The following is a 111,733-nucleotide window of genomic DNA, read 5'->3' as shown; positions in this document are numbered from 1 at the left end:
CAGAACGGCTCGAAAACGCCGAACTGCTACCTGCCGACCGCTGGCTGGAAAGCCTGCGCCAGCATTGGCACGCGGCTCGCCCTCAGGCCAACAGCCGCCTGATCCTGACCAGCGACGGCCCAGCACCGAGCCTGGTGGCCGATCCGCGCCTGGAACAAGCGCTGCTCAATTTGCTGAACAATGCCGCCAACGCCACCCACCATCCCCTGGAGATCCGCCTGGGATGGAGCGTCGACGAAATCTGCTTCGAAATCCGCGACCGTGGCCCCGGCTTCCCACCCGATGTTCTCGTACATGGTGGACAGTCCAATTTTCCGGCCCATGAACGGGGCAGCGGGGTCGGCCTGATGCTGACCCGAACAGCCATCGAACAACTCGGTGGCCGACTTTCCCTGATGAATCGCGAAGAGGGCGGTGCCCTTGCCCGCATCGAACTGCCCAGAGTCCAATCATGATTGAACCGATGCTGGTCATCGACGATGACCCCAGCTTCAACGCCATCCTCGTCCGCACCTTGGAACGCCGTGGCTACAGGGCCTGTGGCGCCCAAGATATCCAGTCGGCACTGGACAAGGCCCGCGAACTCAAACCCGGCAACGTCATCCTAGATCTCAACCTCAACGGCAGCTCCGGGCTGGCGCTTATCCCCAGGCTGCTGGAAATCCGGCCGGACTGCCGCATCGTGGTGCTGACCGGCTATGCCAGCATCACCACGGCCGTCGACGCCGTCAAGCTGGGCGCTATCCAGTACCTCGCCAAGCCTGTCGAGATCGAAGCCATCCTGTCGGCCTTTGATGACGACAGCGACCCCGATTTCGACCTTCCGATACCCGATGAGCCACTCTCGGTCGACCGCCTGGAATGGGAACACATCCAGCGGGTACTCAATGAAAACGACGGCAACATCTCGGCAACGGCGCGTGCGCTGAAGATGCATCGGCGCACCTTGCAGCGCAAGCTTTCGAAACGGCCGGTCAGGAGCTGAACCGCCCCTGTGCGCCGCCTACAGCAGCATGAAAGCTGTGGCGGCAACCACCGTCGGCGGCAGTGCCGCCAGGAAGAGACCCAACGGGCTGATCGCCTCTTCGGTAAAGCTGGATTTCAGAATCGCGATGCCCGCCGGATTGGGCGCGTTCGCAATGATGGTCAGCCCCCCGCCGGTCACGGCACCGGCGACGATTGCATACTGGAAGGCTGGCGTAACGCCTTCGACCAGAGAGGCCAGATAGGTCAAGGCGGCGTTGTCGGTAATCGCCGTCAATCCGGTGGCCAGGAAAAACAGGACCGTCGGCTCGACGCCGAGCAAGGTCTTCTGCAGCCACCACTGCTGCAAGCCGCCGAGAACGATCAGACCGGCGAGGAAGAATGCCACGAGCAATCCTTCGCGCAGGATCAGGCGGTCCTGATGGCGCTCATACGCTTCCGTGTAGCCCAGGAAGAGCAAGAATATCCCCATGAATATGGACGGATGATGGGCAAAAAGCACAACCGCGACGAGAAATACCAAGTGGATCAGGGCCACGGAAAGCGGTACGCCCAACTTGTCGGCTGCTTTATCCTCCCCTGCCGTTCCCGCCAATTCGCCACGGAAAAAGATGGTCAGCAGCGAAGCATTCAGCAGCACGGCCAGCGCAGCCTTCCAGCCGAAAGTCGTGAACATGAAAGCTGTATCCCAGCTCCAGGTGGCGGCCACCATCAATACCGGAGGTGCGCCGAAACTGGTCAGTGTGCCGCCAATCGATACGTTCACGAACAAGACGCCGAGCGTTGCATATTTGAGGCGTGAACTGATGTTTTGCGAATAATAGCGGTCGCGCAACATGAGTGCCGCCAGCGTCATCGCGGCGGGTTCGGTAATGAAGGAGCCGAGCAACGGAATAAGGGTCAGGCACAGGAAGAAGATCGCCACCTCGCGCGCCATCGGCAGCATGCCTGCCAGACCACGCACGGCGGCACCGCAAAACTCCAGGATCGGCCGGCTGGCGGCAATGACTATGATCACGAAGACGAACAGCGGCTCCGTGAAATTCCGGCTTTCCATGTAGTCGATGGCATCGGTCTTGCTCGTCAGTGCAAAGAGGACGGCAAGCAGTACGAAAGCCCAGAAGCCGAAGACTACTTCGACTTCTCCGAGCAAGTGCCACAACCCCGCATGCCGGGGCTGCACGTGCGCGAGATGCGCGAACAGTTTGGTCGAAAAGGTATGAAGTACCGCCATGGCGAAGATGGCGGCGGCAAAGATTTCGGGCAGGCTGATAGTGGGATCGATCATCGAGAGACAGGCAAATGGGGAGTACTTAAGGGTAGCACAACACACTTTGCCGGCCAGTCAGGGGAAATACTGAGTCCCATCCTACCGCCTGACCGCCTTCCCGATTTGCTGCGATGACGCAAGCCGTGGCCTGGAAAGCAATCAGGCGCCCGTTCGGCGCCTGATGCATGCCGGACAACGAGCCGGCAACCCGGGGAAAAGCCCCCCGCTTAGTGCTTGTGCTCCGACATCGGCGCACCGGCGGCCATGGGGCGAACCACCTTGGCATCGACCTTTTTCGTGCTGCCATCGTCGAAGGTAAAGGTAATCGGGACGACGTCCCCTTCTTTCATGGCTGCCTTGAGGTCAATCAGCATCACGTGCAGGCCGCCGGGCTTGAGCACCGCCTCGCCCTTGGCCTTGATATCGACACCTTGAACCGGGCGCATTTTCATGACCCCCCCCTCATTCAGGTGCGTGTGCAGCTCCGTCACCTTGGAGGCCGGATTTTCGGCCTTGACCACCTTGATATCCTTGTCGCCGTTGTTCTTGATTACCATGAACGCACCCGTCGCCGGCGCATTGGGCGGAGCGAGCCGAACATAGGGGTCCTGAACCACGACCTGGTCGGCGGCACCGGCAAATACCCCGGCGGAAAAAAGCAGGCTGGCAGTAAACAGGGAAACACGTTTCATTGACTTGCACTCCTTCACGGTTGATTCAAATATTTTCGGATAGCCACGACAACCTGATCCGGCGGCGTGGCGTGAGCGATCTTGCCGACCACCGCACCGTTTGCCCCGACAATGAAGGTGTCGGACGAATGATCGACCACATAACCGCCGCCCGCCGTCTCGACCTTCTGTTCCGCATAGAAGACGCCGTAACGCTTGGCAACGTCGGCCACGACTTCGGTACTACCGGTGACACCGACGATGGATGGATGGAAGAATTCGGCGTACTCCTTCAGGCGCGCCGGCGTATCGCGTTTCGGATCGACCGAAATGAAGAGCATCGCGACCCTGGCCAGCTCTTCCGGTGTCAGTTGCTTGAGGCCCTCGGCAGTCGCCGCCAATGACGTCGGGCAAACGTCCGGACAATAGGTATAGCCGAAGTACAGGAGTACCAGCTTGCCCTTGTAGTCGCTCAGGGAAACCGGTCCAGCCACCGATTGCAAGGTGAAATTTCCGCCCGCCACGATCGGAGCACGGGGAATCGGCCGCTCGGGCATTTCCGGTTTCCAGAACAACGCCAATCCGGCAATGAGGATCGCCAGCACGATGGCTGCCAACCCCAGCAAACGCTCAGTCATCATTCCTGCCCTCCGGTGGAAAACCGGTAAGGCACGGCAATGCGCTGGTTACCCGCCTCGATCAGCACGGTTGCCTGCCAGTCCATGTGACCGGTAATACAGACCGGCAAGGTCGCCTCACCAGCAAAATGTCCTTTGCCACGCTGCACCAGTTCGGGCCGGTTGTAACCCATATTCATGTCCACTCCGACGAAATCAACCTCGATGCGCTCCGGGGCGAAACCGCTGGTTGTCACCTCGACTCCGAATGGTTTGACCAGCGGAACGGCGCGCGCGCCCAGCGAAAGCTCGATCAGCCCCCCCGACGGCAGGGTTACCGGGCAATTCGCCTTTTGCAAATTGCAGGCAGGATCGGGGAAAACGGTGATATCGGCTTTCGGAAGCAGCATGGGAGAGAGCTTGTAGCCAGCAACCACGACCAGGGCGATCAGCTCCATGCCGATCACATCCATCAGTATTTTTTTATTCACAAAGTCGCGCAGCCGGACAAAAGCATTGAGGAGCGTGCATTCTCGCCGATACAACCAACTTGAATTTAACAAAGATCAATTCTTTCACATACGCCCGGGAATACAGTGTGCGGCATATTGTCGCAGTGACATTTTGTCACACGCGGTAATGGGGGAATTAGAAGTTCTCACTTCTTGCTTGGGAGAAATCAAAATGAGTAAATTTGCAGTGAAAACAACTGCGTTGCTGCTCGCAGCCGGTTTTGCCGCCACCGCGTGGTCCGCTGAATCGCTGCAGGACGTGATGAAGCGTCGCAACCTGAGCCAGCAGGATCTGCTGGCCGCGGCCAAGACCTACGTCCCGACCGGCAAGCGCGACGAATTCGTCGTCTTCAGCTCCGGCGGCCAGTCCGGCCAGGTCATTGTGTATGGCATTCCGTCCATGCGCATCCTGAAATACCTCGCCGTCTTCACACCGGAACCGTGGCAGGGCTACGGCTTCGATGAAAACTCCAAGGCCGTGCTGAAGCAAGGCAACATCGACGGCAAGGAAATCACCTGGGGTGATACGCACCACCCGGCCATCTCGGAAACCCAAGGCAAGTACGACGGCCAGTTCCTGTTCATCAACGACAAGGCCAACCCGCGCCTCGCCGTGATCGACCTGCGCGACTTCGAAACCAAGCAGATCGTGGTCAACCCGATCTACAAGTCGGAGCACGGTGGCGCCTTCGTCACGCCGAACACCGAGTACGTCATCGAAGCCGCACAGTACGCCGCTCCGCTGGAAAACAAGAAGTTCTACCCGCTCGAAGAGTTCAACGAGAAATATCGCGGTGGCGTAACTTACTGGAAGTTCGACCGCAAGGAAGGCCGCATCAATCCGAAGGAGTCGTTCTCCCTCGAACTGCCGCCGTACTCGCAAGACTTGTCCGACGCCGGCAAGGGGCCGTCTGATGGCTGGTCGTTCACCAACTCCTTCTGTTCCGAGCGCTACGTCGGCGGTATCGAAAAGGGTCGTCCGCCGTATGAAGCCGGCTGTTCCGCCAAGGACACCGACTATCTGCATGTGATCAACTGGAAGAAGGCTGCCGAACTGGTTGCCGCCGGCAAGGCCAAGACCATCAACGGCCACAAGGTTCTGCCGATGGACGTTTCCGTCAAGGAAGGCGTCCTGTTCCTGATCCCCGAGCCGAAGTCGCCGCACGGCGTCGACGTCAGCCCGGACGGCAAGCATATCGTCGTTTCCGGCAAGCTGGACACCCACGTGTCCGTGTACTCCTTTGAGAAGATTCAGGCCGCCATCAAGGCCGGCAAGTTCGAATCCAAGGATCCGTACGGCATTCCGGTCATCGGCATGAAGGACGCTCTGGACAAGCAGGTTCAACTCGGCCTCGGCCCTCTGCACACCCAGTACGACTCCAAGTCCTGCCTGGCCTACACCTCGCTGTATGTTGACTCGCAAGTTGCCAAGTGGAACTACTGCGAAGGCAAGGTCGTCGACAAGATCTCGGTGCACTACAACATCGGCCACCTGATGGCCATGGAAGGTGACTCCGCCGATCCGAAGGGCCGTTACCTGGTTGCGCTGAACAAGCTGGCCATCGACCGCTTCGTGCCGGTCGGCCCGCTGCACCCGCAGAACCACCAGCTGATCGACATCTCGAACGACAAGATGCAACTGTTGTACGACATGCCGCTGCCGCTGGGTGAGCCGCACTACGCCGTCGCCATCGACGCCACCAAGCTGAAGCCGGGCGTGCGTTACAAGGTCGGTACCGATTCCCGCACCGACAAGCCGCACCCGGGTGCCGTCCGTGCTGGCGAGGAAGTCACCACCAAGAAGGGCAACAAGATCGAGGTCAAGGGTACGTTGATCCGTTCGCACATCACGCCGGAAACCATCGAGGCTGAAGTGGGCGACGAAGTCACCATCCACCTGACCAACCTCGAACGTGCTCAGGACGAAACCCACGGCTTCACCGTGTCGACCTACAACGTCCACGCCTCCGTGGAACCGGGCAAGACGGTCACCGTCAAGTTCAAGGCCGACAAGGAAGGCGTGTATCCGTACTACTGCACGGAATTCTGCTCCGCACTGCACCTCGAAATGCAAGGCTACCTGCTCGTCAAGCCGAAGGGCTGGAAGCCGACCAAGACCGAGATGGCCAAGCAGAACTACACCGAAGCTGACTACAAGGCGACCATCAAGAAGGTTGCTGACACCCAGGCCGTCATCGATTCCGTGGTGGGTTACATCACCAGCGTGAACTTCAAGGACTTCCCGGATGTCGTGGCCATGGTTGATGACGCCACCGACCAGCTCGGCAAGATGAAGGACGCCAAGGCCAAGCACGAAGCCGCAGCCGCCAAGAAGGATTGGGAACAAGCCAACCTGTGGGCTGAGCAAGTGTGGCAGTACCAGGTCAAGGCAGCCGACCTCGGCCTGCGCGCCAAGACCTACCTTGAGCAGAACGGCGCCAAGAAGGTCAAGTAAGCCAAAAGTTGATCTGACTTAAGGCAATTATCGGGGAGCAGAGTCAATCTGCTCCCCGTTTCACTTTCAGGAGGGAATAACCATGAAATTTGTAATGACTCTGATCGCCGCAGCCGTTGTCGCCGCCCCCGCCATTGCCGCCCCGGACGGTGCAGCCCTGTATCAGGAAAAAACCTGCTGGTCGTGCCACGGCAAGGATGGCAAGAAAACCCTGACCCCGGCATTCCCGAAGGTTGCCGGCCAGAACGCCGCCTACGCCGAACAACAGATGAAGGACATCAAGAGCGGTGCCCGTGCCAACGGCCAGGCCGCTGCCATGAAGGGCGTCATGGAACTGGTCAACGACGAGGAAATCAAGGCCCTCGCCGATTACCTGTCGAAGTTGAAATAAGCCGAAAGCCCGGAACGACGGGCTTATGACTCACATCAAGGAGTGCTGATATAGGGCGTTGGATAATGCGCCCATCACTCCTCGGACCCAGCCATAAAAGGATATCTGACATGAAAGCATCACTTCTGATGGTTGCCCTGCTTAGCGCGGGTGTCGCATTCGCCGCCCCCCCCGCCCCGCATCAACAAGGCATCGAAGGCAAGGATTACAAATGGAATGCCCAGGGCGGCGAAAAGTCGGAAGCCCTGAACAAGAAGGGCGACAAGAAAGCCGGTCAGGAAGGCTACGAAGTCTGCGGCGCCTGCCACCTGCCCTCCGGTGCCGGTCGTCCGGACGGCACTTTCCCGCAGCTCGCCGGCCAGCACACCACCGTCCTGATCAAGCAGATGGCCGACATCCGCGCCGGTCTGCGCGACAACCCGACCATGTATCCGTTTGCCGCCACGCTGACCGATGCCCAGGAACTGGCTGACGTGTCCGCCTACATCGAAAGCCTGTGTATTCCGCTCGAGCATGGCAAGTACGAAGGCGCAGACGCTGCCATCAAGGTTGCCCAGGGCAAGGAACTGTATGAGAAGCAGTGCCTGGAATGCCACGGCAAGAACGGTGAAGGCGACAAGGCAAAGTTCTACCCCGTGATCGCCGGCCAGCACTACAAGTACCTGCTGCGCCAGATGACCGAAATCCGTGACGGCCACCGCCGCAATGCCAATCCGGACATGGTCAAGGTCATCAAGCCCTACACCAATGACCAACTGGTTGCCATCTCGGCATACCAATCCAGCCTGGTAATGCCGGGCAACATGTGCAAGCCCAAGGCTGGCGCAGCCAAGAAGAAGTAACTGTATCATCGCAGGATAGCGGCTGCCCTCACGGCAGCCGCAACCCCGGTCAGGAACCGGGTTTGAAACGAACAGAGAACAGCGACATGGAAAAACAGAACAAAATCGTCGGTGGGCTGACCCTGATCTCTCTGATCTGCCTGGTCGCCGCCTATTTCGCTCCAATCTGGTGGGTCTCCCTGACCGCCCCGAACTACCCGAAGGATGCATTTCCGGACGGCATCCGCATTCATTTCCATTTTGATGGCGTCTATAACGGCTGCAAGGCGGCCGGCAAGGGAACGCGCATGGCCAACGAGATCATCCAGAAGGATCTCGCCCATGACGACGAGCGCTACAACCCCATCCTCGACGCCCAGAAAAACGTCGACAAGGGTGCCGAAGGCCTCGACTGCGTCCATGAAATGAACACCATCAACCACTATGTCGGGATGTTCCCGATTGCCACCGGCGCACCGGTCGAGAAGCCGCTGGCCAAATTCTTCTTCGGTTTCTTCGCGGTGATGATGATTGCCTTCGCCATGACCAAGAAGAAGGCCAGGATCATGACGCTCACCATTGGTTTTGCTGCAGTGGCCGCCTGGATGATCGTCGATCAGTTCGTCATGGGGCATCTGGCCAGCCATGTCGAGCATTACATGAAGGAAGCCGGCACCTTCTTCAAGGAACCCGACAAGATCAAAGTCTGGGGCGACAATGTCACCCAGATTTCCAAAATCGTAATCGCCGGCCTCATCGCCGTCATGGGCATCGTCGTCGTGGCAACCGCCAAAATCAGTCCTTTCCAGTTGCTGCTGGCGCTGGTGCCGGCCCTGCTGCCGCTCTTCTTTGTCGTCACCTATGCCGGCTGGCTATGGTTCTTCGGCCACAACCTGCATCCGTGGGGCGCCTTCACGGTCAAGCCTTTCATGCCCACCGTTTTTGGTGAAGGCAAGGTCGCGCAGTTCTCGACCTTCTCCTACCCCTATTGGGGCTATGGCCTGCTGCTGGTCATCTTCGTCTGCATGATGCTGGCGCTGCTGATCCGCCGCAAGCAACTGCGTGAAGGCACAGCCGAGTAAATCACGTGGCCGCCCTGAATCATCTGGCCAGGCTGAGCCTGGCCGCCGCGCTCCTCCTGGCCTTCACCAACGGCATCTCGGAAACACAATCCGAGCCGCCACCCGGCATGGGTGCCCGTGCCGATGTCGACCGCCCGAAACCGACCTTCATGCTGCACGAGCGCGACAAGCGCGTGCATGGCCTGAAGCCCTTCCAGGACATTGTCGACAAGGCCGCCCCGGGTTCCGTCATCAAGCCGCCACCCGGCACCTACGCCGGCCCGGTGGTCATCAACAAGCCGCTGACCATCGATGGTGGCGACCAGGTCACCATCGATGCCGGCGACCGGGGAACCGTCATGATGATCAATGCCGGCGACACGACGATCCGTGGGTTGCGCCTCACCGGCTCGGGCGACTCGCACGATACCGACGACTCCTGCCTCGACGTGCGCGGCAACAACAACGTGATCGAGAACGTGGTCGCCGACAACTGCCTGTTCGGCATCGACCTCAAGCAAGTCAATCGCAGTACCGTCAAGAACAATCGCATCAGCTCCAAGGATCGCGAACTCGGCGTGCGCGGCGATGGTCTGCGCTTGTGGTACAGCAGCGACAACCTGATCGAGGGCAACCAGGTCATCGATTCGCGCGACATGGTGGCCTGGTATTCGCACCGCAACACCTACCGCAACAATATCGGCAAGCGCAGCCGCTATTCGATCCACTTCATGTTCGCCAACGACAATGTCGTCGAGGGCAACCAGTTCCACGACAACGCGGTCGGCATCTACTTCATGTACACCGAGGGCGGCACGGTGCGCAACAACGTCATCTCGCATGCCACCGGCGCCGCCGGCATGGGCATCGGCTTCAAGGAAGCCTCGGGCACGATCATCGAGAACAACGAGATCATTTACTGTGCCATCGGCATCGGCTCCGATCTCTCGCCCTTCCAGCCCGACTCGACCATCGAGATTCGCCAGAACCGCTTCGCCTTCAACGGCATCGGCATCCAGTTCAACAGCGAAACCGGCGGCAACCGCCTGACCGACAACGTCTTCGAAGGCAACCTGACCCAGGTGACCTACGGCGGCCGCGGCAACAACCCCAACACCGAGAAGAATTTCTGGGAAGGCAACTACTGGGACGACTACCAGGGCTTCGACCGCAACGGCGACGGCTACGGTGACAATCCGCACGAGTTGCTGTCGTTCGCCGACCAGATCTGGATGGAACTGCCGATTGCCCGCTTCTTCCGCAGCTCCCCGGTCATGGAACTGCTCGATTTTCTGGAACGCCTTGCGCCGTTCTCGACGCCGGACCTGATCCTGCGCGACGAGAAGCCTCGCTTCGTCAAACCGACCAAGGTAGCCATCTCATGAGCACCCCCGAAGACGACGACCCCAAGCCTGCGGCCGAAACCAAACCTGCCGTCTCCATCGCCCGGAAACAGACCAACCGCCGCCGCGTACTGCGCACCATCCTGCTCACTGGCGGCGTGCTCGGTGCTGCGACCTCCGGCTTTCTGCCGCTGATTTATTCCAAGAAGCAACGCCTGCGCCCCCCGGGCGCGCTGGACGAGAAGGATTTCCTGGCCAGTTGCATCAAATGCGGCCAGTGCGTGCAGGTCTGCCCGGTACAGGCGATCAAGCTCGCCGATCTGGTCGACGGCATGGGGGTCGGCGTCCCGATGATCGATGCCCGCGAACAGGCCTGCGACTTCTCCTGCGATGCCGTGCAGTGCATTCTGGCCTGCCCGACGGGGTCGCTGACCTACCACAAGCCCGACTTCCTGCCGGTTCGTTCCGGCGCCCAACTGTCGGCCAAACCGATCCTGCTGGCCAAGGAAAAGGATGCCGAGCCGACTCTGAACCTCAACGAGCGCATGGGTGTTGCCCGCCTGGTCCGTCCCGAGGCCTGCCTGGCCATCCAGGGCAAGGGCTTCAAGGGACAAACGCGCGGCCCCGATTTCAAGGGCAAGATGCGCTACATGGACGTCGACCGCTGGAAGCCGATCAAGATCGCCGACCACCCCTATGACGTCGCCGAATGCGATCTCTGCGTTCGCGAGTGTCCGATCAAGGGCGCCATTTCCATCGAAACCGTTTTTGCGCCCGATGGCAGCAAGCGCAAGTCGCCCGTCGTCCATGAGCCGTGTGTCGGCTGCGGCGTCTGCGAAATGGTCTGTCCGGTCGAACCCACGGCCATCAGCATCGAAGCCCGGGAGGTGTGGAAGGTATGAGCGATCTCCTCAAACGCCGTTTCCGTGAACAGATCAAGATCATGTTCGGCTGGGAACCGACCAAGCCGGAAAAAATATCCGAACGCGCTCAGGAAGTTCACGTCCTCAAGCGCATGACCAACAAGCAGGACCTGCAGGCGGCCAAGGCCCACCAGCGCGCCCACCAGGAAACCTCCAACAAGTGGCGCAACCGGCGCTGGGCGACGCTGATCTTCGCCAACCTGCTGTTCACCCTCTCCTTCGCGCTGGACATCCAGATTCTCGAAGGCGCGCTCACGGCGTCGCGCTTCGTCGGCTTCCACCTGATCGACCTGAACTCCGCGCTGCAGGTGATGCTCGCCCACAAGCACATCATCAACAACCTGCTCATCGGTACGGGAACCGTTCTGGTCCTGTGGGTGCTGCTCGGCGGACGAACGTTCTGCTCATGGGTCTGCCCCTACCACCTGCTGGCCGAGTGGGCCGAGAAGATCCATCTCTTCCTGGCAAAGAAAAAGCTGGTCACCGACCAGACCATGGATCGCCGCCTGCGCACCGTGTTCTGGATCATCTTCGCCCTGCTGGCGCTGCTCACCGGCTATACCGTCTACGAAGCCATCTCGCCCACCGGCATCGTCTCGCGCGCCCTGATCTACGGCCCGGGGCTGGCCATGCTGTGGGTCCTCGCCCTGCTCTTCTTCGAAGTCTTCTTCTCGCGGCGCGCCTGGTGCCGCTATGCCTGCCCGATCGGCCTGACCTACGGCGTGGTCGGCATCATTTCCCCGGTGCGCATCAAGTACAAGCTCGACGGCTGCTTCCACGAGGGCGACTGCCGCAAGGTCTGCCTCGTCCCGCACGTTCTCGACACAGTGATCAAGGGCCGCGCCGTCGAACCCGAGGTGCCGATCGGCCCGGACTGCACGCGCTGCGGCCTGTGCGTCGACACCTGCCCGACCGGCTCGTTGAGCTTCGAGATCAAGGGGCTGCAGAAGCTGCTGTAGAGCACCCTGCCGGCAAGCTGCACAGGGCAACCAGGCGCGATTCGGCACGCGCCAGATCGCGCCCGAGCATGTGCCGCAGCGCCTCGCCGATATCCAGGAACAGGGATTCGGCTGCCTCCGCCGCCGTCACCGCCAAGGCGATTTGCCGCTCCCACAGTACATCGGCCAGCCAGACCAGACGGCGCAGTGCATCCCCGTCGCGCTCACCGAAGCGCGGCACCCCCCACAGGACGAGCGCCGACTCCGTTTCCAGCATTCGCGCATAGTCGCCGTGGCAGTACGGGTGCCGGCAAAGTTCATCGAACGACAAGGCAACGACGCGAGACGCCTGCTCTTGCAGATTGAGCAGCATCTGGCGGCGGACCGCCGCCGTATCCGGCACCGCCCAGCGCCGCCCGATCCGGGAATGGGTACGCCGGTAATCGATGCCGGCATCCAGTTCGATCGATTCGCACCAGGCCGACAAGTGCTCGATCAGCGGCGCGAAATGACGCTGCCACTCGCCCTCGGCGGCGAATCCAGCCGGCGGTGGATTGGCGGTAACGAGCAGGCGAACGCCCCGCCCGGCCAAGCAGGCAAAAGCGCGACGGAGAATCTGCGCATCGGCGACATCGTGGATGTGAAACTCATCGAAGGCCAGCAAACGGGCCGGCCCGACCAGCCGGTCGATGGCAGCGCCAAAGTCACGCCGCGCCGCCCCGGCGAAAGTGCGGTGAAAAGCATCGAGAAACGCCAGCTGATGCCATCGACAGGCCATCCCGGCCGGCAGCGTGGCGACGGCGGCATCGACCAGCCGCGTCTTGCCGCGACCGACGCCGCCCCACAGGAAGATGCCGCGCCCCCCCGGGTCTACCGTGCGTCTGCCCGTGCCAACCTGCACCTCGGCCAGCAGTTGCGCCAATTGCCGGGCGACCCGGCGCTGCGCCGGGTCCGGCTGGATTTGCCCCTGCGCAAAATGGCAAAGGATGGCGGAAGGATCGCTCTGTCCGGGCATGCTCAGCCGATGTGACGATAAACGAGCAGCAATCCGGCCACCACCAACAGGCCGTTGAGCAGCGTGTCCCCGCGTTGCCGGGAAATCCTGCCCCGGGCCAAATGCCCGATTCCGAACCCGGCCCACACTGCCGGCGCGAGGATCGCCGCCGTCATCAGCAAGCTGCCATCAACTAGGCCGGAAGCGATGCACAACAGGACGCGCCAGACGGTCGAGATGCCGATCATCACCGACTGCGTCGCCGGAAAGCGCTCCTGTTCCGGCAAACGCCGCTGCAAGTAGCGCGCGTAGAGGAAGCCGCCGCTGCCGAACATCCCGCCCAGCACCCCGCCGGCCAGACCGTGCCCGATCCCCGACCGGATGCCGCCTGCCCCACTCAGCCACTGCGCCTGCGGCCGCAAGGACGACAGCCCGAGCAGCGCGATGAAACAGCCGAACAACAGGCCCGTCTCGTGCACCGGCAGGTAGCGCAACAAGCCGACCCCGAGGACCTGCCCGGCCAGCATGCACGGCAGCAAGAGACGTATGGCCGCGCCATCGATCGAAGCGCGCCCCCGCCACGCCCGCAGCGCCGAACTGCCGGCATCGAGCAAGGCGAGCAGCGGCACGATGCGGGCCATCGGCATCACCAGCAGCAGGCCCGGGGTCGCCAGAATGGCCGAGCCAAAGCCGAACAGCGAAAACAATGCGTAACCGCCGATCACGGCGATCAAGGCGACCGGCAGGGTCGCCACAAAATCGGGTGTCATGCAGAAACCTCGGTTTATTCATCTCATGCCATTCTCGGCAGATTCGATGTATAAATCGAATACCATTTTTAGCGACGATCCATATCGTTTTGTTATGCCTAGCTTGCGCCAGATTCGCTATTTCCTGACCATCAGCGCCCAGGGCGGCTTCACGCCCGCCGCCGCGGCGCTGCATGTCGCCCAACCGGCGCTCAGCCGGCAGATGGCGCTTCTTGAAGACGAGCTCGGCTTCGCCCTCTTCGTCCGCGAAGCCCGCGGCGTCAGCCTGACCCCGGCCGGCCGCCAGTTTCGCGACCGGGTAGCCAGCATCGAACAGTCGCTGCAAACAGCCATCGAGGATGGCCGGCAACTCAGCCGGGGCGAAGCGGGCGTACTGCGCCTCATGCATTCCAGCTCGCTGCCGCTGGAACGCCTGTTGCCCTGCTTCCGGCAGTTTCACGACGACCTGCCGTCGGCGCGCATCGACATCGACCGCCTGTCGTCCGAACAGCAGCTGGCCGAAATCGCCGAAGGCAAGGCCGATATCGGCTTCATCCGCCTGCCGGTGCTGCGCCGCACCGACGATGTCGCGCTGCGGCACTTGGCAGCGGAACGCCTGGTGGTCGCACTGCCCTCCCCGCACCCGCTGGCAGCCGCCCCGGCCCTGACCATCGCCGACCTGGCCGAGGAACGTTTCGTCAGCGCCGTGCATCGCGAGCGTGGCGGCTTGGCCCGATGCGTCACCGATCTCTGCCTGCAGCGCGGCTTCGTTCCCCGCCTGGCGCCGGCCATCTCCCGCAAGACCTCGATGCTGACGCTGGTTGCGGCGGGCTTCGGCATCGCCGTCATCCCCGAAGGCATGACCCGACTGGCGCACCCCGGCATCGCCTTCCGTCCGCTTAGCGATGACGACGCTGTGGCCGCTTCGGCGATGCTTCTCCCCGCCACCCCGTCGCTGTTGGCCGAGGCGTTTGCGGCGATTGCCGGGAAGCTTCTGGGCGCAGCCGTCCCAGCCGTGAAGGCGCACGATTTTTGATCGAGATTCAATGCCGATAGCCACCGCCCACCTATAATCTGGCCCCATGATCCAGTTCAACAATGTCGCCAAGACCTTTCGCAAAGCCCGGGTACTCGATGGCATCAGCCTCAACATCGGGATCGGCGAACGGGTCGCCCTGATCGGCTCCAACGGTGCCGGCAAAACCACCCTCATCCGTTGCCTGCTCGGTGAATACACCTTCGACGGCACGGTCAGCATCAACGGCCTGGACCCGCGCGGCAATCGCACCGCCGTGCTCGGCAAGATCGGTTTCGTTCCCCAGCTGCCGCCGCCGCTGAAAATGCCGGTCGGCCAGCTGATCGAGTTTTCCGCCTCGCTGTGCGGCACCGATCCGCAGCGCATCCACGCCATCGCCAAGCGCCTCGGTCTCGACCTCGAAGCCATCCTGACCCGGCAGTTCGTGCGCCTTTCCGGCGGCATGAAGCAGAAACTGCTGATCTCCATCGCCCTGGGCCGCGACGCGCAGGTGCTGGTGATGGACGAACCGGCCGCCAACCTCGATCCGGAAGCGCGCAAGATTTTCTTCGACCTGCTGGCCGAGCGCCTCAACGATGCGACGATGATCATCTCCAGCCACCGTCTCGACGAAGTGTCGGCGCTGGTCAATCGCGTCATCGAAATGGACATGGGCAAGGTCGTCCTCGACGACAAGGTGGCCGACGACGTGTCGCTGACCGGTACGGTCTCTTGTCGCATCCTCCTCAAGCGTTTCGAACCCGCTTTCGCCAAGGCGCTGGACGGCTGGCGAATCGCCTCGGTGGACGACCAGCAACTGGAGTGGCAAGGCGAGATCGCCGGCCCCGACCGCCTGCGCTTCCTGGGCATCGTTTCCCGCTACACGGCGCTCGTCGCCGATCTTTCGCTGGCCGAGCGCTGACCATGTGCGACATGCATCGCCGCCGCTTTCTCGGCCGGATCGGCGTCGGCGGCCTGGCCCTGACGCCGCTGGCCGCCCTGCTTTCGGCGTGCAAGAAGGGCAACTGGCCGGATGACATGGCCGAGATCAAATGGGATCGCGACACCTGTGCGCGATGCAGCATGGTCATTTCCGACCGTCGCTTTGCCGCGCAGATACGGGGTGGCGCCGAGCAAACCGTTTTCAAGTTCGACGACCCCGGCTGCCTCGCCTTCTGGCTCAAGGAGAAGGCGGAAAAATACCCGTGGCTCGCCGAGGCCGGCACCAAGATGTGGGTGGCCGATTTCGACAGCAAGAGCCGCGAGGAAATGCGCTGGCTCGACCCGCGCCGCGCCCAGTTCGTGACCCGCAGCTCGCCGATGGGCTACAACTACGCCGCCGTGAGCATGCCGATGCCCGGCAGCCTCGATTTCACCGACATGCGCCAGCACGTGCTGGCCAAAGGCAAGTAAATGAAACAACTCTGGCTCACCGCCAAACTCGATATCGTCGAATCCCTGCGCGCCCGCTGGTTCCAGATCTATACCCTGGTCTTCGGCGGCATCGTCGCCCTGCTCTTCGTCTTCGGGCTGACCGAATCGCGCGTACTCGGCTTCATCGGCCTCTCCCGCCTGCTGGTCACCTACATCCAGCTCACCATGGCCATCCTGCCCATCTTTGTCCTGATCACCACCGTGCGCTCGGTGGCCGGCGACCGCGAGGCCGGCGTCTTCGAATACCTGTTGTCGCTGCCCGTGTCGCTGTCGGCGTGGTTCTGGGGCAAGATCGTCGGCCGCTACATCGTCGTCTTCGCACCGGTCTTCCTGGCCATGCTGGGCGCCGTCATCTGGGCCACCATCGCCGGCATCGAGGTGCCGTGGGACATGTTCGGCTACTACACCGCGCTGCTCGCCGTGATGGCCATGTGCTTCCTCGGCATCGGCATGCTGATCTCGTCCGTGGCGCGCAGCACCGACATGGCGCAAGGTGCCGCCTTCATGGTCTGGCTGGTGCTGCTGCTCTTCCTCGACCTGATCCTGCTCGGCGTCATGATCCAGGGCAAGATCGCACCGGAACTGGCCATCACCCTGGCACTCGCCAACCCGCTGCAGGTTTTCCGCACCGCCGCGCTGGCCCTGTTCGACCCGCAACTGATCGTGCTCGGCCCCTCGGCCTACGTCATCCTCGACCTGTTCGGCGCCGCCGGCTACAAGGTCTTCGCCCTGGCCTATCCCGCCGCGCTCGGCCTGCTCAGCGCGACAGCAGGTTACTTCCTCTTCCGCCGGGGCGACCTGCCATGACCCGCCTGCTGACAGCCTTCGCCCTCGCCGCACTGTCTACGCTGGCGGCGGCTCAGGAAATGCCGTCGTCGGCACCGCTGTTCGCGGCGACACTGGCCGACCTGGACGACAAGCCGGTGGCGCTGGAACGCTACAAAGGCAAGCCGCTGGTGGTCAATTTCTGGGCGCGCTGGTGCGGCCCTTGCCGTGCCGAGATTCCCGAGTTGATCAAATTCCGCAATGCTCACAAGGGCAAGATCGAGGTACTCGGTATCGGCATCGAGGACAAGGCAGAACCGGCCAAGGAATTCGCCAAGGCCTACGACATGGACTACCCTGTGTTTGTCGCCAAGGAACAGGGCATTCCACTCATGCAAACCCTGGGCAATACCAAGGCGGGACTGCCTTATACGCTGTTCATCGACCGCAATGGCCAGGTTATCAGCAAAAAAATGGGAACCGTCAAGAAAGCCGATCTCGACGCGATCGAAGGCGCGCTGCTCAAGAAATAAGGCAAGGTAAACAGCCCGCCGCCCCCGGCTTGGTGCGCAAGTCTCTTCGATCAAAACCAACACTGATCAGAGAAAGCATAATAAGTTCCCGACTTGCATCCACCTCCATTCTCGCCAGCCTTGCTTTCAGAGTTGCCTTAGGAATCCATGCACGTTCTGGGGCGACTCACACTATGTAGCCAAACACCTAGGGTAACCCCTAGGCGACGACACTGATGTTCACATCGTCATACAATTGCACATTGCTCACTGTGCAAAAACACCATGTCTTTGCCAACCTCTCTCAATACGCTGGAATTGTGGGATGAAACGTTATTGACGGGCATCCCGACCGTAGATCAGCAGCATCGCGACATCGCAAGACTGGGTGAAAAAATGCTGAAGGAAACCGGATTGCCCCTGACATCCGAGCGATTCGGTGACTATTTTGCGGAGTTCTGGCAACTGGTTACTGATCATTTCGAGACGGAAGAAAAGATCATGCGATCACTCGGCCTACCCAGCGACCAGCTCGAAGTGCACACACGCGAACATTCGGCACTCCTGGAAAGGCTGATCCAGGCCAACATCCACTCCACCACGCTCTCGGAATGGAAACACGTATCGGATATTGCCCACGAACTGATCACCATCATCGTCGATCACATCATCCACTTCGATCTCAACCTGAAGAACGCAGTCACCCGGTAATCTTCACAAGCCAGCCAAAAACAAAAAAACCCGCCGAGCCTTTCGCCGAGCGGGTTTTTGTTGTGCCTTTAAGCATTTCTTGCCCCGAAATAAAGCATTAACTGGCCAAGAAGGCCCCTGAAGCATACCTCTAGCCCCACAAAAACGCTCCAAAACGCGCTGAAAACGATGCTCTCCAGAGCACTAAAAAGCATATCTTGGCCAATCGTGAAGAAATAAAGCAATTCTTGGCCAAAATAAATCCTCGAAAAATCAATGGCTTTTCAGGCATGAAGCAGTCGGACAGAGCCCTTAGCTGCCTGGCATCAAACAAAATCTCACAAAGAACGACAATCAATTCGATTTTTTCGAACCATTGCTCAGCAGAGGATTGATTTCTTGGTGACCAGTCCCGACATACAGTGGCGTCACCTACTACTGGAGGAATAAACCACCATGCGCACTGAAGCACGTGTTATCGACCTGAGCAAAACCGAATATGGCACGTATGCAGCGCCCGATACCAACCGTGTCATTCGCAATACCTACCAACTACTCGCCCTGTCTACCGCTGTCGCCGGCGTAGGCGCAGGTATCAGCATGCTGGCCGGCTTTGGCCCGCTGGCCGGTATTGTGTTCACGCTGCTCGGCCTGGTGCCGTTGCTCTACCTGAACAAGAATCGAAATACCGCAGCGGCCGTGCCGACCATGCTGACCTTTACGGCCCTCAGCGGTCTGGGCATCGGTCCGACGCTATCCCACTACATCAATCTACCTGGTGGCAGCAGCACGGTATTGACCGCTGCCGTCATCACGACGGCGGTCACCTTGGCGCTGACGGCTTATGTTCATAAGACAGGCAAGGATTTCTCCCGTATGGGTGGCTTCCTGTTCGCCGGACTGATTGTCGTCATCCTGGCCAGCATCGCTGCAATGTTCGTCCCAGCCATGCAGGCCGGCGTATCGGCGGTCGCGGCGCTCCTGTTCTCTGGCTTCATCCTCTTCGACACCAGTCGTCTGGTGCGCGGCGAAGAAACCAACTATGTGATGGCCGCGGTCAGCATGTACCTGAATGTGCTGAACCTGTTCCTGTCGGTGCTGCAACTACTCGGCTTCTCCAGCAACGACTAACGTAGCTCGCCGACGGTAGGTGTCAGAACGGCTCGCCAAGTGACGGGCCGTTTTCTTTCCTGGCAGTAGACTTTTTAATCCGGAGGAGTAATCTGGAATCGAAGCCTGACGGGCAGTTGGTCAGGCCCTTCAGGAACAACGCGATTGGAGGCAGCATGACTGAAAATCCGCCGCAGTTCGACAAGATGACCGAGTAGTACCCAAACGGCGAGAAGCCGGTCACCTTGGCCTTGAGTGCCAGGGTTCAAGATTTACGAAGCCCATGTTTAGCGACATGGGCTTCATGCTTTATAGGCTAGCCATTCCCTACCAATAACCGGGGCGCTTGGGTTCTGGTGCGTCCAATATCGGGTCGCTGACTTGAACGAGTGGGTCCAGCCAATCGGCTTTAGCGCGAGTCCAGGCGAGCCACTCCACGTATTCTGAGGATAGTTCGCCTGCTAACTTGGCCTGAGCCTCAACCGCATCGGCAAACGCACGTAGGCGCATGGCCCGCTCCCAATCTGTCGCACTGGCTTCAACTTCCTTGAAGCGTTCGACTTCATCTTCGCGTCGTTTGGTTAGAAACTCATAGCGCTCCACAGCGCGTCGGTGCGCTTCTTCCCGTCTCGCCGCTTCAACCTCTTTAGCGTACGTCTCCTGGGCAAGGGCTACGATGCCACCAACAACCTCTCCGAGGCGTTTTTCGAGTTGGGTTTTTGGGGTGTCCTTCCAGTTCCGTGATGGCCATCGGCCAATCTGGATAGTGAGAGTTCCAGTTGGGGTGTAGTCATACATCGGCACATGCGGATAACTGACTGAGTTATCCCAGCGAGAACGTTCCCTGTAGCGTTTTCGGGCACGCTCTTCTTCCGGAGTAATTTCGTGGCGCGTTCGACGTATGTATTCGGTCAACGTGAACTCCAACCTGGTTCCGGTTTCGATGTATTTCAGGGTGGTTGCCCCCCGCTCGCCATCGACCTCCACATCAAAGCCTCGCTGGATAAGCGCTTTTATCAGGGCATCCGTAATCCCGAGTGCTCGGTCGAGTGCATCTCGCGTCACTGAAAGATGCAGCACCTCTTTGGGGGCTGAGCGAAGCAACGTGTCTGGTGGCCAACCATCCCGTTGTTTCAGACGCTTGGCAGCGGCACGAACCAACGGGTGGGTAACTGATGATTGTGATTCCTCCGGTAGCGGCAATGGCGGCGTTTCTTTGCGAATCTTGGCGGCCGATTGTCTGGCTGCCTGGCGTACAGCGGCCTTTTCCGGAGGCAGCTTGACCAAGCCTGTTGGCACCGGACCTGGGGCTTTTAGTTTAGGGAGCGGTGCGCGCCCCATGACGCGACCTGCCTTCACCTTTGCCCAGTAGCCGCGGCTCGGTAGGGGGATGGCCAAGGCTCGGCAGATTTTCGCGAGTCCAACATCCGAGAGGCCATAGCGCGGCGCCACTACTGTTACGGGGTCCGTCCAGACCTCGTTGTAGAGTGTTTCACGGTCAACCGGCTTGTCCGTTTTCTCCATCACTCGATTCCTTTCCGACACACCAAAGCCAATCAGCATAAAATGGTCGCATAGGCCCTCTTATAATCTTTGTCGTGACAGAAGAAAAACTCCTTCAGCTCGTAGAGCGAACCGCCGCGTTTCATGAGCAGGTTCAACAACACGTACAGACCCTCACCCCTTACCCTGAGGTACGGTTCATCACCGCTTTTCAATCCGGCCTACTGTCGCTGGAGCATGCTGTCAGTGTGAATCGCCCCGGGAATTGAGGAGGCTCCATTACCTGAGAGAATGGAGCCATGATGAGCAAATCAAACAGATATTCCCCTGAAGTCAGAGAACGTGCGGTGAGGCTGGTACAAGAAGCCCGCAAAGAACATCCGTCGCAATGGGCAGCCATTGAATCGATAGCCCCGAAGATTGGTTGCGCAGCCCAGACGTTGCATGACTGGGTCAAGCGACATGAAGTGGATACGGGCCGGCGCGATGGGATAACCACCGATGAGCGTGAGCGTATGAAAGCCTTGGAGCGGGAGAACAAGGAGCTCCGTCAGGCCAACGAAATTCTGCGGCTAGCCAGTGCGTTTTTCGCGCAGGCGGAGCTCGACCGCCTCAAGAAGAAGTGAGGACATTTATTGACCGGCACCGGGAGACATATGGGGTCGAGCCGCTCTGCAAGCTATTGCAGGTTGCCCCGTCTGGCTATTGGCGTCACGCTGCCCGGCAACGCAATCCTTCCCTGCGGAGCGCCAGGGCGCAACGGGATGAATTGCTGATTCCTCAGATTCAACGGGTTTGGCAGGCCAATTTCCAAGTCTATGGTGTCCGCAAGGTTTGGCGGCAATTGCTCCGTGAGGGAACGCCCGTGGCGCGTTGCACGGTCGAACGGCTGATGAAGCATCTTGGCCTGGAAGGCGTCAGGCGCGGCAAGATCATGCAAACGACCTTCAGCGACACCCGTACGCCTTGCCCGCTGGATCGGGTGAATCGCCAGTTCAAGGCCGAGCGCCCGAACCAACTGTGGGTCTCTGATTTTACGTATGTCTCTACTTGGCAGGGATTTGTCTATGTCGCCTTTGTGATTGATGTCTTCGCTCGTCGTATCGTCGGCTGGCGTGTCAGCAGGTCAATGCGTACCGATTTTGTCCTCGATGCGCTTGAGCAGGCGCTGTATGACCGACAGCCCAAGCGTGACGGGGCACTGATTCATCACTCAGACAGGGGAAGCCAGTACGTTTCCATCCGCTACACCGAGCGGCTGGCCGAAGCAGGCATCGAGCCCTCTGTCGGCAGCAAAGGCGACTCTTACGATAATGCCCTGGCTGAAACCATCAACGGCCTCTACAAAGCCGAATTGGTTTATCACCGGGGCCCCTGGAAAACCATCGAGTCCCTGGAGCTGGCCACCCTGACTTGGGTGACTTGGTTCAATCACACTCGACTCCTCGAGCCCATCGGAAACATCCCGCCCGCCGAGGCGGAGGAACGGTACTATTCACAATCCCTTGTGCAGGCAACGACCGCCTGCACTTAAACCTCGGAGCCTCTACGAAACCCGGGGCGATTCACTGCGCTTTCGCCTCAAAGGTCAGCATTTCATCGGTTGGCATCGGCTGGTCGGCATTGGCGCACTTAAAACCAATGATGTCCACCCCCTTAACGGATTCATCTCGGCTACCTTTCTCTGCGTACTTGCCGCGCGGTACCCAATATCCAAGTATGTACTCCACGAAGTCCGAGACCAGTAACTCTGCAAAGTCACCCGCTCGAATAGCCGGCCCCGGTGCTGCACTCTTATCCGGAAAGACAAGGTCCAAGAGATACTCTGCACGTGACTTTCCGGTTCCTTCGCGCAGGATGTCGATGTCACTATCAGGACAGTAGGTCTGACGGAAGCAGCTCGCCCACTCACTAAGGCACGCCGCATCAGCAGGTACATCGAGTTCCCAAACCTCGCACTTCGTGCCATCCCACAGTGTCAAGTGGTCACACTGCTTCAGATGATGAAGATAGGCTGGCGCTGATATGGCAGGCTGTGTAGCAGTCAAAGAATCCTTCAACACTGCTTGCTGGGGAGAGTCACTTTTCATCGACATTTCAGTCTGTCCCTCGCCTCCAGCACCAGCTGCCTGGTACGGTATTCGCTGAATTCACGCATTTTTTGTTCTTGAGCTCGCGGAAAGTCTCGGAGCGGTAGTCCTCGCACATCACATCGGTGGGGTCGAGGAGGTGGCGTAGTTCATCACGGTACCGGCCGTAGAGGCGTGTACCGTACACATCGAGTTCAGCGCGCAGTTGCCCATTTTCAAGAACAGCCTCACCTCTGGAACTGCATGCGGGAAAAACACGCGCTTGATGGTAGCTGCGTCAATTTCTTGACTATCCAAGTTCATTTCACTCACTGTTCTGGCCATCTCCGCATAGTGAATTTATGCGACCGCCCGCTCACGAATCCCCTCCAGAACCTGCACAATCTGCAAGACCGTCGCTTGCGGAAAGATGCCCATAGGCCCCGCCGAGTGAAGATTGGTGAACGGTTGCTCGAATAGCCGGTCGGGCTCCATCACGCCGCTCTGAGTCAGCTCCTGAACAACCAGGTTGATGAACTCAATCTGGTTTGGCGTTGCTGTCGTTCCATTGATGAATTCGCTGAATGCCTGCATGGCCGCCTCGTGGTCAAGGCCAACCAAAGAACGGATGAATAGACCAAGGCCGTGGCTCTTCTCTTTGGCTTCGCCGATGAGTTCGCTTGAACCGCCAGCTTCGATGAGCATTTTTTCGAGCTCAATAAGGTCGCTCGCCGTCAGCGGCTGGTTTCGGCGCAGGCGCTGGAGCGAGATATGCGATTCGTGCGCCTTCAGGAAGGCTCGGGCCTTGTCCTTGAATTTGGCCATGTTCAAGCCGGCGGTCACTTGAGGCAAGTCGATAGTGGTGCCATCGCTAATCTCGTCCTCAAAGTTGGTGTAGACAATCTTCTTCTGCCCCTTAGGGATGAGCTTCACCAAAGCACGCAGCTTGCGACGGGCGGTTTCCAGCATGGGAACTGTCACATCCTCCCACCAATCGTCGCTGGCTACTGCCTGGATGAAAACCATCTCCGCCTTGATGGCCGGAATGGCCGCCTGCTCCTCTAGCGCGCTGGCAATTGCCTGAATCTTCTCCTTCAGGCTCGCGAAATCCGGCTTGGCTTGCAGGATGGCCAACTGGGTGCGTAGCACTAGCATGTCGAAGCGCTTGGCTTCTTCATCCTCGTCAGTGAGTTCCGTGGGGAGGTCGGCAACATGGGTAGTCAGCTCATGCAATGCGTCCGACCCCAGGTTCTGCCAGGCGTCTCCTTGGGCAAACTTGTCGACATACTTGCGCTGTGGACGAACGACGAAGTTATCGACGTTCATGGCTGCCACGTTCTGGTGCAGTAGCGCGGCCACTTCTGCACGTAGCTGCTCGTCGGTCAGATAGCCACCGTATGGAGGCGGCGGGTTCTCTCCGACCTTTGGTCCAGCGTTCAGTTTGTTATCCAGCTCGGCAATGATTTGCAAACGCGCCTTGAACAGTCGGGTGCTCAACGACTCGGCGGCATTACCCTCCGAGCCCTTCGGGTTCTGGCTGAAAAACTCCAGATTCTGGCAGAAGTCGAAAATGAAGAAATTCTGCTTGTCCTCGCCGGGGCCGAACAAGTCCTTACACAGGCGGGTGCCACGTCCCACCATCTGCCAGAACTTGGTCTTGGAGCGGACAATCTTGAAGAACACCAGATTGACCACTTCCGGTACGTCGATACCGGTATCCAGCATATCCACCGAGATGGCGATATGCGGCATCTTGTCCTTGGCCGAGAAGTCGTCGATGAGGCTTTGGGCGTACTCGGTCTTGTAGTGTCGGCGCGCGTTTAAATTTGACCACCTGTGCGCGTTGAATTTTGACCAGGTGTGATAGCCACCTGACATAGGTGGGCTTGTGGATAAGTGTAGCTCAGAACAACTGATTTCCGAGCCACGACGAATGCGTTGGGAAAGCCGTGGAGGACGGAGTCCGGAACGGATTTCCCAACGCGGCCTCGATCAGAACGGATCTGCTTCGGGTGGATTTCCCCGCTTGCTCTGCTCCCGCGCCTTGATCCTCGACTTGGCCGTTGCCGTGCTGTGCCGGAAGCGAAACGACTCATTCCCGGTCTCGACGATATGGCAGTGATGCGTCAGCCGGTCGAGCAAGGCAGTGGTCATCTTGGCATCGCCAAAGACGCTCGGCCATTCGGCGAAGGTCAGATTGGTCGTGATCATCACACTGGTGTGCTCGTAGAGTTTCGACAGCAAGTGGAACAGCAAGGCGCCACCGGCCTGACTGAACGGCAAATAGCCCAACTCATCGAGGATGACCAGATCCATGCGCAGCAGCCCCAAGGCAATCCGCCCGGCTTTGCCAGCAGCCTTCTCCTGTTCCAGCGCATTGACCAGATCAACCGTCGAGAAGAAACGCACCCGCTTGCTGTGATGGGTAATGCCCGAGACACCCAGCGCCGTCGCGAGGTGGGTCTTGCCAGTGCCCGTGCCACCAATGAACACGACGTTCTGGGCTTCCTCGGCAAAGGAGAGGTCGGCCAGTTGCCGGATCAGCTTCTGATCCACCTTCGATTGTTCGAAGTCGAATCCGGCCAGATCACGATGTACCGGGAAGCGGGCCGCATGCATCTGATAGCCAATCGAACGCATCACTCGATCAGTATGCTCGGCTTGCAGTAGATGTTCGATCAGCCAACGTGAGGCTTCGACACGGCTGCTACCGTTGGCTGTCAGCTCCTCCCAGGCACCGGCCATGCCGTGCAAACGCAGTTCCTTGAACTCGCTCATCAGCTCACGCATGATCAGTCACCTCGGTACGCAAGCGGTCATAGCGGCCGGTATCGGCAATCGGTACTTCGCTGAGGGTGAGTGGCGTTTCCACCGGTGGCGGCATGGGACCCGACTTCAGGCGGTTGAGCATGTTCTCGATGTGCTCGGCACTGGGTAGGCCGGACTCCAGCACCAGATCGACGGCAACCAGCACCGCTTCCAGATCAAACTGCGAAATTGCCGATAGCACTTTGGCCATCACCCGATCACCACCTTCCCGGCGCAGGAGCAAGCTGCGTAATCGTTGCAATGGCTCCGGCATGTCGGCAAACGGCGCGCCATTTCTCAAGGCCCCTGGCTTGCGTTCGATCAGCGGGATGTAGTGCTGCCAGTCGTAGAGGGTTTGCTGCCGACTGAAGTTGCGGGGATGACTGGCCACCCGAGTATCGTGCGCCACAATGTCGATCCGTTCCGGATAAAGACGCAGGCTGACGGCTTGGCCCACCAGTTCGCACGGTACCGAGTAGCGGTTGCGATCCAGCGTCACCAGGCAGGTGCTCGATACCTTGCCCAAGGTTTCGACGTAGCCATCGAAGGATGCGACCATCGGCATCAGGCTCGGTTGTTCGTGTTCGAGCATCTCGGCCACTGTCAGGTCAGCGTACTCGGGATGACGCAATTCCTGCCACAGCCCCCGGCAGCGCTCGAGCAGCCAGACGTTCAGTTCGGTGAATGAACTGAATCGCTCCTTGCCGGCATCCTGCCAGAGACGGAGCCGACTATCCTGGACGTTCTTCTCGACGACGCCTTTCTCCCAGCCGCTGGCGACATTGCAGAAATCCGGATCAAACAGGTAGTGGGAGGCCATCGCCGAGAAGCGCGAATTGACGATGCGGGATTTGCCTTTCTGCACCTTATCCACGGCCGTCTTCATATTGTCGTAGATGCCGCGCCGGGGAATGCCACCCAGCGCCGCAAACGAGCGGGTATGGGCATCGAACAGCATCTCGTGACCTTGCGTCGGATAGGCTTGAACGACAAAGGCCCGACTGGCGCAGAGTTTCAGATGTGAGGCGAGAATCTTGCGCCAGACCCCGCCAATGACCAGATGCTCTTCGCTCCAGTCGAACTGGAAGGCTTCGCCCAACTCGAAGTGGAGCGGAACGAAGGCTTTACTGACGGCTGCACCGCCATCGGCCCGCCAGCGCCGGATGAATTCGGTGACCCGGCAGTAGGTACCGGTGAATCCGGCGGCCTGCAATTCGCCAAACAGTTTCAGTGCTGTGCGCCGATCCCGTTTCGGACGGCGGGCATCCGCCTCCAGTGCCTTGATCAGGCGCGCCGCATACGGGGCAATCTTGATGTTCGGGTTCTGCCGTTCGTACTTCGGCTCCGCCCCTTCCGGTGTCCGTAACCAACGTTTGACGGTGTTCCGGCTATACCCCGTCTTCCGCGAAATCTCGGACAGCGATAGGCCATCCCGATAAAACAACCGCCGAATCCTTCCCAGATCCTTCATGGTGATCATCTCCTAAAATCCTGCTCAAAAAATGAGCGGACGAGTTAATCACCCTGGTCAATTTTCAGCGCGCACACCCCCACTTTTCTGGTCAGTTTTCAACGAGCGTCAACACGGCAGTGGCTCGAACGCCAGCCCAAGATCGAGTTGCCCCAATTGCGCCAGCGTTTCCGATTTCTGGCCAAAGTGCAGGCGACGATACTTGGCGACGAGCAGCTTCAGACGGGCGTTCTCCTCAAGCAGCCTTTCAACCTGCTGGCGCAGCTTATCGACTTCGCAGGAAGCCTGGCTGGTAGAGGATTGGTCTGGCTTGGGCATGACCGAAGTCTACGGGAATTCAGGGGCAGTGAACAGCCCCCGCAGGCCGGCTTTACGCCGCCCGCTCGGGCTGCCAGGTACGCGCAGGACGCCGCCAGTCGATCCCTTCCAGGAGCATGGCAAGTTGGGCTTTGCTCAGATGAACTCGCCCATCGGTGGCATTCGGCCAGATGAAGCGCCCGCGTTCGAGCCGCTTGGCAAACAGGCACAGACCATCGCCATCCCACCAGAGCAGTTTGACGAGGTCGCCGCGCCGGCCACGAAACACGAAGACGTGACCGCTGAATGGGTCTGCCGCCAATTGCTCCTGGGCAATGGCAGCCAGTCCATCAAAGCCACGGCGCATATCAGTCACGCCGGCCGCCAGCCAGATCTGCGTTCCTACCGGCAGTCCGATCATTCCCTGGACGCCAGGCAATCCAGTACCAGATGCAGTGCCGAGGCCGTGACATCGCCACACACACGAACGCTGGTCTGGCCCCGGACGATCTCGATATATCCCGCCGCCGCGGTGATCGTCGCCTTGGTGGCCTTTGTGTCGCCCGCCGGTTCTGCAATTACGGGCAGGAACAGGGGCTGAGGCTGTATCCCAACGGCCTTGGAGTCGCCCTGTATCTCGAACTGCCCCGCCCGATATTGCCGCCGCCACTTGAACACCATGTTCGTGTTCAGCCCGTACCGCAGCGCTAGCTTCGCCACCGACACCCCGGGCTCGCAAGCTTCCACGGCCAATCGGCGCTTGAATTCAAGCGGATAATTCGGCCGGCCACGCCGTCCGCCGCTAACAACCTCTGCTGTCTCCAAAATGATCCCCGCTACTTTGTTTGGCGGGCACCACTTTCTCTCTGTTTCAAACTATTCGCCAGACGGCCATGAAAGGACGCTTACGTTGGTACTTCGACTCCGGAACAGTCAGTGTCCAATCTGGATATATCTCGCCGTCCTTAATGTGCGTAGGATTTACCAGCGGAATGCCGTCGTCGATATAGTCCTCTTCGTGTAGTTGGCTCCCAAAAGGACCAATCTGCACTCGTTCGGAAAGCTCGAGTAAAGGCTGAACAACCCATCCCTTCGGGTTAGCTACCGGGTCCCCAAACAACTCAACGAAAATCGACTGCGTGAGGCTGTCGAGTTGCGCCAAGGCTTCCCGGCGCTTGGCTCTGAGTGCGTCAGCTTGGTCGAGGATGGCGGCGATACGGCGTTGCTCGTGGAGTGGAGGAAGCGGAATTTCCAGAGCTTTTAGCGTTGTTGCGTTAACCCCGGGCTGAGCCGCGCCACGAGCACCTTTAGTGATTTGCCCCCAGTAATCCGATGTCTGGAAAAAGTGTGCAATAAACTTGGGCTCGACGCTTTCTTTTGGTCTGACGCGAATCAAGTAAGAGGCAAAAACGGTATCAGTTGGGCATTCACCAATCAAAAAGCTTTTGCCAGTCGTTGCACCTGTTCGTGCGAAAACAATATCCCCAGATTGGAGTCGTGAGTTTTCCATTTCACGTTCAGAGCATGAACACCAAGGAACAGTCCCCCAATTAACGCTGTTGTCTTGAATATCAGTTATGCGCAAGAACCTGGGGCCTGAAGGTTGTTCTGAGGCTGATGCGGTAACACCGTAATCAATAGATTCGGAAATCGCCCCCAAAGGGACTCGGGGCCATCGGCTCACTTCAGCATCCCCTCAAGCGCCTTCATCCCGATATGAATTTCCTCTTCCAGTTTCGCCAGCTTAGCGAGGATTTCCTTCGGTGGCAGATGGTCGACCGCAGCATGCACCACTTCCTTGTAGCGGTTGATGGAGAGGTCGTAGCCTTGGGAGGCGATGTCGGCTTTGGGAACACTGAAACTTTGCTCGGTGCGTGAACGCTGCCGCTCGCCAGCATCGCGTTGCGGCCAACGGGCCAACACATCCGGCAGGTTGTTCTTGGCGTGCTCAGCTTCGGTCAGGTTATACGGTGGTGCAACACCGAGCTTATCTTCCGGGAGCAGCGGCTGACGCTTGTCGTCGAGGCTCCAACCATCTGCCCTCATGTCGTAGAACCAGACGTGGTCAGTGCCGCCAGAATTGGTTTTCGTGAAAATCAGAATCGCCGTCGACACGCCAGCATAGGGTTTGAAGCAACCGGACGGCAGCGAGATGACCGCATCCAGCTTCTGCTCCTCGACAATCATCCGGCGCAGTTCCTTGTGCGCCTTGGAGGAACCAAACAACACGCCATCCGGCACGATGACGGCGGCGCGGCCTCCGGGTTTGAGCAGCCGCAGGAACAGGGCAAGGAAGAGCAGTTCGGTCTTCTTCGTTTTGACCAGCGCCAGCAGGTCCTTGGCGGTGTTCTCGTAGTCCAGCGAGCCAGCGAATGGCGGATTGGCGAGGATGAGCGAGTATTTTTCTTCGTCACCGGCATGGTCCTGCGCCAGCGAGTCCTTGTAGCGGATGTCCGGATTCTCGACGCCGTGCAGCGCCATGTTCATGCTGCCAATGCGCAGCATGGTGTTGTCAAAGTCGTAGCCGTGGAACATGCCGGCGTGGAAATGCGCCCGGGCTGTGGCGTCGTTGAAGATTTCGGGGTGCTTGTCGCGCAGGTATTCCCCGGCGGCAACCAGGAAGCCACAGGTGCCGCTGGCCGGGTCGCAGATGACGTCCTTGGCGTTGGGCGCGGTCAGTTCGACCATCAGCTTGATGATGTGCCGGGGAGTACGGAACTGGCCGTTCTGGCCGGCGCTGGCAATTTTGCCCAGCATGTATTCGTAGAGGTCGCCCTTGGTGTCCCGGTCTTCCATCGGCACGTGGTCGAGCATATCGACCACTTTGGACAGCAGCGCCGCCGTAGGGATGGTGAACCGGGCATCCTTCATGTGGTGGCTATAGGTGGAGCCATCACTGCCCATACTCTTGATGAACGGAAAAACATGTTCGCTGACCGTATCGAACATCTCCGCCGGGGCAAAGTTCTTGAAACGTGACCAGCGCAGGTCGTTGTAGTCGCGGTCCTTGGCGTCCTTGCCTTCCGGGAATACCCGGTTGGTCATCGGCTTCTTGAGGAGCATGGCCTTGCTCTCCTCAAGGGTGTGGGCGTCATCCAGCCGGCGGATGAACAGCAGATAGGTAATTTGCTCCATCACCTCCAGCGGGTTGGATATGCCACCCGACCAGAAGGCGTTCCAGATTGAATCGATTTGGCTGCGAAGTTCGCCAGTAAGCATGTCGGTGTTTCCTAGTTCTTATCGTTATATCGGCCACCATGAGGGGCACAACACATCTAAGCAATGCTATCCGAGTGACCGGATGCGGACAATTCCATATTCATCTCGAGCACATTAAAAAGCGACGGTGATGTCGAATTTTTGCCATATGAAACGAGGTGTTATCACATTCCATTTCTCAAATTGTTGTTATATCGTGGACCCACGGCATAGGCCGACCGAGTATACGTTTTAAGCCTGTTGATGGAGAGCATGGTCTCCAAGGCGCCATTTTGTGAACGGACCACAAAATGGGGGCTTGGAGATGGAGAGCTGTAAAAAATCAGCGCCGAAGCACAGTAAAACGCTTCAAAACTATTGCTGCACAAGCTTCTCCGGGTTTTTTGCTAGGCATTTTAGCCAGCTAAACGGTGGACTTGCTGCCAGAAGCTGGAACCAGCTTGGTCGCTTCAACAACGTCCGCACCATTCCCCAAGACCGACAGGCAGACCAGCAAAAATCCTGCATTGAAATTGCCGCGATTGATGCGCCGGTTGACGGTCGGCCCATTCCCTCTGATGCCCACCGCATTCAGGGCTTCGGCCAACTCCCGGTAGCCCCATGCACGCTGCTGCATTCCCCGCTTAATCAGCAGCTCAGCCTTGAAACCCCATTCGTCCATTACTTGGGACTGGGGTTTTACGTCGCCGGCCTTGGCATCAAGCGAGAGCGGGCGCCCTTTACCAATACTCATTTTCAACGGCATGACTTGCTGGGTTACGTGGATGACCAATTAAAGTCAATTTTGTCACACGTCACCTCAAGCTACCTATACCTCAGCCCCAACCACCTTGAGGTAACAGTAAATGCTTGAGAATTCCCAGCGGCTGCAACTGCTTGACCGCCTTGGGCTTCCTATTGAAGGCCGACGGCTGGTCCTCGATGCGGTCAAATATGCCCCGGTACGCCAGGTCAGTTCGAAGGGGGGTGGCAATGTCATTACCCCCTACCAGAGCCAAAAAATGCAGCGGACGGTGGAAACCGAAAGCCTGCATTTCGAGTTCCCGGCGGCTGTCAGCTTTGAATACGAGCAGGACGTACTCGAATACTACCCGCAGCCTTGCCGACTGAAGTTCGAGGTTATCGATGCCGATGGCGAAATCCACCAAATCGACCATACACCGGACTTCCTTGTCATTGGCGAGCGTTCAGTCGCGCTTGAGGAACGCAAGCCTTGGAGTAAATTGGAGCGCTTAGCCGCTCGCTACCCGTGGCGCTACGAACTCGCCCCTGATGGCCACTGGGTGGCTCCACTCATCGAGCGTTGGCTCGCCGAGCGCGGAATTGGCTATCGCCTCCGAACCGAGCGCGATATTCCACAACGCCGTACCGAAAACATCCTGCACCTTGAGGATTACCTTCACCCGGCAGCACCGCCGTGTCCAGTCAATGTCGCACAAAGTATTCATGCCGCCCTGGCCGAGGATGCGGTCCTTTATCTCGCCGAACTGTACGAGAAACTCAATTGCAGCTCGGACGATGTCTTTAAACTGATTGCAGACGGACTCCTGGTTTCTGACATCGACGTCGCACCGCTTGAAGACCCGCACCGTTGTCGGGTTTTCCGTGACACGGCCGTACGGGAATTTGAGCACGCACGTTTACGCCCTGTTCCCCAAGCCATTCCCGGCGTGGTTGACATCCGTATCGGCGCACGTGTGCTCTATGACCAACAGACCTATACCATCGTGATGGTTGGGGAAAGCAAAGCAGTGTTGCAATCCGACGATGGCAACAGCGTCGAAATTGCATTGGATACCCTCGAGCGCCTGGCCTTGAACCTAGACCTGGCAGCCAGCGGCAAAGAGCAGTCTGAACCCATCCGCCTCTCTGATTTCACGGAGGAGGAACTCAAAATTGCGCTGAGCCGGATGAATGGTTTGGCAAACGTCACCAATCCGAACCGCTCACAGCGTCGTCACTTGAAGGCCCTGGCCATAGCCAAACTGACAGGGACCGACGAACTGGTTGCACTGGTTCCACGCTTGCGCCATCGGGGCAACCGCATTCCACGCCTCGACGAGGCCCAAGAAGTGGCAATGCAAGACGTCATCCGGGAACACTATCTCACCAGCGCCGCCCGCAATGCTAAGCACACGCATCTTCAGCTCAAGGTTTTGTGTGCAGAACGAGGAATTGAGTCACCGTCGTATCCGACGCTGATTGCCCGCATTAAGGGGCTGTCACAGCAAACCGCAGACAAGGCTCGCCATGGCAATCGCGTCGCCTATCAAAACGGGGAGTTTGTCCATATTCTGTATGCCGACACGCCGGCGCACGGTTCCAGATTCTTGCAGTACGTGCATATGGACCATACAGAACTGGACATTGAGCTGATTTCGCTCAAAACCGGCAAATGCCTGGGCCGTCCTTGGCTGTCGCTGGCGATTGATGCCTATACCCGCCGCATCGTCGGCATGTACCTGAGCTTTGACCCGCCATCGTATCGTTCGAACATGATGCTTTTGCGCGACATTGTTCGACGCAATCGCCGGTTGCCACAGTTTATCGTGGTCGACAACGGCGCCGATTTCCGCAGCCAGGATTTCGCCCGCTTTGCCGAGTTGATGCGTATCCATGTGCGCTATCGGCCTGCTGGTCGTCCTCGCCATGGTGCGGTGATGGAGCGAATCTTCGGGCATGCGCACACCGAGTATGTGCACAACCTGGCCGGGAACACCAAGGCTACCAAGAAGGTTCGCCAGACCACAGGCAAATTTCTGCCGTCCCGACTCGCCGAATGGTGTCTCGAGTATCTGTATTACGGCTTGGAATACTGGGCGTTCGAGTATTACGACACGGAAATCCATTCAGCCTTGGGCATGACACCACGTGAGGCCTGTGAGCGCAGTTTGCTCAATGCTGGTCAGCGCTCCCACCGGATTGTTACGCTGACCCGTGACTTCCTCATCCTGACTTGCCCAACGGTAGGTCGCCGCGGAGAGCGGAAAGTCGACCGGCAGCGGGGCATCAAGGTTCACAACCATTTCCACTATTGGTGCCCGGAACTGCGCGACCCGAAGCTGCACGGCAAATACGTCCCTGTGCGCTATGACCCCTGGGATGCGTCGACCGTTTATGTCCAGATTAACAAGCGCTGGTTTGCCGCCCAGTGCAAGGCCCTGGTCGGTCACGGCCAGATGACAGAAAAGGAGCGTGAGCTCATTGCGGACGAACTGTGCGGCCGTTTGCCCCTGGCGGATGACGAAGAACCGTCACCCCAGAGGCTCAAGGAATTTCTGCGCATCTTCACGCCGGCGGGGGCCGCCAAGTTGGCCTTCGAGCGCCAACAGGAGAACCGCGAGCTCTACGAGCACATCGGCCTGGGCGCCATCACGCCCCCGACGTATCAACCGCAGCTCCGCCATCAGACTTCTGCGACCGTTACCGACATCGAACCACGAGGGAGCTATACACCGCTCCCGTCATCTGTTTGCCACCCTGAGCAACCGGACGACCTGGAATTCGAGACTTTCTAATTTTGCATCACGCCATGAACACGACTACTCAAAACACCCATCCGACCTCAACCGCCAACACCCCGACGCTGGGCGCCCGCATCCGCCATCCTCGGATTGCCTGCACCATCGAGGAATGCCAACTGATGCTGACCGCCGGCTCCAGTGCGGACCTGATTCTTGTCTGTGGTCCGACCGGCGTCGGTAAAAGTACGCTGGGTCATTTTCTGGTCACAGAAGAACTGAAACTACAAGCAGGGGAGATGGCCACCAATCCGGGATTCATGCCGGCCATCCGCGTCGAAGCACCTGCATCTGGAGAAAAGGAGTTCTCCTGGCGTTTGTTCTACCAGCGCATCCTGCATGAACTGGAGGGCGAATTGGACGCGCCACGCACTGCATATGGCGTCGACCCCGAAACCGGTAAGGTCGTGCGCCCGCGCGGCAACAATACCAACCGCCTGTCCGGCCTGCGTACGGCCGTGGAGCGCTCGCTGCGCAATCGGGGAACCCGTTTTATCGTCGTCGACGAGGCGGCCCACATCATCAATCAATGCCCGCCTGCGCGGCTGGCCCAGCAGCTGGATACGCTAAAGTCCCTCTCCAACGAATATGGCGTGCAATGGGTTCTGCTTGGCTCCTACGACCTGTTCGACCTGATGAGCCTGAGCGGTCAATTGGCACGGCGGGCTCACGTGGTTCATTTCAGCCGCTATCGCCACGACCAGGATGTCGACGTCCGCTGCTTCAACGGTTGCCTCAAGCAATTGGCCAAAGGCATGCCGGCACTGCAAAACCTCGACTTGGTGCGCTACGCCGAGGCATTTCATCAAACCACGCTGGGCTGTATCGGCACCCTGCGTGCGGTTTTGATGCGCCTAGACCGCCTCGTAGCCAGCAAAGGTTGGTCCGAGGACGCTTTGTGCACCGCATTGCTGACCGATGCACAAGTTACCCAGATTACACGTGAAGTCCTTGAGGGGGAGGAGCGGATTGCTCCCGGCCTACACCGTAATTCACTGTCCATGGATACCGTCCGTACCCCCAAAGCTGCCTGATGAGTACCATGAACAATCCCCGTACGACTCTCCATGCCCTAGTGCCGATGGGGCAAGGCACGACTGAAGTCGAAAGCCTGACCAGCTACTTCTGCCGCCTGGCTCACTCACACGGAATGACTGCGCGTAACCTGGCGGCCTGGACGCTTGAACATTACGAGCAGCCGATTCCTGACGATTTCAAGTGGTTCCGCCGCTCGTTCGGCGGGATGTCCACTGAAACAGAACAGTGGGCAGTATGGCTGGCGGAGCTGACCGGCATTGCCAACCTGGACCATCTCACCTTGGTGCCATGGCGCCATCTGATTTCCAATCCGGGTTTGCCCCCGGCCTCTGACCGCTGGTGTCCCTGCTGCCTGACTGAAGACCGGGCACAACAGCAATCGCCATATCTGCGCCTCAGCTGGGATTTTGCGCCGGTAACCGCCTGCCTTCGCCACAAGGTTGGGCTGCGTTCTGAGTGCCCGCATTGTGTCAAATCGAATGTGCGCAATCGCGCCACCACTGTGGTTGTGGGCTATTGCACTTCGTGCGGCGGATTTTTGGGGGATGCCGAAACAGAAGCGGCCACGCCACAAGCGCTCTGGAGTGCCCGGCAAGTAGGGCAGATGCTGGCCACACCACCGCGAATTGCCACCGACGGCGTTACCAAACTGCTTGAAACCATCATCGAAAAAATGGCCGACGGCAATGCGGCGGCCTTTGCTCAGGAGCTCAACCTCTCCAAAAGCGGCGTTTGGTATTGGCTCCGGAAAGGCGGACTGCCGACGCTACCGGCCTGGCTCAGCATTGCGCTTCATGGTGGAATTAGCCTAGAAAAGCTCTACGCCGGCGAGCTCGCAAACTGGAAATTGCCAACCGAACCGGTGCAGTTTGCGATGCAACTTTCCATGTCACCGCGCAAGGGAATTCAGTCTCGTGAATTAGATTGGGAGGCTATTCGCCAACAATTGCACGGGATACTGGCAGAGGAGGTGCCGATTACCTTGGCAGAAGCGTGCCAGCGTACCGGTGTTGAACACAAGCTGCTTTATCTGCGAGCCAATACCGAAGCTCGAGCCATTGCAGACCGTTATCGTCGTCACCAAGCAGCCCTGAAGGAAGCTAAGGAAGCCCGTCTACAGGCCGAAGTAGGTGAGCTGATTCGAGAGCGACTGGATGCCGGATACGAAGGCATTAGTGCTCGGGAGGTCTGGCTGCAGCTGGATGGCGACTTGAAGACCATTCGCCATACCTACCGGCAAGTAGCCAAAGCCATCGCGGCGAACGACTAAACAAATTCGGCAGTTCAAAAGCAAAACGGAACCAAATTGGTTCCGTTTTTTTGCATCTTGATTTTGTAGAAATCGAAGCAAAACGAAGCAAAACTTTCGACTCTACATCGGGAAACCCGATAAACCAAAATGTGTCCTATCGTGAAATAAAGCATTTACTGGCCTGGTGGCCACTTTATGCTTTACGGCACATTTGTTTTCCTGTGCGGTCCACTTTCGTGGTGGGCGGTACTGGGATCGAACCAGTGACCCCTGCCGTGTGAAGGCAGTGCTCTACCGCTGAGCTAACCGCCCGCACAAGAGCCGCGCATTTAACCACAATCGGCCATACGGGTCAAACGCCGGTCAGCTAAAATACCGTTTTTTGCCTCACTTGATTCTGGATTCCATGAAACCCGTTCGCACCCGTTTCGCCCCCAGCCCCACCGGCTACCTGCACATCGGCGGTGCCCGCACCGCACTTTTCTCCTGGGCCTACGCTCGTCGCCATGGCGGCACCTTCGTGCTGCGCATCGAAGATACCGATGTCGCCCGCTCGACTCCCGAAGCCGTGCAAGCCATTCTCGACGGCATGGCCTGGCTGGAGCTGACACACGACGACGGTCCGTACTACCAGATGCAGCGCATGGACCGCTACAAGGCGGTGATTCAAGAAATGCTGACCAAGGGCCACGCCTACTATTGCTACACCAGCAAGGAAGAGCTCGACGCCCTGCGTGCCGAGCAGGAAGCCCAGAAGATCAAGCCGCGTTACGATGGCCGCTGGCGCCCGGAAGACGGCAAAACCCTGCCGCCCCCGCCTGCTGGTATCGACCCGGTCGTCCGCTTCCGCAACCCGAAGGGTGGTGCAGTGGCCTGGGACGATGCCGTGAAGGGCCGCATCGAGATCAGCAACGACGAACTCGACGACCTGATCATCGCCCGCGCCGACGGCACGCCGACCTACAATTTCTGCGTCTGCGTCGACGACTGGGACATGGGGATCACCCACGTCATCCGCGGCGACGACCATGTGAACAACACGCCGCGCCAGATCAACATCCTCAAGGCCCTGGGCGCGGAGGTACCGACCTACGCCCACCTCTCGATGATCCTCGGCGACGACGGCGCCAAGCTGTCCAAGCGCCACGGTGCCGTCTCCGTGATGCAGTACGACGAGGATGGCTTCCTCAAGGAAGCGCTCATCAATTACCTTGCCCGCCTCGGCTGGTCGCACGGCGACGACGAAGTCTTCTCGCGCCAGCAGTTCGTCGAATGGTTCGACCTCGACCACATCACCGCCTCCGCTGCTCAATTCAATACTGAAAAGCTGCTCTGGCTGAACCAGCACTACATGAAACAGCTGCCGGCCGCCGAACTGGCTACCAAGGTCCAGCCGCGTCTCGCTGCCCGCGGCGTGAACACCGATACCGGCCCCTGCCTGGAAAAAGCAGTTGCCCTCTACGTCGACCGCTGCAATACGCTGAACGTACTGGCCGACGCTGTCGAGGTCTTCTATGTACCTGTGAAACCGAACGCTGACCTGCTGGCCCAGCATCTCTCCGACGAAGCGCGCCCGGCGCTGGCCGACTTCGCCGCCGGCATTGCCGGCATCGCCTGGGAAGCGCCAGCCATCAACGCCTTGATCAAGGAATGTGTCACCCGGCATGGCCTCAAGATACCGAAGCTAGCCATGCCGCTGCGTGTCCTTCTGACCGGCCAGGCGCAGACGCCTTCGGTCGATGCCGTGATCAGCCTGATCGGTCGCGAGAAAGTTTTGACGTTGCTTTCAGCTTATCGTTAAAAAATCGCGAAAAGCCCTTTACAAGGACCAATGAGCTCCCTATAATGCGGCCTTCTTTCGCGGCGGGGGTATAGCTCAGCTGGGAGAGCGCTTGCATGGCATGCAAGAGGTCAGCGGTTCGATCCCGCTTACCTCCACCAAAAGCGCGAAAGAAAAAGTCCGGGTCCCCATCGTCTAGAGGCCTAGGACACCGCCCTTTCACGGCGGTAACTGGGGTTCGAATCCCCATGGGGACGCCAAGAATTTGGCAGTAGAAGGTTAAAGTGCGGAGTGGTAGTTCAGTCGGTTAGAATACCGGCCTGTCACGCCGGGGGTCGCGGGTTCGAGTCCCGTCCACTCCGCCAGTTTTACGGATTGCAGGGAAACCTGCTTTCCGGGTCATCAGACCAAAACGTAGTTTGGCTGTCTCCTCGTGGGGGTATAGCTCAGCTGGGAGAGCGCTTGCATGGCATGCAAGAGGTCAGCGGTTCGATCCCGCTTACCTCCACCAAGCGACCAAACTACAAAAATGCAGTTTTGTCCGGGTCCCCATCGTCTAGAGGCCTAGGACACCGCCCTTTCACGGCGGTAACTGGGGTTCGAATCCCCATGGGGACGCCAAGAATTTGGCAGTAGAAGGTTAAAGCGCGGAGTGGTAGTTCAGTCGGTTAGAATACCGGCCTGTCACGCCGGGGGTCGCGGGTTCGAGTCCCGTCCACTCCGCCAGTCATAAAAAAACCAGCTTCGGCTGGTTTTTTTATGCCCATTTTTATAGCATCTCTCGAAAGGCTGCTCCGAGCGACGCGGTATAATCATGCCCTCCTGAAATTGCGCGAGCCAGGCACGTCCCACATGCAGCACAGCAACAATTCATCGCCTCTGCTCAAGATTCGCAAGACACTGTCGGCCATCGTATTCAGCCTGCTGGCCACCCCAACCCTGGCCCAACTGGGTGATCTGTCGATCTTCCCGTCACTGAAAATCCCCTCACCCTCCGAGCAACCGACCAGAAGCACCGACGATTCGCTGACGGTACACGAGATTCAGGGAGCGCCGGCGCTCCCGGTCAGCATCGACCTGACGGCGCGCGAAAACAATCTATGGGACCGGATTCGCAACGGCTTTGCGATGACCGATCTCAACGACGACCTGGTTCTGCACTATCAACAGTGGTACCAGAACCGCCCGGATGCCCTGCGCCGCATGGTCGAGCGTAGCCGCCCCTACCTCCACCACATCGTCGAGGAATTGGAGGCGCGCGGCATGCCGACTGAGCTGGCTCTGCTGCCGATGGTCGAAAGTTCATTCAACCCCAATGCCTACTCACGCGCCCATGCCTCGGGCCTGTGGCAGTTCATCCCAGCCACCGGCAAGCGCTTTAATCTCGAACAGAACTGGTGGCGTGACGAGCGCCGCGACATCGTTGCCTCAACCAATGCCGCGCTCGATTACCTGCAGACCATCTACGACATGCACGGTGACTGGCATCTGGCGCTGGCCTCGTACAACTGGGGCGAAGGCGCCGTCAAGCGCGCCATCGTCAAGAACGAAGCGCGCGGACTGCCAACTGACTATCCCAGCCTGAACATGCCGAACGAGACGCGGCACTATGTTCCTAAGCTGCAGGCGCTGAAGAACATTTTCGGCAACCCAGGCCTGATTGCCCGCCTCGGCCTACCCTTCATTCCGAACGAACCGTACTTCGCCACCCTGGAAAGCCCGCAGCCGATCGACGTCAAGACGGCAGCACGACTGGCTAACATGTCGATGGAGGAATTCCAGCGCCTGAACCCGTCGCACAACCGGCCGATCATCAAGCCGGACACGCCAGTGGTGATTCCTGCCGACAAAGTCGACACCTTCCGCAGCAACCTGCACGCCAGCAAGGTGCCGCTGACGCAATGGCAGGCCTACACGGTCACCACGGCGGAACGCCTGGACCAGATTGCCGCCCGTTTCGACACCAGTGCCGCCGAACTGGCCCGCGTCAACGGTCTCTCCGAAAAGGTGCGACTGGGTGCCGGCTCGACCCTGCTCGTTCCCGGGAGCGGCAACACTTCGGGACTGACCTCACTACTCAATGCCGCAGCACCGCAACACATCATCGCCCCCGAACGAACAGCCCGCACCTGCGGAAAGCCGGCGAAAAAAGGCGCCAAGGCGTGCGTGACGCGTGACGAACATGTACCTGCCAAAAGCGACAAGACCAGCAAGGTGGGGCCGGCAAAAGGCGATAAGACAATTTCAAAGGCCGGCACCAACAAGGCCTCGGCACCTTCCGGAAAGCCTCAACCGAAGGCAGCACAGGGCAAGCCCGCAACCGCCAAACCGGCAAGCTCCCCGAGCAAGAGCGCCAAACCGACGGGGAAATCCCGCCAGTAATTCAGGCCAGCAAGTGGCAACGCGTGCTGTGCGTTGCCGTCACCTCAACCGTCTCCGGATAGCGGCTGCGACAGACGTCCCAGGCATGCGGGCAGCGCGGGTGGAAATGACAACCGCTCGGCGGATTGGCCGGCGATGGTGTTTCACCGGGCAGGCGAATAACCGCCGTCGCTCCCTCCAGGCGAGGCACCGGAACGGCCGACAACAAGGCCTGGGTGTAAGGATGTCGCGGCGTACGCAACACCTCTTCGGCCCGCCCTCGCTCGACGATCCGGCCGAGGTACATCACCGCGATATCGTGCGCCAGGTACTCCACCACCGCGAAGTTGTGAGTGATGAACAGGTAGGCCACACCAAGTTCCGACTGGAGTTTTCTGAGGAGGTTGAGGATCTGTGCCTGGACCGACACATCAAGCGCCGAGGTTGGCTCGTCGCAGATCAGCAGGCCTGGCTGCACGGCCAACGCCCGCGCCACGGCGATACGCTGGCGTTGGCCGCCGGAAAATTCATGCGGGTAGCGATCAATGGCATCTTCCGGCAGCCCGACCTGGGCAAGCAGCGCCCCCATGGCTTCGCGTCGGGCGCGCACGTCACCAACGACTCCCAAGGCATCCATCCCCTCGGCAATGATCTCGCCGACCCGCAACCGGGGATTGAGCGAGGCAAATGGGTCCTGGAAGATCATCTGCATGTGGCGACGCGCCGCGCGCAGGCGCCCTCCTTTCAGCCCAACCAGTTGCTGACCGCCGAGGCGAACAGAACCCCCGGCCGGGGAAATCAGCTGCAACAGCGCCTTGCCCACCGTTGTCTTGCCGCAGCCCGACTCGCCGACCAGCGCCAAGGTCCGCCCCGGCGCAATGCCCAGCGAGACACCATCGACCGCCTTGACATGGCCGACCGTCCGCTGCAGGAGACCCTTGCGAATCGGAAAATGGACCTTAAGGTCGTCGATCTGCAGAAACTCCCTGCCGCCCGGGACGGAGAGGTCGCTTATTTCATGGCCACCATCCGCCACATCCGCGGCCACCTCCAGCCAGTGACAGCGGACGACATGTGCCTGCTCGTCGCGCCAGGCCGGCGACTGCTCGCGGCAGAGTGGCATGGCGTGCTGGCAACGCGCGGCGAACCGACAGCCGGCAGGCATGGCGGCCAGCGAAGGAACCTGGCCGGGAATCGTGGTCAGACGCTGGCCGCGTCGCGATATATCCGGCAAAGCCTTGAACAGCGCCTGGGTATAGGGGTGGCGCGGCTCGCCGAAAAAAGCCTCGCGGCTGGCCACCTCGACCAGTTCGCCGGCATACATGACGCCGACACGGTGCGCCATGCGGGCAACGACGCCCAGGTCGTGGGTAATGAGCAGGATGGCCATGCCACGCTCAGCCTGCAGGCGGACCAGCAGGTCGAGAATCTGCGCCTGGACGGTGACATCGAGCGCCGTGGTCGGCTCGTCGGCAATCAGGAGTTCGGGTTCGCCGGCCAGCGCGATGGCGATCATCACCCGCTGCTTCATGCCGCCCGAAAACTGGAAGGGGTATTCGCTGAGCCGACGTTCCGGGTCGGCGATACCGACCTGGCGCAGCAACTCGACCATGCGCTCGGTAGCTGCCGCACCGGTCAGGCCGAGGTGGCGTTCCAGCACCTCGCCGATCTGCTGGCCGACCGTGAGCACCGGATTGAGGCTGGTCGCCGGCTCCTGGAAGATCATCGCCATCCGGCCACCGCGCCAGGTACGCATATCGGCTTCCGGCAAGGCCAGCAGGCTCTCGCCCTCCATAACCACGCTGCCGCCAAGCACCCGCCCGTTGGCCGGCAACAGGCGCATGATGCCCTGCGCGGTGACCGACTTGCCGCAACCCGATTCGCCGAGCAGGGCAAAGGTCTCGCCCTTGGCGATAGTGAAGGAGATGCCGTCGACGGCGGCCAGCGTTTTTTTGCCGGCCATGAAGCCGAGACGGAGATTGTCGACCTTCAGCATCATCCTTGAAACCTCAGCTGGACGCGGCGGCCGGTGCGCCTGGGCGGGATGGCCGGCACGAAGCGACGACGCGGCAGGCTCATGCCTGCAAGGAGGAGCGACAAAGCCGGACGCCAGTCCAGAAGTGCCAGCAGCCGCGTAGCGCTGTCACCCAACGAGTGAATTGCCTCGAAGGCGCAAAGGCCTGTTCTCGTGCAGCCAGCCATCAATGAATAAGCGGTCAACTGAGGTTTCAAGGATCACGCCCTCGGGTCGAATGCGTCGCGCACGGCGTCGGCGAACAGGTTGGCAGCCAGCACCAGGATGAACATCGCGGCAAAGGCTGCCGCCAGCGACCACCAGACCACCGGCTCGCGGCCCAGCTCCATGCGGGCGTTATTGATCATGGTGCCGAAGCTGGTCATGGTCGGATCGACGCCAATACCGACGTAGGACAGCACGGCTTCGGCCAGCACCAGCCCGGAGAAATCCATGACCAGCGCGATGATGACGATGTGCATCAGGTTGGGCAGGATATGGCGGATAATGATGCGCCAGCTCGACACACCGAAAGCTTGCGCCGCCTGGATGTATTCCAGCTCGCGCAGCTTCAGCGTCTCGCCGCGCAGCAGCCGGCACAGGCCGGTCCACGAGGTGATGCCGAGGATGAAGCAGAGCGCCAGCAGGCGCAGGTCGGCCCGCTCGGCGGCGGTCGAGAACCACTGCGGATGCGTGTCGATGACCACCTGCATCATCAGTACGGCGGCGGCGATGAGCAGCACGCCGGGAATCGAGTTGAGCACGGTATAGACGTACTGGATCGCATCGTCGACCCAGCCGCGAAAATAGCCGGCGACGATGCCGAGCAGCACGGCCATGGGCAACATGACCAGCGTGGTGACCAGGCCGATGATCAGGCCGGTGCGCACGCTTTTCAGAATCTGGTACAGCACGTCCTGCCCCACCTTGTCGGTGCCGAATACATGGTACTGCCCGGACAGCCAGAACAGCGGCACACCAACCAGCAACATCAGGCCCAACGCAGTGAGCACCGCATTCCACGCAAAGGCCGTGTCGCCGCGCCAGATGCGCTGCCAGCCCGAGCCCGCAGCCTTGCCGCGCCCGACTGCGGCAGCAGCCAGACCGGCCACCGCCAGCCACCCCAGGAAAGCCAGCACCCCGGCACGGAAGGCAGTAAAGCCGGCATCGGCCGCTACCTCGTCCTCACGCCCAGCCAGATGCTTGCCACCGTATTTCAGTCGCGGGTACTCGCGTACCGCCCCCTGCCCCGGCACGTCGACGGTTTCCTTGGCATACAGGCGGGTGGCGAAGGGCTCGGAGTAGGTTTTCTCGTTGCGGGTGCGCAACGGCGTCACCAACGCATCAAGCGCCGACAGCACATCGACGGCATATTGCGTCTTCTGCCCCGGCTTGCCCTCCAGCGCCGGCCGGTAATGCAGCGAATCGAGCAGGCCGACCAGAATGAAGGCGAGCAGGACGGTGGCCGAGGCCATGCCGACACGGTTGGCCCCGACGCGTCGCCAGGCCGCCAGCAAGGGCGGAGTCCGCCGAATGAGCACGCCGACACCGATACCGGCCGCGACCAGCAACCAGACCAGCATATCGGACCAGAGAACGACGATCTGGAAGCCCATCATTCGAAGCGTATCCGCGGGTCGACCAGTGTGTAGGAGATATCGGTCAGGATCAGGCCAACGATATAAAGCACCGAACCGATGAAGACCATCGAGCGCACCACCGCGAAATCCTGAGCATTGATCGCGTCGATGGTATAGCTGCCGAGGCCCGGAATGCCGAAGAAGGACTCGGTCAGCAGCGAGCCCATGAAGAGCAGCGGAATAACCACGACCACGCCGGTGAGAATGGGGATCATCGCATTGCGCAGGATGTGCCGGAAAAAGACCAGCGTTTCCGGCAAGCCCTTGGCACGGGCGGTTCGCACGTAATCCTTGCTCACCTCCTCAAGAAAGATGGTCCGATACCAGCGCGCCGACGAGCCAATCCCGGAGACCACGCCGATCAGGACCGGCAGGATCAGGAAGCGCCACGCCTCCAGCCCGTCGCCGAAGCCGGAAATCGGTACCAGCCGCCACACTTTGCTGATCAGGTACTGGCCGCCGATGATGTAGAACAGGCCGGAAATCGACATCATCGCCACGCACAGCACGACGCCCCAGAAGTCGAAGGCGGTGGCGCGGAAGAAGGCCAGCGTCAGCGCGAAACTCACCGTCACGAACAGGCCGAGGATGAACGTGGGCAGTGCAATGGCCAAGGAGGGGCCCATACGGTTGCCAATTTCGCGGGCGATGTCGCGGCCATCCTCGGCGCGCCCGAAATCGCCAACGAACATGCGCGCCGACTTCTGGAAAAACACCGTATCGGTCAGCGTCGCCAGTCCGGCGGCTTCGCCATTGATCAACAGCGGTTTGTCGTAGCCGCGCTCGACCTTCCACTTCTCGATCGCCTCCGGCGTCACGCGCTTGACCCCAAGCTGCATGCGCGCCATGTCGTCGGGCGTGTTGACAACGAAGAACAGCGCAAAGGTAACGAGATTGACCCCGATCAGGATGGGCAGCGCGTAGAAAAGGCGGCGAACGATGTAGGCGAGCATTGCCGCGATTATGCCAAGACCTGGCGGTGCTTGTAAGCCGGCACACCCGCCTGGGTGCGGGATTTGTACCCGCGCACTTCACAAAGCTTTACACAGTCGAGACAAGCGTTCCATCGGCCTCGGTTATACTCCGCGCCACCACGCGGTTGCCCCTGTCCGATCCGGCCCGGAGGCAAAAAAAAGCCACGTTCATCAGCCGGACAACGACTGGCAAACATGGCTTCTTTAAACCCTGGCGGAGAGGGAGGGATTCGAACCCTCGGTACCTTGCAGTACGCCTGATTTCGAATCAGGTACATTCGACCACTCTGCCACCTCTCCGCGGGAGCGAGATAATAGCACAAGAGATGCGCTGTATAGAACGACTGTTACTGTTGATCGTTGTTTTTTTTATCGCCGGCTGCGGCGAGGGTTTTGGACGCCTGCCCTTCCCGACGCCGGCACAACACGATCTCGTTGTCCTCATCCGCCCCGGCCAGCTCACCTACACGACAGATGAAAACGGAAATCCGGGCGGCCTCGAATACGATTTGATCCAGACTTTCGCTCAGGAACTCGGCGTCGGCGTCAAATATCTGGTTGCCGAACCGGATGCGCTGGACGCGCAGCTCGCCGGCACCCGCTACCACCTGGCGGCCGGCTGGCTTTCCCCCGGCGCCGACACCGACATCCAGAACACACCGCCCATTTTCCAGACCCGCGACATCCTGATCCAGCATGAAGCCACCCTGCCCCTGACCGGCCCGGAACAGCTGAGCGGCAAGCGCGTGCATGTGATGGCCGGCTCGCGCCAGGCCGAAACCTTGCGCCAACTGGCCCGTGACATCCCGGACATCACGGTGGTCGAATTCAATGATGCCGACGTTCTGACCCTGCTCGAACAGCTTGGCAACCGGCGCATCGACTATGTCGCTCTCGACGAAAGCCTCGAGGACATCGCCAACCAGCATGTACCCAACCTGCACTCGTCATTGGTACTGAGCGAGAACCGCCCCGTTGTCTGGGCACTGGGCAGGCACCCCAATGCCGAACTCAAGGCCCGCCTCGAAACCTTTGTCGAACGGGTACAGCACGACGGCACGCTGGCTCGCCTGGAAGATCGCTACCTCGGCCACGTTCGACGCCTGGAACAAGCCGATATCGTCAAATTTCTCGGCGCCGTCGAAACCACCCTGCCCAAGTTCCGCAAATACTTCCAGGCGGCTCAGGTGCTGACCGGGATCGACTGGCGCCTGATCGCCGCCGTGGCCTATCACGAATCGCAGTGGGACCCGAACGCCACCAGCTATACCAACGTGCGCGGCATCATGATGCTGACCGAGGATACCGCCGACCGCCTGCAGGTCGGCAATCGCCTCGACCCGAGCGAAAGTATCCTGGCCGGAGCGCGCTACATCAACCTGCTCAAGGAACAGCTACCCGACGATGCCGAGGAGCCGGACCGTACCTGGCTGGCGCTGGCGGCCTACAACATCGGCCCCGGTCACTTCAACGCGGCGCGCAGCCTCGCCCGGCAACTCAAGGCAGACCCCAACGCCTGGTACGAGATGAAGCGCGTCCTGCCCAAGCTATCGCAACCCAAAATCGCACAACAGCTCAAGATCGGCAAGGCGCGCGGCGGCGAGGCGGTCATCCTGGTCGAGAACATCCGCAGCTACTACGATATCCTGCAGCGCAACGCCCCGCCCTTCGGGCCGACCCCGAAGGCTGCCGAAAGCCTGAAGCGCCTGGTGCTCGAAGTCGAAGAGCGGCGCAAGGCCTACGCGCGACGGATGACAGCCGCCAAAGCCGTCGGTGAGCCCGGCGACGATACGGATAACCGCCCTCCGCGGTTGCCAACCATCGAGGCCCGCGCGAGCAACTGACATAAAAAATCCCCGCCCGGCTTGATGCCTGCGGGGATCAGGTTAAACCCTTCGGCACATGGCGCGGATCAGCGCAACGGCTCCAGCAGCTCCAGACCACCCATGTACGAACGCAGCGCCGCCGGAATTACCACGCTGCCATCGGCCTGCTGGTTGTTCTCGAGAATGGCCACCAGCGTACGGCCGACAGCCAGGCCGGAACCATTCAAGGTGTGGCACAACTCCGGCTTGTTCTTTTCGTTACGGAAGCGAGCCTGCATGCGGCGAGCCTGGAAGGCGCCGAAATTCGAGCAGGACGAAATTTCACGATAGGTCTCCTGCGCCGGCAGCCAGACTTCGAGGTCGTAGGTCTTGGCAGCCGAGAAACCCATGTCCCCCGAGCACAGCACCATACGTCGGTACGGCAGTTCCAGCGCCTCGAGAATGGCTTCGGCATGACCGGTCAACTCCTCATGCGCGGCAGCCGACTGGTCGGGATGGACGACCTGCACCAATTCGACCTTGTCGAACTGGTGCTGGCGGATCATGCCGCGCACGTCGCGCCCACCCGAACCTGCTTCGGAACGGAAACATGGCGTATGGCAGACGAGCTTCAAGGGCAGAGCCTCGGCAGCGAGAATCTCGTCGCGCACGATGTTGGTCACCGGCACTTCGGCGGTCGGGATCAGGTAGAGCGGGTCCTGCTCGCCGCGCAGTACCTTGAACAGGTCTTCCTCGAACTTGGGTAGCTGGCCGGTACCGAACAGGCTGGCGGCGTTCACCAAGTAAGGTGCATAAACCTCGGTGTAACCATGCTGCATGGTGTGCGTATCAAGCATGAACTGGGCGAGCGCGCGATGCAGACGGGCCATGCCGCCCTTGAGCAGCGAGAAGCGAGCGCCGGAAATCTTGGCCGCCGTGGCGAAATCGAGCTGGTTCAGCCCTTCGCCGATATCGGTGTGATCCTTGACTGCGAATGCGAAGGTCTTTGGCGTGCCCCAGCGCTTCATTTCGACATTGCCGGCTTCGTCTTCGCCAACCGGAACGGACTCATCCGGAATGTTCGGCAGCGTGGCAAGGATGGCGTTGAACTTTTCCAGCAATTCGCCGAGGCGCGCCTCGGAAGCCTTCAGTTCGTCACCCAGCGCGCCGACCTGGGCCATGACCTCGGAAGCATCCTCCCCCTTGCCCTTCAACATGCCGATCTGCTTCGACAGGCTGTTGCGCTGCGCCTGCAGATCCTGCGTGCGGGTCTGCAGCGTCTTGCGCTCGGCCTCCAATGCCGAGAATTCGCTGAAGTCGATCGGCTTGCCGCGCTTGGCCAGGCCGGCGGCAACGGTGTCGAGATGGGTACGGAGTTGTTGGATGTCGAGCATGAGAAATCCTGAATCGTGACAATCGGCCGGAAATGCGGCTAAGCCTCAAATTATACGCGAGGCGCCGCCGGCGCCGGCCTGCCCGGCGCACCAATCGCACATGAACCGGGCACCAATCAAGGCAGCCTATGCCCCCATCAGGCCCCGATTTGGCCGCCGCGGTGATTTGACCTAGCATTAGCACTTGCTTCTACTTCTCCCCCGCATGCCCTCCCCCGCCCCATCCTCTGCCTGCTTTTCGCCGCTCCCCGCCTGGCTGCGCGCCTATGCGCGCCCCCACCTCGCCGACGATATCGTCGCCGGGTTGATTGTTGCCGTCCTCGCCCTGCCGCAAAGCCTCGCCTATGCCCTGCTGGCCGGACTGCCGCCACAGGCCGGGTTGTACGTCAGTATCCTGCCAGCCTTTGCCTATGCCTGGGTGGGCAGTTCGATGGTTCAGGCAGTCGGCCCGGTGGCGATCACCTCGATCATGACATTGACCGTGTTGGCCCCGCTCGCCACCCCACACTCGCCGGAATATGTGACGCTGGCCGCCAGCCTGTCGCTGCTCACCGGCGCACTGCTGGTGCTGGCCGCCGTCTTGCGCCTCGGCTTTCTCGCCCAATTGTTGAGCCGGCCGGTGACACAGGGCTTTCTCACCGGCTCGGCCATCCTCATTGTCATCAGCCAGGTCCACCACGTCTTCGGCGTCGCACGCCTGAGCGAACTACCGGACTTCCTGCACCACCTGCTGGCCGGCCAGTTGGCACCGACTGCCCAACTGGGCATTGCCTGCCTGCTCGCCATGGCCCTCAACCGCTATGTGCTCGGCGCCCTGCTCGCCCGCCTCGGCCTGCCGCAACGGGCTGCGGCCTTCGCCGTGCGGCTGATGCCGCTGCTCATCGTTGGCCTGGCTACGCTGGCGGTCATTCGCCTCCAGCTCGCCGCACAGGGCGTCGCCATCGTCGGCACCATCGGCAGCGGGCTGCCGGCACCGCACTGGGTGTGGCCGACCGATACCGCACTGGGCCAACTGGCCCTGCCGGCCTTGATCATGGCCCTCGTCGGCATGGTGCAGAACATCGCCATGGCACAGGCGCTGGCTATCCAGCGGCGCGAGCGCGTCAGCGCCAACCGCGAAATCCTCGGCCTCGGCGCCGCCAACGTGGTGGCCGCCGTGCATGGCGGCATGCCGGTCGGCGGCGGCGTGTCACGCACTGCACTCAACATCTCGGCCGGCGCCCATACGCCACTGGCCAGCATGGTCACCGCCGCTGCCATGGCCGCCATCGTCCTCGCTGCCGCACCGGCCTTCGCCAGCCTGCCACTGGCCGCGCTGGGCGCGACGATCATGGTGGCAGCCTTTTCGATGATCGACTTCCAGTCGCTGCGCAATGCCTGGGCCTACGACCGGATCGACGCCGCCTCGTGGCTGGGCACGGCCGGCGGCGTGCTCTTCCTCGGGCTGGAAGCGGGCATCGCCATCGGTATCGCCCTGTCGCTCATCGCCCTGATCGTCCGTGCCAGCACGCCGCACATCGCCCGCCTGGGCCGCCTGCCGGGCAGCGAGCACTTCCGCAACGTCGAGCGGCATGCCGTGGATACCCTGCCGCAGGTGCTTTTCCTGCGCATCGACGAAAGCCTGTTCTTCGGCAACCTCCCCGCCGTCGAGGAACGGCTGGCCGCCGAACTGGCGCAGGCGCCGCAACTGCGCCATGTCGTTCTGGTCATGAGCGCGATCAACCGGGTCGACACGACAGCCATGGAAACCCTGTGCGACATCAACCGCAACCTCGGTGAACAAGGTATTGCGCTGCATCTGGCCGAAATCAAGGGGCCGGTGCAGGACCGCCTAAAACGCTCGCCGCTCTGGCCGGCCCTCAACGGGCAGGTCTTTCTGTCGGCCAACGAGGCCTTCGAGGCGCTGCTGCAGGTGGCCGATTAGAGCGCTTTCCGCCCGAACAGGCGGCGCAGCAGACCGGCGAGGCGGTAGATCACATAGCCGGCAAGGATCAGAAATACCGCCAGCAAGCCAAGGAAAACCATGGGCGAGGCCAGCATGGCCCACAGCCCGCCGAGCACCATGCCCTCTTCGCCGAACGACGCCAGCCAGTTGGAGAACGGCTCGGGAGAGGCGTTGATGGCCAGCCGGCTGCCCGCCTTGGCAAAGTGTGTACCGGCAGTAATGGTTCCGCCGACCAGGCCGGCAGCCACGATCCAGGCCGGGTCGACATCACCCATGGCAAACGCTGCCAGCAAGGCGCCGGCCGGGATGCGGATGAAAGTCTGGAAGCTGTCCCATAGCGAATCGAAAGCCGGCACTTTGTCGGCCACCAACTCGGCCAGCGCCATGCCACCGGACGCCGCCATGACCAGCGGATGCGTCAGTACGTGCAAGGATTCCGGCAGGTGCATGTAGCCCAGATGCGCCAGCACGCCGGCCAGAAAGACCACCAGATACAAGCGCAGACCACTCGCCCAGGCCAGCCCGGCAGAGAGGGCGACGGTCTGGACGAGATCCATTATTTCTTGCCAGCCTTGCGGTCGAGTTCGCGCAAGTGGGCCAGTTTCTGGCCGATCTGCCCTTCCAGCCCGCGTGGCGTCGGCTCGTACCAGTGCGGCTCGGCCATGCCGTCCGGCAGGTAGCTTTCACCGGCGGCGTAGGCCTCGGGCTCGTCGTGGGCGTAGCGATACTCCTTGCCGTAGCCCAGTTCCTTCATCAGCTTGGTCGGCGCGTTGCGCAGGTGTACCGGCACCGGCCGCGAGCCATCCTGCTTCACAAAGGCGCGGGCGGCGTTGTAGGCGTTGTAGCCGGCGTTCGACTTGGCTGCCACGGCGAGGTAGGTGACCGCCTGCGCCAGCGCCAGCTCGCCCTCCGGCGACCCCAGGCGCTCGTAGGTTTCGGCCGCATCGTTGGCGATCTGCATGGCGCGGGGGTCGGCCAGACCGATATCTTCCCAGGCCATGCGGATGATGCGCCGGGCCAGGTAGCGCGGGTCGGCACCGCCGTCGAGCATGCGGCAGAACCAGTACAGCGCCCCATCCGGACTGGAGCCGCGCACCGATTTGTGCAGGGCCGAAATCTGGTCGTAGAAAGCATCGCCCCCCTTATCGAAGCGGCGCAGGTTCTGCGCCATGGTCGCCTCGATGAAGGCGCCGTCAACCGTGGCATGTTGGGCGGCATGCGCAGCCGTGCGCACCTGTTCGAGCAGATTGAGCAGACGGCGGGCATCGCCATCGGCCAGCCCGATCAGCCGGGTGCGTGCCTCGTCGTCGAAAGCCAAGTCGGCCAGGGCCTTGTCGCGAGCGCGGTCGAACAGCTGCCCCATCTCCGCCTCGTCGAGCGATTTCAGTACATAGACCGACGCCCGTGACAGCAAGGCCGAGTTCACCTCGAACGATGGGTTCTCGGTCGTGGCCCCGATGAAGGTGAACAACCCGCTCTCGACGAAGGGCAAAAAGCCATCCTGCTGCGCCTTGTTGAAGCGGTGGATTTCATCGACGAAGAGGATGGTACGCCTGCCCTGCCCCCGCCACATCTCGGCCTGCGCCACGGCCTCGCGCACCTCCTTGATACCGGAAAACACGGCCGACAGCGCGATGAATTCGCAGCTGAACTGTGTGGCCATCATCCGCGCCAACGTCGTCTTGCCGACCCCCGGCGGCCCCCACAGGATCATCGAATGCGGCTGCCCTGAGGCGAACGCCAAGCGCAGCGGCTTGCCCGGCCCGAGCAGGTGCTGCTGGCCGATCACCTCGTCCGGCGTCTGCGGGCGCAACTGCTCGGCGAGCGGCGCAGCACGATCAACGGTGTTCTGGGAAAACAAATCGCTCATGACATAAGGCTCCGGAAAATCGTCACGCGTCCTCCGGACCGATAATCGACAACTTGGGAAAATAACTGCGATAGCGCTTCACGTCACGGGTCAGCAGAGACATGCCACGAACCAATGCGTGAGCGCCAATGTAGAAATCCGGCATGGGCGATGTCTTCACGCCATCGCCAAGCCGATAGACACGGAAAGCCTGGCCTGCAAGAAAAGCGGCATCCCACGGCAAATGCTCTCGCACCAGAGGCAAGCCGGCCAGTGCAGCCTCGAGGTCATCGGCACGTTCATAGCGCGGGCTGATTTCGGCAAGAATCAGGGGATTGATCACCAGCGGCCCGCGCTGCCCCTGCTTTTCCAACTGATCAATCGACCAATCGGCCCACGCCGGATCGTCGGCCAGCACATCGATCAATACACAGCTATCCACCAGCGTGGCAGACAACACGGTTACGCCACAGCGTGGCGATGGCTCGCTAAGCACCGGATTTTCCATTGCCTCAACCACGCAGGAAAACCATGAACTCGTCGGTACTCATGCCCTTGAAGGCCGTCGCATTGGCCGAACCGCGCGCCTTGGCAAAAGCCGCACGAATTCCGGAAGACGCTGGCAGCACGGGTCGAATGACGACATCGCCGTTATCCCGTACCTCGAACTCCACCTCGCCATGCGGGTGCAGTCCGGCCTTTTCCCTTACCGCCAGGGGAATGGTTACCTGCCCTTTGCTGGTGATTTTCATAGGCGACTCCAAAATTCTTACTCTTACCAAAGAGTATTACTCAACCAGCAATCTGTAAAGCGTGCGTTCAGACGCCTCAAATCCTTACCGCATCGAGCGGGGAGATCACGCCACGACCGCCCTTGTTCAGCACATGGGTATAGATCATCGTTGTCGAGACATCCGAATGCCCGAGTAACTCCTGAACCGTGCGGATGTCGTAGCCCGACTCCAGCAAATGCGTGGCAAACGAATGCCGCAGGGTATGCGTCGATGCAGGCTTGGCGATTCCCGCCAACCCGACCGCCGCCTTGATAGCCCGTTGCAAGGCCTGTTCGTGCGTATGGTGACGACGCTCAATGCCACTACGCGGATCAACAGACAACTCACGCGCCGGAAAGACCCAGAACCACCCCCAGGCATTTGGCGCAGAAGGATACTTGCGTGCCAGCGCCTCCGGCATCTGCACACCGGGCCGTCCGGCCGCCTCGTCTCGCTCCCAGAGCCCCCGAACACGCGCCATATGGGCCTGCAGAGCCGGAATGACCGATGCCGGCAGTACCGTCAGCCGATCCTTGCCCCCCTTGCCATGACGCACCGTCAACTCACCCCGCTCGAAATCCACATCCTTGACGCGCAGACGTACACACTCCATCAGGCGCATTCCCGTTCCATAAAGCAAACGCGCCATCAAGGCATGGCTCCCCTCCATCACCGTCAATAACCGCTCCACTTCAGCGCGAGACAGCACGACTGGCGCCCGCTTCGGCTTTTTGGGGCGATCCAGATCGGTCAGCCAAGGCAGATCAACACCCAGCACTTCGCGATACAAAAACAGCAGCGCCGACAATGCCTGCTGGTGCGTCGATGCTGCCACCTTCAACTCAGCAGCCAGATAGCCCAGAAACGCCCGAACCTCATCCGCCCCCATGTCCCTGGGGTGACGGCGACCGTGGAAAGCCACAAAACGACGTACCCACTCGACATAGGAACGCTCAGTCCTTATGCTGTAGTGCTTATAGCGAATTGCTTCCCGAACGCGCCCCAGCAAGGTCGAGGATTGGTTTGTTTCCATGCCGTACCTGCCAACGAAAATTCACTGTATATAAAAACAGTAATTTATCTTAAGCCATATGACAAGTAACTTTGGAGCCGCCATGTTCGCCAGCGTAGACGGCGTGGGTCCGGGATACATGGCGTTTGCGCCGCATATCCTGGCACCGCGCCATGCTTTCGTGCCATCCATCCCAGGAAATAATCTGCCCACCCAGCCGAAAACCCTTTTAAATAGGCCATCTTCAGCTGAAGTGCAGGACAGGATGGATGGCGGTTTTCCAGAATGGATGGCGAAATCGCCATCGACTTTACGTTAGAACTAATTCCAAGCAGGTGGAGAGTGAAGATGGCAGGCGAGGTAAACACACACAATCTTAAGGCAGGGGACACAGTGGTTCTCCGGGCCGCTCCGGGCACGTCATACCTAGTCAACTTGGTCATCGCAGATGGAACAAACATCGAAGTAACAATCACTGGAAACAACCCCTGCACTGTCATTTGTGGTCAGCTTGGAATGAACATAAACGTCAATGACCCGCCTCCTATCGGAATTGATATCGAGCACATCAGTCATGGAAATATCCACAACAAATGAGCTTCTATTCGAGATGGTTATTTCAGCCATAAGTTCTAACCCGGCAGTCAACCGGACCTGCGCGAAAAGCCGCGCAGGCCGGTTACTTCTACGTTATGCATTTTAGGAACAATATGAGGAATATCTATCTAAGCGCAATGCTTACAATTGCTCTGGTTGGTTGCGCGACAAGCAGCGGTGAGCCAATAAAAATGTATCCGGGAGAGGTCTTACAGCATGACCATCTTGTTACGTTGCATCCGCCGAGTATTGGAACTGCCGCTATGGTCTTACGAATTGATGGGGAAACTCCAACAAGTTGCTGGAGTAACTGTATGTTTTTTCGTCCAGTTCAGGTTTTACCTGGCAAGCATAGGTTCTCATCAAATAATCTGAACATGCCAAATGGCCAAGAGAACAACTCCATTATCGTCAAAGCACCCAATAATGACCGCCTCCATGTTCTTACTCCTAAAATCGAAAAACTGAGCTTGTTTTCCAGAGGTTACGAATTCGAGTTTGTTGAGACACTAGAACCAGGTAAGCACTATCAGCTTAAGTTTGCTACAACAACAGCGAACGACTGGTGGGTGAACATGGTTACTTGGTGGGATGAGATTTCGGCAAAGTGACGGGTATGAGCACCGAAACCTTTGTCTAAACCAGACTGCCATCAAAACATAACTAGTCGCTCCACCGGACGGCAACCAGCTACGCTGGCTGCCGTCCGGTGAGCTTTATCGTTGAACTAAACCGCTGACGCGGTGGTAGCGCGCTCGACGAGGGCGCTGTATTGCGGGGCTTCCGGCTCAAGCATTGAGCAGCCCGATCCGATCCTTTTCCTTGGGAATGTTCCCAAATCGGAAGAGGAGAAGGCAATGAGCACACTCAGACAGCGGATGACCGAAGCGATGGTCTTGCGGGGCTTCGCCGAGCGAACCCAAGAAACCTACCTGGCCTGCGTGACGGCCCTGGCGAAGCACTACGGGCGATCACCGGATACGCTGGATAAAGCCACCATCCAGGCCTACCTGCTGCACCTGATCGCCGAGCGGAAACTGGCCTACGCCAGTGTCAATCAGGCTGTCTGCGCCATCCGTTTTCTCTTTGGCGTGGTGCTCGAGCAGCGTGAAGCCCGTTTCGACATCCCGATGGCCAAGGTGCCCACACGCCTGCCGCAGATACTCACCCGCGACGAAGTGGCCCGCTTGCTGAACAGTGCCCGCGACATCCGGGCGCGCACGCTGCTGACCACCACCTACGCGGCCGGCCTGCGTCTGTCCGAGGTCTGCGCCCTGCAAGTCAGCGACATCGAATCCTCGCCCGATCGCATGTGCCTCAAGGTACGCCAGGGCAAAGGCGGCAAGGATCGGTATACGCTACTGTCACCCCGCCTGCTGGAAACCCTGCGCCTGTACTGGCACGTCGCCCGCCCCAAACACTGGCTGTTTCCCAGTCGTGCCGGAGCGCCTCTGGATGGTAAAACGGTGGGACGCTTCTACCACGCAGCCCGTGAGGCTTCCGGCATTCCTCACGGCGGTGGCATCCATACCCTGCGTCATTGCTTTGCTACCCATCTGTTGGAAGCGGGTGTCGATATTCACACCATCCAGCGCCTGCTCGGCCATGGCCATGTCGGTACGACCATGCGCTACTTCCATCTGGCCCGGAGCCATCTGACCGGCACCACACCACCGCTGGAATTGCTGACGCCCGGCTAAGGTGCCGTGACCCCGGCCGGCCTGGCCGAGGCGCTCACCACCTTCGGTCCGGCCTATCTCGCCAACCATGCCTTGCCGCGTGGGGCGGCCAAGGTCTGGCGGGCCATTCTCGCCTGCCGCACGGCGGCGCTGGGCGGGCACGTCGAATCCTGCACAAATTGCGGGACGAGCCGGCACGTCTATCATTCCTGCCGCAACCGGCATTGCCCGCGCTGTCAGACACGGGCCAAGGAAGCCTGGCTGGCCGCGCGGCGACGCGAGGTACTTCCGGTGCCGTATTTCCATCTGGTGTTCACCCTGCCGCATGCGCTCAATGGGCTGATCGGTGCTGCACCCCGCCGGCTTTACGAAACCCTGTTTGCCGCCGCCTCGGCAACGCTCACCGAATTTGCCGGCAGCCCGCGCCATCTGGGTGGGATGCCGGCTTTCTCGCTGGTCTTGCATACCTGGCAACAGGATCTCGGGCGGCATGTCCATGTGCATGCACTGGTGGCCAGTGGTGCTCTGTCCGATTCCGGGGAATGGATTCGTCCGAAGAAGGGCTTTCTGTTTCCGGTTCGGGCGCTGTCGAAGGTTTTTCGGGGGAAGTTCATGGCCGGGCTCGACGACTTGCGCCGACAGAACCGCCTGCCCGACTTTCTTGATTCCTTCGCTTGGCAATGCCTCAAACAGGCCCTCTACGCCCACGACTGGGTGGTCTATGCCAAGCAACCGCTGGGCGGACCGCAAGCCGTGCTGGCGTACCTGGGGCGTTACACGCACCGGGTGGCGATTTCCAATGAGCGTATCGTCGGTATCGCCAACGGTCATGTGGCGTTTCGGGTGCGGGCCGACGCACAAGGCAAGAAGCGGATTGTCCGCTTGCCGGGTGACGAGTTCATCGCCCGCTTTTTGCTGCATGTCTTGCCCGGCGGTTTCAAGCGTATCCGGCATTATGGCTTGCTCTCGCCAGCACGAAAGAAGGTTGGGCTGGCGGCAGCGCGTAGCGCGCTGGCCGTGCCGCCGCCGGAAGCGGCGGTTATCGAGTCGGTGGCCGCATTCCTGCGCCGGGTGGCTCTCCTGGCGTCGATGTGCTGTGCGCATTGCGGCGGACAGTTTCAGGTTACCGCCTCGCTCTTGCCGCTGCCCAGGTGTCCGGCTCGTGGCCCCCCATGAAACCCAGCGGCAAACAGCAGCAACGGGTTTCTTCCCTGGATGGCCCGACCATTCACGGAAGGTTTCGTCCCGCTATTCGCCCTGTGACGATTGCGCAGGGAGGCAGCCAACTTCCGGTCGCATCGTGCTCGCTGAATCGACTTGCAGCAAGGGCAGCGAAGCTTGTACCAGCCAAACTCGCCGGCCTGTTTCATGCCATTCGATTGACTTCGAGCACCCTCTCCTTACAATCCCCATAGCCACCGCCCATCCGGCGGTCCAGTCCAACGAGGTTTATCCGCCGATATGACTTCCTGCCCTCTTCAACCTCGTCCGCGTCGGCGGATAAACGCTATTCGTTAGCCATTCAATTCATCCCATCATGAACCGTGATCGTATATCCACGCTGACAAGTCTGGCTCTGTTGTCGGCTGCCATGGTCATATGGGCTGACATCTTCAATTTCTCAAAGACTGTTTATCTCCCCGAGTGGGCGAAACTCCTACCAAGCCCCATTAATGCTCCCGCCTATCTGACACTGCTTTGCCTGATACCGGCTGCCTTGGCATCGACATCACTGCAACGCGCAGCTCAAAACGTCGCTGCTTCGGTATTTGTCGCTCCGCTATTCGCTATAGCCGCATATGCATTAAACCCAATTCACCAGAACACCTACCTAATTGCTAATGCACTTTTCAGCTACGGGTGGATTGTTCTGTTCCATTGCGCTGTTCCGGCGTTTTTACTTTTGGCAATTCGCCTAGCTGCTCATTACATACAGGCAAAAAAACATGGCTAACATCACAATCCACCGGACCTCCGGCAAGCTGCGCTTGCCTGCGTCCGGTGATTTTCAACGTTAGGGCTCTCATGTCGTACTTCGCTTATGACCGAATGGGCGCATCAATTCAACGCCCCGATGAAAACAAAATGCGAGAGTTGCTGGCGTCTGTCAGCACTAACGACTCCGAGCATCCAGACGTATCGCTAAACCACGAAGAGGGATGGGCACTTTCCTACGGGGCGTCTCACACCATCATCTTCGAGAATGTTGAAACTGGCGCAGGTCCATGGCATATGAAAATCATCCCAGCCGAGGAAGCGCTGAAACTTTGGAAATTACTCGCAAACGGTGACATATCCGCACTCGAAGCAAAGGGTTGGGTCAGTGGCTATGGCAACTAGCCCTAACACTACGGTCGAGGCGCGGCTTCGCCGCTGGGACGCCGTGCCGGCGATGCCGGCCCGTCGCCCCTCACCTTCACGTTAGGCAACGAAAATGTCTCTCTATCTGAAGCGTCGCTGGAATGAATCCCGAGGCGATCAATACGATGCCTGGGGCAAGTCGTGGTGGTATTTTGAAGTGGAACCTGATGGCTCCGCACTTCGGCAGATTGAACAATACGATTCCGGCGTTTTACTACGGTATGGCGCCGAGCAAAATGAGGATGAATATGGCTTCCTCACCGATCAAACTGTTGATGTTCAAGATCCTGAATTCGAAGAGATCAGTGCAGCTGAGTTTGAACTCGTGTGGCATCAATCGAGTGCGCGTAATGTCGAGTCTTGACCAGAACCGTCAGGCTGCAAGCAATCGTAGCGGCCCTGCAAGCTCGTCGCCTAACATTCCAATCCACCGGACCTCCGGCAAGCTGCGCTTGCCTGCGTCCGGTGATTTACAACGTTGGGCGTCTCTGGGAGGCATATGCCATTCGTTAGCTGGTTAAAACGCTCTTTTGGCCGCGCCGCCGAAGGCACAAAAGCTCATCTCGTTGGAACGGCTCAGTTGTTTGGCGCTGATGCAATTCTCCTCGAGCGCATGAAAAGTGCATCTAATGAGGAAAGTGAACGACTATTGTTTGAGAGCATTGATGGGCGACATGGAGCCGAGGTTGATTGGAGAGCATCTCTTGAAGACATTCTGGAAAACCTAGAGTGCCTATCTGACCAAGAGCGCGATGCGCTAACGAAGGTACCGGCAAAATTGGCGAAACAGCGGATTTATGAGGTGCCGCGTCAACTCACGGAACTACTTCAGCCGCCGCTGAGGGCGCTCCGAATCGTGGAAACTTTTGGTGATTCCTACTTTATCTTTCTGGTACCGCCTCAGCTGGTCGAAGCGTTCGATCGTACCAATAAACACTGGACTATCTGACAAATGCCCAACAACCCGCTCCACCGGACCGTCGGCCAGCTTCGCTGCCCGCCGTCCGGTGAGCTTCAACTACAAGGGCTTCCCCATTCTCTGCAAGCGTTCTGAAGTTTTAACGTTTCATTCCTGATCCTGTTCAATATCTGTTCATCGAACCCTGCCGTATCGGTGAGAGAGAAGGTGAAGGACTGCGGTACTACAACCGGTCATCTTGGGCGTTTGCCCGGACCCTGATGAAAGACGCGCGCGGGGGCCTCATTCGTTAGCCGAGAGTGACTTCCTCTCCTGGAGCTAATCAGGCGCTCCCCGCGCGGGTCCAACCCGCTTCACATCAACGTGGCAGTGCTTCGCTGGGCTTGGGCTGCCAGCGATCAGCCGGTGATTCCTTTCCTGTTTTTCTATCGACGCTTTTGCTGTTCAGGCAGTTTCTTCGATTGGTCGATAATCCTCGCCGTAGTGCAATATCGCCCAGGCCAGCCGCAGGTTCTTGGCGGCGATGGCGACCGCCGCTTTCCAGTAGCCGCGTCGTTCAACCAGGTTTCTGGCCCAACGACTGAACCGGTCCTGCTTCTCGCCGAGTCCGGCAAGAACGGCGCGGGCACCCATAACGAGCAGGCTGCGCAGGTAGGCATCACCGGCCTTGGTGATCCTGCCCAGCCGGGCTTTGCCGCCACTGCTGTATTGACCGGGCACCAGCCCGGCCCAGGCGGCGAGTTGCCGGCCGTTCTTGAAGTCATGCCCACCACCGAGACTGGCGACCAGCGCACTGGCTGTGGTCGGACCGATGCCGGGGAGTTGCATGAGTTGCCGACTTCTGGCGTCCTGGCGGGCGGCTTCAGCAATGGCCCGGTCGTATTCTTCGATGCGTTCATTGAGGCGGTCAGCGTGTACGAGCAGGTCGCCGACGCAACGATTGGCCCAGCCGGGGAGAGCTTCAAGGTGGGCGCCGATTTCCCGGCGCAGGCGTTCGACTTTCTGCGGCAGAACAATGCCGAACTCGCTGATCAGGCCGCGCAGGCGGTTGTAGAGCGCGGTGCGTTCTTCGATGAAACCTTGCCGGGTGCGGTGCAGGCAGAGGATGGCTTGCTGATCGAGGTCCTTGACCGGGACAAAGCGCATGTTGGGCCGGGTGACGGCTTCGCAGATGGCAGCGGCATCGGCGGCGTCGTTCTTGCCACGCTTGCCGCTCATCCGGTACGGCGCCACGAACTTCGGGGCCATCAACTTCACGGTGTGGCCGTAGCGGCTGAATTCCCTTGCCCAGTGGTGGGCGCCGGAACAGGCTTCCATGCCGATCAGGCAGGGCGGCAGGTGGGCGACCATTTCGAGCAATTGGCCGCGAGCCACCTTGGGCTTGATGAAAACCGCCTTGCCACTCTGGTCAACGCCATGCAAAGCGAATACATTCTTGGCGAGATCGATGCCTACGGTGACAATATTCATGGACTTCCCCTTTCGTGCAAATGATTCAGTGTGGAAACTCAATCATGGCAGCTCACCCTGCCGGCGGCTTCCGCCGCTACTTCGGGACGGGGAAGTCCCTTTCATTCGTTAGCGGTCACAAGGAGAGCGCATGAGTTTCTGGAAGAAATTATTGGCGACTGTCGGTATTGCATCGCTTACTGTTTCGGCCTCAGCCGCATCCAAACTTGCCGAGCAAGCCGCATTCGCAGCAAATCAGGCAGTCGAAACAGCAAAAAAAGTTGACGGCACCGTCCTCGACTATTCGCCTAACAGCCTGAAAGACATCGATAAAATTGTGCTCGGTATTCGTCGAGGCGGAACCAATCCAGAAGAAGTGAAAGGAATTCTATTTATTCTTGGGGCCTATGTTGGCGAGGTCATTGTCAGAAACATTAAAGGCAGTGAGTGGTCTCAACCGCCAAAAGAAGTTCAAGCTGCAGGTCTAACAGCCATGGGCATTTCCACAAGAGATGGTGTCTTTTGGAACCCTATCGGTAAAGTTCATAAATTACTTATCAACGGTGAGGAAGATAGCGTTGTCCATTTTTACAATGTCATCAAAGACAAAAACCGCTAACAAGTCCTTCCAGCGGACTGCCCGCAAGCGGGCAGCCGCTGAAGTCCAACGTTAGCTGCCTACAAGGGCTTCCCCATTCTCTGCAAGCGTTCTGAAGTTTTAACGTTTCATTCCTGATCCTGTTCAATATCTGTTCATCGAACCCTGCCGTATCGGTGAGAGAGAAGGTGAAGGACTGCGGTACTACAACCGGTCATCTTGGGCGTTTGCCCGGACCCTGATGAAAGACGCGCGCGGGGGCCTCATTCGTTAGCCGAGAGTGACTTCCTCTCCTGGAGCTAATCAGGCGCTCCCCGCGCGGGTCCAACCCGCTTCACATCAACGTGGCAGTGCTTCGCTGGGCTTGGGCTGCCAGCGATCAGCCGGTGATTCCTTTCCTGTTTTTCTATCGACGCTTTTGCTGTTCAGGCAGTTTCTTCGATTGGTCGATAATCCTCGCCGTAGTGCAATATCGCCCAGGCCAGCCGCAGGTTCTTGGCGGCGATGGCGACCGCCGCTTTCCAGTAGCCGCGTCGTTCAACCAGGTTTCTGGCCCAACGACTGAACCGGTCCTGCTTCTCGCCGAGTCCGGCAAGAACGGCGCGGGCACCCATAACGAGCAGGCTGCGCAGGTAGGCATCACCGGCCTTGGTGATCCTGCCCAGCCGGGCTTTGCCGCCACTGCTGTATTGACCGGGCACTGAATCGCCCCGGGAATTGAGGAGGCTCCATTACCTGAGAGAATGGAGCCATGATGAGCAAATCAAACAGATATTCCCCTGAAGTCAGAGAACGTGCGGTGAGGCTGGTACAAGAAGCCCGCAAAGAACATCCGTCGCAATGGGCAGCCATTGAATCGATAGCCCCGAAGATTGGTTGCGCAGCCCAGACGTTGCATGACTGGGTCAAGCGACATGAAGTGGATACGGGCCGGCGCGATGGGATAACCACCGATGAGCGTGAGCGTATGAAAGCCTTGGAGCGGGAGAACAAGGAGCTCCGTCAGGCCAACGAAATTCTGCGGCTAGCCAGTGCGTTTTTCGCGCAGGCGGAGCTCGACCGCCTCAAGAAGAAGTGAGGACATTTATTGACCGGCACCGGGAGACATATGGGGTCGAGCCGCTCTGCAAGCTATTGCAGGTTGCCCCGTCTGGCTATTGGCGTCACGCTGCCCGGCAACGCAATCCTTCCCTGCGGAGCGCCAGGGCGCAACGGGATGAATTGCTGATTCCTCAGATTCAACGGGTTTGGCAGGCCAATTTCCAAGTCTATGGTGTCCGCAAGGTTTGGCGGCAATTGCTCCGTGAGGGAACGCCCGTGGCGCGTTGCACGGTCGAACGGCTGATGAAGCATCTTGGCCTGGAAGGCGTCAGGCGCGGCAAGATCATGCAAACGACCTTCAGCGACACCCGTACGCCTTGCCCGCTGGATCGGGTGAATCGCCAGTTCAAGGCCGAGCGCCCGAACCAACTGTGGGTCTCTGATTTTACGTATGTCTCTACTTGGCAGGGATTTGTCTATGTCGCCTTTGTGATTGATGTCTTCGCTCGTCGTATCGTCGGCTGGCGTGTCAGCAGGTCAATGCGTACCGATTTTGTCCTCGATGCGCTTGAGCAGGCGCTGTATGACCGACAGCCCAAGCGTGACGGGGCACTGATTCATCACTCAGACAGGGGAAGCCAGTACGTTTCCATCCGCTACACCGAGCGGCTGGCCGAAGCAGGCATCGAGCCCTCTGTCGGCAGCAAAGGCGACTCTTACGATAATGCCCTGGCTGAAACCATCAACGGCCTCTACAAAGCCGAATTGGTTTATCACCGGGGCCCCTGGAAAACCATCGAGTCCCTGGAGCTGGCCACCCTGACTTGGGTGACTTGGTTCAATCACACTCGACTCCTCGAGCCCATCGGAAACATCCCGCCCGCCGAGGCGGAGGAACGGTACTATTCACAATCCCTTGTGCAGGCAACGACCGCCTGCACTTAAACCTCGGAGCCTCTACGAAACCCGGGGCGATTCACACCAGCCCGGCCCAGGCGGCGAGTTGCCGGCCGTTCTTGAAGTCATGCCCACCACCGAGACTGGCGACCAGCGCACTGGCTGTGGTCGGACCGATGCCGGGGAGTTGCATGAGTTGCCGACTTCTGGCGTCCTGGCGGGCGGCTTCAGCAATGGCCCGGTCGTATTCTTCGATGCGTTCATTGAGGCGGTCAGCGTGTACGAGCAGGTCGCCGACGCAACGATTGGCCCAGCCGGGGAGAGCTTCAAGGTGGGCGCCGATTTCCCGGCGCAGGCGTTCGACTTTCTGCGGCAGAACAATGCCGAACTCGCTGATCAGGCCGCGCAGGCGGTTGTAGAGCGCGGTGCGTTCTTCGATGAAACCTTGCCGGGTGCGGTGCAGGCAGAGGATGGCTTGCTGATCGAGGTCCTTGACCGGGACAAAGCGCATGTTGGGCCGGGTGACGGCTTCGCAGATGGCAGCGGCATCGGCGGCGTCGTTCTTGCCACGCTTGCCGCTCATCCGGTACGGCGCCACGAACTTCGGGGCCATCAACTTCACGGTGTGGCCGTAGCGGCTGAATTCCCTTGCCCAGTGGTGGGCGCCGGAACAGGCTTCCATGCCGATCAGGCAGGGCGGCAGGTGGGCGACCATTTCGAGCAATTGGCCGCGAGCCACCTTGGGCTTGATGAAAACCGCCTTGCCACTCTGGTCAACGCCATGCAAAGCGAATACATTCTTGGCGAGATCGATGCCTACGGTGACAATATTCATGGACTTCCCCTTTCGTGCAAATGATTCAGTGTGGAAACTCAATCATGGCAGCTCACCCTGCCGGCGGCTTCCGCCGCTACTTCGGGACGGGGAAGTCCCTTTCATTCGTTAGCCATACCATGGATGCACTGATCGACTTGGTTATGCTGCTGGTGTTTCACTGGCGTCTCGGTTTGTCAGTAGTCGGCACGACCGTTTTAGCTGTTTTTCTCGCCGCCACTCTTCCATGGTTCTCCGGGGCATTTGGTCTTGCGCTTGTTATTGCCTCTGTCGGCTTGGGACTGGTGTGGGAAGGGGCTGCCGAAAAAAAGCGAGCGGAACGCTTCGCCAAGGCGAAAAAGGGTGTGTGAACGCAGTGTCTAACCCTTCGCTCAAGCGGACCCGCATTCTGCGGGCCGCTTACCTTGTTCGCTAGCCGTCACATGAGGCGCTTACTCCTCCTGGCCGCTCTCACGCTTTCTGGTGCGCCTGTCATGTCAGGAGAAATTGCATCTTGGGCCACTGCCACTTCCAAGCAAGAAGGCACGGGGCGCGCAATTATTTTCCGGTACGCCAGGGAATTTCGCGACGGCTTCAAGAAATCCACCTTTCCTGATCGAGTCATTGTGGTTTGGAAGTACAACTCCGACTCAGGCATGCCAGTGCTAAAGGAGCGCGAAGCCATGGACCGAATGGAAGAGCTTCTTGAGCCGCTGGTGGAAAAATCAGGCGTAAGCGTACTTGCGTTGGTATCCACTGGCGAAAACCTCCGCGAATGAATCTTCTATGCCAGAACGGAGCAGGAATTCCTTGCGACGCTAAACAAGGCGCTCGCTGGCCAACCGCGCTTCCCCATCGAAGTGTACGCAGGCCGCGATCCCGAGTGGTCGTCCTATGAGCGCTTACGAAAGGGAGTGCGCGAGTGAAGATGCCGGCTATTCATGCTACCCATGCAGCCAATGTATCCCAACGTATCTTTGCTGCGGTGGCGGCTTTGCCTTTGGAAAACGGTATGCGCGTGCTCGAAATCGGATGTGGCTCGGGCGTGGCGGCAAGGGAAATCATCCGACAATGGCCTGATGTCTGCGTTCTCGGGATTGACCGATCTGCCGCCGCCATCAGGCTAGCGACTGCCGCCTCGCAGGCACAAATCAGATCAGGGCAAATCTCCTTTTTATTGTCCTCAATAGAAGATTTCTCTCTGCGCCCCAACGAACCCCGATTCGATCTGGCCTTTGCACTCCGCGTCGGCGCACTTGATGGGCGGCACCCTAAAGCCGGACTCGTTGCACTCCCGAGAATCTATGCGGCATTGGCGCCAAACGGACGACTTTTCATTGATGGAGGCAATCCTCTTCGCGAGTTGCCGTGCGCCGCCATCTAACCCGCTGTTCAAGCTGGTCGCTTCACAGCCTTTACGGTGGGCTCCTGCAGTTGCCGATTCACCTTGTTCGTTGACCACCAAAACAGCGGCCCAATTGCTCGTATTGCAATGTAGTTGCCGCCATCTGCTTCGGGGGGCTACGACGTTACACACCTGTGCTACCCGGTACGCAAAACGTACCCCACACCATGCTTTTCATGAAAAAGTCATGGTGTGATCTCGAAGTGTTTTGAATTGGGGCAATCGGTACAGCTTTTACTTGAGCCGAAGCCTGTGCTATCAACTAATTGACATTGACGGCAGATATCAGGCTTCGCTATCAGGCGGCAGCAGGGGCTGCGGCACGCTGGTGGCGTGCAGGACTCCAGCGCAGCAACCAAAGAAGAAGACGGCTGCTGCCATGCTGGGCGTCCAGGTGTCAGCCATGCCACGGGTGAAGAAGAACCAGCCGAAGGCAATGATGGCGGGGATCATCATCAGTGCGCAGATCGCGGCGCCGACCAGGGCGATCTTGTGCCCGATGTGGCGCGGCTTGCGGATAATTTCTTCGGTCATTCTGCTTCCTCTACTTTCAACCAGATGGAGCGATTGTCACGGGCATCGCTGGTGCCCACGCTGAAGGCACCACCCTGCTGGCCGGCGGCTTGCCGGCCGCTGCCGCCAAGCTCGATCCACTCGCCGAGGGTGCCGGAAACGGTGGTGGCGAGGCGCTGCGAACTGACGCCCCCTCGGCCGTAGGCGGGATCAAAGTTTTCTGCTTGCTGGGTGATTTCCAGGGTGACGCGCTGGCCATTGATGCGCGGTGTGGCGTAGAAGCCGCTGCCGATGTCGCGATAGACCGAACCTTCCTGAACATAGGTTCCGCCCGGACCGACGACGATCTGGCGCATGGGTACCGCCAACGAGCGACCCACCTGGATGTAGGCGCGGCCGCCTTCGACGGTCTGGACCATCTGCGAGGCGCTCTCGCCACGCACGCTCTTGGTGTCCCACACCGTGGCACCGACATTGCTGCGACGGGTACCGCCCAGTGTGACCTGCCCGCTGACCTCGCCGCCACGGGCACTGTCTTCGGCTTGGCGGTTCTGTGCGATGCGGATAATGAGGCGACGACTCGGACGGTCCATGGCGGCGAGCGCCCGCTTGATCTCGTCACGATTCCGGGGTGAGGCCTTGAGGAAGAGTTGGTCGTTCATGCCGGTCAAGGTGCCACTGGGTTCAAGCAGCGGCAGCAGTGCCGGGATGACTTCGTCGGCCGTCTTGCTGCGCAGCTGGATGATTTCCATTTGCTGCGCGGCAGCGATGCCGATCCAGAGGGCCATGAGGCCGGCAAGCAGGCATTTCAGCATCGTTTTCACGGGCGTTTCCTCATTCGGACGGGATATGTGGCAATGCCAGATATTCCTTGGAGTTCATCTCGGTTAGACGGCTGACGGTGCGCTTGAATTCCCCGGCCTGGGTGCCCTCTGTGTATAACGCATCGGCCGCGCAGTCTGCGGTAGCGATGAGCTTGACCTTGTGGTCGTAGAAGACATCAACCAGCCAGGTGAAGCGTCGTGCTTCCGAAGCCTGATGCTGGGTCATCCGGGGAATGTGCGAGAGCAGCACAGTATGGTAGCTGCGCGAGATTTCGAGATAGTCGTTCTGCGAGCGCGGCCCACCGCACAGGGTCTTGAAGTCGAACCAGATGACGCCATGGCCGCGACGTACCGTGTCGATGTTGCGGCCAAGCACTTCGATGTGGCCGCCCTTCTTGCCTTCCTCACCAGCCACCATCTTGAAGTATTCGAGCATCTTCTTTTCGGCAGCATCATCGGCGGGGTGGTGGTAGATCTCGACTTGCTCCAGTGCGCGCAAGCGATAGTCGATCCCGGCCTCGACCTCGAAAACGTCGAGGTTCTTGTTGAGCAGGGCGATGGTGGGCAGGAAGCTTTCGCGGTGCAGGCCGTTAGGGTACAGCATGTCCGGCGGGTAGTTGGAGGTCATGACGACGATCACGCCATGGGCGAACAGGCCGTTCATCAAGCGCCCGAGGATCATGGCATCGGCGATGTCGGAGACGTGGAATTCGTCAAAGCAGAGCAGCCGGACCTCCTTGGCGACCTGTTCGGCAACCTTGAGCATCGGATCGGCTTCACCCTTGTATTTGTCGAGATCGCGATGAATCTGCTGCATGAAGGCATGGAAGTGAATGCGCTTCTTGCGGCGATAGGGAACGGAATCGTAGAAACAGTCCATCAGGAAGCTCTTGCCACGCCCCACTCCGCCCCAGAAATAGACGCCCTTGGGCGGTTTGGGCGGCGACAGCAGACGCTTGAAGGTACTGCTCCGGTCGACCTTGAAGGCAAGGAGGTTGGTGTACAGCGCCTGAAGCGCGGTGGCCGCCGTCATCTGGGCCGCATCGGCAATGTAGCCTCGGGCATCGAGCAGGGCCTTGTACGCGTCGAGCATGCCCTGGGCGGCGACGTTGAGTTTCTTATGCGGCATTTCCGGGAATCTGAGATGGGGAATAGCGTATTTTGCCAAAGAAAAAGGCGGGTGCGTTGCCGCAACCCGCCTTTGAAGCGCCTATTTGGCGATCAGAAGTTCAGCGTGCGCTTGTCGCAGGCCAGTGCGGCTTCATGCACGGTTTCCGACAGGGTCGGGTGCGCGTGGCAGATGCGGGCCAGATCTTCCGAGGCACCGCCGAATTCCATCGCGACAACAGCCTCGGCGATGATTTCGGAAGCGTTGGCACCGATGATGTGCACGCCGAGGATACGGTCGGTTGCCTTATCAGCCAGCACCTTGACGAAACCAGACGGATCGCCCATGCCCAGCGCGCGGCCGTTGGCCAGGAAGGGAACCTTGCCAGCCTTGTAGGCAACGCCCTCGGCCTTGAGGGCCTGCTCGGTCTTGCCGACCCAGGCAATTTCCGGCGAGGTGTAGATGACCCAAGGAATGGTGTCGAAGTTGCAGTGACCGGCCTGGCCAGCCATCAGCTCGGCAACCATGACGCCTTCTTCGTGAGCCTTGTGGGCCAGCATCGGGCCGCGCACGACGTCGCCAATGGCCCAGACGCCCGGCAGGTTGGTCTGGCAGTGGCCATCGACTTCGACGAAGCCGCGGGCATCGAGCTTGAGGCCGACGCCTTCGGCATTCAGGCCATCGGTATTCGGCACGCGGCCGATAGAAACGATCAGGCGGTCGGGATCCAGCTTCTGCGCCTTGCCGTCCTTGTCTTCGTAAGCGATCGAAACACCCTTCTTGCTCGTCTTGATGTCGCCGATCTTGACACCCATCTGGATGTTCAGACCTTGCTTGGTGAACAGCTTGAGTGCTTCCTTGGCGACATCGACGTCAGCGGCGGCCAGGAAGTCCGGCATGGCTTCGAGCACGGTGACTTCGGCGCCGACACGACGCCAGACCGAACCCATTTCCAGACCGATGACGCCGGCACCGATGATGGCCAACTTCTTGGGCACGGATTCCTGATTCAGCGCGCCTTCGTTGTCCATGACGATCTTCTGGTCGACTGCAACGTTCGGCAGGTGACGGGCCTTGGAGCCGGTGGCGACAATGACCTGCTTCGCCAGCACTTCCTCGGCGCCGACCTTGACCTTCCAGTAATCGCCTTCCTTGCCGACAAAAGAACCGTGGCCAGCCAGGAAGGTAACCTTGTTCTTCTTGAGCAGCATCTTGATGCCGCCGGTCAGTTGATTGACCACGCCATCCTTGCGTGCCTTCATGGTCGGCACGTCGATGGTCGCCTTGCCGACCTTGATGCCCTGGGCTTCGAAGCTGTGGTTGGCTTCCTCGAACAGGTGCGAGGTGTGCAGCAGCGCCTTGGACGGGATACAACCGACGTTCAGGCAGGTACCGCCGAGACGCGGTTCGCCCTTCGGGTCGGCGTAGGGATTGGATTCGGCACAAGCAGCCGAGAAACCGAGCTGGGAAGCGCGAATGGCCGCGATGTAGCCGCCAGGACCGCCGCCGATAACGAGCACGTCAAATTGCTTGGACATGTGTAAACCTTTCAGAATTCAGATGTGCAAAAGCGCCAGCGCCCTTGTGGGGACACTGGCGCCGGCATGCGTCAATTAGACGCCGAGCAGCAGGCGGGACGGATCTTCCAGCGCTTCCTTCATGGTCACCAGACCGAGGACGGCTTCGCGGCCGTCGATGATGCGGTGATCGTAGGACATGGCCAGATAGTTCATCGGACGGACGACGACTTGACCGTTCTCAACCATGGCGCGGTCCTTCGTGGCGTGGATGCCCAGAATGGCCGACTGCGGCGGGTTGATGATCGGGGTGGACATCATGGAACCGAAGATGCCGCCGTTGGAGATGGAGAAGGTGCCGCCGGTCAGTTCTTCGATCGACAGCTTGCCGTCCTTGGCCTTGGCGCCGAATTCGGCGATCTTCTTTTCGATCTCGGCGATGCTCAGCTGGTCGGCGTTACGGATGATCGGCACGACCAGGCCGCGCGGCGAACCGACGGCGATACCGATGTCGATGTAGCCGTGGTAGATGATGTCGTTGCCATCAACCGAGGCGTTCAGGATCGGGAACTTCTGCAGGGCGGCGCAGGCGGCCTTGACGAAGAAGCCCATGAAGCCCAGGCGGACGCCGTGGGTCTTCTCGAACTTCTCGCCGTATTGCTTGCGCAGCGCCATCATCGGGCCCATGTTCACTTCGTTGAACGTGGTCAGGATGGCGTTGGTCTGCTGGGATTGCAGCAGACGCTCGGCAATACGGGCACGCAGGCGGGTCATGGGGACGCGCTGTTCGGTACGCTCGCCAAGCGCAACACCGGTATTCGGTGCGGCGATCGACACAGCAGCCGGGGCGGCAGCGATAGCCGGAATGGCCTTCGGCGCGGCGGCAACGGCGTCTTCCTTAGTGACGCGACCACCGCGGCCGGAACCAGCGACATCAGCGGCGGCAATGCCCTTCTCGTCTAGGATCTTGCGGGCCGACGGGCTGGCGGTACCAGCCGGAGCAGCGGCGGCCGGGGCAGCCTTGGCAGCGGGAGCAGCAGCGGCCTTCGGCGCCTCGGCAGCCGGAGCGGCGGCACCGGCCTTGGCTTCGGTATCGATGCGGGCGATCAGTTCGCCGGAAACAACGGTCTCTCCATCGCCCTTGACGATCTCGACCAGCACACCGGCACCCGGGGACGGGACTTCCAGCACAACCTTGTCGGTCTCGATATCGATCAGGATTTCATCGCGCGCAACAGCTTCGCCGATTTTCTTCTTCCAGGAAGCCAGCGTGCCTTCGGCGACGGACTCGGACAACTGGGGAACTTGAACTTCGATAATGCTCATGTATGACTCCACTCTGCTGTAGTTTTAGTACTCGATCTTGCCCAGCGCGGACTCGATCAAAGCCTTTTGTTGCTCGTTGTGCTTGGCCAGGTAACCCACCGCCGGCGACGAAGAAGCCGGACGCGATACCAGCAGCATCTTCTGCTTGGCGCCCAGCTGGGTGTCGAGGTGGTGACGCGAGGCGATCCAGTACCAGGCGCCCTGGTTGCGCGGTTCTTCCTGCGCCCAGACGATCTCGGTAGCCTTCGGATACCTGGCGAGCTCGGCTTGCAGGGAATCTTTCGGGAACGGATAGAGCTGTTCCAGACGGACGATGGCAATGTCCTTGATACCCTTTTCGCGACGGGCGTTGACCAGATCGTAATAGACCTTGCCCGAGCAGAGGATGACGCGCTTGACCTTCTTCGGGTCCAGATCGTCGACTTCACCGATGACCCGCTTGAATTCGCCATTGGCCAGTTCTTCCAGGGAAGAGCTGGCATCCTTGTGACGCAGCAGCGACTTCGGCGACATGACGATCAGCGGCTTGCGCTGCATGCGGACGGCCTGGCGGCGCAGCATGTGGAAGACCTGGGCAGCCGAGGTCGGCACGCAGACTTCCATGTTCATCTCGGCACACAGTTGCATGAAACGTTCCGGACGGGCGGAGGAGTGCTCCGGCCCCTGGCCTTCGTAGCCGTGCGGCAGCAACATGACCAGACCGCAGGCACGGCCCCACTTGGCCTCGCCGGAGGCAATGAACTGGTCGATGACAACCTGGGCGCCGTTGGCGAAGTCGCCGAACTGCCCTTCCCAGATCACCAACTCATACGGGTTGGCCGAAGCGTAGCCGTAATCGAAGGCAAGCACGGCTTCTTCGGAAAGAACCGAGTCGTAGCACTGGAAGCCGGCCTGCTTTTCTTGCAGGTTCTTCAGCGGATGATAGGTACCGGTATCCCAGCTCGTGCGGTTCTGGTCGTGGAAAGCGGCATGGCGGTGGAAGAAGGTACCGCGACCGACGTCTTCACCGGAGATGCGCACGCCGTAGCCGGAAACCAGCAGCGAAGCGTAGGCCAGGTTCTCAGCCATGCCCCAATCGACCGGCAGCTTGCCCTCGCCCATGGCGGCGCGATCTTCGACGATCTTCTTGACGCGCGAATGCAGCGTGAAGCCTTCGGGAATGGTGCTCAAGCCCTTGGCCAGACGCTTCAGTTCCTTCATCGGCACCGTTGTGTCGCAGGTCTCGATGTAGTTCTTGGTCAGGAACGGGGTCCAGTCGATGGTGTTCGGGTGCTTGTAGCCGGCCAGCACCGGGTTGTACAGCAACTCGCCCTTGTCGAGGTGAGCACGATACTCGGCGATCATCGCATCCGGACCTTCGGCCGGCAGGGTGCCTTCGGCGATCAGCTTATCGCCGTACAGCTTGCGGGTACCCGGATGCTTGGCAATGATCTTGTACATCAGCGGCTGGGTGACCATCGGCTCGTCCTGCTCGTTGTGGCCGAGCTTGCGGTAGCAGATGATGTCGATGACAACATCCTTGCCGAAGGTCTGACGGTATTCGACAGCCAGCTGGGTGACCAGGGCAACCGCTTCCGGATCGTCGCCATTGACGTGGAAGATCGGCGCATCGACCATCTTGAAGATGTCGGTGCAGTAGTGGCCGGAACGATAGTCACGCGGGTCGGAGGTGGTGAAGCCGACCTGGTTGTTGACCACGATGTGCAGCACGCCGCCGACGCCATAACCGCGGGTCTGCGCGAAGTTGAGCATTTCCTGGTTGACGCCCTGACCGGCAACGGCGGCATCGCCGTGCACCAGGATCGGCATGACCTTGGACTTGCTGCCTTCGCCGCGACGAACCTGGCGGGCGTAGACGGAGCCGGCGACCACCGGGTTGACGATTTCGAGGTGCGACGGGTTGAAAGCCAGCGTCAGGTGGCAGGCGCCTCCCGGAGTGGACACGTCGGACGAGAAGCCCATATGGTACTTGACGTCGCCAGCCGACAGATCGCTCTTCTTCTTGCCTTCGAATTCGGCGAAGAGCATCGACGGTGCCTTGCCCAGCGTGTTGACCAGGACGTTCAAGCGGCCGCGGTGGGCCATGCCGACAACGACTTCATCGACACCGAGAGTACCGCCGGTACGGATGGCTTCGTCCATGGAGACGATCAGCGATTCGCCGCCTTCCAGCGAGAAGCGCTTCTGGCCGACATACTTGGTGTGCAGATAGCGCTCCAGCGTTTCAGCAGCCGTCAGGCGCTCCAGGATGCGCTTTTTCTGCTCGGCATTGTAGGAGGGACGCGAACGGATACCCTCCAGGCGCTCCTGCAACCAACGCTTCTCGTTGTAATCCGTCATGTACATGTACTCGACACCGATGGTGCCGCAGTACGTTTGCTTCAGGGTTTCCAGAATATCGCCCAGCTTGGCGTTTTCCGGCAGGCCCTTCAGGGAGCCGACGCTGAAGGTCTGGTTCAGGTCGGCATCGGTGAAGCCATAGAAAGCCGGCTCGAGTTCGTCGATCTTCGGACGGGGCAGACGCTTGAGCGGATCGAGATCGGCCCAACGCGTACCGAGCGAACGGTAGGCGGTCACGAGTTGGCCGACGGCAGACTGCTTTTTGTGCTCTGTCGAGGCCGAAGCCGGTGCCGCCTGGCGGAAACCGCCATCCTTCGCCAGTTCGGCAAAGGCAGCAATCACCGGCGCATGGGCGACATCGCGGGCAACGTAGCCCGGCATCTGGGCCAGACGATCGAAATAATCGCGCCACTCTGCCGGAACCGAGGTCGGGTCATTCAGATAGTTTTCGTACAGCTCTTCCACGAACGGCGCATTGCCGCCGAAGAACATCGTGCTGTCGAACAGTTGGTTCATCGTAGTCATAGGCATCCCCACTAGGGTCATTTTTCTTTCGTAGCTGCTTGCGTGCGGCGCTACAAATCTCCGCAGGTAAAAAAAGGGCGGCCAAGAGGCCGCCCCTTTTTTTCGTTAGCCGCGTTGGGCGAGCGGTACCACGTCGCGCTTGGCGGCGCCGATGTACAGCTGACGCGGACGACCGATCTTGTATTCCGGATCGGTCAACATTTCTTCCCACTGCGTCATCCAGCCGACGGTACGAGCCAGCGCGAAGATGCAGGTGAACATCTCGGTCGGGATGCCGATGGCTTTCTGGACGATACCGGAGTAGAAGTCGACGTTCGGGTAGAGCTTCTTCTCGACAAAGTACGGGTCTTCCAGGGCGATTTTTTCCAGTTCCATGGCCAGCTTGAACAGGCGATCGTTTTCCAGGCCGAGTTCGGTCAGGACTTCGTTGCAAACCTTGCGCATCAGCTTGGCGCGCGGGTCGAAGTTCTTGTAGACACGGTGTCCGAAGCCCATCAGCTTGAAGGAATCGTTCTTGTCCTTAGCGCGGTTGATGTACTCACCAACACGGGAAACATCACCGATCTCTTCCAGCATCTGCAAGCAGGCTTCGTTCGCACCACCGTGTGCCGGCCCCCACAGGCAGGCGATACCGGCAGCGATACAGGCGAACGGGTTGGCGCCGGAAGAGCCGGCCAGACGGACGGTCGAGGTGGAAGCGTTCTGCTCGTGGTCGGCGTGCAGGGTGAAAATGACGTCGAGCGCACGAACCAGAACCGGATTCGGCTTGTACTTCTCGCACGGGTTGCCGAACATCATGCGCATGAAGTTGGCGGTGTAGTCGAGCTCGTTGTCCGGATACATGAACGGCGCACCGGTGTTGTACTTGTAGGCCATGGCGACGATGGTCGGCATCTTGGCAACCAGGCGATTGAAGCTGACGTTGCGGTGCTCGGCGTCCGAGAAGTCCATCGCATCGTGGTAGAAGGCGGACAGTGCGCCAACGACACCGGTCATGACGGCCATCGGGTGGGCATCGCGACGGAAACCAGAGTAGAACTTGGTCAGTTGTTCATGCACCATCGTGTGGTTCTTGATGGTCGTTTCGAAGTCGGTCTTCTGCTTGATATTCGGCAATTCGCCGTTCTTCAACAGATAGGTCACTTCGAGAAAGTTGCAGTTTTCAGCCAGTTGTTCGATTGGATAGCCGCGATACAGCAGCTCGCCCTTGTCGCCGTCGATGAAGGTGACCTTGGACTTGCAGCTGGCGGTGGAGAGGAAACCGGAGTCGTAGGTAAACAAACCGGTCTTGCCACCGAGGGTGCGAATATCGACGCAGTCGTTGCCGTGCGTCGGAGACATGATCGGGAAATCGACGGGAGCCTGTCCATCGATTGTCAAAGTTGCCTTGCGTTCGGTCGTCATGGTGTCTTCCCTTTACAGGTGTTGGTTGTCACTGCACAGCAAAAAAAAGCGGTAAACATTCAAAATTTAGAATGCAAACCTTACTCAACTCTTACGAATCGCCGCCACGACAGGGGCGAATCGAGGATCCTCGCACTCGGTCTTGCCGCTCAGCCAATACCAGAGTTCGTGATCCTCCATGTCCGCGAGCTCCACGAACACCTTTTTCTCTTCTTCGGTCAGCTTCTCGAAACCGCTATCGAGAAAGCGCGTCAGCGTGATATCCAGTTCAAGCAATGCCCGACGGATACAGCGCCAACGCAGGCGTTCGTAATCAGCTCGTTCCATCAGACTGCGCGACGGACCATCATGTCCTTGATCTTGCCGATGGCCTTGGTCGGATTCAGACCCTTCGGGCATACGTCAACGCAGTTCATGATGGTGTGGCAACGGAACAGGCGGTACGGATCCTCGAGGTTGTCGAGGCGCTCGTTGGTTGCCTGGTCGCGCGTATCGGCGATGAACCGGTAGGCAGCCAGCAGGCCGGCCGGCCCGACAAACTTGTCCGGGTTCCACCAGAACGACGGACAGGAGGTAGAGCAGCAGGCACACAGGATGCACTCGTACAGGCCGTTCAGCTCTTCGCGGTCTTCCGGCGATTGCAGGCGCTCGCGTTCGGGAGCCGGATCGTTGTTGATCAGGTACGGCTTGATCGAGTGGTACTGCTTGAAGAACTGGGTCATGTCGACGATCAGGTCGCGGATGACCGGCAGACCCGGCAGCGGGCGCAGCACGATCGGCTGCTTCAGGCTGTCGATATCGGTCAGACAGGCCAGGCCGTTCTTGCCGTTGATGTTCATGGCGTCAGAACCGCAGACGCCTTCGCGACAGGAGCGACGATAGGAAATCGTGTCGTCCTTGGCCTTCAACTTGGTCAACGCGTCCAGCAGCTTGCGATCGGTCGGTTCAAGTTCGACCGAGATATCCTGCATATACGGCGCGTCGTCCTTGTCCGGATCGTAGCGATAGATGCTGAATTGAACCATGCGTTTGCTCATTCTGGACTCCAATTAGTACGAGCGCGTCTTGAGCGCAACAGGCTCGACGGTCAGGGGTTGCATGTTCACCGGCTTGTAGGTGATCGAATTGTCCACCGGCGAGAACAGCGTGTGCTTCAGCCATTCCTTGTCGTTGCGGCCGTTCGGGAACTCGGCAGTATCCGGCGCATCGTCGCGGACGTGGGCGCCGCGGGACTCCTTGCGGGCCTCGGCGGAGATCATCGTGGCCTTGGCGACTTCGATCAGGTTTTCCATTTCGAGCGCTTCGGTACGAGCCGTGTTCCAGGCTTGTGACTTATCCTTGATTTCGAGCTGGCGGGCAGCCTTCTCGACTTCGAGGATCCTCTCGACGCCCTGTTTCAGCATGTCACCGAAGCGGAACACACCGGCGTGATCCTGCATGGTGCGCTGCATAGCCAGGCGGGTTTCGTGCACGTTGGCGCCGCCCTTGCGGTTATCAATGGCGGCGATACGGGCCAGCGACTTGTCGGCGGCATCCTTCGGCAGATCACGGTGGGCCTTGCCGGCCTTGAGATCTTCGACTGCGGAGTCGCCGGCCGACTTACCGAAGACCAGCAGGTCGAGCAGCGAATTGGTACCGAGACGGTTGGCGCCGTGTACCGAGGCACAGGCACATTCGCCGCCGGCGTAGAAGCCCGGCACGACGGCATTCATGTCGCCACCTTGCGGCATCACGACGCGGCCCGAGTAATGAGTCGGGATACCACCCATCTGGTAATGGCAGGTCGGAACGACTGGCAACGGCTCCTTCAGGCAGTCCACACCGGCGAACTGCAGGCCGATTTCGTGGATGCCCGGCAGGCGCTTCATGATGGTGGCCGGATCGAGGTGAGTGATGTCGAGCAGGACGTAGTCCTTATTGACGCCGCAGCCGCGGCCTTCCTTGATTTCGGTGGCCATGGCGCGCGAAACCACGTCACGCGACGCCAGATCCTTGGCGTTCGGGGCGTAGCGCTCCATGAAGCGTTCCTTGCTGCTGTTACGCAGGATGCCGCCTTCGCCGCGCACACCTTCGGTAATCAGCACACCGGCACCGGCCACGCCGGTCGGGTGGAACTGCCAGAATTCCATGTCTTCGAGCGGAATGCCAGCGCGCGCCGCCATGCCCAGGCCGTCGCCGGTATTGATGAAGGCATTGGTCGAAGAGTAGAAGATACGGCCGGCACCACCGGTCGCGAAGATAGTGGCGCGAGCGTGGAAGATCACGACCTGGCCGGTTTCCATTTCCATGGCGGTGACGCCGAGGACGTGGCCTTCTTCGTCACGGATCAAGTCAAGGGCCATCCACTCGACGAAGAACTGGGTGTTGGCCTTGACGTTGCGCTGGTACATCGCGTGCAGCATGGCGTGACCGGTACGGTCAGCGGCAGCGCAGGAACGACGCACTGGCTTTTCGCCAAAGTTCGACATGTGACCGCCGAACGGGCGCTGGTAGATCTTGCCATTGTCGGTACGGTCGAACGGCATGCCGTAGTGTTCGAGCTCGACGACCACTTCGTTGGCCTTCTTGCACATGAACTCGATGGCGTCCTGGTCACCGAGCCAGTCGGAACCCTTGACGGTATCGTACATGTGCCACGTCCAGTGATCTTCCTCGGAGTTACCCAGGGAAGCGGCGACACCGCCCTGCGCTGCAACGGTGTGCGAACGGGTCGGAAAAACCTTGGACAGGACGGCCGTCTTCAGGCCGGCTTCGGACAATTGGATCGCGGAACGCAGACCGGCACCACCGGCACCGACGATGACCGCATCAAACTTCAGAACAGGAATACTCACGCTTACAGCCTCCAGAGAATCGCAGCAGCCCACGCGGTGTAACCCACCAGCGCGGCAATGGTCAGGACGTGCAGGGTCAGGCGCAGGCCCGTCGGCTTCACGTAATCCATCCAGATGTCACGCACACCAATCCAGGCGTGGTAGAACAGGCTGACGAAGAAGAGGAAAGTCAGGAACTTGATGACACCATTGGCGAAGATACCCTGCCAAGCTTCGAAGGTGCCCGGACGGACCACCAGCAGCACGGCGGCGATCAGCACGGAATAGACCGCCATGATGACGGCGGTGGCGCGCTGGGCGATCCAGTCCTTCAGGCCGTAATGAGCGCCGACAACGATACGATTGATCACAGCAGAACCCCCCACAGGACCAGGGTCAGCGGGATGCTGACAGCGAAGACGACAGCCGCGGATTGACGGGCAGCTTCCTTCTCGATGCCGACGTGCAGATCGAGCAACAAGAAGCGAATACCGGCGCAAAAGTGATGCACGAAGGCCCACAGCAAGCCGGCCAAAACAACCTTGACCGGCAGCATGCCGGCAACAGCCTTGAAGGCGGCAAAGCTCTCAGGAGATCCCAGGCTGGCACCGAAGAGCCAAAGCATCACCGGGAAGCACAGGAACAATCCGACGCCGCTGATGCGGTGAAGAATGGAAACCTTGCCAGGCAACGGCAGCCTGATTGTAGTCAAGTCCAAGTTTTTTGGACGTTTCTTGATGGTCATTTCTGCCATGAACGTCATCCCTCGCGTAAAGTTGCGGTTATCCGCTTGTACGTGGTTCGAAAAGAACGGTAATTATACATTCAAAACCCGGCCAAACACGCCACTCCGGGCGCTTTACGGCCTAGTTCAAAAGCATGCCCCTCACCCCAACTCGTTCCGGTAGTAGTGATGCCGCGTACAGTACAAGCCACGACGCCACTCAACCGGTTTATTGCCATAAGTGTATGCAGTCCTCTCGACAAGCAGCAGCGGCTCACCCAACTGGACACCCAGCAATTCCGCACTTTGCCCATCCGCCGGCACCGCTCGCAGACGCTCTTCGGCGTTGATCATGCGAACACCAAATTCACTCTCGAAAAGACTATACAAGGAACGCTCGCCAGCACGCAGCCCCTCAAGCGTCAAGCCGCCAAACAGCTCCGCCAGCAAGAAAATTTCATCCAAAACAACGGACTCGCCCCCAAAGCGAAGCAGCCGTTTGACATGCACAACCTTGTCGCCCACCTTCAAACCCAGCGCGGCGGCAACCTCGGGGGTCGCCAAGACCGTTTCGCAACAAAAGGGGTCGCTGACGGTAGGCATGACTTTCCCGCCATCAGGCACCAAGCGCAAAAAACGATAGAAGGAGCGAGGATCGCTGTGCGTGGCAACAAACGTCCCCTTGCCCTGGCGACGAACCAGCAGATTTTCTGCGGCCATTTCGTCAATGGCCTTACGAACCGTTCCCTGGCTGACATTGAAGCGCACGGCCAACTCCCCTTCACTGGGAATGGCATCTCCGGGCCCCCACTCCCCATGCTCCAGGCTACGGATCAGGAAATCCTTGATCTGCCGATAGAGTGGGCTGAATGTCGGGGAAGCCAGACGAGCGGCAGGGCGGGAAACATCACGAGTCATGGGCGAAATTTCAGCACATTTCGGGAGCAGCGTCCACGAAAAGTTGTCTTATATAAGACAGATGATGAATTGACAGAAAAACGATGAACTTCTAACATCGATAGTCTGTTGTTCCAGCTAACCACGCAAGGTAATAACAAAGCTGGGTGCACACGAAGCCCGCAAAATTTCAACCACGCTGTTTCAATACAGGAGCGATTTATGTCCAAAGCCCCCATGCGCGTTGCTGTTACCGGCGCCGCCGGCCAGATCGGTTATAGCCTGCTGTTCCGCATCGCCTCCGGCGAAATGCTCGGCAAAGACCAGCCGGTCATCCTTCAGTTGCTCGACCTGCCGCAGGCCCAGCAAGCCGTCAAGGGCGTCATGATGGAATTGGACGATTGTGCCTTCCCGCTGCTGGCTGGCATGGTTGCCACCGACGACCCGAACGTCGCCTTCAAGGATGCCGACGTCTGCTTGCTGGTTGGTGCCCGTCCGCGCACCAAGGGCATGGAGCGTGCCGACCTGCTGACCGCCAACGGCGCCATCTTCACCGTTCAGGGCAAGGCCATCGCCGAGAACGCCAAGGAAGACGTCAAGGTCCTGGTTGTCGGCAACCCCTGCAACACCAATGCCTACATCGCTGCTGCCGCCGCCAAGAAGGTCGGCCGCACCAACCCGAACAACTACCACGGCATGCTCCGCCTCGACCACAACCGCGCCCTGTCGCAGCTGGCCGAGAAGACCGGCCGTGCCGTTTCTTCCTTCAAGAAGCTGGTCGTCTGGGGTAACCACTCGCCCACGATGTACGCCGACTACCGCAACTGCGAATCCAACGGCGACAACCTCAAGGCCCTGATCAACGATCACGTCTGGAACAACGACGTCTTCCTGCCGACCGTCGGCAAGCGCGGCGCCGCCATCATCGAAGCACGCGGCCTGTCCTCAGCTGCTTCCGCTGCCAATGCCGCCATCGACCACGTCCGTGACTGGGTTCTCGGCTCCAACGACTGGGTCACCATGGGTGTTCCGTCCGATGGTTCCTACGGCATCCCGGCCGGCATCGTGTTCGGCTTCCCGTGCGAATGCAAGGGCGGTTCTTTCAAGATCATTCAGGGTCTGGAAATCGACGAATACAGCCGTGAGAAGATCAATATCACGCTCAAGGAACTGACCGACGAAGCCGAAGCCGTCAAGGACATGCTGTAAGCTGCCCGCCAATTACCCTCCAAAAACCGCAGCCTGTGCTGCGGTTTTTTTGTCCACTAGAAAAATATTGACAAATACAATTAATTCAACAACATTAACATAATCCCCCCTATTGGAGAGAAGCGCATGGGCAACATCCAATTCCCCCTGGACGAAATGCTGCGTATTCGCGAACTCTCCCGCTACGGCGTGATGTACGAGGAGAAGGAGGAAGCGTTCTGTGACATCGCCCGGATCGCGATGATGTTCGCATCCATGCCACTTGGCGGCGTCAGCCTGGTCGACGACAACAGCGTATGGCTGAAGGGGCGCGTCGGCGTCGAACTCTCATGCCTGGCACGCGAAGGGGCTTTTTGCTCCTATGCAGTCGAGTCCAGCGAAGACATGTTCATCGTACCCGACACGCTGCTCGACAACCGCTTCATCGACAACCCCCTGGTCGCCTCCGAACCGCACATCCGGTTTTACGCGGCGGCCAATCTAGTCGGCCACCGCGGTTATAACCTGGGCACGCTCTGGGTCATGGATACGCAGCCCAGGCAGCTCGACGACAGGCAGCGCAACGCCATGCGTGCTCTAGCCGGACAGGTCGTTCGCCTGCTCGAGATGCGCTACCAGAATGCTGGAACCCAGCTCCCCAACCGAAGTGCCTTTGTCAGCAATCTCCAGTGCGCCCTCAACCAGCAGCGCGGTAGTCAGACCTGCCGCCTGGCAAGTTGTGCCAGGCGCAACGCTGACAACGTCTGCCTGAGCGAAGGGCGCAAGGAACCTTGCATCGTCGGCTGCATCAAAATCCATAATCTGCACCTGATCAATACCGCCTATGGTTCCGACACGGGCCAGGAACTGATGCGCGGACTGACCGCTCGCCTCGGCGAATGGGTGGGCGAACACAATCTGCTTGCTCACCTCGAAAGCGACGATATCGCATTTGCCCTGTTCAGGGGCCCGAACACTCCGGAAGACAAGCTGGAGAAACTGGTTTCCCTGTTATCGCAGCCTATCGAAGTCCGCGGAAACCTGCTTCACATAGCCACCTCAGTTGGCGTCTCCCGCTTCCCTGAATCCGGACTCCATGCCTCATCGCTCCTCGATCAAGCTGCCGCTGCAGGCAGCCGCGCCAAAGAAATCCCTCCGGCTACAGTTCTGACCTTCTTCGACAATCAAATCATCCAGACCGTCCACAATGTCGAATTTCTCAAATCGTTGCCCGAAAACCTAAAGGAACGCCGCTTCGTTCCGTACTATCAGCCGCAAGTGGATGTCACGACCGGAAAGCTGATTGGCTTTGAAGCATTGGCTCGCCTGCGCAGCAACAAGGAAGGACTGATCGGACCGGATCGCTTCATCCGGCCGGCAGAGCAGAGCGGCCTGATTTCTGAGATCGATTTCCTGATCCTCGACCAGGTCTGCCGCGACATGCGCTACTGGCTCGATGAAGGCCTCTCCATCGTCCCCGTCTCGATCAATCTGTCGCGTATCACCGTCGGCACACCGGACCTGCTGCAAACGCTGCACGACACCCTGCAAACCTACCGGATACCGACCGAGCTGATCGAACTGGAAATTACGGAAAGCGGCATCTGCGAAGATCCTGACCTGGTCCGGCAACGGAATTCAGAAATGCACGCGATGGGATTCAAGGTCTCCATCGATGATTTCGGCACCGGACTATCCAACCTCAGCACCCTCAGGGACCTGCGCTTCGAGCGACTGAAGGCCGACCGACTCTATGTGCACGGCGCCTCAAGCAATATATACGTAGGCGGAATCCTGCGTTTCATCAAAGGCATAGGCGAAGTATTTAGCGCCGATGTCATTTGCGAAGGCATCGAGGAACAGGAAGACCTAGACTGGATCATCTCGTTGGGCAGCAGGCTGTTCCAGGGCTGGTACTTCTCCAAGGCGATCGCGTCGGAACGCATCCCCGATCTGCTGCTGCGGCTCGACCAACACTATCGTTCATGGACGACCGGGCACACTCCCCCCAAAGCTCTGGCGGAAGTCCTGCAACGATAAATCCCGCCAAAACGGCAGCGTTATAATGGTGCTTTTCGCCGAGCACTCCTCATGCGCCATCCGAAAGCCGTTCTCTTTGCCGGCGAAAAGCCATTCCCCGTCCTGCCCGCCGTCGATCATTACGCCGGTTCGGAAAAGCTGATGAGGAAGGCCCTGCAACTACAAAACGAGCTCGGCCCGATTTTCGACATTACCTGCGATTGCGAGGATGGCGCGCATGCCGGCGCCGAGCGCGAGCATGCTGAGATGGCAGCCTCGGTGATCATGAGTGATGACAATCGTTTCGGTCGCGTCGGCGCCCGCGTGCACGACGTCACGCATCCCCACTGGCGGCAGGACATGGAAATCCTGCTCGGCATCGCCGGCAACCGCCTGCCTTTCCTCACCCTGCCCAAGCCATGCAGCGCGGGGGACGTCCAGGTGCAGATCGAAGCGCTGCGCGACATCGAACGCCGTTTCGGCGCCGAGCGGCAGATTCCGGTCCACGTCCTGATCGAAACGCACGGCGCCCTGCGGGAGGTCTGGGAAATCGCAGCCCTTCCCGGCGTCGAAAGCCTTGACTTCGGCCTGATGGACTTCGTTTCGGGCCACCATGGCGCGATCCCCGGCTCTGCGATGAAGAGCCCGGGGCAGTTCGACCATCCGCTGATCGCACGAGCCAAGTGCGAAATCACGGCCGCCGCACTGGCCAATGGCATCGTGCCGTCACACAACGTGACGACGGAACTCAAGGACATCGAATTCATCCGCAACGATGCACAGCGCGCCCGACGCGAGTTCGGCTACCTGCGCATGTGGAGCATCCACCCCAACCAGATCGTGCCCATCGTCGAAGCCATGCGCCCCGACTTCTCCGAAGTCCAGGCCGCCACCGAAATCCTGATCGCGGCCCAAGACAAGGACTGGGGTCCGATCCAGCACGAGGGGCGCCTGCATGATCGCGCTTCCTACCGCTATTACTGGGAATTGCTCGATCGCGCCCACGTCACGGGCATGACTATCGCCGACGAAGCAAAGAATCGCTTCTTTGCCTGAAACCCTGCCCATTCTTTTTCGCGACGAGCATATCGTCGTCATCGACAAGCCGCCCAACCTGCTTGTCCATCGCTCGGAAATCGATCGCCACGAAACACGCTTTGCGATCCAGATCCTGCGCGATCAGATCGGCCAGCGCGTCTGGCCTGCTCACCGACTTGACCGCGGCACCTCGGGCATTCTGCTCTTCGGCCTGAACATCGAGACCGCCAGCCTGCTCGGCCGGCAATTCGAGCAAGGCCTGGTCGACAAACGCTATTGGGCCGTCGTACGGGGTCATCCACCTCCAGCCGGCAGCATTGATCACGCCTTGACCAGACAGCGCGATGCCTACGAGTATCATGGAAACCAATGCAGCACGGAAGCGCAAAGCGCACTAACGCACTACAGAAAACTGGCCGAAATCGAACTCCCGTTTGCCGTCGACCGCTATCCGAGCAGCCGTTATGCGCTGCTTGAGCTCGAACCCATCACCGGGCGCCGCCACCAGATTCGCCGCCATCTCAAGCATATCGCCCACCCGATCATCGGTGATGCGACCTACGGCAAGGGGCGCCACAACCGCTTTTTTGCAGAGACACTGGAGTGTAGGCGACTGCTGCTGGCCTGCGTCGGCCTCACCTTCAATCATCCAGTCGGCGGCCAACGGCTCGAAATAAAGCAGCCAGTATCCGGCGAATTTGCCGAGATACTGGCTCGCTTTGGCTGGCCCAGCGCTTAATAGCCGATAGAGCCCTCGAGTTCGTTGAGGTGTTTCATCTCGCGCTCCAGATCGACCATATCCTGCCCCAGCGCATCGCGGGCCGATACCATGCCAACAGGGACACCATTCCGGTCAACCACCGGCACGTGGCGGAAACCGCCTTCAGCCATCATGTACAAGGCGTAGGCCAACGGCTTGTCCACGCCGATGGTCTGCGGGTCGCGCACCATCACCTGCTCCACGCGGGTCGCATCCGGATCCACCCCGGCCGACAGGATTTTGTTCAACGCATCGCGCTCGGTAAAGATTCCCGCAATACGGTTGTTGTCCACCACCAGCAGGGCGCCGATCTTCCGTTCGGTCATCTGTCGGCAGGCGGCGCGCACGGTCATGTCCTTGCTGGCGGTTACGAGGCCGCGGCCATCGAGCATGTCACTGATCATTCTTCTCGGCATGATTGTCTCCTTTATTGTCGGTGCGAGTTCCGTGGCTCCCATCATGCAGGATGCCACGGCGCTTGCACAGATTACATCGACTTTATGACAGTTATTGCAATGATCACAAAAATTATGACCATGCCGATCAGTTCAATGAATTCCAAGCCCTATTTCGGCAATTCGTACACGACCCGAACGCGGGCATCAGCCTTGGATAGCTCGATAAAACCGATACCGCCCGGCTGGGAAACCACCATCCTTAATACCTCTTCCGGTGTGGCGGCCCGGACCGGAGGCTGTTGGCGCCCCGAGAAAACTTGGCGCGACCAATAGGCATTGACCTCGGACAAATCCTTGCCGACCAAGGCGCTGTAAAAACGCGCCCTGTCCGGGTGGCTGTCGGCCATATCGACCGGCTGCGCCTCAAGCCCGTTGAAGAACTGCCGGGTACGCCCGAAAAAAACGTTGACCACCTCGTTCCGCGACATCGCGGCGACACCACTGCGCGCGTTGACGACGACAACCAGTTGGGCATGCACCCCTCCCGCCTGCACCAACATCCAGGCCATCAAACAGAGGAGGAAGAAGCGACGTATCGGCATGGCCTCAGAAAATGAAGTCGAAGGTCACGGTATAGACGTCCATACGCCCCGACCACAAGCCGCTGGCAGGATCGTTGCGATAGGGAAAAATCGAGCTGGGCTCACCACGAATGGCATCCCACTGCGCCTTGAGTGCCATGTTGCGTGCGAAATCCCAGCGCAATCCGACAATACGGGTCGACTGATCCACATGGGCATCCGCCATGATTTTCGCCTCGATTGCCTGACGCCCGGAAGTATTCCGCTGCACCGAGCGAATCCATGAATAGCCAAGATAGGGCTTGACCTCGCCAACCCGATACCCAGCCAGGACATAGCCCCCCTCCGAACTTTCGAATGAATTGCTTCCCTGCTCGATGCGGTTGAGCATCAACTGCAGTTGCAATGGCCCCCGGTCGTACACCGCGCCCAGAGAATAGTAATCCGAACGCCGGTCACGGGAACCGAGGTAGTGTGCCGAGGTTGCCGGGTCGGGCGAGTAGGCCTGCAGCATGTCGCCTATGGGCAAGTCGTTCTTGAACGTGATGTTGGCGTAGCTCGCCCGTATCTGCCAGGCGGCGTGCTGGTACTCAACCGACGCGCCGGTCATCGGTGAGCCGTTGATGTCCCACTGTCGATCCGCCAGCGGAATCTGGCCATTGGAACGCCCGTAGAAAACCTTGAGACGAACGAGGCTCTCGCCAAGGGACCAGGCATAAGCCGCATCGCCGCCATTGATGCTATAGAAGGGCAGATACCAGAAATAGTCGCCGGGCGGACGCACCGTCAGGTAGGAATAGCCGATCCAGCGCGAATCGGCCAGCATGAAGAAATCGGTACCCAGACGCCCCAGGCGCAAGGTCGCACTGGGTGTCGGTTCGTAGCGAAAATAGGCCCAGGCAACCTCCGGATTGTAGGTACGGTCGTAGCGGTATTTAGCGGTTGCCTGGACCACTGCCGACAAGCGGGGATTGATCTGCCATGCCCCCTGCAAGCCGAACACGCTATCGTTGCGGCCATCCCAATGTTTCTTGACGCCGCTCGGCTGTGACAAGTCGCGGACGAACTCGACCTGGTCGCTCGTTGTCCTGGCCATCCCGAGGGTTCCGAATCCGTTCAGGCTGAATGCCGAAGCGTCTTCGGACGCCACGGCAAGAGAAGAAAGCGCCAGCAGGCCGCAGGCAGCAAACAAGCGTCTGCATCCACCTCCCAACACGCTCCCCTTCAGCATTCGCGCAAAACGCATGACCATCCGGACTTGAAAAACCTGCACATCACCTCGCCGCAAGGACGAGGCGACAAATAGTCAATCTTGCGAGAGAGTCGGCAGCGCGATCTTGTTATCCGTGCTGAACTGGTAATCCTTGAACACATGCTCGGCCGACAACACCTGGTATTGGCCGTCGCCCAGCTTGTGCGTCGTATCCTTCAGGCGATAGGTCAGGTGGCCACAGGTCCAGATCTCGAAGTTGCGCATATGGGTACACAGGCAGGTCTTGTCCCATACCTTGACCTTTCGTGCTCCGGGGTTCGCAGCGACTTCGCGGTTATACGACGTGATGTAGGCGCATTTGCCGTTGGCGTCGAGCAGGTAACCGTAGGCTTCGCAATTCGGGCGGATACCGTCGCCGATGCCCGGGCTGGACTTGATCATGCGCATCGGATAACCGGTCGGCGAAATCTGGTTGACCTCGATGTCGTCTTCGTCGGCCTTGAAGTATTCCTGCTTGGCGTCATCCGGCAGACCGCACTCGCTGGTCACCGTGAAACGCGTGGCAACCTGAACGCCCGCAGCGCCCATTTCGAGGAAGCCGGCTGCGTCGGAACCGGTGAAGATGCCGCCAGCGGGCAGGACGGGAATATTCAGGTTTTCGTCCCGGAGGTACTGGAGCACTTCGGCGACGATGGTGGCAAGGTCGTATTGCGCCCAGTCCATGCCGAAACCGAGATGGCCGCCGGCGAGCGGACCTTCGACGACAATGTAGTCCGGCAGACGGTTGGTTCGGGCGCTCTTCTTCAGGAACAGCTGCAACGCGCGGACCGAGGACACGATGATGCCCAGTTGCACGTCGCGGAAGCGCGGATGATCCTCGATCAGCGCAAAGGAGCCCAGATGCAGTCCGGCGGCCAGCGTGATGCCGTCGATGCCGGAATCCATCGCTGCCGTCATGCGGACCTTGAGCGTCTCCTTCGGCGCGTTCATGGTCAGTTTTTCCATGCAGTTGATGAAGACCAGTCCGCTGCCCTGCTTGCGGCTCATGGTGGCTTCGACGTGCAGCCGGGTGGCTTCCTCGAGACGGCCGAGGTCGAACTTGACCGCCGACTTGTCCTCGTTCTGGACGTTGTACTTGTAGAGCGCGAGCTTTTCCTTGACGTGCTTGGTTTCATAGCGGCGATCGGAAACGGTGTTGATCATCGCATCCGAAATGTGCCCGACACCGCCCAAACGGGCAGCCTCCAGGGCCAGGTCGGCCGTCGAAATATCAACCCCCATGCCACCGATCATGATCGGCACGAGCTCGTGCTTGCCAAGCCGCAAGCGGAAATCATCCACACGCTTCATCTTTGTCCTTATGGAAATCAGCCGAACAACCCCTCACCCTCGGCCAAGGATGGGATTTTACGCCATTGTGGGAAACGATGCGTGACCAGCCCGGTATAAATCAAGTTAGCGATTCGCGACTGTCGTTAAACTTGCCACTTCGATTGTACTTTTTTCCTCCGGTTCATCATGTTTTCACCCACCCCCCCGCTCTGGCTCGTCGGCTTCCGCCCCTTCTTCGCCCTCGCCTGCCTGGCCGGCATGCTTTTCCCCATCGCCTGGGCGCTGATGTTCAGTGGCAGCCTGCCAGCCCCGAACGCACCGTTCACCTCGGTGCAATGGCACGCTCACGAGATGTTCTTCGGCTTCGGCTGGGCTGTACTGGGTGGATTTTTGCTCACTTCGACCAAGAACTGGGTCAACATCCGTGGCTATCACGGGCCGGCCCTGATGCTGCTCGCCGCAGCCTGGCTCGTGGAGCGCCTGGGCATGAGCTTCGGTGGACAATGGCCGTTGCCGGTCGCCATGCTCGCCAACAATGCCTTTCTCGGCAGCATCGCCGCCATGCTGCTGTTGACGCTGGTCCGTTACCGCAGCCAGGACAGCTACCGCGACAATGCCTTTTTTATGGTCATGCTGCCAGCTTTCCTCATCGCCAAGTACCTGATGCTCTACGGCAACGATTTCCAGGCGGGCTACGGCATGGCCATCGCGCTGTTCCGCGTGGCTTTTCTGGTCATGCTCGAACGCACCCTGACCGGCTTCATGAAGGCGGCCTTCCAGACCCAGATCCTGCGCCAGCCCAGGCTGGACATGCCGATCAAGCTGCTCGGCCTGCTGCTGGTGCTCGAACCCTTCCTGCCCCGTCCGCTGACGACCGGGTTGTCGCTGGCGCTTGCCATCCTGCTCGTCATCCGCTTCGTGTTCTGGAAGCCTCACCTCGCCTTCAGGCGCATCGACATCGGGATCATGTACATCGGCTACCTGGCCATCGTCAGCCAGTTGCTGATCGAGGCGCTCGGCCATGTCATGAACTTCGTGTGGGTCGGATCGGTATCGGTGCATCTGTTCACCTTCGGCGCCATGGGCTGCGTCATCCCGGCCATGATCATCCGCATATCGAAGGGCCACACCGGCCGCAAGGTCGTCTTCGACGGACTCGACCGCGTGGTGCTGTACATCATGATTCTGGCGCTGATCGTCCGCGTCGCCGTACCGCAGTTCGCGCCCGGCGCCTACATCGGCATCGTCCATGCCTCGGCAACGTGCTGGCTGATCGCTTTCGGCACACTCGCCTGGCGCTACATCCCCATCCTGATGCAAGCCCGCATCGACGGCCGGGAGCATTGATCGCCGCGGCGTGGGACAATGGCGGCCCGTTTCTAGGAAACCCGCCATGCACCCCCGCAACGAGAATGCCGATGGTTACGACCTGGCCGTACTGACAGCCACCTCCGCCGCACTGGCCAAGTACGTCAAGACCACGCCCGCCGGCAAACCGACCGTCGATTTCGCCAACCCGGCTGCCGTCAAGGCACTCAATCGGGCGCTACTCATGCACCACTACGGCGTGAAAGGCTGGGACATTCCTGCCGGCTACCTCTGCCCCCCCATCCCCGGGCGCGCCGACTACATACATGCGCTAGCCGACCTGCTCGCCGACGGCAATGCCATCCCCGCCGGCCCCGGCGTGCGTGGGCTGGACATCGGCACCGGCGCCAATCTCGTCTATCCGCTGATCGGCCACGCCGCCTACGGCTGGTCCTTCCTCGGCACCGACATCGACGAAGCGGCGCTGGCCAACGCCACCACCATCCTCGGCAAGAACCCGAAAATCGCCGCCGATGTCGAACTACGCCACCAGCCGGTGTGGGACAACATCTTCACCGGCCTGCTGCGTTCCGGCGAAAACTTCGACTTCACGATGTGCAACCCGCCCTTCCATGCTTCGCCCGACGAAGTCCTCTCCGTCAGCCAGCGCAAATGGAACAACCTGAACAAGCCCGGCGCCAAAAAAGGCAGCGCGCAGCCCCGCCTCAACTTCGGCGGCGGCGGCACCGAACTTTGGTGCAATGGCGGCGAGCGCGGCTTCGTCAAAACCATGATCGAGCAGAGCACGCAAATCCCCAAACGTGTGCTGTGGTTCACCACCCTGCTCTCCAAGGCCGACAACCTCACGCCGCTTCAGGCCGTGCTCAAGAAGGCCCGCGTCGTGGATACCCGCATCATCGACATGGCCCAAGGCCAGAAGCAGAGCCGGATCGTCGCCTGGAGCTTTCTCAGCGCGGGTGATCGCTCGAAATGGGCAAGGGAGCGGGCGACGAAGCACCCGGCAACGTAAAAGCCACAACGACGTGCTGCACTGCCGGGATAGCTACGCCACTCCGGGAGGCGGCGTGTTTTCGCCCTCCTCGCTTGAACGCGACAGGTATTCGGCCCACAGATGGCCGTAGCGATCGTCGAATCGCGCATCCAGCAGTTCGACGCCGGCAAAGCGGTCGACACGAAAGGTACGGAAGGTCTGGCGCAGTTCGCACCAGGCGCCGAGCGTCCAGCAGCGCCCCCAGAAGACGAGGCCGAGCGGCCACAGGATGCGCTCGGAACGTTCGCCGTCGCCACGCCGGTAGGCGACGCGGACCTTGTGTCCGGACTCCATGCCATCGCGCAAGGCGGCCATCGGTTCGCGCAGCGGCTCCGGCTGCAGGCAGTCCGGGGCGAGGTAGCGCCGACTGCTGGCGGCAATGCGTTCCTCGAGATCTCGCGGCAGCACCGCCTCGATACGCGCCATGGCGGCATCGGCAGCCTTGCCCAGCGCCGGATCGGTCCACGCGCGGACCAATTTGGCGCCAATGGCGAGAGCAGCGAGTTCGTCGGCGGTAAACATCAGCGGCGGCACTTGGTAGCCACGCCGCAGGCGGTAGCCGACACCCGCCTCGCCATCGATCGGCGCACCGGCCCGGATGAGGTCGGCGATGTCGCGATAGACGGTACGCTCGGATACCTCCAAAGCCTCGGCCAAGGCCCGGGCGGTGACAATGCGACCGTGGCGCAGCATGAGAATGATCTGGAACAGGCGATCGGCTGGGCGCATCGACGACAACTCCCGGGAATGGCGGCTGGATTTCAGCATAGCACGCGCTTTCTCGCGGCCCACGGGGTCTCCTGACACCACGTTGTCAGGAGGGGCAGCGGATGATGCATGCAACGCCGGCAAACAGTCGGCGCCCCCCCCCAAGGAGAAAAGCATGAACACCCTGATCTGCTGGTTCGAACTTCCCGCCGTCAACCTCGACCGTGCCGAGGCTTTTTATCAACGCGTGCTCGGCACGACTTTTCGCCGCCAAATCTGCGGCGGCCATCCGATGGCCATCTTCGCCTACGACGACAAGATGCCCGGCGGCGCGCTGGTTACCATGCCGCAACTGGAACCGCGCGACAATGGAACGCTGATCTACCTGAGCGTGGACGATCTGGACGCGGCGCTGGCCCGGACACAGGCCGCCGGCGGCCGGGTCGCCATGCCGCGCCTGGCGCTGGGCCAGGACGAGCAAGGCAAGGACATCGGCTTCATCGCGCTGATCGTCGACAGCGAAGGCAACCGTGTCGGCCTGCATGCCCTGAGCTGAGCACTCTTACCCCCAGTAAAGGGCATTCGACCCGCCCGGCAATATGCCGTGGCGGGCGAGATGCCAAAGACCCCAAGGGAAAACGCGTATCGGCAAGCCTCAAGAGCCGCCGAAAAAGAGGAAGCATGGCACCCGGTATAATGAGCGTCCTTTATGTTGCCGGTGTCTCCCGTGTCCGACCGTCTTGCCGTTCTCCCCCAATACCTGATTCCCAAGCAAGCCCTCACCGTTCTGGCCGGCAAACTGGCCTCGGCCGAAGCCGGCGCGCTGACGACCTCGGTCATCCGCTGGTTCGTAGGCCGCTACAACGTGAACATGGCCGAAGCGGCCAATCCCGACATCGCCAGCTACAAGAGCTTCAACGAATTTTTCACCCGGCCGCTGAAGGACGATGCCCGCCCGCAGGCCGAAGCCGATTTCCTGTGCCCGGTGGATGGCGCGATCAGCCAGTTCGGCGCCATCGCGCGCGACCAGATATTCCAGGCCAAAGGGCATTCCTATTCGACCACCGCGCTGGTCGGCGGTGACCGCGAACTGGCCGCCCGTTTCGAGAACGGCAGCTTCGCCACGCTCTATCTCAGCCCGCGCGACTATCACCGTATCCACATGCCCTGCGATGGCCGGCTGACGCGGATGATCTACGTGCCCGGCGCGCTGTTTTCAGTTAACCCGACCACCGCCCGCGGGGTGCCCGGACTCTTTGCCCGCAACGAGCGCGTGGTCTGCCTCTTCGAAACGGCGACTGGCCCCTTTGTACTGACCCTGGTCGGTGCCACCATCGTCGGCAGCATGGCGACCGTCTGGCACGGCGTCGTCAATCCGCCGCGCCCGGGCGTGATCCGCGAATGGCGCTACGACGAGCAACACATCGTGCTCCGGAAAGGCGAGGAAATGGGGCGTTTCCTGCTCGGCTCGACGGTCGTCATGCTCTTTCCGCAAGGCCGCCTCTCCTTCAACCCCGATTGGTCACCGACCCGGCCGATCAGAATGGGAGAAGCGATGGGATACAGCATTTAACAAAAAAATACAAAACATCAAATAACCGCTATTTGCCAAAAACACACCACCCCCTATACTACTTTAGTAATAGGGGAGATATATGCATTCCTGGTCGCTCAAAACACGTTTCTCCGTCGGGGTAGTGCTGCTATTTTTCGTGGCATTGGCGGCCATCCTGCACGTTGTGCTGGATACGCTGCAGAACCGGTTTCAACAACTGATCGGCGACGATGTCGCACTCCTGACCCAAACCCACGCAGACATGCTGGATCGCCGTTTCGAAGCGGCAACGGAGATGCTGCAGACCATCGCCGCCCATGCACCGGCCGCGGCCTTCGATAACCCCAGCGCGGCCCATGCCTATATTGGCACCCAGTCAGCGGGCCTGAGCGTTTTTGACCTTGGCCTCTTTATCGCCAACAAGGATCGCATCCTCATCGGCGTCAACACGACAGACCCTGTTGCCGCCCAAAAACGCCTTGGCAAGCTCACGGGGGCTCCGGATGCCGACTACCGGGCGCGGGAAAGCCACCGGCCAACCTTCTCCGCCCCTTATCCCTCTCCGTCCTGCAATGGTTGTCCGGCGGTCGCCCTGATCATCCCGATCTTCAGCCGTGACGGAGAGCATCGCGGATTCGTCACCGGCGCCCTGCGCCTCGATGGCAACAACTTCCTGGCTTCGCTGAAAGATGTCCACATCGGGAAAGGCGGTTATTTCTTCATGCTGACGCGGTCGCGAACCATGCTGATGCACCCGGACCCGATGCGTGTCATGAAAACTGCGACCAAGCCTGGGCAAAACAAGATCATCGACAAGGCACTCGATGAAAACTTCGAGGGGAGTGGCACCACCGTCAACAGCACTGGCACGAAAATGATTGTCGGAATACGTGCCATGAAAAGTACGGGCTGGCTGCTGGCGGCCAACTTCCCGGTCGCCGAAGCCGAGCAGCCGTTTCGCGAAACCCGCGACCGGGTCTTCTTTCTCGCTGCCCTTGCCGGACTCGGCCTCCTCAGCCTGGCGTGGTTCATGGCGCAACGCTCCCTGGCGCCCTTGTCGCGCCTCACCGAGCACGTCGCCCGCCTGACGAACCAGGTTGAAAAAACACCGATCAACTTGCAGGCGACGGGTGAAATCGGCACGCTGGAAAAGGCATTCAACGAGATGCTCGCGGTGCAGGAACGCCAACGCCAGGAACAAGAACGCGCCGAGGCCGAAGTACGCGACCTGAATGCCAACCTGGAGCGCCTGGTCGACGAACGGACTATTGCGCTGGCCAACACAAATCGGGAACTGGAGCAAACCATCCAGACCTTGACCGATACCCGCCAGGACCTGGTTGAAGCAGAGAAGCTGGCCGCCCTGGGTGCGCTGGTCGCCGGCATTGCCCACGAACTGAATACGCCGATTGGCAACTGTGTTCTGGTCGCCTCGCGCCTGAGCGACGAAACGACAGCGCTGCAAACAGAAATCGACAAGGGCCAGCTTCGCAAAACAACCCTCTGCGAGCATATGGACAAGCTCGACACGGCGACGCACATCCTGCAACGCAATCTCGACAAGGCAGCCGAACTCATTGCCAGCTTCAAACGCGCCGCCGTCGACCGGACGAGCGACGCCCGCCGGGGTTTCATGCTGAGGGAAACGTTGAACGACACGGTGGTCATGCTCACCCCTAGCCTGAGACGCGGCCATTGCACCGTCGTCACCGACATCGACGGCGATATCCCGATGAATGCTTATCCCGGCAGCCTGAACCAGGCCGTTTCCGCCCTGCTGGAAAACGCCATGATCCACGGCTATGGGGAAAGCGGCGGTGAAATACATTTGTCCGCGAAGCAGGAAGGCGACAAGGCAGTGATCGTCATCCACGACGACGGCGCGGGCATCGCCGAAGAAAACCTCGGACGCGTTTTCGATCCTTTCTTCACCACCCGCTTCGGAAAAGGGGGAAGCGGCCTCGGATTGAACATCGTCTACAACAGCGTGACCGGAATCCTTGGCGGGAAGATACGCGTTGAAAGTCGGCCCGGCCAAGGTTGCACCTTCACCTTGACGCTCCCTCTGGAAGCACCCGTAGCGACCTAGACAGGCCCTACTGGAATGCCCCCGGTGCAAGCAGGCTGCTCGGCTGCATCCGGCGGGTTCCAGCCGGGAAAACAAACTCGGCATCGGGCAGCAGCGCCATGGCCGGCGCCATCCCCGGCGGACTGACCATACCGCGCAGTGGCGACAGGCTGGTCAGTTTCAGCGGAATGCCGCCCATCTCGACCAGTTCGTGCCGTACTGCAAAACGGTTGCCTTCGAATCGACCTTGCGCCGGCTTGTGGAGATCGCCCACCCCAACGATCAGGTTGTTCAGCAGCCAAACCTCAAGATCGCCGCCCATCCTGTCGGTACGCACGTTGACGAAAGTGCCTGCGTAGGCGTCGTTGATCAAGGTGTTGTGCGCCATGTAGAGCGCATTCTCCGGCCATTTCGGCCCATCGGCACCATAGGAAACGAGACGCGGATTGTCGGTCCCGGCACTTTGGCCGATGGTATTGCCGACCACGTAGGCAACACCGCCATTGGGAAACTCCAGTTCGTAGGACGACTTGCCGCCAGCCCCATCGACCAGCATGTTGTACAGGATGTAGTTCTCGCGCGCCCGCGACTTGACGAGATGGCCCAGATAGCCATTGGAGAAGCGGCTACCCCTCAGCGTGAATTTCCCGATTGCGCCGACGTACAGCAGATGGTGCAGATCGCCCGGGGTTCGCGGAGCATCGCCGAACTCGCTGTCGTTCACCTCAAGACTCAAGTCGCTGCGGTTCGCCGTCAGGATGCCTATCTCGTTGTCAAAAAACGCGCAGCCCCGCACGCTCAGGCTGCCCTTTTCAAAACGGATTCCGGCACCGTTCAGGTCGGCGCCGCGCACACCGCGAAATTCGATGTTCTCGATCCGCAACTTGCCGCCGCGCACCACCCAGATCGCCTTCCCCTCCGCATTCTTGCCGTCGGCCAGCATGACCGGCCGTTCACCGGCACCGCGGATCACCAGGTTGTTCTGCGTCCAGACGGCCGGCTGCCCGCGATAGAGGCCGGGACGAATCTCGATCACGTCGCCATCGCGCGCCTGTTTGGCGGCCTCGGTGATCGAGGCGATTTTCTCGCCGGGACCGACGACCATCGTCGCCGGCACGGCTGCCTCCATGGCAAGCGCCGCTTCCGGGCGAGCCACCAGTCGTCCGTCGGCCCCCCGGCGAATCTCCCCCAGATAGTCCGGCGCCGGCGGCAGCTTGTCAGTCGTCTGCGCCAGCGCACTGCCCAGGAAAAGCCATAACCAAAGGCTGCCCGCAGGCAGCACGCGTGCAATCGATCGAACCATGGCGGGCCGCTCCGCGCGAGAAATGGGGAAGCAGCCATGAAACGGCGCCATGATGCATTTGTCAACCGGGCACTCCGTGGCAATATCTGCCTTTCGCCGCCGATCTCCGACTGCCCGCAACATCGGCCATCCCGGCTTTTCTCCCACCCCACAGGAGCCCTGAATGACCCTCACTGCATCTCCCCTGAAAACAGCCTTCCGTCGTCTGGCCGTCGCCGGGCTGTTCGTGCTCGGCAGCAGCCTGGCGATTGCCGAAGCGCCGCAGCAGAAAACCCAGGTTCCCGGCTACTACCGCCTGATGCTCGGCCAGTTCGAAGTCACTGCCCTCTACGACGGTGCCATCGACCTCGACGAGAAGCTGCTGAAGAACATCGACAAGCGCGACATCCAGCGCCTGCTCGCCCGCGAGTTCCTGAAAGGCCCCAAGGTGCAGACCGCCGTCAACGCCTACCTGGTCAATACCGGCAACAAGCTGATCCTGGTCGACGCCGGCGCCGCCAAGCTGTTCGGGCCGGGGCTCGGCAACATCGTGGACAACCTCAAGGCCGCCGGCTACACCCCGGAGCAGGTCGACACCGTGCTTATCACCCACCTGCACGGCGACCACATCAACGGCCTGGTCACCCCGGACGGCCAGCGCGTCTTCGCCAATGCCGAGGTCTGGTCGGCCAAGGCGGACAACGATTTCTGGCTGAGCGAGGCGATCGCCGCCCAGGCCCCGAAGGATTTCCAGCCCTTCTTCAAGATGTCGCGCGATGCCGCCGCCCCCTACCTCGCCGCCGGCAAATGGAAGACCTTCGACAGCGACCGCGAACTGCTGGCCGGCGTCAGCAGCGTCGACACCCACGGCCACACCCCGGGCCACGCCAGCTATTTGTTCCAGAGCGGCGACCAGCGCCTGCTGGTGCTCGGCGATCTGGTGCATAACCACGCCGTGCAGTTCGCCCGCCCGGAAGTCGCCTTCGAGTTCGACAACGACCCGAAGCAGGCCGTCGCCACCCGCAAGCGCGTCTTCCACAAGGCCGCCCGCGAAAAGCTGATGGTCGCCGGCATGCACCTGCCCTTCCCCGGCGTTGGCCACGTCCGCAAGGAAGCCAAGGGCTACGCCTGGGTTCCGGCCGAATTCGCTCCGCTGGCCAAATAGCATGCAGATCTGGGTCGATGCCGACGCCTGCCCCGGCGTCATCAAGGAAATCATCTACCGCGCCGCCGAGCGTCGGCAGATCCAGACCACCCTGGTCGCCAACCAGATGCTGCGCACGCCGCCGTCGAAAGTCATCCGCGCCATCCAGGTGCCCAGTGGCTTCGATGTCGCCGACCGGCACATCGTTGACCAGGTGGCCGCCGGCGACCTGGTCGTCACCGCCGACATTCCGCTCGCCTCGCTGGTCATCGAACGCGGCGCCCACGCCCTGAACCCGCGCGGCGAGCTCTACACGACGGCGACCATCCGCGAACGCCTGAGCATGCGCAATTTCATGGAAGAATTGCGCAGTGCCGGCATCGAAACCGGCGGGCCGTCTTCGTTCAGCCAAGCCGACCGGCAAGCCTTCGCCAACCAGCTCGACCGCTTTCTCGCCAAGATACCCAAGGACTCCGCATGACCACCCTGCTCACCCGTTACGACGACATCCAGCCCTACACGACCAAGGACGGCTCGGAAATCCGCGAGCTGATGCACCCGGCACAACACGGCAACCAGGCGCAAAGCCTCGCCGAAGCGACGGTGTATTCCGGCCAGAAAACCCTGCTCCATCGTCACCACAAGACCGAAGAGCTGTACCACGTGACCGCTGGGCAAGGGACCATGATTCTCGGCGACAAGACCTTCGCCATCGGCGTCGGCGATACCATCCTCATACCGCCCGGTACGCCGCATGCGCTGCACAACACCTGGCCGGTGCCCCTGCGCGTGTTGTGCGCGAGCAGCCCGGCCTACGACCACACCGACACCGAAATCCTCGAACCGCAGGAATAGCCCGGGCGGATTTTCCGCAATCAGTAGGCGGTCGCTGCCCGCGCCGCCTGATCGTAGCGCCCGGACAACTGGCGCAGTATCCGCGCCAAATCGCCCAGACGGGCGTTCTCCTCTTCCTGCCCGGAAAAACCGGGCATCAGGCAGGCTTCGCGTACCTCGCGGTAGCACTGGCACAGGGCATTGCCTTCTTCCGTCGTGGCGAAGAACACCTCCTTGCCGCGCTTGGTGCTGCTCAACAGGCCCATCCCCGACAGTTTCTTGACCGAATAGCTGACCACATGGGTGTCCTCGATATTGAGGACGAAACAGATATCGGCCAGGCGCTTCTCCGTCCGCCGGTGGTTGATGTGATGCAGGATCAGCACATCGACGGGCGCCATGTCCTTGACGCCGGCAGCCCCCATGCAGCGGATCAGCCAGCGGTTGAAGGCGTGGGTGGCGATGATCAGGCCGAACTCGAACTCCGACAGCTCCGGCGACTTTTCCGACACCAGATGCGAGGAGGAAACAATGCGCTGCCCGACCGGTGGAACGGGGACGGCAACCGGAGTCTTGTTGGCTTTCTGACGACTGGGCATGACTTTTCTCCAATAATTTGGCGGAGATTATAGCGACTATCATGTTGACTTTTTATCAACGTTTTCTTAACGTCACGTCACCATGTTCAAATCCGGAATTGCGGCGTCGACAATCGTCCCGCCGGGCGCTTCGGTAGCGGACATGACCATCCGCACAATAACGAGGAGACTCCCATGCTGAAAACCGTGGCCGCCTTTGGCCTCAGCACCACCCTGATGTTCTCGTCCGCCATTGCCCAGGCCCAGCAGAAATGGGACATGCCGACCGGTTACCCGACCTCCAATTTCCACACCGCCAACATCCAGCTCTTTGCCAAGGATGTCGAGAAGGCCACCGGCGGCAAGCTGACGCTGACCATCCACGACGGCGGCTCGCTGTTCAAGGCCAACGAAATCAAGCGCGCCGTCCAGGGCGGCCAGGCGCAGATCGGTGAAATCATCATCTCCGGCTATTCGAACGAAAACCCGGTCTTCGGCGTCGACTCCATTCCCTTCCTCGCCACCAGCTACGCCGAATCCGACAAGCTGTGGAAGGCGACCAAGGCAGCCACTGAAGCCCATCTCGCCAAGCAGGGCCTGAAAGTGCTGTATGCCGTGCCCTGGCCGCCGCAGGGCATCTTCAGCGCCAAGCCGATCAACTCCGCCGCCGACCTGAAGGGCGCCAAGTGGCGCGCCTACAACCCGAACACCAGCCGCATTGCCCAACTGGTCGGCGCCCAGCCGGTCACCGTCCAAGCCGCCGAACTGACGCAGGCGCTGGCCACCGGCACGGTCAACACCTTCATGACGTCCGGCGCCACCGGCTACGACAGCAAGGTCTGGGAACAAGTGAAGTATTACTACGATGTCAGCGCCTGGTTGCCGAAGAACCTGGTCATCGTCTCCAAAAAGGCCTTCGACGGCCTCGACAAACCGACCCAGGATGCGCTGCTCAAGGCAGCGGCCGAGGCCGAAGCGCGCGGCATCAAGATCAGCCAGGAAAAAAACACCTGGTACCTCGAGCAACTGGCCAAGAACGGCATGAAGATCGAAAAGGGTTCACCGCAGCTCCAGGCCGACCTGAAGAAAGTCGGCGAGCAAATGATTGCCGACTGGGCCAAGCAGGCCGGCGCCGACGGCCAGGCCATGCTCGACGCCTACCGCAAGTAACGCATCGTCCGCGTAACCCTGCCGTACCACCAGGGCCTTTCCCCGGAAAGGCCCTTTTTTCGGAGAGTCTCCATGCGCAAGCTGATGGACACCTTATTCACGCTGGCCGCCTATCTGGCTGGCCTGTTCATGATCGCGACCCTGCTCGCCGTGCTGTCCAGCATTTTCGGCCGCATCATTCCGGCGCTAGACCTGCCCGGTTCGGATGCCTATGCCGGTTACTGCATGGCCGCCGCCGGCTTCCTGGCCTTGGCACCGACCCTGCGCCGTGGCGAACATATCCGCGTGACACTGATCTTCAACCAGCTGCCGGCCCGCGCGCAGCACTGGCTGGACATCTTCTGCCACCTCGTTGCCCTGGGACTGTCGAGCGCACTGGCCTGGTTCTCGATTCGTCTCGTCCTGCAAAGCCGGGAGTTTTTCGACATTTCCACCGGCCTGGATGCCACCCCCCTGTGGATTCCCCAGATTGGCATGGCGGTCGGCACCAGCCTGTTCGCCCTGGCTTTCCTGAATGATCTGGTCCTGCTGCTGGCCGGCCACACCCTGCGCGACGCTTCGCCCGATGGCGAACCGGCCCATATCGAATAAGGAGGCCGACATGGACCTGACCATTACCCTGCTCCTCATCGTCACCCTGTTTCTGATCCTCGGTTCCGGCGTCTGGATCGGCCTCGCGCTGACCGGCGTGGCCTGGATCGGCATGGAATTGTTCACCAGCCGCCCGGTCGGCGACAGCATGGCCGTCACCATCTGGGGCTCGTCTTCATCCTGGACACTTACCGCCCTGCCGCTCTTCGTGTGGATGGGCGAAATCCTGTTCCGTACCAAACTGTCCGAAGACATGTTCAAGGGCCTCGCGCCGTGGCTGGAGCGTCTGCCGGGCCGCCTGCTGCACACCAACATCATCGGCTGCACCATCTTCGCCGCCGTCTCCGGCTCCTCCGCCGCCACCTGCGCCACGATCGGCAAGATGACCCTGCCGGAACTCAAGCGCCGCGGTTATCCGGAACACATCGCCATCGGCACCCTGGCCGGCGCCGGAACGCTCGGCCTGCTCATCCCGCCGTCGATCATCATGATCGTCTATGGCGTGACGGCCAACGTCTCGATTGCCCAACTGTTCATCGCCGGCGTCGTTCCCGGCCTGCTGCTGGCCGGTCTGTTCATGGGCTACACCATCGTCTGGGCGTTGCTGCACCCGGACCAGATTCCCCCGGCCGAACAGAAATTCACCTTCTTCCAGAAGCTTTACGAGTCGCGCCACCTGATTCCGGTCGTCTCGCTGATCGCCGCCGTCCTCGGCTCGATCTACACCGGCCTGGCCACGGCCACCGAAGCCGCGGCGCTGGGCGTCGTCGGCTCGATGATCATCGCCGCCGTGCAGGGCGAACTGAACTGGAAGAATTTCCGCGAAAGCCTGCTCGGCGCCACCCGCCTGTACTGCATGATCGCCCTGATCCTGGCCGGCGCCGCCTTCCTGACGCTGTCGATGGGCTACCTCGGCCTGCCGCGCCACCTCGCCGAGTGGATTACCAGCCTCGGCCTGTCGCCGCTCATGCTGATCATCGCCCTGATGATCTTCTTCATCATCCTCGGCTGCTTCCTCGACGGCATTTCCATCGTCGTGCTAACCATGGGCGTATTGCTGCCGACCGTCGAAGCGGCCGGACTCGATCTGGTCTGGTTCGGCATCTTCGTCGTGCTCGTGGTCGAAATGGCGCAGATCACGCCGCCGGTCGGGTTCAATCTTTTCGTGCTGCAAGGCATGACCAAGAAGGAAATCACCTACCTCGCGAAGCATGCCTTCCCGATGTTCGTGCTCATGGTTGCCGCCGTGCTGCTGCTCTATTTCTTTCCGGGCTTCATTACCTGGCTGCCGCAGCAGATGGCCGGCTGAGAGGCGCCATGACCACCCCGTCGTACGACACCCCACGCCTGCTGCCGCTCGGCGACAGCGCGTGGACCGTCGAGTTTGCCCGGCACATCGACCCGGCCGTCCACGGTCGGGTGATGGCGCTGGATGCCTTGGTCAACGACGCCCGCCAGCACGACCCGGCCTTTGCCGGCATCGTCGACACCGTCCCTACCTTCCGCTCGCTGACCGTCCATTTCCGCCCGGACCCCGATCCGCTGGTGCTCGGCGAGCGCCTGCTGACCCTGGCCCGCAGCACCGAGGCGACCACGCTGGACGGCCGCCACTGGCTGCTGCCGGCCTGCTTCGACGCCGACTTCGCCCCCGACCTGGCGGCGGTGGCCGAACGGCATGGCATGACGCCGGCAGCGGTTGTCGAATTGCTCTGCCAGACGGCATTCCGCGTCTACATGATCGGTTTCATGCCCGGTTTTCCCTACATGGGCGGTCTGCCGGCCTGCCTGAACACACCCCGCCTGAGCACCCCGCGCAAGCTCGTCCCGGCCCGCTCCATCGCCATTGCCGGCGAAATGTGCGCGGTCTATCCGTGGCCGAGCCCGGGCGGCTGGAACCTGCTCGGCCGGACACCGCTCGACCTCTTCGTCGCCGGCGACAATCCGCCTGCCCTGCTTGCCTCGGGCGATTGCGTGCACTGGCGGGTCGTCGACCGGGCGGAATACAGCCGGATCGAGCAGGCGCTGGCGAACGGCGAACTGCATCGCCAGCATTTCCTGAACGGAGCGCCGGCATGATCGGCTGGCTGGACGTCATCGACGGCGGCCTCGGCAATGCCATCCAGGATGCCGGCCGCTACGGCTATCGCCACATAGGCGTCGCCGTCTCGGGCTTTCTCGACCCGGTCTTCGCCGCCTGCGCCAACGCACTGGTCGGCAATGCCGGCGACGTGGCGGCCATCGAGATCCGTGGTCTCGGCCCCAGCTTCAGGGTGCGCCAAGGGCCGGTACGGGTCGCCCTGACCGGCGCCCTGTCGGCCAGCATCCTGCGCCACGGCGGCAGCCGCCAGGATCTGGACGCCTGGCACAGCGCCACGCTGGAAGCCGGCGATATCCTGAAATGCGGCGCGGTCGATGGCGGCACGGCCTATCTGGCGGTCAGCGGCGGCATCGATGTGCTCCCGCAACTGGGCAGCCGCGCTACCTACCAGCGTGCCGGCATTGGCGGCATCGACGGCCGGCTGCTGGCCAGTGGCGACGCACTGCCCTGTCGTCGCCTGAGCCACAACGAGTATCGCGAATACCGCGCCGCCCCCTGGCAGCATGCAGAAGGGCCGATCCGTGTCATGAGCGGTCCGCAGGCCGATCATTTTGCCGACGGCGAACTCGAACGTCTGCTCGCCACGCCTTACCGCGTGACCCGCGACAGCGACCGCATGGGCATGCGCCTGGAAGGCCCGGCCCTCGCCCACCGCAGCCCGGCACACGCCGACATCGTCTCCGATGCCGTGACACCCGGCACCTTGCAGGTACCCGGCAACGGCCAGCCGATCCTGCTGCTGGCCGACTGCCAGACCGTCGGCGGCTACCCCAAGATCGCCACCGTCATCCGCGCCGACCTGCCGCGCCTGGCCCAGTGTCGGGCCGGCGACCCACTGCGCTTCACGGCGGTCGACCTGCCCGAGGCGCTCGCCATCCAGCACCACGAAACGGAACGCCTGGCTCGCTGGCAAAACGGCATCGGCACCTACCTGCCTGCCGGCTACCTCGACGAGGCCGCGCTCTACACCTGCAACCTGATCGACGGCATGGTGCGCGCCGAACCGCCGATCCGCGACTGATTCCACCGGAGGCCCTGCATGAGCCAGAAAATCAACCTGAATGCCGATCTCGGCGAGAGCTTCGGTGCCTGGAGCATGGGCAGCGACAGCGCCCTGCTCGATGTCGTCGGCAGCGCCAACGTCGCCTGCGGCTTTCACGGCGGCGACCCGCTGGTCATGCGCCAGACCGTCCGCGCTGCCCGCGAACGCGGCGTCAGCATCGGCGCCCACCCCTCTTTCCCCGACCTGCAGGGTTTCGGCCGCCGCCGCATGGATATCCCGGCCGATGAACTCGCCGCCATGCTGATCTACCAGATCGGCGCCCTGCAGACGATGGCCGCCGTCGAGGGGCATGCCCTCAGCCACGTCAAGCCGCACGGTGCGCTAAACAACATGGCCTGCGCCGACGCCCGTCTGGCCGATGTGGTGGCGGCCGCCGTCGCCGCCGTCGACCGTGATCTCATCCTGCTTGCCCCGGCGCACTCGCAACTGGCACTGGCCGGCATTCGTGCCGGCCTGGCGGTCGGCCTGGAGGTCTTCGCCGACCGTGCCTATCAGGACGACGGCCAATTGGTGCCGCGCAGCCAGCCGGGTGCCATGATCCATGGCGCCGAGGCCAGCCTCCAGCATGTCCTGCGCATGCTCGACGCCGGCGGTCTGGTCACCCGGACCGGCAATGTGCTGAAGACGGACATCCACAGCATCTGCGTGCATGGCGATGGGCCGGATGCCGTGGCCTCGGCGTGCGCACTCGCCGCCGGCCTGGAAATGGCCGGCTATAGCCTGTCAACGCTGCCCCAAACCCTGCGACCGTAACCGCCCCTCCTGACGAGCGGTGAGGCGCATGCCACCGCCTCGCCCCTCAGGCGCCAACCTCCCTGCCCGGCCCGGGAGGATTCACTTCGCGGCGTTGAGCCGCTTCACGCCGGCCACGAAGCGCTGCAGCGTCTGCGACAGCACGCCGCGCGGGATCATGATCTCGATCAGCTGGAAACGGCCACGCGTGACCATGGCCTTATCGAGGGCGGCCTTCAGCCCGGCGCGCGTCTGTACCCGGATGCCGTCGCCGCCCATGCCGGCAGCCATGGACGCGAACCCCCAGTCATCCAGGTTGTTGAAGCCGGACTCCGGCTGGAAGGTGCGCAGCATCTCCCAACTCGCGTTGTTGAAGAGCAGCACGATGGGGTCCCAACCGTAGCGACGGCAGTTCCCCAGTTCCCAGCCGGTCATCTGGAAAGCCCCGTCGCCGACCAGGATCAACGGCCGCTGCCCGGTCGCCGCCTGGATGCCGAGACCAGCCGGCACGCCGAAACCCATAGTCGCGTAGTAGCCGGGAGCGACCAACGCCGTCTGCTCGATATCCATCGCTGTGAACAGGCAATCGCCCATGTCGGCGGCGATGGGCAGCTTGCCGTGGGCGTCCATCAGGTCGTTGACCGCCATCGCGATGTCGTTCGGGGCAATCGTGGCCTCATCGGCGACCAGGCCACGCGGATAAGCCGTCGGCTTCACGTCGAAATCGCCCGCCCGAGGCGGGGTGCGCGCGAGCAGCGCATCGACCAGCGCGGCGAGCGGGATGTCGTGATAGATGTGGTGGCCGAGTCGCACCTCGCCATCGCAGGCAACGATGGTCTTTCTGAGGTCGATCTTCTTTTCCGACACCGCGAAATTGGTGTCCGAGAGAATCACACCGAGCAGGAAGAGGCCGTCCGAGCCCTCGACCAGCTGCGTCACCTCGGGCAGGCCGGCGACCCCCATGTAGGTGCCGACAAGCGGCGCATTGGCGTCGGCGAGCAGGCCGCGCCCCATGAAACAGGTGGCGACCGGCAAGGCCAGCCGGTGCGCCAGTTCGGCGACCTTGTCCTCCAGCCCGAAACGGCGTACCTCGACATCGACCATCAACACCGGCCGCTCCGCCGCGCCAAGGCGGCTCAGCACCTCTTCGGCACAGGCGGCCAGGGCATCCGGATCGACCATCGGCTCAGGCAGCGGCGGCACCGGCGCGCAGGGCATCGCCACCATGTCGCGAGGAATTTCGATGTATACCGGCCGCGAGTGCTTCAGGCAGTTGCCAAGGACGCGCGCGATGTCGGCCGGCGCTCGCGCCGCGTCATCGAGCCGCACGCGGTCACAGGTGATTTCCTCGAAGATGCAGTACTGGGAATCCAGCGTCTTGGCCTGATGGTGCAGGAGCAGGCCCGAACTCGACTCGCCCGTGCCTGGCCCGCCGGAGAGCACCACCAGCGGCGATTTCTCGGCATAAGCGGCAGCCACGGAATTGATCATGTTCAACGCCCCAGCGCCATAAGTCACGGCCGCAACACCCAGCGAACGCCCTTCGCCCCGCCCGATGCGCGCCGCCGCGTCGGCCGCGAACCCGACGCCCGGCTCGTGCGACAGGGTGTGCAGCGGCAGGATGCGCGACTCCTCGATGATGCGGAAGTAAGGCAACGCAAAGTCGCCGGGAATGCCGAAAATCTGGCGGGCGCCGTTGTCCTTGAGGGCATGCAGAAGCGATTTGGTGAGATTCATTGCGCGGACTTCCAGGAAGGGATATCGACAGCATTATTGCGCACCACGGCCGCACAATGCGTTCAACACATCTCACATTCGCGGTACATTACGCACGTTTTGTGCATACATTGGAAATCCATGAGCGAAATCGTCATCGACCGCTACGACCTGCAACTCCTGGCCGCACTGCAGCGCCAGGGGCAGGCCACCAATGCCGAACTGGGCGAAAAAGCCAACCTCTCCGCCTCGCAGATCAGCCGCCGCATCCAGCGACTCGAAGAAGCCAAGGTCATCTCCGGCTACGCCGCCCTGCTCGACCCGCCCGCGCTCGGCCTCGGGGTCATCGCCTACGCCCAGGTCATTCTCGAACGCCACGACAAGACCCGCGCCACCGATTTCGAACGGCAAGTGGTGGCGCTACCCGAAGTGCTCGAATGCTTCGCCGTCACCGGCGAGGCCGACTACATGCTACGCATCGTCGCCCCCGACCTCGCCGCCTTCTCCGACCTGATGATGAAAAAACTCCTCACCCTGCCCGGCGTCGCGCAGGTGAAAACCAACATCGCGCTGTCGAAGGTCAAGCAGACGCATGAACTGCCACTCGATCACGTAGCGAATCCGCAGCAGCCGAAACGGCGGGTCAGGTTCAAGGAGTGAAAAGACACACCAGACACTGTCTTGAACAGCTATGGCCTTGTTGCGTTTCTTGAACTAATAGAACGGCATTTGGGCCGTCGCTTGTCGAAGGCCCAAACAAAAGCCCCCACCGGTTTCCCGGCAGGGGCTATTTTCCGCATTCCCGATTGCTCGGGAATGTACGACTGCTTACATCTCGACGGTCGCAGCGACTTCGACGAACTCCGGAATCTGGTCGAAGTTCATATAACGATACACGTCAGCGGCCTTGGCGTTGACCAGCTTGATCTGCTCCATGTACTCCGGCACCGTCACGATGCGGCCGGCCAGGGCGCACATGGCGGCCAGTTCGGCGGAGCCGAGGTAGACGCGGGTGTCGATGCCCAGACGGTTCGGGAAGTTACGGGTGGAGGTGGAGATCGCGGTGGAACCCTTGCGGATCTGGGCCTGGTTACCCATACACAGCGAGCAGCCCGGCATTTCCATACGGGCGCCGGCCTTGCCGAGAACGCTGTAGTAGCCTTCTTCGGTCAGGATCAGGGCGTCCATCTTGGTCGGCGGGGCGATCCACAGGCGGGCCGGAATGTCGCTCTTGCCGTCCAGCACCTTACCGGCTGCACGGAAGTGGCCGATGTTGGTCATGCAGGAACCGATGAAAACTTCGTCGATCTTGTCGCCGGCGACTTCGGACAGCAGCTTGACGTCGTCCGGATCGTTCGGGCAGGCCAGGATCGGCTCGGTGACTTCGGCCAGATCGATTTCGATCACGGCGGCATATTCGGCGTCTGCGTCGCCCTTCAACAGGGTGCCGTTGGCGATCCACTCTTCCATGGCGGCGATACGGCGCTTCAGGGTGCGGGCATCGGCGTAGCCTTCGGCGATCATCCACTTCATCAGGGTGATGTTGGAACGCATGTACTCGACGATCGGCTCCTTGTTCAGGGCGATGGCGCAAGCAGCAGCGGAACGCTCGGCGGCGGCGTCGGACAGTTCGAAAGCCTGTTCGACCTTGAGATCAGGCAGACCTTCGATTTCGAGGATACGGCCGGAGAAGATGTTCTTCTTGCCCTTCTTCTCGACGGTCAGCAGGCCAGCCTTGATGGCGTAGTACGGAATGGCGTTAACCAGGTCGCGCAGGGTGATGCCGTCTTGCATCTTGCCCTTGAAGCGAACCAGCACGGATTCCGGCATGTCCAGCGGCATGACGCCGGTGGCGGCGGCAAAGGCGACCAGACCTGAACCGGCCGGGAAGGAGATGCCGATCGGGAAGCGGGTGTGCGAGTCGCCACCGGTACCGACGGTATCCGGCAACAGCAGGCGGTTCAGCCAGGAGTGGATGACGCCGTCGCCCGGACGCAGCGCAACACCGCCACGGGTGCTGATGAAGGACGGCAGTTCGCGATGCATCTTGACGTCAACCAGCTTCGGATAAGCGGCGGTGTGGCAGAAGGACTGCATGACCAGATCGGCGGAGAAGCCGAGGCAGGCCAGATCCTTGAGTTCGTCGCGGGTCATCGGGCCGGTGGTGTCTTGCGAACCCACGGTGGTCATCTTCGGCTCGCAGTAGGTGCCCGGACGGATGCCGGTCACGCCACAGGCCTTGCCGACCATCTTCTGGGCCAGGGAGAAGCCCTTGCCGTTGTCGGCCGGGTTCTGCGGCAGGCGGAACAGGGTGGATTGCGGCAGGCCGAGGAATTCGCGGGCCTTGGTGGTCAAGCCACGGCCGATGATCAGCGGGATACGGCCGCCAGCGCGGACTTCGTCAAGAATGACGAGGGTCTTGAGCTGGGATTCGGCAATCACGGCACCGTTCTTGGTGGCGGTGACCTTGCCGGTGACCTGATCAACCTTCAGTTCGATCTCGTCGCCCATGTCCATCTGGCCGGCGTCGATTTCGATCGGCAGCGCGCCGGCATCTTCCATGGTGTTGAAGAAGATCGGTGCGATCTTGGAGCCCAGGCAGACGCCGCCGAAACGCTTGTTCGGGACGAACGGGATGTCTTCGCCGGTGAACCACAGCACCGAGTTGGTGGCGGACTTGCGGGAAGAACCGGTACCGACCACGTCACCGACGTAGGCGATCAGGTTGCCCTTGGCAGCCAGCTTTTCCAGTTGCTTGATCGGGCCGCGCGAGCCCGGCTCGTCGGCTTCGATACCCGGACGCGGGTTCTTCAGCATGGCCAGGGCGTGCAGCGGGATGTCCGGACGCGACCAGGCATCCGGGGCGGGCGACAGGTCGTCGGTGTTGGTTTCACCGGTGACCTTGAAGACGGTCAGCTTTTGCGAAGCCGGAACAGCCGGGCGGGAGGTGAACCACTCGCCATCGGCCCACGACTGCATGACGCTCTTGGCATTGGCGTTGCCGGCCTTGGCCAGCTCGGCGACATCGTGGAAGAAGTCGAACACCAGCAGGGTCTTCTTCAGGCCTTCAGCGGCAACGGCGCCGCAGGTGCCGCAAGCCAGCAGATCGATCAGGGGCTTGACGTTGTAGCCGCCGAGCATGGTACCGAGCAGTTCGGTGGCCTTTTCCTTTGAGATCAGGGCGCAGGACTCTTCGCCCTTGGCAACCTTGGCCAGGAACTCAGCCTTGACCTTGGCGGCATCATCCACGCCAGCCGGCACGCGATGGGTAATCAGCTCGACCAGAGCGGCTTCTTCGCCAGCGGGCGGATTCTTCAGCAGGGAGACCAGTTCGGTGGTCTGTTGCTTGGACAGGGGCAGCGGGGGGATACCGAGGGCTGCACGCTCTGCAACGTGGGCGCGATAGGCTTCAAGCACGGCGACTTCCTTTCGTAAAGGGTTGCTCTGGGAAACGAATATTTTACGACAATGGCGGCGGCCGATTGGTTCGGCTTGTAGCTTCCCGAGGCCGGCTCGCAAGTCTTATATATGATAGCTTATCTTCAGGTTTTTGCCATGCACTTGATGTGCGCTGCAGCAAGCTCAATGCTCAAAATTTGAGCAATATAAAAAAACAGCTTGCCTGACAAGCTCTTACGAAAACAGCCCAGAGCTTATCCACAGACTTACCCCGACAAAACGGGGATAAACGATGCTTATCCCAACACTGATAGCCGCAAAACAATTCGGCAAAAACGAAATATAGGTCTGTAAATTTCGTCTATTTCGAATCATCGAACCACTCTAGGATGAATGCTCCCCAACCGCAAAAGGAGCGCATCATGCATATCGACATTCGAGCCCAAGGATTCGACCTTTCTCCCGCGTTGCGCGAACACACCGAGCGACGCTTGGGATTCGCCCTGAGTTGGGCCACCTATGATGTTCGCAAGGTCGCTGTACGCCTTTACGACATCAACGGTCCGCGCGGTGGCGAAGACAAGTGCTGCCGCATACAGATCGCCCTGCCCGGTACCAGCGATATCGTTATCGAGGACACCGAGGCGGACCTGTATGCCGCCATCAACCGGGCCGTAGACCGGGCCGAACGTTCGCTGGCCCGACGCCTCGAACGCCAGAACAAGCACCGGCGCGACAGCCTGCGGGAGATTTTCCGCACCGATGCAGCCAAGGATGAAGATCCAGAGAGGTGGCCCCGCGCAGTTGGACAGAAATTTGGTTTTCTTAAGTGAGTTCTCTGCGGGTTAAGCCGCTGCGGCGAGCAGCGGCTGGTTGAAGTAAGCCGTATCCGGGGTTTGCCCGTCAAGCGTTGAGTGCGGGCGACGACGATTGTAAAAATCGAAGTAGCGGGCCAGCGCCTGTCGGACCTCGGAAACGGTGTCGTAGCCGTGCAGGTAAATCTCCTCGTACTTGACCGATTTCCAGAGGCGTTCGACGAATACGTTATCGCGCCAGCAGCCCTTGCCATCCATGCTGACCTGAATGCTGTGCTCCTGAAGCAAGCCAATGAAGGCCGAACTGGTGAATTGGCTGCCCTGGTCTGTGTTCATGATTTCCGGTCGGCCATACTTCATGATGGCCTCTTCCAGAGCATCGACGCAGGGATCAGCCGTCAGGCTGTTCGACAGGCGCCAACTCAGCACCCGACGGGTTGCCCAATCAAGCACCGCGCTCAGATAGACGAAGCCCCGGCGCATCGGGATGTAGGTCGTATCCATGGCCCAGACCTGATTCGGACGCTCGATGGCAAGGCCGCGCAGCAGGTAGGGATAGATGCGGTGTGCCTGGTTGCGCCGACTGGTGTTGGCCTTGCGGTAGATGGCCTGGATATCGAGCTTCTTCATCAGCGTACCGACATGTTTGCGACCGATTTCATGGCCTTCGAGCTTGAGCATATCGCGCAACATCCGCGCACCGGCAAAGGGATGCTCCAGGTGCAGTTCATCAATCCGCCGCATCAGCATCAAATCGATTTCGGATGTGGGCTGCGGCTGGTAATAGACAGAAGAACGCGAAAGCTCAAGTAACTGGACTTGCCTGACGACAGGCAGATCGTGGGCCTTGTCGATCATCGTTTTGCGCTCGCATCGCCGATGCGACCGAGCGCGACGGCCAAAAAATCAATCTCCAACGCCTGCTGGCCTATCTTTGCATGCAAATCCTTCAGGTCCGGCGTGGCCGCCTGCTTCTCGGCAGCCGTCGCAAAGACACCCGAGGCGTTCTCGAGCAATTGTGTCTTCCATTGCGTAATCTGATTCGGATGAACGTCAAACTTCTCTGCTAACGCAGCCAGCGTCTCATCGCCCTTGAGGGCGGCAATCGCCACTTTGGCCTTGAAGGCGGCTGTGTGGTTACGGCGGGGTCTTCTCATTGCTTCTGCTCCTAGGCAGGCGATTTCCATCGCCCATTGAAGCAGAGATTTCACTTAACTCGATGTCCGGATTCGCGGAACCACCTCTCCCGACTACACTTCGGTAGACCTGACCTTGCGCACCGTCCGGAAGAAAACCGGATGGGACTTCTCCGCCTCGGTCTTCAACCTGTTCAACGCCGACATCCGTGAGCCGGCCAAGAT

Annotated in this window: 111 protein-coding genes, 8 tRNA genes, 2 pseudogenes and 2 other annotated features (2 of these 123 only partly in view); of the genes and pseudogenes, 66 read left to right on the top strand and 55 right to left on the bottom strand. The window is 60.4% G+C overall.

Annotated elements, in window-relative coordinates:
* Both AB6Q56_RS04760 and AB6Q56_RS04755 read left to right on the top strand, forming a co-directional pair.
* Positions 1-455, top strand: partial view of an ATP-binding protein gene (locus AB6Q56_RS04760; protein ID WP_434515976.1) — the 3' end only. 784 nt of this gene lie to the left of the window's left edge; the window shows 455 of its 1,239 coding nt (coding positions 785-1,239); the start codon falls outside the window, past its left edge; its stop codon occupies positions 453-455.
* Positions 452-985 carry a response regulator transcription factor gene (locus tag AB6Q56_RS04755; protein WP_434515975.1) on the top strand — a complete coding sequence of 178 codons (534 nt, stop codon included), beginning with the start codon at positions 452-454 and terminating at the stop codon, positions 983-985. The genes AB6Q56_RS04760 and AB6Q56_RS04755 overlap by 4 nt, the downstream gene beginning before the upstream one ends.
* Before the next feature lie 18 nt (positions 986-1,003).
* Here the strand turns inward: AB6Q56_RS04755 and AB6Q56_RS04750 are convergent, their stop codons facing one another.
* From AB6Q56_RS04750 to AB6Q56_RS04735, 4 genes are all read right to left on the bottom strand, one after another.
* Entirely contained in the window at positions 1,004-2,272 is a 1,269-nt protein-coding gene (locus AB6Q56_RS04750; RefSeq protein ID WP_434515974.1) for a putative Na+/H+ antiporter, read from the bottom strand.
* A 209-nt stretch (positions 2,273-2,481) separates the two neighbouring features.
* The gene (locus tag AB6Q56_RS04745; RefSeq protein ID WP_434515973.1) at positions 2,482-2,946 is read right to left on the bottom strand and encodes a copper chaperone PCu(A)C; all 465 of its coding nucleotides are present in this window, start codon (positions 2,944-2,946) and stop codon (positions 2,482-2,484) included.
* A 14-nt stretch (positions 2,947-2,960) separates the two neighbouring features.
* The gene (locus AB6Q56_RS04740) at positions 2,961-3,566 is read right to left on the bottom strand and encodes an SCO family protein (protein ID WP_434515972.1); all 606 of its coding nucleotides are present in this window, start codon (positions 3,564-3,566) and stop codon (positions 2,961-2,963) included.
* Positions 3,563-4,033, bottom strand: coding sequence for a hypothetical protein (locus AB6Q56_RS04735; RefSeq protein WP_434515971.1), 471 nt, complete (start codon positions 4,031-4,033; stop codon positions 3,563-3,565). Before AB6Q56_RS04735 ends, AB6Q56_RS04740 begins: the two co-directional genes overlap by 4 nt.
* Positions 4,034-4,226: 193 nt before the next feature.
* Here AB6Q56_RS04735 and nosZ point away from each other — a divergent pair, with 193 nt between their 5' ends.
* The 7 genes from nosZ (at position 4,227) to AB6Q56_RS04700 (ending at position 12,007) form a co-directional block, all read left to right on the top strand.
* Complete coding sequence (gene nosZ / locus AB6Q56_RS04730; protein WP_434515970.1) at positions 4,227-6,509, top strand: Sec-dependent nitrous-oxide reductase; 2,283 nt, start codon at positions 4,227-4,229, stop codon at positions 6,507-6,509.
* 82 nt (positions 6,510-6,591) lie between these two features.
* Complete coding sequence (locus tag AB6Q56_RS04725; RefSeq protein ID WP_434515969.1) at positions 6,592-6,900, top strand: c-type cytochrome; 309 nt, start codon at positions 6,592-6,594, stop codon at positions 6,898-6,900.
* Positions 6,901-7,010: 110 nt separating this feature from the next.
* A complete protein-coding gene (locus AB6Q56_RS04720; RefSeq protein ID WP_434515968.1) occupies positions 7,011-7,742 on the top strand; it encodes a c-type cytochrome in 732 nt (243 codons plus the stop codon).
* Between the two features lie 86 nt (positions 7,743-7,828).
* Positions 7,829-8,803, top strand: coding sequence for a hypothetical protein (locus tag AB6Q56_RS04715; protein ID WP_434515967.1), 975 nt, complete (start codon positions 7,829-7,831; stop codon positions 8,801-8,803).
* A 5-nt stretch (positions 8,804-8,808) separates the two neighbouring features.
* Positions 8,809-10,167, top strand: coding sequence for a nitrous oxide reductase family maturation protein NosD (gene nosD, locus AB6Q56_RS04710; protein ID WP_434515966.1), 1,359 nt, complete (start codon positions 8,809-8,811; stop codon positions 10,165-10,167).
* Positions 10,164-11,027 (top strand): 4Fe-4S dicluster domain-containing protein, encoded by an 864-nt coding sequence (locus AB6Q56_RS04705; protein WP_434515965.1) that lies wholly within the window; start codon positions 10,164-10,166, stop codon positions 11,025-11,027. The genes nosD and AB6Q56_RS04705 overlap by 4 nt, the downstream gene beginning before the upstream one ends.
* The gene (locus tag AB6Q56_RS04700; protein ID WP_434515964.1) at positions 11,024-12,007 is read left to right on the top strand and encodes a NapH/MauN family ferredoxin-type protein; all 984 of its coding nucleotides are present in this window, start codon (positions 11,024-11,026) and stop codon (positions 12,005-12,007) included. Before AB6Q56_RS04705 ends, AB6Q56_RS04700 begins: the two co-directional genes overlap by 4 nt.
* Here AB6Q56_RS04700 and zapE (AB6Q56_RS04695) read toward each other — a convergent pair.
* Positions 11,982-13,001: a cell division protein ZapE gene (gene zapE, locus AB6Q56_RS04695; RefSeq protein ID WP_434515963.1), complete on the bottom strand. Its 1,020-nt coding sequence runs from the start codon at positions 12,999-13,001 to the stop codon at positions 11,982-11,984. The genes AB6Q56_RS04700 and zapE (AB6Q56_RS04695) overlap by 26 nt on opposite strands.
* Before the next feature lie 2 nt (positions 13,002-13,003).
* Positions 13,004-13,750: a sulfite exporter TauE/SafE family protein gene (locus AB6Q56_RS04690; protein WP_434515962.1), complete on the bottom strand. Its 747-nt coding sequence runs from the start codon at positions 13,748-13,750 to the stop codon at positions 13,004-13,006.
* A 94-nt stretch (positions 13,751-13,844) separates the two neighbouring features.
* Here AB6Q56_RS04690 and AB6Q56_RS04685 point away from each other — a divergent pair, with 94 nt between their 5' ends.
* From AB6Q56_RS04685 to AB6Q56_RS04655, 7 genes are all read left to right on the top strand, one after another.
* On the top strand, positions 13,845-14,765 hold the full coding sequence (locus AB6Q56_RS04685; protein WP_434515961.1) for a LysR substrate-binding domain-containing protein: 921 nt from the start codon (positions 13,845-13,847) through the stop codon (positions 14,763-14,765).
* Between the two features lie 46 nt (positions 14,766-14,811).
* Positions 14,812-15,666 carry an ABC transporter ATP-binding protein gene (locus AB6Q56_RS04680; RefSeq protein ID WP_434515960.1) on the top strand — a complete coding sequence of 285 codons (855 nt, stop codon included), beginning with the start codon at positions 14,812-14,814 and terminating at the stop codon, positions 15,664-15,666.
* Between the two features lie 2 nt (positions 15,667-15,668).
* Complete coding sequence (locus AB6Q56_RS04675) at positions 15,669-16,157, top strand: hypothetical protein (RefSeq protein ID WP_434515959.1); 489 nt, start codon at positions 15,669-15,671, stop codon at positions 16,155-16,157.
* Positions 16,158-16,985, top strand: a complete 828-nt coding sequence (locus AB6Q56_RS04670) for an ABC transporter permease (RefSeq protein WP_434515958.1) — start codon at positions 16,158-16,160, stop codon at positions 16,983-16,985.
* Positions 16,982-17,476 (top strand): TlpA family protein disulfide reductase, encoded by a 495-nt coding sequence (locus AB6Q56_RS04665; protein WP_434515957.1) that lies wholly within the window; start codon positions 16,982-16,984, stop codon positions 17,474-17,476. The genes AB6Q56_RS04670 and AB6Q56_RS04665 overlap by 4 nt, the downstream gene beginning before the upstream one ends.
* A gap of 264 nt (positions 17,477-17,740) precedes the next feature.
* On the top strand, positions 17,741-18,166 hold the full coding sequence (locus AB6Q56_RS04660; protein WP_434515956.1) for a bacteriohemerythrin: 426 nt from the start codon (positions 17,741-17,743) through the stop codon (positions 18,164-18,166).
* Positions 18,167-18,601: 435 nt separating this feature from the next.
* Entirely contained in the window at positions 18,602-19,276 is a 675-nt protein-coding gene (locus AB6Q56_RS04655; RefSeq protein WP_434515955.1) for a Bax inhibitor-1 family protein, read from the top strand.
* A 306-nt stretch (positions 19,277-19,582) separates the two neighbouring features.
* Here the strand turns inward: AB6Q56_RS04655 and AB6Q56_RS04650 are convergent, their stop codons facing one another.
* Positions 19,583-20,818, bottom strand: coding sequence for a hypothetical protein (locus AB6Q56_RS04650; protein ID WP_434515954.1), 1,236 nt, complete (start codon positions 20,816-20,818; stop codon positions 19,583-19,585).
* Positions 20,819-21,060: 242 nt separating this feature from the next.
* Between AB6Q56_RS04650 and AB6Q56_RS04645 the strand changes: the two genes are divergently transcribed.
* Positions 21,061-22,292 (top strand): IS3 family transposase gene (locus AB6Q56_RS04645; protein WP_434517128.1). Its coding sequence is split into 2 segments (ribosomal slippage): positions 21,061-21,349 and positions 21,349-22,292, totalling 1,233 coding nucleotides; the frame shifts between segments, so codons are not numbered across the junction.
* Positions 21,339-21,455 (top strand) — a sequence feature (AL1L pseudoknot). (Overlaps the previous gene by 117 nt.)
* A 31-nt stretch (positions 22,293-22,323) precedes the next feature.
* On the opposite strand, the gene AB6Q56_RS04640 is transcribed toward AB6Q56_RS04645, so the two are convergent.
* The 11 genes from AB6Q56_RS04640 to AB6Q56_RS04590 form a co-directional block, all read right to left on the bottom strand.
* Complete coding sequence (locus AB6Q56_RS04640) at positions 22,324-22,854, bottom strand: hypothetical protein (RefSeq protein ID WP_434515953.1); 531 nt, start codon at positions 22,852-22,854, stop codon at positions 22,324-22,326.
* 111 nt (positions 22,855-22,965) lie between these two features.
* Positions 22,966-23,160 carry a hypothetical protein gene (locus AB6Q56_RS04635; RefSeq protein WP_434515952.1) on the bottom strand — a complete coding sequence of 65 codons (195 nt, stop codon included), beginning with the start codon at positions 23,158-23,160 and terminating at the stop codon, positions 22,966-22,968.
* A gap of 27 nt (positions 23,161-23,187) precedes the next feature.
* On the bottom strand, positions 23,188-24,705 hold the full coding sequence (locus AB6Q56_RS04630) for a type I restriction-modification enzyme R subunit C-terminal domain-containing protein (RefSeq protein ID WP_434515951.1): 1,518 nt from the start codon (positions 24,703-24,705) through the stop codon (positions 23,188-23,190).
* A 114-nt stretch (positions 24,706-24,819) separates the two neighbouring features.
* The gene (gene istB, locus AB6Q56_RS04625) at positions 24,820-25,620 is read right to left on the bottom strand and encodes an IS21-like element helper ATPase IstB (RefSeq protein ID WP_434517117.1); all 801 of its coding nucleotides are present in this window, start codon (positions 25,618-25,620) and stop codon (positions 24,820-24,822) included.
* Positions 25,610-27,106 carry an IS21 family transposase gene (gene istA / locus AB6Q56_RS04620; RefSeq protein WP_434517118.1) on the bottom strand — a complete coding sequence of 499 codons (1,497 nt, stop codon included), beginning with the start codon at positions 27,104-27,106 and terminating at the stop codon, positions 25,610-25,612. The genes istB and istA overlap by 11 nt, the downstream gene beginning before the upstream one ends.
* Before the next feature lie 108 nt (positions 27,107-27,214).
* Positions 27,215-27,424, bottom strand: coding sequence for a hypothetical protein (locus AB6Q56_RS04615; protein ID WP_434515950.1), 210 nt, complete (start codon positions 27,422-27,424; stop codon positions 27,215-27,217).
* Between the two features lie 52 nt (positions 27,425-27,476).
* Positions 27,477-27,824, bottom strand: coding sequence for an IS66 family insertion sequence element accessory protein TnpB (tnpB, locus tag AB6Q56_RS04610; protein ID WP_434513754.1), 348 nt, complete (start codon positions 27,822-27,824; stop codon positions 27,477-27,479).
* Positions 27,821-28,150: a transposase gene (locus AB6Q56_RS04605; RefSeq protein WP_434517123.1), complete on the bottom strand. Its 330-nt coding sequence runs from the start codon at positions 28,148-28,150 to the stop codon at positions 27,821-27,823. Before AB6Q56_RS04605 ends, tnpB begins: the two co-directional genes overlap by 4 nt.
* Before the next feature lie 124 nt (positions 28,151-28,274).
* On the bottom strand, positions 28,275-28,913 hold the full coding sequence (locus AB6Q56_RS04600) for a restriction endonuclease subunit S (RefSeq protein ID WP_434515949.1): 639 nt from the start codon (positions 28,911-28,913) through the stop codon (positions 28,275-28,277).
* 170 nt (positions 28,914-29,083) lie between these two features.
* Positions 29,084-30,622: a type I restriction-modification system subunit M gene (locus AB6Q56_RS04595; RefSeq protein WP_434515948.1), complete on the bottom strand. Its 1,539-nt coding sequence runs from the start codon at positions 30,620-30,622 to the stop codon at positions 29,084-29,086.
* 403 nt (positions 30,623-31,025) lie between these two features.
* The gene (locus AB6Q56_RS04590) at positions 31,026-31,367 is read right to left on the bottom strand and encodes a DUF6471 domain-containing protein (RefSeq protein ID WP_434515947.1); all 342 of its coding nucleotides are present in this window, start codon (positions 31,365-31,367) and stop codon (positions 31,026-31,028) included.
* 100 nt (positions 31,368-31,467) lie between these two features.
* On the opposite strand from AB6Q56_RS04590, the gene AB6Q56_RS04585 reads away from it, so the two are divergent.
* Genes AB6Q56_RS04585 through AB6Q56_RS04575 form a run of 3 tightly spaced genes read left to right on the top strand, consistent with a single transcriptional unit; the run spans position 31,468 to position 36,451 of the window.
* Positions 31,468-34,140: a Mu transposase C-terminal domain-containing protein gene (locus AB6Q56_RS04585; RefSeq protein ID WP_434515946.1), complete on the top strand. Its 2,673-nt coding sequence runs from the start codon at positions 31,468-31,470 to the stop codon at positions 34,138-34,140.
* Between the two features lie 14 nt (positions 34,141-34,154).
* Positions 34,155-35,177 carry an ATP-binding protein gene (locus AB6Q56_RS04580; RefSeq protein ID WP_434514422.1) on the top strand — a complete coding sequence of 341 codons (1,023 nt, stop codon included), beginning with the start codon at positions 34,155-34,157 and terminating at the stop codon, positions 35,175-35,177.
* Positions 35,177-36,451, top strand: a complete 1,275-nt coding sequence (locus tag AB6Q56_RS04575) for a TniQ family protein (protein ID WP_434515945.1) — start codon at positions 35,177-35,179, stop codon at positions 36,449-36,451. Before AB6Q56_RS04580 ends, AB6Q56_RS04575 begins: the two co-directional genes overlap by 1 nt.
* 219 nt (positions 36,452-36,670) lie before the next feature.
* Here the strand turns inward: AB6Q56_RS04575 and AB6Q56_RS04570 are convergent.
* Positions 36,671-36,745: transfer RNA gene (locus AB6Q56_RS04570), tRNA-Val, on the bottom strand.
* 94 nt (positions 36,746-36,839) lie between these two features.
* On the opposite strand from AB6Q56_RS04570, the gene gltX reads away from it, so the two are divergent.
* The 8 genes from gltX (at position 36,840) to AB6Q56_RS04530 (ending at position 40,595) form a co-directional block, all read left to right on the top strand.
* Positions 36,840-38,234, top strand: coding sequence for a glutamate--tRNA ligase (gene gltX / locus AB6Q56_RS04565; protein ID WP_434515944.1), 1,395 nt, complete (start codon positions 36,840-36,842; stop codon positions 38,232-38,234).
* 64 nt (positions 38,235-38,298) lie between these two features.
* Positions 38,299-38,374 (top strand) — tRNA-Ala (locus AB6Q56_RS04560).
* Between the two features lie 23 nt (positions 38,375-38,397).
* Positions 38,398-38,473, top strand: a tRNA-Glu gene (locus AB6Q56_RS04555).
* Positions 38,474-38,501: 28 nt separating this feature from the next.
* Positions 38,502-38,578: transfer RNA gene (locus AB6Q56_RS04550), tRNA-Asp, on the top strand.
* Between the two features lie 70 nt (positions 38,579-38,648).
* Positions 38,649-38,724: transfer RNA gene (locus AB6Q56_RS04545), tRNA-Ala, on the top strand.
* Between the two features lie 34 nt (positions 38,725-38,758).
* Positions 38,759-38,834: transfer RNA gene (locus AB6Q56_RS04540), tRNA-Glu, on the top strand.
* A gap of 28 nt (positions 38,835-38,862) precedes the next feature.
* Positions 38,863-38,939 (top strand) — tRNA-Asp (locus AB6Q56_RS04535).
* Positions 38,940-39,065: 126 nt separating this feature from the next.
* Positions 39,066-40,595 (top strand): transglycosylase SLT domain-containing protein, encoded by a 1,530-nt coding sequence (locus AB6Q56_RS04530; protein ID WP_434515943.1) that lies wholly within the window; start codon positions 39,066-39,068, stop codon positions 40,593-40,595.
* 1 nt (position 40,596) lies between these two features.
* On the opposite strand, the gene AB6Q56_RS04525 is transcribed toward AB6Q56_RS04530, so the two are convergent.
* The 4 genes from AB6Q56_RS04525 to AB6Q56_RS04510 all read right to left on the bottom strand — a co-directional run bounded on the left by AB6Q56_RS04525 (position 40,597) and on the right by AB6Q56_RS04510 (position 45,502).
* A complete protein-coding gene (locus AB6Q56_RS04525; protein WP_434517130.1) occupies positions 40,597-42,570 on the bottom strand; it encodes an ABC transporter ATP-binding protein in 1,974 nt (657 codons plus the stop codon).
* Positions 42,571-42,809: 239 nt separating this feature from the next.
* Positions 42,810-44,204: an ABC transporter permease gene (locus AB6Q56_RS04520; RefSeq protein ID WP_434517129.1), complete on the bottom strand. Its 1,395-nt coding sequence runs from the start codon at positions 44,202-44,204 to the stop codon at positions 42,810-42,812.
* The gene (locus AB6Q56_RS04515) at positions 44,204-45,181 is read right to left on the bottom strand and encodes an ABC transporter permease (protein WP_434515942.1); all 978 of its coding nucleotides are present in this window, start codon (positions 45,179-45,181) and stop codon (positions 44,204-44,206) included. The genes AB6Q56_RS04520 and AB6Q56_RS04515 overlap by 1 nt, the downstream gene beginning before the upstream one ends.
* Before the next feature lie 233 nt (positions 45,182-45,414).
* Positions 45,415-45,502, bottom strand: a tRNA-Ser gene (locus AB6Q56_RS04510).
* A gap of 53 nt (positions 45,503-45,555) precedes the next feature.
* Here AB6Q56_RS04510 and mltF point away from each other — a divergent pair.
* Positions 45,556-47,046: a membrane-bound lytic murein transglycosylase MltF gene (gene mltF / locus AB6Q56_RS04505; RefSeq protein WP_434515941.1), complete on the top strand. Its 1,491-nt coding sequence runs from the start codon at positions 45,556-45,558 to the stop codon at positions 47,044-47,046.
* 68 nt (positions 47,047-47,114) lie between these two features.
* Here the strand turns inward: mltF and serS are convergent, their stop codons facing one another.
* Positions 47,115-48,401, bottom strand: a complete 1,287-nt coding sequence (gene serS, locus AB6Q56_RS04500; RefSeq protein WP_434515940.1) for a serine--tRNA ligase — start codon at positions 48,399-48,401, stop codon at positions 47,115-47,117.
* A gap of 184 nt (positions 48,402-48,585) precedes the next feature.
* On the opposite strand from serS, the gene AB6Q56_RS04495 reads away from it, so the two are divergent.
* Positions 48,586-50,325 carry a SulP family inorganic anion transporter gene (locus AB6Q56_RS04495; RefSeq protein WP_434515939.1) on the top strand — a complete coding sequence of 580 codons (1,740 nt, stop codon included), beginning with the start codon at positions 48,586-48,588 and terminating at the stop codon, positions 50,323-50,325.
* Here AB6Q56_RS04495 and AB6Q56_RS04490 read toward each other — a convergent pair.
* From AB6Q56_RS04490 to AB6Q56_RS04470, 5 genes are all read right to left on the bottom strand, one after another.
* On the bottom strand, positions 50,322-50,903 hold the full coding sequence (locus tag AB6Q56_RS04490) for a DUF4126 domain-containing protein (protein ID WP_434515938.1): 582 nt from the start codon (positions 50,901-50,903) through the stop codon (positions 50,322-50,324). The genes AB6Q56_RS04495 and AB6Q56_RS04490 overlap by 4 nt on opposite strands.
* Positions 50,903-52,216 carry a replication-associated recombination protein A gene (locus AB6Q56_RS04485; protein ID WP_434515937.1) on the bottom strand — a complete coding sequence of 438 codons (1,314 nt, stop codon included), beginning with the start codon at positions 52,214-52,216 and terminating at the stop codon, positions 50,903-50,905. The genes AB6Q56_RS04490 and AB6Q56_RS04485 overlap by 1 nt, the downstream gene beginning before the upstream one ends.
* A 22-nt stretch (positions 52,217-52,238) precedes the next feature.
* Complete coding sequence (locus AB6Q56_RS04480; RefSeq protein ID WP_434515936.1) at positions 52,239-52,703, bottom strand: type II toxin-antitoxin system VapC family toxin; 465 nt, start codon at positions 52,701-52,703, stop codon at positions 52,239-52,241.
* A 4-nt stretch (positions 52,704-52,707) separates the two neighbouring features.
* Positions 52,708-52,947 (bottom strand): AbrB/MazE/SpoVT family DNA-binding domain-containing protein, encoded by a 240-nt coding sequence (locus AB6Q56_RS04475; RefSeq protein ID WP_434515935.1) that lies wholly within the window; start codon positions 52,945-52,947, stop codon positions 52,708-52,710.
* A 76-nt stretch (positions 52,948-53,023) separates the two neighbouring features.
* Entirely contained in the window at positions 53,024-54,001 is a 978-nt protein-coding gene (locus AB6Q56_RS04470; protein ID WP_434515934.1) for an integron integrase, read from the bottom strand.
* An 82-nt stretch (positions 54,002-54,083) separates the two neighbouring features.
* On the opposite strand from AB6Q56_RS04470, the gene AB6Q56_RS04465 reads away from it, so the two are divergent.
* From AB6Q56_RS04465 to AB6Q56_RS04425, 9 genes are all read left to right on the top strand, one after another.
* Positions 54,084-54,299 (top strand): hypothetical protein, encoded by a 216-nt coding sequence (locus AB6Q56_RS04465; protein WP_434515933.1) that lies wholly within the window; start codon positions 54,084-54,086, stop codon positions 54,297-54,299.
* A gap of 29 nt (positions 54,300-54,328) precedes the next feature.
* The gene (locus tag AB6Q56_RS04460) at positions 54,329-54,577 is read left to right on the top strand and encodes a hypothetical protein (RefSeq protein WP_434515932.1); all 249 of its coding nucleotides are present in this window, start codon (positions 54,329-54,331) and stop codon (positions 54,575-54,577) included.
* Positions 54,578-54,690: 113 nt separating this feature from the next.
* Positions 54,691-55,188 carry a hypothetical protein gene (locus AB6Q56_RS04455; RefSeq protein WP_434515931.1) on the top strand — a complete coding sequence of 166 codons (498 nt, stop codon included), beginning with the start codon at positions 54,691-54,693 and terminating at the stop codon, positions 55,186-55,188.
* A gap of 246 nt (positions 55,189-55,434) precedes the next feature.
* A complete protein-coding gene (locus AB6Q56_RS04450) occupies positions 55,435-56,277 on the top strand; it encodes a tyrosine-type recombinase/integrase (protein WP_434515930.1) in 843 nt (280 codons plus the stop codon).
* A 6-nt stretch (positions 56,278-56,283) separates the two neighbouring features.
* Positions 56,284-57,432: an IS91 family transposase gene (locus tag AB6Q56_RS04445; RefSeq protein ID WP_434515929.1), complete on the top strand. Its 1,149-nt coding sequence runs from the start codon at positions 56,284-56,286 to the stop codon at positions 57,430-57,432.
* Positions 57,433-57,793: 361 nt separating this feature from the next.
* Positions 57,794-58,210: a hypothetical protein gene (locus AB6Q56_RS04440; protein WP_434515928.1), complete on the top strand. Its 417-nt coding sequence runs from the start codon at positions 57,794-57,796 to the stop codon at positions 58,208-58,210.
* A 71-nt stretch (positions 58,211-58,281) separates the two neighbouring features.
* Positions 58,282-58,596: a hypothetical protein gene (locus AB6Q56_RS04435; protein ID WP_434515927.1), complete on the top strand. Its 315-nt coding sequence runs from the start codon at positions 58,282-58,284 to the stop codon at positions 58,594-58,596.
* A 94-nt stretch (positions 58,597-58,690) separates the two neighbouring features.
* Positions 58,691-58,981: a hypothetical protein gene (locus AB6Q56_RS04430; RefSeq protein ID WP_434515926.1), complete on the top strand. Its 291-nt coding sequence runs from the start codon at positions 58,691-58,693 to the stop codon at positions 58,979-58,981.
* A 135-nt stretch (positions 58,982-59,116) separates the two neighbouring features.
* Positions 59,117-59,566, top strand: a complete 450-nt coding sequence (locus tag AB6Q56_RS04425) for a DUF6630 family protein (protein WP_434515925.1) — start codon at positions 59,117-59,119, stop codon at positions 59,564-59,566.
* Between the two features lie 414 nt (positions 59,567-59,980).
* Here the strand turns inward: AB6Q56_RS04425 and AB6Q56_RS04420 are convergent, their stop codons facing one another.
* Positions 59,981-61,006: an IS110 family transposase gene (locus AB6Q56_RS04420; protein WP_434515924.1), complete on the bottom strand. Its 1,026-nt coding sequence runs from the start codon at positions 61,004-61,006 to the stop codon at positions 59,981-59,983.
* A 130-nt stretch (positions 61,007-61,136) separates the two neighbouring features.
* On the opposite strand from AB6Q56_RS04420, the gene AB6Q56_RS04415 reads away from it, so the two are divergent.
* Complete coding sequence (locus AB6Q56_RS04415) at positions 61,137-61,604, top strand: DUF6278 family protein (protein WP_434515923.1); 468 nt, start codon at positions 61,137-61,139, stop codon at positions 61,602-61,604.
* 404 nt (positions 61,605-62,008) lie between these two features.
* Here the strand turns inward: AB6Q56_RS04415 and AB6Q56_RS04410 are convergent.
* A pseudogene (locus tag AB6Q56_RS04410) lies at positions 62,009-62,281 on the bottom strand (transposase); the annotation flags it as partial.
* Between the two features lie 56 nt (positions 62,282-62,337).
* On the opposite strand from AB6Q56_RS04410, the gene AB6Q56_RS04405 reads away from it, so the two are divergent.
* Positions 62,338-63,569, top strand: a protein-coding gene (locus AB6Q56_RS04405; RefSeq protein WP_434517128.1) for an IS3 family transposase whose coding sequence is annotated in 2 segments (ribosomal slippage) — positions 62,338-62,626 and positions 62,626-63,569 — 1,233 coding nt in all. Because the reading frame shifts where the segments join, the coding sequence is not laid out codon by codon here.
* Positions 62,616-62,732, top strand: a sequence feature (AL1L pseudoknot). It overlaps the preceding gene by 117 nt.
* A 37-nt stretch (positions 63,570-63,606) precedes the next feature.
* Here AB6Q56_RS04405 and AB6Q56_RS04400 read toward each other — a convergent pair.
* A pseudogene (locus tag AB6Q56_RS04400) lies at positions 63,607-64,356 on the bottom strand (IS110 family transposase); the annotation flags it as partial.
* Positions 64,357-64,400: 44 nt separating this feature from the next.
* Between AB6Q56_RS04400 and AB6Q56_RS04395 the strand changes: the two are divergent.
* From AB6Q56_RS04395 to AB6Q56_RS04380, 4 genes are all read left to right on the top strand, one after another.
* Positions 64,401-64,706, top strand: coding sequence for a hypothetical protein (locus AB6Q56_RS04395; RefSeq protein WP_434515922.1), 306 nt, complete (start codon positions 64,401-64,403; stop codon positions 64,704-64,706).
* A 123-nt stretch (positions 64,707-64,829) separates the two neighbouring features.
* Positions 64,830-65,114, top strand: coding sequence for a hypothetical protein (locus tag AB6Q56_RS04390; RefSeq protein WP_434515921.1), 285 nt, complete (start codon positions 64,830-64,832; stop codon positions 65,112-65,114).
* Positions 65,115-65,261: a DUF695 domain-containing protein gene (locus AB6Q56_RS04385; protein ID WP_434517127.1), complete on the top strand. Its 147-nt coding sequence runs from the start codon at positions 65,115-65,117 to the stop codon at positions 65,259-65,261.
* A 2-nt stretch (positions 65,262-65,263) separates the two neighbouring features.
* Complete coding sequence (locus AB6Q56_RS04380) at positions 65,264-65,719, top strand: class I SAM-dependent methyltransferase (protein ID WP_434517126.1); 456 nt, start codon at positions 65,264-65,266, stop codon at positions 65,717-65,719.
* A gap of 306 nt (positions 65,720-66,025) precedes the next feature.
* On the opposite strand, the gene AB6Q56_RS04375 is transcribed toward AB6Q56_RS04380, so the two are convergent.
* The 13 genes from AB6Q56_RS04375 to AB6Q56_RS04315 form a co-directional block, all read right to left on the bottom strand.
* Positions 66,026-66,274 (bottom strand): hypothetical protein, encoded by a 249-nt coding sequence (locus AB6Q56_RS04375; protein WP_434515920.1) that lies wholly within the window; start codon positions 66,272-66,274, stop codon positions 66,026-66,028.
* Positions 66,271-67,077 (bottom strand): hypothetical protein, encoded by an 807-nt coding sequence (locus tag AB6Q56_RS04370; RefSeq protein ID WP_434515919.1) that lies wholly within the window; start codon positions 67,075-67,077, stop codon positions 66,271-66,273. Before AB6Q56_RS04370 ends, AB6Q56_RS04375 begins: the two co-directional genes overlap by 4 nt.
* Positions 67,078-67,087: 10 nt before the next feature.
* Complete coding sequence (gene zapE / locus AB6Q56_RS04365; protein ID WP_434515918.1) at positions 67,088-68,206, bottom strand: cell division protein ZapE; 1,119 nt, start codon at positions 68,204-68,206, stop codon at positions 67,088-67,090.
* Positions 68,207-68,298: 92 nt separating this feature from the next.
* Entirely contained in the window at positions 68,299-69,723 is a 1,425-nt protein-coding gene (lpdA, locus tag AB6Q56_RS04360; RefSeq protein WP_434515917.1) for a dihydrolipoyl dehydrogenase, read from the bottom strand.
* A gap of 75 nt (positions 69,724-69,798) precedes the next feature.
* On the bottom strand, positions 69,799-71,028 hold the full coding sequence (gene odhB, locus AB6Q56_RS04355; protein ID WP_434515916.1) for a 2-oxoglutarate dehydrogenase complex dihydrolipoyllysine-residue succinyltransferase: 1,230 nt from the start codon (positions 71,026-71,028) through the stop codon (positions 69,799-69,801).
* A gap of 24 nt (positions 71,029-71,052) precedes the next feature.
* Complete coding sequence (locus tag AB6Q56_RS04350; RefSeq protein ID WP_434515915.1) at positions 71,053-73,899, bottom strand: 2-oxoglutarate dehydrogenase E1 component; 2,847 nt, start codon at positions 73,897-73,899, stop codon at positions 71,053-71,055.
* 99 nt (positions 73,900-73,998) lie between these two features.
* Positions 73,999-75,297 carry a citrate synthase gene (gltA, locus tag AB6Q56_RS04345; RefSeq protein ID WP_434515914.1) on the bottom strand — a complete coding sequence of 433 codons (1,299 nt, stop codon included), beginning with the start codon at positions 75,295-75,297 and terminating at the stop codon, positions 73,999-74,001.
* A gap of 84 nt (positions 75,298-75,381) precedes the next feature.
* The gene (locus tag AB6Q56_RS04340) at positions 75,382-75,624 is read right to left on the bottom strand and encodes a succinate dehydrogenase assembly factor 2 (RefSeq protein WP_434515913.1); all 243 of its coding nucleotides are present in this window, start codon (positions 75,622-75,624) and stop codon (positions 75,382-75,384) included.
* A complete protein-coding gene (locus tag AB6Q56_RS04335; protein ID WP_434515912.1) occupies positions 75,624-76,334 on the bottom strand; it encodes a succinate dehydrogenase iron-sulfur subunit in 711 nt (236 codons plus the stop codon). Before AB6Q56_RS04335 ends, AB6Q56_RS04340 begins: the two co-directional genes overlap by 1 nt.
* A gap of 12 nt (positions 76,335-76,346) precedes the next feature.
* A complete protein-coding gene (gene sdhA / locus AB6Q56_RS04330; RefSeq protein WP_434515911.1) occupies positions 76,347-78,131 on the bottom strand; it encodes a succinate dehydrogenase flavoprotein subunit in 1,785 nt (594 codons plus the stop codon).
* A gap of 2 nt (positions 78,132-78,133) precedes the next feature.
* Entirely contained in the window at positions 78,134-78,481 is a 348-nt protein-coding gene (sdhD, locus tag AB6Q56_RS04325) for a succinate dehydrogenase, hydrophobic membrane anchor protein (protein WP_434515910.1), read from the bottom strand.
* Positions 78,478-78,864: a succinate dehydrogenase, cytochrome b556 subunit gene (gene sdhC / locus AB6Q56_RS04320; protein WP_434515909.1), complete on the bottom strand. Its 387-nt coding sequence runs from the start codon at positions 78,862-78,864 to the stop codon at positions 78,478-78,480. Before sdhC ends, sdhD begins: the two co-directional genes overlap by 4 nt.
* 132 nt (positions 78,865-78,996) lie before the next feature.
* Positions 78,997-79,752, bottom strand: a complete 756-nt coding sequence (locus AB6Q56_RS04315) for a GntR family transcriptional regulator (RefSeq protein ID WP_434515908.1) — start codon at positions 79,750-79,752, stop codon at positions 78,997-78,999.
* A gap of 201 nt (positions 79,753-79,953) precedes the next feature.
* Here AB6Q56_RS04315 and AB6Q56_RS04310 point away from each other — a divergent pair, with 201 nt between their 5' ends.
* From AB6Q56_RS04310 to AB6Q56_RS04295, 4 genes are all read left to right on the top strand, one after another.
* Positions 79,954-80,940, top strand: a complete 987-nt coding sequence (locus tag AB6Q56_RS04310) for a malate dehydrogenase (protein WP_434515907.1) — start codon at positions 79,954-79,956, stop codon at positions 80,938-80,940.
* Positions 80,941-81,066: 126 nt separating this feature from the next.
* Positions 81,067-82,959: an EAL domain-containing protein gene (locus AB6Q56_RS04305; RefSeq protein WP_434515906.1), complete on the top strand. Its 1,893-nt coding sequence runs from the start codon at positions 81,067-81,069 to the stop codon at positions 82,957-82,959.
* Between the two features lie 51 nt (positions 82,960-83,010).
* A complete protein-coding gene (locus AB6Q56_RS04300) occupies positions 83,011-83,994 on the top strand; it encodes an HpcH/HpaI aldolase/citrate lyase family protein (RefSeq protein WP_434515905.1) in 984 nt (327 codons plus the stop codon).
* Positions 83,987-84,715, top strand: a complete 729-nt coding sequence (locus tag AB6Q56_RS04295) for a tRNA pseudouridine(65) synthase TruC (protein ID WP_434515904.1) — start codon at positions 83,987-83,989, stop codon at positions 84,713-84,715. Before AB6Q56_RS04300 ends, AB6Q56_RS04295 begins: the two co-directional genes overlap by 8 nt.
* Here the strand turns inward: AB6Q56_RS04295 and AB6Q56_RS04290 are convergent.
* The 4 genes from AB6Q56_RS04290 to AB6Q56_RS04275 form a co-directional block, all read right to left on the bottom strand.
* Positions 84,712-85,152, bottom strand: coding sequence for a CBS domain-containing protein (locus tag AB6Q56_RS04290; protein ID WP_434515903.1), 441 nt, complete (start codon positions 85,150-85,152; stop codon positions 84,712-84,714). The genes AB6Q56_RS04295 and AB6Q56_RS04290 overlap by 4 nt on opposite strands.
* Before the next feature lie 149 nt (positions 85,153-85,301).
* Complete coding sequence (locus tag AB6Q56_RS04285; protein ID WP_434515902.1) at positions 85,302-85,736, bottom strand: hypothetical protein; 435 nt, start codon at positions 85,734-85,736, stop codon at positions 85,302-85,304.
* Between the two features lie 4 nt (positions 85,737-85,740).
* Positions 85,741-86,907 carry a hypothetical protein gene (locus AB6Q56_RS04280; RefSeq protein ID WP_434515901.1) on the bottom strand — a complete coding sequence of 389 codons (1,167 nt, stop codon included), beginning with the start codon at positions 86,905-86,907 and terminating at the stop codon, positions 85,741-85,743.
* Between the two features lie 114 nt (positions 86,908-87,021).
* The gene (locus AB6Q56_RS04275) at positions 87,022-88,278 is read right to left on the bottom strand and encodes a nitronate monooxygenase (protein ID WP_434515900.1); all 1,257 of its coding nucleotides are present in this window, start codon (positions 88,276-88,278) and stop codon (positions 87,022-87,024) included.
* Between the two features lie 168 nt (positions 88,279-88,446).
* Here AB6Q56_RS04275 and AB6Q56_RS04270 point away from each other — a divergent pair, with 168 nt between their 5' ends.
* Positions 88,447-89,607 (top strand): NnrS family protein, encoded by a 1,161-nt coding sequence (locus tag AB6Q56_RS04270; protein ID WP_434515899.1) that lies wholly within the window; start codon positions 88,447-88,449, stop codon positions 89,605-89,607.
* A 46-nt stretch (positions 89,608-89,653) separates the two neighbouring features.
* Entirely contained in the window at positions 89,654-90,598 is a 945-nt protein-coding gene (rlmF, locus tag AB6Q56_RS04265) for a 23S rRNA (adenine(1618)-N(6))-methyltransferase RlmF (protein WP_434515898.1), read from the top strand.
* Between the two features lie 33 nt (positions 90,599-90,631).
* Here the strand turns inward: rlmF and AB6Q56_RS04260 are convergent, their stop codons facing one another.
* Positions 90,632-91,348, bottom strand: coding sequence for a helix-turn-helix transcriptional regulator (locus AB6Q56_RS04260; RefSeq protein ID WP_434515897.1), 717 nt, complete (start codon positions 91,346-91,348; stop codon positions 90,632-90,634).
* A gap of 154 nt (positions 91,349-91,502) precedes the next feature.
* Here AB6Q56_RS04260 and AB6Q56_RS04255 point away from each other — a divergent pair, with 154 nt between their 5' ends.
* The 3 genes from AB6Q56_RS04255 (at position 91,503) to AB6Q56_RS04245 (ending at position 94,971) form a co-directional block, all read left to right on the top strand.
* Positions 91,503-91,883, top strand: coding sequence for a VOC family protein (locus tag AB6Q56_RS04255; RefSeq protein WP_434515896.1), 381 nt, complete (start codon positions 91,503-91,505; stop codon positions 91,881-91,883).
* A 171-nt stretch (positions 91,884-92,054) separates the two neighbouring features.
* Positions 92,055-92,900 (top strand): archaetidylserine decarboxylase, encoded by an 846-nt coding sequence (gene asd, locus AB6Q56_RS04250; RefSeq protein WP_434515895.1) that lies wholly within the window; start codon positions 92,055-92,057, stop codon positions 92,898-92,900.
* An 82-nt stretch (positions 92,901-92,982) separates the two neighbouring features.
* Positions 92,983-94,971, top strand: a complete 1,989-nt coding sequence (locus tag AB6Q56_RS04245; protein WP_434515894.1) for an ATP-binding protein — start codon at positions 92,983-92,985, stop codon at positions 94,969-94,971.
* A 7-nt stretch (positions 94,972-94,978) separates the two neighbouring features.
* On the opposite strand, the gene AB6Q56_RS04240 is transcribed toward AB6Q56_RS04245, so the two are convergent.
* A complete protein-coding gene (locus AB6Q56_RS04240; RefSeq protein ID WP_434515893.1) occupies positions 94,979-96,253 on the bottom strand; it encodes a hypothetical protein in 1,275 nt (424 codons plus the stop codon).
* A gap of 163 nt (positions 96,254-96,416) precedes the next feature.
* Between AB6Q56_RS04240 and AB6Q56_RS04235 the strand changes: the two genes are divergently transcribed.
* Genes AB6Q56_RS04235 through AB6Q56_RS04225 form a run of 3 tightly spaced genes read left to right on the top strand, consistent with a single transcriptional unit; the run spans position 96,417 to position 98,231 of the window.
* Positions 96,417-97,397 (top strand): MBL fold metallo-hydrolase, encoded by a 981-nt coding sequence (locus AB6Q56_RS04235; protein ID WP_434515892.1) that lies wholly within the window; start codon positions 96,417-96,419, stop codon positions 97,395-97,397.
* 1 nt (position 97,398) lies between these two features.
* Positions 97,399-97,857 carry a YaiI/YqxD family protein gene (locus AB6Q56_RS04230; RefSeq protein WP_434515891.1) on the top strand — a complete coding sequence of 153 codons (459 nt, stop codon included), beginning with the start codon at positions 97,399-97,401 and terminating at the stop codon, positions 97,855-97,857.
* Complete coding sequence (locus tag AB6Q56_RS04225) at positions 97,854-98,231, top strand: cupin domain-containing protein (protein ID WP_434515890.1); 378 nt, start codon at positions 97,854-97,856, stop codon at positions 98,229-98,231. The genes AB6Q56_RS04230 and AB6Q56_RS04225 overlap by 4 nt, the downstream gene beginning before the upstream one ends.
* A gap of 20 nt (positions 98,232-98,251) precedes the next feature.
* Here AB6Q56_RS04225 and AB6Q56_RS04220 read toward each other — a convergent pair whose 3' ends face one another.
* Positions 98,252-98,809 (bottom strand): winged helix DNA-binding protein, encoded by a 558-nt coding sequence (locus AB6Q56_RS04220; RefSeq protein ID WP_434515889.1) that lies wholly within the window; start codon positions 98,807-98,809, stop codon positions 98,252-98,254.
* 174 nt (positions 98,810-98,983) lie between these two features.
* Here AB6Q56_RS04220 and AB6Q56_RS04215 point away from each other — a divergent pair, with 174 nt between their 5' ends.
* From AB6Q56_RS04215 to AB6Q56_RS04190, 6 genes are all read left to right on the top strand, one after another.
* Positions 98,984-99,958, top strand: coding sequence for a TRAP transporter substrate-binding protein (locus AB6Q56_RS04215; RefSeq protein ID WP_434515888.1), 975 nt, complete (start codon positions 98,984-98,986; stop codon positions 99,956-99,958).
* A gap of 72 nt (positions 99,959-100,030) precedes the next feature.
* Positions 100,031-100,549, top strand: a complete 519-nt coding sequence (locus tag AB6Q56_RS04210; RefSeq protein WP_434515887.1) for a TRAP transporter small permease — start codon at positions 100,031-100,033, stop codon at positions 100,547-100,549.
* Positions 100,550-100,559: 10 nt separating this feature from the next.
* Positions 100,560-101,858 carry a TRAP transporter large permease gene (locus AB6Q56_RS04205; RefSeq protein ID WP_434515886.1) on the top strand — a complete coding sequence of 433 codons (1,299 nt, stop codon included), beginning with the start codon at positions 100,560-100,562 and terminating at the stop codon, positions 101,856-101,858.
* Positions 101,859-101,866: 8 nt separating this feature from the next.
* Positions 101,867-102,625: a 5-oxoprolinase subunit PxpB gene (gene pxpB, locus AB6Q56_RS04200; RefSeq protein WP_434515885.1), complete on the top strand. Its 759-nt coding sequence runs from the start codon at positions 101,867-101,869 to the stop codon at positions 102,623-102,625.
* Positions 102,622-103,668, top strand: coding sequence for a biotin-dependent carboxyltransferase family protein (locus tag AB6Q56_RS04195; protein WP_434515884.1), 1,047 nt, complete (start codon positions 102,622-102,624; stop codon positions 103,666-103,668). The genes pxpB and AB6Q56_RS04195 overlap by 4 nt, the downstream gene beginning before the upstream one ends.
* 18 nt (positions 103,669-103,686) lie before the next feature.
* Positions 103,687-104,463, top strand: a complete 777-nt coding sequence (locus AB6Q56_RS04190) for a LamB/YcsF family protein (RefSeq protein WP_434515883.1) — start codon at positions 103,687-103,689, stop codon at positions 104,461-104,463.
* Positions 104,464-104,544: 81 nt separating this feature from the next.
* Here the strand turns inward: AB6Q56_RS04190 and ipdC are convergent, their stop codons facing one another.
* Positions 104,545-106,179, bottom strand: a complete 1,635-nt coding sequence (gene ipdC / locus AB6Q56_RS04185; protein WP_434515882.1) for an indolepyruvate/phenylpyruvate decarboxylase — start codon at positions 106,177-106,179, stop codon at positions 104,545-104,547.
* A gap of 120 nt (positions 106,180-106,299) precedes the next feature.
* On the opposite strand from ipdC, the gene AB6Q56_RS04180 reads away from it, so the two are divergent.
* Positions 106,300-106,818 (top strand): Lrp/AsnC family transcriptional regulator, encoded by a 519-nt coding sequence (locus AB6Q56_RS04180; protein WP_434515881.1) that lies wholly within the window; start codon positions 106,300-106,302, stop codon positions 106,816-106,818.
* Positions 106,819-106,986: 168 nt separating this feature from the next.
* On the opposite strand, the gene acnB is transcribed toward AB6Q56_RS04180, so the two are convergent.
* Positions 106,987-109,575 carry a bifunctional aconitate hydratase 2/2-methylisocitrate dehydratase gene (gene acnB / locus AB6Q56_RS04175; RefSeq protein ID WP_434515880.1) on the bottom strand — a complete coding sequence of 863 codons (2,589 nt, stop codon included), beginning with the start codon at positions 109,573-109,575 and terminating at the stop codon, positions 106,987-106,989.
* 404 nt (positions 109,576-109,979) lie between these two features.
* Between acnB and AB6Q56_RS04170 the strand changes: the two genes are divergently transcribed.
* A complete protein-coding gene (locus tag AB6Q56_RS04170; RefSeq protein WP_434515879.1) occupies positions 109,980-110,390 on the top strand; it encodes an HPF/RaiA family ribosome-associated protein in 411 nt (136 codons plus the stop codon).
* A 12-nt stretch (positions 110,391-110,402) separates the two neighbouring features.
* On the opposite strand, the gene AB6Q56_RS04165 is transcribed toward AB6Q56_RS04170, so the two are convergent.
* A protein-coding gene (locus tag AB6Q56_RS04165) for an IS3 family transposase (RefSeq protein ID WP_374755713.1) occupies positions 110,403-111,529 on the bottom strand; the annotation gives its coding sequence in 2 pieces (ribosomal slippage) (positions 110,403-111,271 and positions 111,271-111,529; 1,128 coding nt in all).
* Positions 111,530-111,644: 115 nt separating this feature from the next.
* On the opposite strand from AB6Q56_RS04165, the gene AB6Q56_RS04160 reads away from it, so the two are divergent.
* A protein-coding gene (locus tag AB6Q56_RS04160; protein ID WP_434515878.1) for a hypothetical protein crosses the window boundary here: on the top strand, positions 111,645-111,733 show its 5' portion. Its footprint extends 85 nt past the window's final position; 89 of the gene's 174 nt are visible here — the first part of the coding sequence; it begins with the start codon at positions 111,645-111,647; its stop codon lies off the right edge, out of view.

Origin of the sequence: Dechloromonas sp. ARDL1, assembly GCF_051122455.1 — a bacterium.
Taxonomy (GTDB): Bacteria; Pseudomonadota; Gammaproteobacteria; order Burkholderiales; family Rhodocyclaceae; genus Azonexus.
Note: the sequence above shows the minus strand (reverse complement) of the source record. Positions and strands in the feature narration are given on the sequence as shown.

What these genes read in the sequence shown, in the direction of transcription:
- AB6Q56_RS04755 (WP_434515975.1), top strand. Translation starts at nt 452, where the DNA reads ATGATTGAACCGATGCTGGTCATCGACGATGACCCCAGCTTCAACGCC.
- AB6Q56_RS04750 (WP_434515974.1), bottom strand. Translation starts at nt 2,272, where the DNA reads ATGATCGATCCCACTATCAGCCTGCCCGAAATCTTTGCCGCCGCCATC.
- AB6Q56_RS04745 (WP_434515973.1), bottom strand. Translation starts at nt 2,946, where the DNA reads ATGAAACGTGTTTCCCTGTTTACTGCCAGCCTGCTTTTTTCCGCCGGG.
- AB6Q56_RS04740 (WP_434515972.1), bottom strand. Translation starts at nt 3,566, where the DNA reads ATGATGACTGAGCGTTTGCTGGGGTTGGCAGCCATCGTGCTGGCGATC.
- nosZ (WP_434515970.1), top strand. Translation starts at nt 4,227, where the DNA reads ATGAGTAAATTTGCAGTGAAAACAACTGCGTTGCTGCTCGCAGCCGGT.
- AB6Q56_RS04725 (WP_434515969.1), top strand. Translation starts at nt 6,592, where the DNA reads ATGAAATTTGTAATGACTCTGATCGCCGCAGCCGTTGTCGCCGCCCCC.
- AB6Q56_RS04720 (WP_434515968.1), top strand. Translation starts at nt 7,011, where the DNA reads ATGAAAGCATCACTTCTGATGGTTGCCCTGCTTAGCGCGGGTGTCGCA.
- AB6Q56_RS04715 (WP_434515967.1), top strand. Translation starts at nt 7,829, where the DNA reads ATGGAAAAACAGAACAAAATCGTCGGTGGGCTGACCCTGATCTCTCTG.
- AB6Q56_RS04705 (WP_434515965.1), top strand. Translation starts at nt 10,164, where the DNA reads ATGAGCACCCCCGAAGACGACGACCCCAAGCCTGCGGCCGAAACCAAA.
- AB6Q56_RS04700 (WP_434515964.1), top strand. Translation starts at nt 11,024, where the DNA reads ATGAGCGATCTCCTCAAACGCCGTTTCCGTGAACAGATCAAGATCATG.
- zapE (WP_434515963.1), bottom strand. Translation starts at nt 13,001, where the DNA reads ATGCCCGGACAGAGCGATCCTTCCGCCATCCTTTGCCATTTTGCGCAG.
- AB6Q56_RS04690 (WP_434515962.1), bottom strand. Translation starts at nt 13,750, where the DNA reads ATGACACCCGATTTTGTGGCGACCCTGCCGGTCGCCTTGATCGCCGTG.
- AB6Q56_RS04685 (WP_434515961.1), top strand. Translation starts at nt 13,845, where the DNA reads ATGCCTAGCTTGCGCCAGATTCGCTATTTCCTGACCATCAGCGCCCAG.
- AB6Q56_RS04680 (WP_434515960.1), top strand. Translation starts at nt 14,812, where the DNA reads ATGATCCAGTTCAACAATGTCGCCAAGACCTTTCGCAAAGCCCGGGTA.
- AB6Q56_RS04675 (WP_434515959.1), top strand. Translation starts at nt 15,669, where the DNA reads ATGTGCGACATGCATCGCCGCCGCTTTCTCGGCCGGATCGGCGTCGGC.
- AB6Q56_RS04670 (WP_434515958.1), top strand. Translation starts at nt 16,158, where the DNA reads ATGAAACAACTCTGGCTCACCGCCAAACTCGATATCGTCGAATCCCTG.
- AB6Q56_RS04665 (WP_434515957.1), top strand. Translation starts at nt 16,982, where the DNA reads ATGACCCGCCTGCTGACAGCCTTCGCCCTCGCCGCACTGTCTACGCTG.
- AB6Q56_RS04660 (WP_434515956.1), top strand. Translation starts at nt 17,741, where the DNA reads ATGTCTTTGCCAACCTCTCTCAATACGCTGGAATTGTGGGATGAAACG.
- AB6Q56_RS04655 (WP_434515955.1), top strand. Translation starts at nt 18,602, where the DNA reads ATGCGCACTGAAGCACGTGTTATCGACCTGAGCAAAACCGAATATGGC.
- AB6Q56_RS04650 (WP_434515954.1), bottom strand. Translation starts at nt 20,818, where the DNA reads ATGCTGATTGGCTTTGGTGTGTCGGAAAGGAATCGAGTGATGGAGAAA.
- AB6Q56_RS04640 (WP_434515953.1), bottom strand. Translation starts at nt 22,854, where the DNA reads ATGTCGATGAAAAGTGACTCTCCCCAGCAAGCAGTGTTGAAGGATTCT.
- AB6Q56_RS04630 (WP_434515951.1), bottom strand. Translation starts at nt 24,705, where the DNA reads ATGTCAGGTGGCTATCACACCTGGTCAAAATTCAACGCGCACAGGTGG.
- istA (WP_434517118.1), bottom strand. Translation starts at nt 27,106, where the DNA reads ATGAAGGATCTGGGAAGGATTCGGCGGTTGTTTTATCGGGATGGCCTA.
- AB6Q56_RS04615 (WP_434515950.1), bottom strand. Translation starts at nt 27,424, where the DNA reads ATGCCCAAGCCAGACCAATCCTCTACCAGCCAGGCTTCCTGCGAAGTC.
- tnpB (WP_434513754.1), bottom strand. Translation starts at nt 27,824, where the DNA reads ATGATCGGACTGCCGGTAGGAACGCAGATCTGGCTGGCGGCCGGCGTG.
- AB6Q56_RS04600 (WP_434515949.1), bottom strand. Translation starts at nt 28,913, where the DNA reads ATGGAAAACTCACGACTCCAATCTGGGGATATTGTTTTCGCACGAACA.
- AB6Q56_RS04595 (WP_434515948.1), bottom strand. Translation starts at nt 30,622, where the DNA reads ATGCTTACTGGCGAACTTCGCAGCCAAATCGATTCAATCTGGAACGCC.
- AB6Q56_RS04590 (WP_434515947.1), bottom strand. Translation starts at nt 31,367, where the DNA reads ATGCCGTTGAAAATGAGTATTGGTAAAGGGCGCCCGCTCTCGCTTGAT.
- AB6Q56_RS04585 (WP_434515946.1), top strand. Translation starts at nt 31,468, where the DNA reads ATGCTTGAGAATTCCCAGCGGCTGCAACTGCTTGACCGCCTTGGGCTT.
- AB6Q56_RS04580 (WP_434514422.1), top strand. Translation starts at nt 34,155, where the DNA reads ATGAACACGACTACTCAAAACACCCATCCGACCTCAACCGCCAACACC.
- AB6Q56_RS04575 (WP_434515945.1), top strand. Translation starts at nt 35,177, where the DNA reads ATGAGTACCATGAACAATCCCCGTACGACTCTCCATGCCCTAGTGCCG.
- gltX (WP_434515944.1), top strand. Translation starts at nt 36,840, where the DNA reads ATGAAACCCGTTCGCACCCGTTTCGCCCCCAGCCCCACCGGCTACCTG.
- AB6Q56_RS04530 (WP_434515943.1), top strand. Translation starts at nt 39,066, where the DNA reads ATGCAGCACAGCAACAATTCATCGCCTCTGCTCAAGATTCGCAAGACA.
- AB6Q56_RS04525 (WP_434517130.1), bottom strand. Translation starts at nt 42,570, where the DNA reads ATGCTGAAGGTCGACAATCTCCGTCTCGGCTTCATGGCCGGCAAAAAA.
- AB6Q56_RS04520 (WP_434517129.1), bottom strand. Translation starts at nt 44,204, where the DNA reads ATGGGCTTCCAGATCGTCGTTCTCTGGTCCGATATGCTGGTCTGGTTG.
- AB6Q56_RS04515 (WP_434515942.1), bottom strand. Translation starts at nt 45,181, where the DNA reads ATGCTCGCCTACATCGTTCGCCGCCTTTTCTACGCGCTGCCCATCCTG.
- serS (WP_434515940.1), bottom strand. Translation starts at nt 48,401, where the DNA reads ATGCTCGACATCCAACAACTCCGTACCCATCTCGACACCGTTGCCGCC.
- AB6Q56_RS04490 (WP_434515938.1), bottom strand. Translation starts at nt 50,903, where the DNA reads ATGGATCTCGTCCAGACCGTCGCCCTCTCTGCCGGGCTGGCCTGGGCG.
- AB6Q56_RS04485 (WP_434515937.1), bottom strand. Translation starts at nt 52,216, where the DNA reads ATGAGCGATTTGTTTTCCCAGAACACCGTTGATCGTGCTGCGCCGCTC.
- AB6Q56_RS04480 (WP_434515936.1), bottom strand. Translation starts at nt 52,703, where the DNA reads ATGGAAAATCCGGTGCTTAGCGAGCCATCGCCACGCTGTGGCGTAACC.
- AB6Q56_RS04475 (WP_434515935.1), bottom strand. Translation starts at nt 52,947, where the DNA reads ATGAAAATCACCAGCAAAGGGCAGGTAACCATTCCCCTGGCGGTAAGG.
- AB6Q56_RS04470 (WP_434515934.1), bottom strand. Translation starts at nt 54,001, where the DNA reads ATGGAAACAAACCAATCCTCGACCTTGCTGGGGCGCGTTCGGGAAGCA.
- AB6Q56_RS04465 (WP_434515933.1), top strand. Translation starts at nt 54,084, where the DNA reads ATGTTCGCCAGCGTAGACGGCGTGGGTCCGGGATACATGGCGTTTGCG.
- AB6Q56_RS04460 (WP_434515932.1), top strand. Translation starts at nt 54,329, where the DNA reads ATGGCAGGCGAGGTAAACACACACAATCTTAAGGCAGGGGACACAGTG.
- AB6Q56_RS04455 (WP_434515931.1), top strand. Translation starts at nt 54,691, where the DNA reads ATGAGGAATATCTATCTAAGCGCAATGCTTACAATTGCTCTGGTTGGT.
- AB6Q56_RS04450 (WP_434515930.1), top strand. Translation starts at nt 55,435, where the DNA reads ATGAGCACACTCAGACAGCGGATGACCGAAGCGATGGTCTTGCGGGGC.
- AB6Q56_RS04440 (WP_434515928.1), top strand. Translation starts at nt 57,794, where the DNA reads ATGAACCGTGATCGTATATCCACGCTGACAAGTCTGGCTCTGTTGTCG.
- AB6Q56_RS04435 (WP_434515927.1), top strand. Translation starts at nt 58,282, where the DNA reads ATGTCGTACTTCGCTTATGACCGAATGGGCGCATCAATTCAACGCCCC.
- AB6Q56_RS04430 (WP_434515926.1), top strand. Translation starts at nt 58,691, where the DNA reads ATGTCTCTCTATCTGAAGCGTCGCTGGAATGAATCCCGAGGCGATCAA.
- AB6Q56_RS04425 (WP_434515925.1), top strand. Translation starts at nt 59,117, where the DNA reads ATGCCATTCGTTAGCTGGTTAAAACGCTCTTTTGGCCGCGCCGCCGAA.
- AB6Q56_RS04420 (WP_434515924.1), bottom strand. Translation starts at nt 61,006, where the DNA reads ATGAATATTGTCACCGTAGGCATCGATCTCGCCAAGAATGTATTCGCT.
- AB6Q56_RS04415 (WP_434515923.1), top strand. Translation starts at nt 61,137, where the DNA reads ATGAGTTTCTGGAAGAAATTATTGGCGACTGTCGGTATTGCATCGCTT.
- AB6Q56_RS04395 (WP_434515922.1), top strand. Translation starts at nt 64,401, where the DNA reads ATGGCAGCTCACCCTGCCGGCGGCTTCCGCCGCTACTTCGGGACGGGG.
- AB6Q56_RS04390 (WP_434515921.1), top strand. Translation starts at nt 64,830, where the DNA reads ATGTCAGGAGAAATTGCATCTTGGGCCACTGCCACTTCCAAGCAAGAA.
- AB6Q56_RS04380 (WP_434517126.1), top strand. Translation starts at nt 65,264, where the DNA reads ATGCCGGCTATTCATGCTACCCATGCAGCCAATGTATCCCAACGTATC.
- AB6Q56_RS04375 (WP_434515920.1), bottom strand. Translation starts at nt 66,274, where the DNA reads ATGACCGAAGAAATTATCCGCAAGCCGCGCCACATCGGGCACAAGATC.
- zapE (WP_434515918.1), bottom strand. Translation starts at nt 68,206, where the DNA reads ATGCCGCATAAGAAACTCAACGTCGCCGCCCAGGGCATGCTCGACGCG.
- lpdA (WP_434515917.1), bottom strand. Translation starts at nt 69,723, where the DNA reads ATGTCCAAGCAATTTGACGTGCTCGTTATCGGCGGCGGTCCTGGCGGC.
- odhB (WP_434515916.1), bottom strand. Translation starts at nt 71,028, where the DNA reads ATGAGCATTATCGAAGTTCAAGTTCCCCAGTTGTCCGAGTCCGTCGCC.
- AB6Q56_RS04350 (WP_434515915.1), bottom strand. Translation starts at nt 73,899, where the DNA reads ATGCCTATGACTACGATGAACCAACTGTTCGACAGCACGATGTTCTTC.
- gltA (WP_434515914.1), bottom strand. Translation starts at nt 75,297, where the DNA reads ATGACGACCGAACGCAAGGCAACTTTGACAATCGATGGACAGGCTCCC.
- AB6Q56_RS04340 (WP_434515913.1), bottom strand. Translation starts at nt 75,624, where the DNA reads ATGGAACGAGCTGATTACGAACGCCTGCGTTGGCGCTGTATCCGTCGG.
- AB6Q56_RS04335 (WP_434515912.1), bottom strand. Translation starts at nt 76,334, where the DNA reads ATGAGCAAACGCATGGTTCAATTCAGCATCTATCGCTACGATCCGGAC.
- sdhC (WP_434515909.1), bottom strand. Translation starts at nt 78,864, where the DNA reads ATGGCAGAAATGACCATCAAGAAACGTCCAAAAAACTTGGACTTGACT.
- AB6Q56_RS04315 (WP_434515908.1), bottom strand. Translation starts at nt 79,752, where the DNA reads ATGACTCGTGATGTTTCCCGCCCTGCCGCTCGTCTGGCTTCCCCGACA.
- AB6Q56_RS04310 (WP_434515907.1), top strand. Translation starts at nt 79,954, where the DNA reads ATGTCCAAAGCCCCCATGCGCGTTGCTGTTACCGGCGCCGCCGGCCAG.
- AB6Q56_RS04305 (WP_434515906.1), top strand. Translation starts at nt 81,067, where the DNA reads ATGGGCAACATCCAATTCCCCCTGGACGAAATGCTGCGTATTCGCGAA.
- AB6Q56_RS04300 (WP_434515905.1), top strand. Translation starts at nt 83,011, where the DNA reads ATGCGCCATCCGAAAGCCGTTCTCTTTGCCGGCGAAAAGCCATTCCCC.
- AB6Q56_RS04290 (WP_434515903.1), bottom strand. Translation starts at nt 85,152, where the DNA reads ATGCCGAGAAGAATGATCAGTGACATGCTCGATGGCCGCGGCCTCGTA.
- AB6Q56_RS04285 (WP_434515902.1), bottom strand. Translation starts at nt 85,736, where the DNA reads ATGCCGATACGTCGCTTCTTCCTCCTCTGTTTGATGGCCTGGATGTTG.
- AB6Q56_RS04275 (WP_434515900.1), bottom strand. Translation starts at nt 88,278, where the DNA reads ATGAAGCGTGTGGATGATTTCCGCTTGCGGCTTGGCAAGCACGAGCTC.
- AB6Q56_RS04270 (WP_434515899.1), top strand. Translation starts at nt 88,447, where the DNA reads ATGTTTTCACCCACCCCCCCGCTCTGGCTCGTCGGCTTCCGCCCCTTC.
- rlmF (WP_434515898.1), top strand. Translation starts at nt 89,654, where the DNA reads ATGCACCCCCGCAACGAGAATGCCGATGGTTACGACCTGGCCGTACTG.
- AB6Q56_RS04260 (WP_434515897.1), bottom strand. Translation starts at nt 91,348, where the DNA reads ATGCGCCCAGCCGATCGCCTGTTCCAGATCATTCTCATGCTGCGCCAC.
- AB6Q56_RS04255 (WP_434515896.1), top strand. Translation starts at nt 91,503, where the DNA reads ATGAACACCCTGATCTGCTGGTTCGAACTTCCCGCCGTCAACCTCGAC.
- AB6Q56_RS04245 (WP_434515894.1), top strand. Translation starts at nt 92,983, where the DNA reads ATGCATTCCTGGTCGCTCAAAACACGTTTCTCCGTCGGGGTAGTGCTG.
- AB6Q56_RS04240 (WP_434515893.1), bottom strand. Translation starts at nt 96,253, where the DNA reads ATGGTTCGATCGATTGCACGCGTGCTGCCTGCGGGCAGCCTTTGGTTA.
- AB6Q56_RS04235 (WP_434515892.1), top strand. Translation starts at nt 96,417, where the DNA reads ATGACCCTCACTGCATCTCCCCTGAAAACAGCCTTCCGTCGTCTGGCC.
- AB6Q56_RS04230 (WP_434515891.1), top strand. Translation starts at nt 97,399, where the DNA reads ATGCAGATCTGGGTCGATGCCGACGCCTGCCCCGGCGTCATCAAGGAA.
- AB6Q56_RS04225 (WP_434515890.1), top strand. Translation starts at nt 97,854, where the DNA reads ATGACCACCCTGCTCACCCGTTACGACGACATCCAGCCCTACACGACC.
- AB6Q56_RS04220 (WP_434515889.1), bottom strand. Translation starts at nt 98,809, where the DNA reads ATGCCCAGTCGTCAGAAAGCCAACAAGACTCCGGTTGCCGTCCCCGTT.
- AB6Q56_RS04215 (WP_434515888.1), top strand. Translation starts at nt 98,984, where the DNA reads ATGCTGAAAACCGTGGCCGCCTTTGGCCTCAGCACCACCCTGATGTTC.
- AB6Q56_RS04210 (WP_434515887.1), top strand. Translation starts at nt 100,031, where the DNA reads ATGCGCAAGCTGATGGACACCTTATTCACGCTGGCCGCCTATCTGGCT.
- AB6Q56_RS04205 (WP_434515886.1), top strand. Translation starts at nt 100,560, where the DNA reads ATGGACCTGACCATTACCCTGCTCCTCATCGTCACCCTGTTTCTGATC.
- pxpB (WP_434515885.1), top strand. Translation starts at nt 101,867, where the DNA reads ATGACCACCCCGTCGTACGACACCCCACGCCTGCTGCCGCTCGGCGAC.
- AB6Q56_RS04195 (WP_434515884.1), top strand. Translation starts at nt 102,622, where the DNA reads ATGATCGGCTGGCTGGACGTCATCGACGGCGGCCTCGGCAATGCCATC.
- AB6Q56_RS04190 (WP_434515883.1), top strand. Translation starts at nt 103,687, where the DNA reads ATGAGCCAGAAAATCAACCTGAATGCCGATCTCGGCGAGAGCTTCGGT.
- ipdC (WP_434515882.1), bottom strand. Translation starts at nt 106,179, where the DNA reads ATGAATCTCACCAAATCGCTTCTGCATGCCCTCAAGGACAACGGCGCC.
- AB6Q56_RS04180 (WP_434515881.1), top strand. Translation starts at nt 106,300, where the DNA reads ATGAGCGAAATCGTCATCGACCGCTACGACCTGCAACTCCTGGCCGCA.
- AB6Q56_RS04170 (WP_434515879.1), top strand. Translation starts at nt 109,980, where the DNA reads ATGCATATCGACATTCGAGCCCAAGGATTCGACCTTTCTCCCGCGTTG.